At 29.4% G+C, this 115,343-nt stretch carries 110 protein-coding genes and 1 tRNA gene (2 of these 111 cut by a window edge); 52 read left to right on the forward strand and 59 right to left on the reverse strand.

Features of this window, described 5'->3' with window-relative positions:
• On the forward strand, positions 1-904 hold the 3' portion of the coding sequence (locus tag PXD04_RS11985) for a DNA glycosylase (RefSeq protein ID WP_323737116.1). 32 nt of this gene lie to the left of the window's left edge; 904 of the gene's 936 nt are visible here — the last part of the coding sequence; its start codon lies beyond the left edge, outside the window; it ends in the stop codon at positions 902-904.
• A gap of 94 nt (positions 905-998) precedes the next feature.
• On the opposite strand, the gene PXD04_RS11990 is transcribed toward PXD04_RS11985, so the two are convergent.
• Entirely contained in the window at positions 999-1,430 is a 432-nt protein-coding gene (locus PXD04_RS11990) for a peptidylprolyl isomerase (RefSeq protein ID WP_323737117.1), read from the reverse strand.
• Between the two features lie 201 nt (positions 1,431-1,631).
• Here PXD04_RS11990 and PXD04_RS11995 point away from each other — a divergent pair, with 201 nt between their 5' ends.
• Positions 1,632-2,798 (forward strand): aspartate aminotransferase family protein, encoded by a 1,167-nt coding sequence (locus tag PXD04_RS11995; RefSeq protein WP_323737118.1) that lies wholly within the window; start codon positions 1,632-1,634, stop codon positions 2,796-2,798.
• Positions 2,799-3,103: 305 nt separating this feature from the next.
• Here PXD04_RS11995 and PXD04_RS12000 read toward each other — a convergent pair whose 3' ends face one another.
• From PXD04_RS12000 to PXD04_RS12015, 4 genes are all read right to left on the reverse strand, one after another.
• On the reverse strand, positions 3,104-3,358 hold the full coding sequence (locus PXD04_RS12000) for a zinc ribbon domain-containing protein (RefSeq protein WP_323737119.1): 255 nt from the start codon (positions 3,356-3,358) through the stop codon (positions 3,104-3,106).
• A gap of 25 nt (positions 3,359-3,383) precedes the next feature.
• Positions 3,384-3,515, reverse strand: coding sequence for a hypothetical protein (locus PXD04_RS12005; protein ID WP_323737120.1), 132 nt, complete (start codon positions 3,513-3,515; stop codon positions 3,384-3,386).
• Positions 3,516-3,559: 44 nt separating this feature from the next.
• The gene (locus tag PXD04_RS12010) at positions 3,560-3,688 is read right to left on the reverse strand and encodes a hypothetical protein (protein WP_323737121.1); all 129 of its coding nucleotides are present in this window, start codon (positions 3,686-3,688) and stop codon (positions 3,560-3,562) included.
• 200 nt (positions 3,689-3,888) lie between these two features.
• A complete protein-coding gene (locus PXD04_RS12015; protein ID WP_323737122.1) occupies positions 3,889-4,248 on the reverse strand; it encodes a helix-turn-helix domain-containing protein in 360 nt (119 codons plus the stop codon).
• Between the two features lie 197 nt (positions 4,249-4,445).
• Between PXD04_RS12015 and PXD04_RS12020 the strand changes: the two genes are divergently transcribed.
• Complete coding sequence (locus PXD04_RS12020; protein WP_323737123.1) at positions 4,446-5,300, forward strand: hypothetical protein; 855 nt, start codon at positions 4,446-4,448, stop codon at positions 5,298-5,300.
• Between the two features lie 60 nt (positions 5,301-5,360).
• Entirely contained in the window at positions 5,361-5,642 is a 282-nt protein-coding gene (locus PXD04_RS12025; RefSeq protein WP_323737124.1) for a hypothetical protein, read from the forward strand.
• Positions 5,643-6,180: 538 nt separating this feature from the next.
• On the opposite strand, the gene PXD04_RS12030 is transcribed toward PXD04_RS12025, so the two are convergent.
• Positions 6,181-7,896 (reverse strand): helicase C-terminal domain-containing protein, encoded by a 1,716-nt coding sequence (locus tag PXD04_RS12030; protein WP_409988263.1) that lies wholly within the window; start codon positions 7,894-7,896, stop codon positions 6,181-6,183.
• Positions 7,897-8,129: 233 nt separating this feature from the next.
• Here PXD04_RS12030 and cobI point away from each other — a divergent pair, with 233 nt between their 5' ends.
• The gene (cobI, locus tag PXD04_RS12035; protein WP_323737125.1) at positions 8,130-8,828 is read left to right on the forward strand and encodes a precorrin-2 C(20)-methyltransferase; all 699 of its coding nucleotides are present in this window, start codon (positions 8,130-8,132) and stop codon (positions 8,826-8,828) included.
• A gap of 12 nt (positions 8,829-8,840) precedes the next feature.
• On the opposite strand, the gene PXD04_RS12040 is transcribed toward cobI, so the two are convergent.
• On the reverse strand, positions 8,841-9,947 hold the full coding sequence (locus tag PXD04_RS12040) for a glycosyltransferase family 4 protein (protein ID WP_323737126.1): 1,107 nt from the start codon (positions 9,945-9,947) through the stop codon (positions 8,841-8,843).
• A gap of 6 nt (positions 9,948-9,953) precedes the next feature.
• Positions 9,954-10,283 (reverse strand): hypothetical protein, encoded by a 330-nt coding sequence (locus PXD04_RS12045; protein ID WP_323737127.1) that lies wholly within the window; start codon positions 10,281-10,283, stop codon positions 9,954-9,956.
• Positions 10,284-10,359: 76 nt separating this feature from the next.
• Between PXD04_RS12045 and PXD04_RS12050 the strand changes: the two genes are divergently transcribed.
• Genes PXD04_RS12050 through PXD04_RS12065 form a run of 4 tightly spaced genes read left to right on the forward strand, consistent with a single transcriptional unit; the run spans position 10,360 to position 13,798 of the window.
• Complete coding sequence (locus tag PXD04_RS12050; protein ID WP_323737128.1) at positions 10,360-10,599, forward strand: hypothetical protein; 240 nt, start codon at positions 10,360-10,362, stop codon at positions 10,597-10,599.
• Between the two features lie 43 nt (positions 10,600-10,642).
• Entirely contained in the window at positions 10,643-11,548 is a 906-nt protein-coding gene (locus PXD04_RS12055) for a glycosyltransferase family 2 protein (protein ID WP_409988264.1), read from the forward strand.
• 43 nt (positions 11,549-11,591) lie between these two features.
• The gene (locus PXD04_RS12060; RefSeq protein WP_323737129.1) at positions 11,592-12,833 is read left to right on the forward strand and encodes a glycosyltransferase family 4 protein; all 1,242 of its coding nucleotides are present in this window, start codon (positions 11,592-11,594) and stop codon (positions 12,831-12,833) included.
• Between the two features lie 5 nt (positions 12,834-12,838).
• Positions 12,839-13,798 carry a glycosyltransferase family 2 protein gene (locus tag PXD04_RS12065; protein WP_323737130.1) on the forward strand — a complete coding sequence of 320 codons (960 nt, stop codon included), beginning with the start codon at positions 12,839-12,841 and terminating at the stop codon, positions 13,796-13,798.
• A gap of 291 nt (positions 13,799-14,089) precedes the next feature.
• On the opposite strand, the gene PXD04_RS12070 is transcribed toward PXD04_RS12065, so the two are convergent.
• A complete protein-coding gene (locus tag PXD04_RS12070) occupies positions 14,090-14,236 on the reverse strand; it encodes a hypothetical protein (protein WP_323737131.1) in 147 nt (48 codons plus the stop codon).
• Positions 14,237-14,500: 264 nt separating this feature from the next.
• Here PXD04_RS12070 and PXD04_RS12075 point away from each other — a divergent pair, with 264 nt between their 5' ends.
• Entirely contained in the window at positions 14,501-16,450 is a 1,950-nt protein-coding gene (locus PXD04_RS12075; RefSeq protein WP_323737132.1) for an Ig-like domain-containing protein, read from the forward strand.
• 14 nt (positions 16,451-16,464) lie between these two features.
• On the opposite strand, the gene PXD04_RS12080 is transcribed toward PXD04_RS12075, so the two are convergent.
• From PXD04_RS12080 to PXD04_RS12135, 12 genes are all read right to left on the reverse strand, one after another.
• A complete protein-coding gene (locus PXD04_RS12080; RefSeq protein WP_323737133.1) occupies positions 16,465-17,574 on the reverse strand; it encodes a glycosyltransferase family 4 protein in 1,110 nt (369 codons plus the stop codon).
• Positions 17,575-17,579: 5 nt separating this feature from the next.
• Entirely contained in the window at positions 17,580-19,982 is a 2,403-nt protein-coding gene (locus tag PXD04_RS12085; RefSeq protein WP_323737134.1) for a DUF2206 domain-containing protein, read from the reverse strand.
• Positions 19,983-19,985: 3 nt separating this feature from the next.
• The gene (locus PXD04_RS12090; protein WP_323737135.1) at positions 19,986-21,179 is read right to left on the reverse strand and encodes a glycosyltransferase family 4 protein; all 1,194 of its coding nucleotides are present in this window, start codon (positions 21,177-21,179) and stop codon (positions 19,986-19,988) included.
• Positions 21,176-22,294 carry a glycosyltransferase family 4 protein gene (locus tag PXD04_RS12095; protein ID WP_323737136.1) on the reverse strand — a complete coding sequence of 373 codons (1,119 nt, stop codon included), beginning with the start codon at positions 22,292-22,294 and terminating at the stop codon, positions 21,176-21,178. The genes PXD04_RS12090 and PXD04_RS12095 overlap by 4 nt, the downstream gene beginning before the upstream one ends.
• Before the next feature lie 235 nt (positions 22,295-22,529).
• On the reverse strand, positions 22,530-23,855 hold the full coding sequence (locus PXD04_RS12100) for a transposase (RefSeq protein WP_323737137.1): 1,326 nt from the start codon (positions 23,853-23,855) through the stop codon (positions 22,530-22,532).
• Between the two features lie 294 nt (positions 23,856-24,149).
• Positions 24,150-25,292, reverse strand: a complete 1,143-nt coding sequence (locus PXD04_RS12105; protein WP_323737138.1) for a glycosyltransferase family 4 protein — start codon at positions 25,290-25,292, stop codon at positions 24,150-24,152.
• 37 nt (positions 25,293-25,329) lie between these two features.
• A complete protein-coding gene (locus tag PXD04_RS12110; protein ID WP_323737139.1) occupies positions 25,330-26,016 on the reverse strand; it encodes a glycosyltransferase family 2 protein in 687 nt (228 codons plus the stop codon).
• Positions 26,017-26,097: 81 nt separating this feature from the next.
• The gene (locus PXD04_RS12115) at positions 26,098-27,273 is read right to left on the reverse strand and encodes a glycosyltransferase family 4 protein (protein WP_323737140.1); all 1,176 of its coding nucleotides are present in this window, start codon (positions 27,271-27,273) and stop codon (positions 26,098-26,100) included.
• Complete coding sequence (locus tag PXD04_RS12120; protein ID WP_323737141.1) at positions 27,266-28,414, reverse strand: glycosyltransferase family 4 protein; 1,149 nt, start codon at positions 28,412-28,414, stop codon at positions 27,266-27,268. The genes PXD04_RS12115 and PXD04_RS12120 overlap by 8 nt, the downstream gene beginning before the upstream one ends.
• 32 nt (positions 28,415-28,446) lie before the next feature.
• The gene (locus PXD04_RS12125) at positions 28,447-29,673 is read right to left on the reverse strand and encodes a glycosyltransferase (protein ID WP_323737142.1); all 1,227 of its coding nucleotides are present in this window, start codon (positions 29,671-29,673) and stop codon (positions 28,447-28,449) included.
• Positions 29,674-29,711: 38 nt separating this feature from the next.
• Positions 29,712-30,713, reverse strand: a complete 1,002-nt coding sequence (locus PXD04_RS12130; protein ID WP_323737143.1) for an NAD-dependent epimerase/dehydratase family protein — start codon at positions 30,711-30,713, stop codon at positions 29,712-29,714.
• Positions 30,714-30,915: 202 nt separating this feature from the next.
• Positions 30,916-31,932: a phosphorylcholine transferase LicD gene (locus tag PXD04_RS12135; protein WP_323737144.1), complete on the reverse strand. Its 1,017-nt coding sequence runs from the start codon at positions 31,930-31,932 to the stop codon at positions 30,916-30,918.
• A 228-nt stretch (positions 31,933-32,160) separates the two neighbouring features.
• Here PXD04_RS12135 and PXD04_RS12140 point away from each other — a divergent pair, with 228 nt between their 5' ends.
• Complete coding sequence (locus PXD04_RS12140; protein ID WP_323737145.1) at positions 32,161-32,913, forward strand: V4R domain-containing protein; 753 nt, start codon at positions 32,161-32,163, stop codon at positions 32,911-32,913.
• On the opposite strand, the gene PXD04_RS12145 is transcribed toward PXD04_RS12140, so the two are convergent.
• The 6 genes from PXD04_RS12145 to PXD04_RS12170 are packed head-to-tail and all read right to left on the reverse strand — an operon-like array spanning position 32,900 to position 39,022.
• On the reverse strand, positions 32,900-33,601 hold the full coding sequence (locus tag PXD04_RS12145) for a glycosyltransferase family A protein (protein WP_323737146.1): 702 nt from the start codon (positions 33,599-33,601) through the stop codon (positions 32,900-32,902). The genes PXD04_RS12140 and PXD04_RS12145 overlap by 14 nt on opposite strands.
• Positions 33,602-33,606: 5 nt before the next feature.
• On the reverse strand, positions 33,607-35,052 hold the full coding sequence (locus tag PXD04_RS12150; protein ID WP_323737147.1) for a flippase: 1,446 nt from the start codon (positions 35,050-35,052) through the stop codon (positions 33,607-33,609).
• Between the two features lie 19 nt (positions 35,053-35,071).
• On the reverse strand, positions 35,072-36,247 hold the full coding sequence (gene glf, locus PXD04_RS12155) for a UDP-galactopyranose mutase (protein ID WP_323737148.1): 1,176 nt from the start codon (positions 36,245-36,247) through the stop codon (positions 35,072-35,074).
• Positions 36,248-36,267: 20 nt separating this feature from the next.
• Positions 36,268-37,560 (reverse strand): flippase, encoded by a 1,293-nt coding sequence (locus PXD04_RS12160; protein ID WP_323737149.1) that lies wholly within the window; start codon positions 37,558-37,560, stop codon positions 36,268-36,270.
• A gap of 39 nt (positions 37,561-37,599) precedes the next feature.
• Positions 37,600-38,544, reverse strand: coding sequence for a GDP-mannose 4,6-dehydratase (locus PXD04_RS12165; RefSeq protein WP_323737150.1), 945 nt, complete (start codon positions 38,542-38,544; stop codon positions 37,600-37,602).
• A gap of 58 nt (positions 38,545-38,602) precedes the next feature.
• Positions 38,603-39,022, reverse strand: a complete 420-nt coding sequence (locus PXD04_RS12170) for a DUF1616 domain-containing protein (protein ID WP_323737419.1) — start codon at positions 39,020-39,022, stop codon at positions 38,603-38,605.
• Between the two features lie 102 nt (positions 39,023-39,124).
• Here PXD04_RS12170 and PXD04_RS12175 point away from each other — a divergent pair, with 102 nt between their 5' ends.
• The 4 genes from PXD04_RS12175 (at position 39,125) to PXD04_RS12190 (ending at position 42,704) form a co-directional block, all read left to right on the forward strand.
• On the forward strand, positions 39,125-40,144 hold the full coding sequence (locus PXD04_RS12175) for a hypothetical protein (RefSeq protein WP_323737151.1): 1,020 nt from the start codon (positions 39,125-39,127) through the stop codon (positions 40,142-40,144).
• Between the two features lie 7 nt (positions 40,145-40,151).
• Positions 40,152-41,036, forward strand: a complete 885-nt coding sequence (locus PXD04_RS12180) for a formylmethanofuran--tetrahydromethanopterin N-formyltransferase (RefSeq protein WP_323737152.1) — start codon at positions 40,152-40,154, stop codon at positions 41,034-41,036.
• A 14-nt stretch (positions 41,037-41,050) separates the two neighbouring features.
• Positions 41,051-41,989 (forward strand): carbohydrate kinase family protein, encoded by a 939-nt coding sequence (locus tag PXD04_RS12185; RefSeq protein WP_323737153.1) that lies wholly within the window; start codon positions 41,051-41,053, stop codon positions 41,987-41,989.
• 76 nt (positions 41,990-42,065) lie between these two features.
• Complete coding sequence (locus PXD04_RS12190; RefSeq protein WP_323737154.1) at positions 42,066-42,704, forward strand: exopolysaccharide biosynthesis protein; 639 nt, start codon at positions 42,066-42,068, stop codon at positions 42,702-42,704.
• Positions 42,705-42,725: 21 nt separating this feature from the next.
• Here the strand turns inward: PXD04_RS12190 and PXD04_RS12195 are convergent, their stop codons facing one another.
• A complete protein-coding gene (locus tag PXD04_RS12195; protein WP_323737155.1) occupies positions 42,726-43,934 on the reverse strand; it encodes an NUDIX domain-containing protein in 1,209 nt (402 codons plus the stop codon).
• A gap of 142 nt (positions 43,935-44,076) precedes the next feature.
• The gene (locus tag PXD04_RS12200; RefSeq protein WP_323737156.1) at positions 44,077-44,703 is read right to left on the reverse strand and encodes a hypothetical protein; all 627 of its coding nucleotides are present in this window, start codon (positions 44,701-44,703) and stop codon (positions 44,077-44,079) included.
• A gap of 176 nt (positions 44,704-44,879) precedes the next feature.
• Here PXD04_RS12200 and PXD04_RS12205 point away from each other — a divergent pair, with 176 nt between their 5' ends.
• Complete coding sequence (locus PXD04_RS12205; protein ID WP_323737157.1) at positions 44,880-46,082, forward strand: MnmC family methyltransferase; 1,203 nt, start codon at positions 44,880-44,882, stop codon at positions 46,080-46,082.
• 22 nt (positions 46,083-46,104) lie between these two features.
• Here the strand turns inward: PXD04_RS12205 and PXD04_RS12210 are convergent, their stop codons facing one another.
• Positions 46,105-46,635 (reverse strand): THUMP domain-containing protein, encoded by a 531-nt coding sequence (locus tag PXD04_RS12210; RefSeq protein ID WP_323737158.1) that lies wholly within the window; start codon positions 46,633-46,635, stop codon positions 46,105-46,107.
• Between the two features lie 146 nt (positions 46,636-46,781).
• Here PXD04_RS12210 and PXD04_RS12215 point away from each other — a divergent pair, with 146 nt between their 5' ends.
• Together PXD04_RS12215 and PXD04_RS12220 are read left to right on the forward strand one after the other, a co-directional pair.
• Positions 46,782-47,162, forward strand: a complete 381-nt coding sequence (locus PXD04_RS12215; RefSeq protein WP_323737159.1) for a hypothetical protein — start codon at positions 46,782-46,784, stop codon at positions 47,160-47,162.
• A gap of 40 nt (positions 47,163-47,202) precedes the next feature.
• On the forward strand, positions 47,203-47,673 hold the full coding sequence (locus PXD04_RS12220) for a class III signal peptide-containing protein (protein WP_323737160.1): 471 nt from the start codon (positions 47,203-47,205) through the stop codon (positions 47,671-47,673).
• A 3-nt stretch (positions 47,674-47,676) separates the two neighbouring features.
• On the opposite strand, the gene PXD04_RS12225 is transcribed toward PXD04_RS12220, so the two are convergent.
• The 4 genes from PXD04_RS12225 to metG all read right to left on the reverse strand — a co-directional run bounded on the left by PXD04_RS12225 (position 47,677) and on the right by metG (position 52,749).
• Positions 47,677-48,558: a multidrug transporter gene (locus PXD04_RS12225; RefSeq protein ID WP_323737420.1), complete on the reverse strand. Its 882-nt coding sequence runs from the start codon at positions 48,556-48,558 to the stop codon at positions 47,677-47,679.
• A 72-nt stretch (positions 48,559-48,630) separates the two neighbouring features.
• Positions 48,631-49,116 (reverse strand): helix-turn-helix domain-containing protein, encoded by a 486-nt coding sequence (locus PXD04_RS12230; protein WP_323737161.1) that lies wholly within the window; start codon positions 49,114-49,116, stop codon positions 48,631-48,633.
• Positions 49,117-49,120: 4 nt separating this feature from the next.
• Positions 49,121-50,728, reverse strand: a complete 1,608-nt coding sequence (locus tag PXD04_RS12235; RefSeq protein ID WP_323737162.1) for a DUF530 domain-containing protein — start codon at positions 50,726-50,728, stop codon at positions 49,121-49,123.
• The gene (metG, locus tag PXD04_RS12240; protein ID WP_323737163.1) at positions 50,725-52,749 is read right to left on the reverse strand and encodes a methionine--tRNA ligase; all 2,025 of its coding nucleotides are present in this window, start codon (positions 52,747-52,749) and stop codon (positions 50,725-50,727) included. The genes PXD04_RS12235 and metG overlap by 4 nt, the downstream gene beginning before the upstream one ends.
• Before the next feature lie 182 nt (positions 52,750-52,931).
• Here metG and PXD04_RS12245 point away from each other — a divergent pair, with 182 nt between their 5' ends.
• Positions 52,932-54,290, forward strand: a complete 1,359-nt coding sequence (locus PXD04_RS12245) for a DNA primase (protein ID WP_323737164.1) — start codon at positions 52,932-52,934, stop codon at positions 54,288-54,290.
• Entirely contained in the window at positions 54,280-55,251 is a 972-nt protein-coding gene (gene priS / locus PXD04_RS12250; protein WP_323737165.1) for a DNA primase catalytic subunit PriS, read from the forward strand. Before PXD04_RS12245 ends, priS begins: the two co-directional genes overlap by 11 nt.
• An 8-nt stretch (positions 55,252-55,259) precedes the next feature.
• On the opposite strand, the gene cca is transcribed toward priS, so the two are convergent.
• From cca to pgsA, 9 genes are all read right to left on the reverse strand, one after another.
• On the reverse strand, positions 55,260-56,633 hold the full coding sequence (cca, locus tag PXD04_RS12255) for a CCA tRNA nucleotidyltransferase (protein ID WP_323737166.1): 1,374 nt from the start codon (positions 56,631-56,633) through the stop codon (positions 55,260-55,262).
• Between the two features lie 38 nt (positions 56,634-56,671).
• Positions 56,672-57,247 (reverse strand): precorrin-6Y C5,15-methyltransferase (decarboxylating) subunit CbiT, encoded by a 576-nt coding sequence (cbiT, locus tag PXD04_RS12260; RefSeq protein ID WP_409988265.1) that lies wholly within the window; start codon positions 57,245-57,247, stop codon positions 56,672-56,674.
• A 36-nt stretch (positions 57,248-57,283) separates the two neighbouring features.
• Positions 57,284-57,838, reverse strand: coding sequence for a UbiX family flavin prenyltransferase (locus tag PXD04_RS12265; protein WP_323737167.1), 555 nt, complete (start codon positions 57,836-57,838; stop codon positions 57,284-57,286).
• Between the two features lie 2 nt (positions 57,839-57,840).
• Positions 57,841-58,398, reverse strand: coding sequence for an RNA 2',3'-cyclic phosphodiesterase (gene thpR, locus PXD04_RS12270; protein WP_323737168.1), 558 nt, complete (start codon positions 58,396-58,398; stop codon positions 57,841-57,843).
• Between the two features lie 343 nt (positions 58,399-58,741).
• The gene (locus PXD04_RS12275) at positions 58,742-59,821 is read right to left on the reverse strand and encodes a 3-dehydroquinate synthase II (RefSeq protein ID WP_323737169.1); all 1,080 of its coding nucleotides are present in this window, start codon (positions 59,819-59,821) and stop codon (positions 58,742-58,744) included.
• A gap of 12 nt (positions 59,822-59,833) precedes the next feature.
• Positions 59,834-60,628 (reverse strand): 2-amino-3,7-dideoxy-D-threo-hept-6-ulosonate synthase, encoded by a 795-nt coding sequence (locus tag PXD04_RS12280; protein ID WP_323737170.1) that lies wholly within the window; start codon positions 60,626-60,628, stop codon positions 59,834-59,836.
• Between the two features lie 142 nt (positions 60,629-60,770).
• Entirely contained in the window at positions 60,771-61,298 is a 528-nt protein-coding gene (locus PXD04_RS12285; protein WP_323737171.1) for a class I SAM-dependent methyltransferase, read from the reverse strand.
• A complete protein-coding gene (locus tag PXD04_RS12290; RefSeq protein ID WP_323737172.1) occupies positions 61,285-62,532 on the reverse strand; it encodes an NAD(P)/FAD-dependent oxidoreductase in 1,248 nt (415 codons plus the stop codon). The genes PXD04_RS12285 and PXD04_RS12290 overlap by 14 nt, the downstream gene beginning before the upstream one ends.
• Before the next feature lie 65 nt (positions 62,533-62,597).
• Positions 62,598-63,173, reverse strand: a complete 576-nt coding sequence (pgsA, locus tag PXD04_RS12295; protein WP_323737173.1) for an archaetidylinositol phosphate synthase — start codon at positions 63,171-63,173, stop codon at positions 62,598-62,600.
• A 65-nt stretch (positions 63,174-63,238) separates the two neighbouring features.
• Between pgsA and PXD04_RS12300 the strand changes: the two genes are divergently transcribed.
• Together PXD04_RS12300 and PXD04_RS12305 are read left to right on the forward strand one after the other, a co-directional pair.
• The gene (locus PXD04_RS12300; protein WP_323737174.1) at positions 63,239-63,859 is read left to right on the forward strand and encodes an L-threonylcarbamoyladenylate synthase; all 621 of its coding nucleotides are present in this window, start codon (positions 63,239-63,241) and stop codon (positions 63,857-63,859) included.
• 33 nt (positions 63,860-63,892) lie between these two features.
• Positions 63,893-64,201 (forward strand): DUF2098 domain-containing protein, encoded by a 309-nt coding sequence (locus PXD04_RS12305; RefSeq protein WP_323737175.1) that lies wholly within the window; start codon positions 63,893-63,895, stop codon positions 64,199-64,201.
• Positions 64,202-64,203: 2 nt separating this feature from the next.
• On the opposite strand, the gene PXD04_RS12310 is transcribed toward PXD04_RS12305, so the two are convergent.
• The 6 genes from PXD04_RS12310 to PXD04_RS12335 form a co-directional block, all read right to left on the reverse strand.
• On the reverse strand, positions 64,204-64,572 hold the full coding sequence (locus PXD04_RS12310) for a hypothetical protein (RefSeq protein ID WP_323737176.1): 369 nt from the start codon (positions 64,570-64,572) through the stop codon (positions 64,204-64,206).
• A 4-nt stretch (positions 64,573-64,576) separates the two neighbouring features.
• The gene (locus tag PXD04_RS12315; protein WP_323737177.1) at positions 64,577-65,065 is read right to left on the reverse strand and encodes a DUF2115 family protein; all 489 of its coding nucleotides are present in this window, start codon (positions 65,063-65,065) and stop codon (positions 64,577-64,579) included.
• A gap of 4 nt (positions 65,066-65,069) precedes the next feature.
• Positions 65,070-67,121 (reverse strand): DEAD/DEAH box helicase, encoded by a 2,052-nt coding sequence (locus tag PXD04_RS12320; RefSeq protein WP_323737422.1) that lies wholly within the window; start codon positions 67,119-67,121, stop codon positions 65,070-65,072.
• Between the two features lie 49 nt (positions 67,122-67,170).
• Positions 67,171-68,223: a glycosyltransferase family 4 protein gene (locus tag PXD04_RS12325; RefSeq protein ID WP_323737178.1), complete on the reverse strand. Its 1,053-nt coding sequence runs from the start codon at positions 68,221-68,223 to the stop codon at positions 67,171-67,173.
• Positions 68,224-68,232: 9 nt separating this feature from the next.
• A complete protein-coding gene (gene cbiD / locus PXD04_RS12330; protein ID WP_323737423.1) occupies positions 68,233-69,333 on the reverse strand; it encodes a cobalt-precorrin-5B (C(1))-methyltransferase CbiD in 1,101 nt (366 codons plus the stop codon).
• A gap of 138 nt (positions 69,334-69,471) precedes the next feature.
• Positions 69,472-69,738: an MJ0307 family thioredoxin gene (locus PXD04_RS12335; protein WP_323737179.1), complete on the reverse strand. Its 267-nt coding sequence runs from the start codon at positions 69,736-69,738 to the stop codon at positions 69,472-69,474.
• 109 nt (positions 69,739-69,847) lie between these two features.
• Between PXD04_RS12335 and PXD04_RS12340 the strand changes: the two genes are divergently transcribed.
• The 3 genes from PXD04_RS12340 to PXD04_RS12350 are packed head-to-tail and all read left to right on the forward strand — an operon-like array spanning position 69,848 to position 71,288.
• Complete coding sequence (locus PXD04_RS12340) at positions 69,848-70,765, forward strand: shikimate kinase (RefSeq protein WP_323737180.1); 918 nt, start codon at positions 69,848-69,850, stop codon at positions 70,763-70,765.
• A gap of 11 nt (positions 70,766-70,776) precedes the next feature.
• A complete protein-coding gene (locus PXD04_RS12345; RefSeq protein ID WP_323737181.1) occupies positions 70,777-71,064 on the forward strand; it encodes a chorismate mutase in 288 nt (95 codons plus the stop codon).
• Between the two features lie 41 nt (positions 71,065-71,105).
• On the forward strand, positions 71,106-71,288 hold the full coding sequence (locus PXD04_RS12350) for a 30S ribosomal protein S17e (protein WP_323737182.1): 183 nt from the start codon (positions 71,106-71,108) through the stop codon (positions 71,286-71,288).
• 370 nt (positions 71,289-71,658) lie between these two features.
• Here the strand turns inward: PXD04_RS12350 and PXD04_RS12355 are convergent, their stop codons facing one another.
• Positions 71,659-72,225, reverse strand: coding sequence for an RNA-guided endonuclease TnpB family protein (locus tag PXD04_RS12355; protein WP_323737183.1), 567 nt, complete (start codon positions 72,223-72,225; stop codon positions 71,659-71,661).
• A gap of 187 nt (positions 72,226-72,412) precedes the next feature.
• On the reverse strand, positions 72,413-72,772 hold the full coding sequence (locus PXD04_RS12360) for a helix-turn-helix domain-containing protein (RefSeq protein ID WP_323737184.1): 360 nt from the start codon (positions 72,770-72,772) through the stop codon (positions 72,413-72,415).
• Positions 72,773-72,988: 216 nt separating this feature from the next.
• On the opposite strand from PXD04_RS12360, the gene PXD04_RS12365 reads away from it, so the two are divergent.
• The 10 genes from PXD04_RS12365 to PXD04_RS12410 all read left to right on the forward strand — a co-directional run bounded on the left by PXD04_RS12365 (position 72,989) and on the right by PXD04_RS12410 (position 85,539).
• Positions 72,989-73,459, forward strand: coding sequence for a helix-turn-helix domain-containing protein (locus PXD04_RS12365; protein WP_323736688.1), 471 nt, complete (start codon positions 72,989-72,991; stop codon positions 73,457-73,459).
• Positions 73,460-73,568: 109 nt separating this feature from the next.
• Positions 73,569-74,900: an IS4 family transposase gene (locus tag PXD04_RS12370; protein ID WP_323736687.1), complete on the forward strand. Its 1,332-nt coding sequence runs from the start codon at positions 73,569-73,571 to the stop codon at positions 74,898-74,900.
• Positions 74,901-75,111: 211 nt separating this feature from the next.
• A complete protein-coding gene (locus PXD04_RS12375) occupies positions 75,112-76,338 on the forward strand; it encodes an aspartate kinase (protein ID WP_323737185.1) in 1,227 nt (408 codons plus the stop codon).
• Positions 76,335-77,225, forward strand: a complete 891-nt coding sequence (gene dapA, locus PXD04_RS12380) for a 4-hydroxy-tetrahydrodipicolinate synthase (RefSeq protein ID WP_323737186.1) — start codon at positions 76,335-76,337, stop codon at positions 77,223-77,225. The genes PXD04_RS12375 and dapA overlap by 4 nt, the downstream gene beginning before the upstream one ends.
• Positions 77,226-77,234: 9 nt before the next feature.
• Positions 77,235-78,056, forward strand: coding sequence for a 4-hydroxy-tetrahydrodipicolinate reductase (gene dapB / locus PXD04_RS12385; protein WP_323737187.1), 822 nt, complete (start codon positions 77,235-77,237; stop codon positions 78,054-78,056).
• 11 nt (positions 78,057-78,067) lie between these two features.
• The gene (gene asd, locus PXD04_RS12390; RefSeq protein ID WP_323737188.1) at positions 78,068-79,120 is read left to right on the forward strand and encodes an aspartate-semialdehyde dehydrogenase; all 1,053 of its coding nucleotides are present in this window, start codon (positions 78,068-78,070) and stop codon (positions 79,118-79,120) included.
• 31 nt (positions 79,121-79,151) lie between these two features.
• Positions 79,152-79,679: a phosphatase PAP2 family protein gene (locus PXD04_RS12395; RefSeq protein WP_323737189.1), complete on the forward strand. Its 528-nt coding sequence runs from the start codon at positions 79,152-79,154 to the stop codon at positions 79,677-79,679.
• A gap of 60 nt (positions 79,680-79,739) precedes the next feature.
• Positions 79,740-83,000, forward strand: a complete 3,261-nt coding sequence (locus PXD04_RS12400) for a hypothetical protein (protein WP_323737190.1) — start codon at positions 79,740-79,742, stop codon at positions 82,998-83,000.
• A 232-nt stretch (positions 83,001-83,232) separates the two neighbouring features.
• Positions 83,233-84,849: a thermosome subunit alpha gene (thsA, locus tag PXD04_RS12405; RefSeq protein ID WP_323737191.1), complete on the forward strand. Its 1,617-nt coding sequence runs from the start codon at positions 83,233-83,235 to the stop codon at positions 84,847-84,849.
• 186 nt (positions 84,850-85,035) lie between these two features.
• Entirely contained in the window at positions 85,036-85,539 is a 504-nt protein-coding gene (locus tag PXD04_RS12410) for a hypothetical protein (RefSeq protein WP_323737192.1), read from the forward strand.
• A gap of 495 nt (positions 85,540-86,034) precedes the next feature.
• On the opposite strand, the gene PXD04_RS12415 is transcribed toward PXD04_RS12410, so the two are convergent.
• The 3 genes from PXD04_RS12415 to PXD04_RS12425 all read right to left on the reverse strand — a co-directional run bounded on the left by PXD04_RS12415 (position 86,035) and on the right by PXD04_RS12425 (position 89,048).
• A complete protein-coding gene (locus tag PXD04_RS12415) occupies positions 86,035-86,724 on the reverse strand; it encodes a hypothetical protein (RefSeq protein WP_323737193.1) in 690 nt (229 codons plus the stop codon).
• Positions 86,725-86,822: 98 nt separating this feature from the next.
• Positions 86,823-87,980, reverse strand: coding sequence for a thiolase domain-containing protein (locus PXD04_RS12420; RefSeq protein WP_323737194.1), 1,158 nt, complete (start codon positions 87,978-87,980; stop codon positions 86,823-86,825).
• A gap of 27 nt (positions 87,981-88,007) precedes the next feature.
• On the reverse strand, positions 88,008-89,048 hold the full coding sequence (locus tag PXD04_RS12425; RefSeq protein ID WP_323737195.1) for a hydroxymethylglutaryl-CoA synthase: 1,041 nt from the start codon (positions 89,046-89,048) through the stop codon (positions 88,008-88,010).
• Between the two features lie 414 nt (positions 89,049-89,462).
• Between PXD04_RS12425 and PXD04_RS12430 the strand changes: the two genes are divergently transcribed.
• The 13 genes from PXD04_RS12430 to aspS all read left to right on the forward strand — a co-directional run bounded on the left by PXD04_RS12430 (position 89,463) and on the right by aspS (position 108,377).
• The gene (locus PXD04_RS12430; protein ID WP_323737196.1) at positions 89,463-90,386 is read left to right on the forward strand and encodes a hypothetical protein; all 924 of its coding nucleotides are present in this window, start codon (positions 89,463-89,465) and stop codon (positions 90,384-90,386) included.
• A 169-nt stretch (positions 90,387-90,555) separates the two neighbouring features.
• On the forward strand, positions 90,556-93,237 hold the full coding sequence (locus PXD04_RS12435) for a heavy metal translocating P-type ATPase (protein ID WP_323737197.1): 2,682 nt from the start codon (positions 90,556-90,558) through the stop codon (positions 93,235-93,237).
• Positions 93,238-93,473: 236 nt separating this feature from the next.
• Positions 93,474-93,683: a histone family protein gene (locus PXD04_RS12440; RefSeq protein WP_323737198.1), complete on the forward strand. Its 210-nt coding sequence runs from the start codon at positions 93,474-93,476 to the stop codon at positions 93,681-93,683.
• A gap of 143 nt (positions 93,684-93,826) precedes the next feature.
• A tRNA-Cys gene (locus PXD04_RS12445) sits at positions 93,827-93,897 on the forward strand.
• 99 nt (positions 93,898-93,996) lie between these two features.
• Positions 93,997-95,373, forward strand: a complete 1,377-nt coding sequence (cysS, locus tag PXD04_RS12450; protein WP_409988266.1) for a cysteine--tRNA ligase — start codon at positions 93,997-93,999, stop codon at positions 95,371-95,373.
• Positions 95,374-95,577: 204 nt separating this feature from the next.
• Positions 95,578-96,186 carry a 4Fe-4S dicluster domain-containing protein gene (locus tag PXD04_RS12455; protein ID WP_323737199.1) on the forward strand — a complete coding sequence of 203 codons (609 nt, stop codon included), beginning with the start codon at positions 95,578-95,580 and terminating at the stop codon, positions 96,184-96,186.
• A 19-nt stretch (positions 96,187-96,205) separates the two neighbouring features.
• A complete protein-coding gene (gene hdrB / locus PXD04_RS12460) occupies positions 96,206-97,183 on the forward strand; it encodes a ferredoxin:CoB-CoM heterodisulfide reductase subunit HdrB (RefSeq protein ID WP_323737425.1) in 978 nt (325 codons plus the stop codon).
• A complete protein-coding gene (locus PXD04_RS12465; RefSeq protein WP_323737200.1) occupies positions 97,167-99,482 on the forward strand; it encodes an FAD-dependent oxidoreductase in 2,316 nt (771 codons plus the stop codon). Before hdrB ends, PXD04_RS12465 begins: the two co-directional genes overlap by 17 nt.
• A gap of 36 nt (positions 99,483-99,518) precedes the next feature.
• The gene (locus PXD04_RS12470; RefSeq protein ID WP_323737201.1) at positions 99,519-101,711 is read left to right on the forward strand and encodes an ATP-dependent helicase; all 2,193 of its coding nucleotides are present in this window, start codon (positions 99,519-99,521) and stop codon (positions 101,709-101,711) included.
• A gap of 548 nt (positions 101,712-102,259) precedes the next feature.
• Positions 102,260-103,630, forward strand: coding sequence for a 2,3-diphosphoglycerate synthetase (locus PXD04_RS12475; protein WP_323737202.1), 1,371 nt, complete (start codon positions 102,260-102,262; stop codon positions 103,628-103,630).
• Positions 103,631-103,904: 274 nt separating this feature from the next.
• The gene (thsA, locus tag PXD04_RS12480; RefSeq protein ID WP_323737203.1) at positions 103,905-105,512 is read left to right on the forward strand and encodes a thermosome subunit alpha; all 1,608 of its coding nucleotides are present in this window, start codon (positions 103,905-103,907) and stop codon (positions 105,510-105,512) included.
• A 199-nt stretch (positions 105,513-105,711) separates the two neighbouring features.
• A complete protein-coding gene (gene hisD / locus PXD04_RS12485) occupies positions 105,712-106,935 on the forward strand; it encodes a histidinol dehydrogenase (protein WP_323737426.1) in 1,224 nt (407 codons plus the stop codon).
• 122 nt (positions 106,936-107,057) lie between these two features.
• A complete protein-coding gene (gene aspS / locus PXD04_RS12490; RefSeq protein WP_323737204.1) occupies positions 107,058-108,377 on the forward strand; it encodes an aspartate--tRNA(Asn) ligase in 1,320 nt (439 codons plus the stop codon).
• 48 nt (positions 108,378-108,425) lie between these two features.
• Here aspS and PXD04_RS12495 read toward each other — a convergent pair whose 3' ends face one another.
• Together PXD04_RS12495 and PXD04_RS12500 are read right to left on the reverse strand one after the other, a co-directional pair.
• Complete coding sequence (locus PXD04_RS12495; RefSeq protein WP_323737205.1) at positions 108,426-108,758, reverse strand: hypothetical protein; 333 nt, start codon at positions 108,756-108,758, stop codon at positions 108,426-108,428.
• A 9-nt stretch (positions 108,759-108,767) separates the two neighbouring features.
• On the reverse strand, positions 108,768-109,091 hold the full coding sequence (locus tag PXD04_RS12500) for a hypothetical protein (protein WP_323737206.1): 324 nt from the start codon (positions 109,089-109,091) through the stop codon (positions 108,768-108,770).
• Positions 109,092-109,264: 173 nt separating this feature from the next.
• Between PXD04_RS12500 and PXD04_RS12505 the strand changes: the two genes are divergently transcribed.
• From PXD04_RS12505 to PXD04_RS12515, 3 genes are all read left to right on the forward strand, one after another.
• On the forward strand, positions 109,265-109,567 hold the full coding sequence (locus PXD04_RS12505) for a hypothetical protein (protein ID WP_323737207.1): 303 nt from the start codon (positions 109,265-109,267) through the stop codon (positions 109,565-109,567).
• A 53-nt stretch (positions 109,568-109,620) separates the two neighbouring features.
• The gene (locus PXD04_RS12510) at positions 109,621-110,964 is read left to right on the forward strand and encodes an exonuclease domain-containing protein (RefSeq protein ID WP_323737208.1); all 1,344 of its coding nucleotides are present in this window, start codon (positions 109,621-109,623) and stop codon (positions 110,962-110,964) included.
• A 292-nt stretch (positions 110,965-111,256) separates the two neighbouring features.
• The gene (locus tag PXD04_RS12515; RefSeq protein WP_323737209.1) at positions 111,257-111,505 is read left to right on the forward strand and encodes a DUF5654 family protein; all 249 of its coding nucleotides are present in this window, start codon (positions 111,257-111,259) and stop codon (positions 111,503-111,505) included.
• A 177-nt stretch (positions 111,506-111,682) separates the two neighbouring features.
• Here PXD04_RS12515 and PXD04_RS12520 read toward each other — a convergent pair whose 3' ends face one another.
• The 3 genes from PXD04_RS12520 to PXD04_RS12530 all read right to left on the reverse strand — a co-directional run bounded on the left by PXD04_RS12520 (position 111,683) and on the right by PXD04_RS12530 (position 115,102).
• The gene (locus PXD04_RS12520) at positions 111,683-112,711 is read right to left on the reverse strand and encodes a uroporphyrinogen decarboxylase family protein (protein WP_323737210.1); all 1,029 of its coding nucleotides are present in this window, start codon (positions 112,709-112,711) and stop codon (positions 111,683-111,685) included.
• Positions 112,712-112,757: 46 nt separating this feature from the next.
• Positions 112,758-113,780 (reverse strand): uroporphyrinogen decarboxylase family protein, encoded by a 1,023-nt coding sequence (locus PXD04_RS12525; protein ID WP_323737211.1) that lies wholly within the window; start codon positions 113,778-113,780, stop codon positions 112,758-112,760.
• A gap of 500 nt (positions 113,781-114,280) precedes the next feature.
• Positions 114,281-115,102, reverse strand: coding sequence for a helix-turn-helix transcriptional regulator (locus PXD04_RS12530; protein ID WP_323737212.1), 822 nt, complete (start codon positions 115,100-115,102; stop codon positions 114,281-114,283).
• A gap of 199 nt (positions 115,103-115,301) precedes the next feature.
• On the opposite strand from PXD04_RS12530, the gene PXD04_RS12535 reads away from it, so the two are divergent.
• Positions 115,302-115,343 carry the 5' end (the start) of a helix-turn-helix transcriptional regulator gene (locus PXD04_RS12535; RefSeq protein ID WP_323737213.1) on the forward strand. Its footprint extends 780 nt past the window's final position, so only the first 42 of its 822 coding nucleotides appear in the window; the start codon lies at positions 115,302-115,304; the stop codon falls past the right edge of the window.

The following is a 115,343-nucleotide window of genomic DNA, read 5'->3' on the forward strand; positions in this document are numbered from 1 at the left end:
TGAATACATTGGAGACTTTGATTTGGACATAACTATTAATTCCGGTCAAACAAGTCAACCTCCATGGACATTAGAGGATAATAAATACTATGAAATATTGGAGGTATATGACTCAAATGTTCTGGTAGGTGTTAGTCAGGATGGACTGAACAAAGATTTAATAGTTGATTATTATTCAGAGGATGATGTGGATATTGAAGATATAAGAAAAATAATATTCTACCTATTTGATTTAGACTATAATATAGGAGAAGTGTATGATTTTCTTAACGATAACAGGGAATTATCGGATGTTTATGAATTTAATAAGGGATTAAGATTATATAAAGCACAATATCCATATGAATGTATCATTTCCTCCATATGTTCTGCGAACAATTCTATAAAACGTTGGACTAAATCAATTAATGATATTAAAAAGGAATATGGTACAAAATTAAATTTCAATAATAAAGAGTATTACGTATTCCCCGAAGAATCAGTGTTTGTGAACATTCCAGATACTGATGATGGACTGAAGAAGTTTGGAGTAGGATACAGATCAAAATATATGATTAATTCAACCAAGATGATTCTGGATAATCCTGATTTTCATGATATTATCAACAAATCATCATATAATGAAGCATTTGAAAAAATTTTAGAACTAGAAGGTGTAGGACCAAAAGTAGCAGACTGTATATTACTCTACGGTTATAATAAACATGAAGCATACCCCGTAGATGTATGGATTAACAGGATTACTTCTCATATTTATTTCCCTGACCAAAAACCATCAAATCAGAAGATAATGAGTTTTGCACAGGAAAAATTCGGAGAATATGCGGGTTATGTTCAGTTATACCTCTTTAATTATGCAAGATTAAGTGGGTTAACAGAAAAACTTAAAGCTAAAAAATCTTAAAATCAATAAGGAAATGTATTGGGAGGGGAGAATGAATATTTCATAAATTCTAATTAATTATTTGTTTTTCATTATTATTATATGTTTAATATTTTTAGTCATCAATTATGACTACTTCATTCATAACATCGCCTTGCCTAATTTCATAGACAACATCCATACCATCAATTACTTGACCAAATACAGTGTGTACTCCGTCAAGGTGTGGTTGTGGAGAGTGTGTTATGAAGAATTGACTTCCACCAGTATCTTTACCAGCATGTGCCATTGACAAAGCACCGGTTCCATGTTTATGTGGGTTTCCTTTAGTTTCACATTTAATTGTGTAACCTGGTCCACCAGTACCGTCACCTCTAGGACATCCACCTTGTATTACAAAGTCTGGTATTACTCTGTGGAATGTTAGACCATTATAAAATCCGTCGTTTGCTAATTTTTCAAAGTTTTCTACTGTTCCAGGTGCTTCATTAGGGAATAATTCTAATGTAATATCACCTTTGTCTGTTTTTATAACAGCTTTTTTCATATATTTCACCTATTACCATATATGTAATTTAAAATAATTATAGTTATTATTATGATATCCATTTTCATCTTCAAATTCATGCCCCCAGTTTTTTTCCATATTTTCATGATTACTATGATTAGTTAATCTTAAAACATAGTTTAGATAGATATATACATAATATTACTTCATATTAAAAAAAAAATTAAAGGAGGAAAAATATTGAATACAGATGAAGTAAAAGAAACTTTAGACACATATGTAATGCATACATATGGCAGATATGACTTAGTAATAGACCACGCTCATGGAAGCATAGTCTATGATAAAGAAGGAAAAGAATACATTGATTGTGTAGCAGGAATAGCAGTAAACAATATAGGTCACACTCACAAAAAAATGACCGAAAACTTATCCAAACAATTAGATAAGCTAATACATGTTTCAAACCTTTACTACACAGAAGAACAAGCAACATTAGCTAAACGATTGGTGGAAGTATCACCCCACGACAAAGTATTCTTTGCAAACAGTGGTGCAGGAGCTAACGAAGGAGCTATAAAACTTGCAAGAAAATACACAGGAAAAGGTGAAATCATAGCTACAAACAATTCCTTCCACGGCAGAACACTTGCCACTATCACAGCTACAGGCCAACCAAAATACCAGAAAGGATTTGAACCATTACCAGCCGGCTTCAAACATGTTGACTATAATGACATAGAACAAATGAAAGAAGCTATCAGTGATGATACAGCAGCAATTCTAGTAGAACCTATCCAGGGTGAAAGTGGTGTAAGAGTACCTGATGAGGATTACTTACCAAATTTAAGAAAGTTATGTGATGAAAATGGCATACTTTTAATATTTGATGAAGTACAGACAGGTTATGGACGAACAGGTAAAATGTTTGCATCAGAATTAACAGGTACTGTACCGGATATTACAACCTGTGCCAAAGCTATAGCTGGAGGACTTCCAATGGGAGCAGTTCTAGCAAATAAAGAAATAGCTGATGCTTTTGAACCTGGAAGTCACGCAACAACATTTGGTGGTACAGCTTTAGTTTGCTGTGCAGCAAATACTGTTCTAGACATCTATGAAGAGGAAAACTTAGTTAAAAAATCCCATGATAATGGTTTATACTTCATGGAAAAATTAGAGTCATTAAAAGATAAACACGATTGTATTGTTGATGTAAGAGGCCATGGTTTGATGGTGGGTGTAGAACTTAACTATCAATGTGGTGATTTAGTTTCTAAAGCTCAAGAAAATGGTGTTCTAATCAATGTTGCAAATGGTAGTGTTATTCGTTTCGTACCTCCTCTCATAATTACAAGGGATGAATTAGATAAGGTAGTCAATGTTATTGATGAAATTCTACCTTAATTCATCTATTTTTTCTATTTTTTTTTTAATTGTTTGTTTTATAGTTTTTAGTAAATCAAAGATTATGTCAAAAGGGAATATATTTTTTGGCTCTGTAGAAAACCTTGCATTGAGAGAAATATGAGTAATAACCCAAATATAGTTTTTTTACAGAGGGAAATATTTTATTTCAATATTTTCCTTTCTTCATCATAATACAATTCTCACTCATATTGAGTAATTGTATTTTTCATTTGATTCCTGCCTAATTGCCGCTAATGCTAAGCATAGTAAGTGGTACAGGCGATCTCCGGGAAACCCTCGGTTCACATATAAAATACTTTGTTTATATAATTATATTTTTTTAATCCTTCTCGTTGTATGTTTTTGGCTGTGTTTATGTCTCTGTCATGTATGTTTCCACATTGTGGACATGTCCATATTCTGTTGTTGAGTTTTAACTTGTTATTGTAGTATTGGTAGTTGTTGCATGTTTTACTGGAGGGGTACCATTGGGTGATGTGTATTAGTGTTCGTTCGTGTTCATATGCTCTTTTTGTTCTATTATTTTTTGTGAACATGTGCCATGATTTTTCTTGTATGCTCTTAGATAGTTTGCTGTTTTTTTAGCATGCCTTTGATGTTTAGTGTTTCCATGCAGATTACTTGGTATTTTTCTGTTAATTGTTGTGCTATCTTATAGAAGTGATAGTCTAGTATGTTATGTATTTTTTTCATAGGTTTGTGCTATTTTCTTTTTGATTTTATTGTAGTTTTTGCTGCTAAATTCTTTTTTGGAATAGTTTTCTTTGTAATCTTCGTATTCTATTATTTAGCTGTGCGATTTTGTTTTGTTGTGGGAAAGGTATTATTTTGCCCGTGTTTATTGTGACAAAACGTGATACTCCCAAATCTATACCACAACTACGATTATTACTCTTAAAAATATGTCTTGTAACATTTTTACATAAAATAGAAATAAAATATTTGCCTGATGCTTTTCTTTTAACAGTTACAGATTGTATTTGGCCAGTTATCTTTTGATGGGTACGAAATCGGATCCAACCTACCTTAGGAAGACGAATAAATTTGTCCTTAATTCTATATATTGTTATTGTATATTATTGGTTTTATAAGATTGTACTGGATTATATTTATTTTTATGGCATGGATACTTGCTGATTTGGTTAAAGAATCTGTTAAATGCATTTTCTAAATTTTTCAATGATTCAATTAAACCTGTGGAATCAACTCGTTTTAACCAAGTTTTAGACTTTTTTAGCTCAGTTAACATAGCCGAACAATCATAAAAAGACAAATACTCTCCCTTTTCAGTATATGCTTTCTTTTTGGCATCCAGAAAAGTATTAAAAACAAACCGACAACAACCAAACTGATTGGTGAAAAAATTCTCCTGAACCTCATCAGGATAAATACGAACAACAAAACTCTTATACATAACAACTTTCAAAAAAATACACCAAATAATAAAATATTAAATATAAATAATAAATTATTACTTATTGTATAGTTAATAATTATTTTGATAATAGTATTTAAATATTTTGATAAAAAGTATTACTTTTCACACTTTATTCATATGATTTCTACAGGGCCGATAAAACAAAAAATATAAAAATATTTTTGAGAGATGTTAAAGGAAATCTTTTGAATAAAACAGGTAAAATTGTTTTTAATTTACATTATCCTGATGGTAATCATGTATTCGCAGTAAAAAAAGTAGGGACTTACAATATTAAAAACGGTAAATGTAATTTTAAATTTAAAATGACAAATGAAGAATATGTTAAATGTGATTTAAGTGTTTATCCTATTTCAGTTCTTTTTGAATTTATTTATTATAATAAAGAAAATAAAAAAGAATGTTCCTTTTTTAAAGATGTTTATATGATGACTTATGATGATATTTTACCTTCTTGGACGTTATTTCCTTATTATGGTATAGGTAAAGTTTCTACTAGTATCTCAGGTAATAGTATTGTTGCTTATAAGGGTAAGGTTGTGAGTTTTAAAGGTTCAGTTGTTGATGAATGGTATACTCCTGTTAAAGAGGGTCGTGTAATCATTAAACTTGATGGGATGCCAATTAAATCTGATATATATTTGAAAAGTTCTAATCATTTCATATATAATTATACAATACCTGATAATGTATCAAAAAAGAAATATAGAATAAGTTACATTTTTATGGGATCAAAAGATTATAAAAAGTCTGAGATTAATAAAACATTAATTATTACAAAAATTCCCACTAAAATTATAACAAAAGATTTAATTGGTTATGCTGGACAGAAAATTAATTTTCATGGAAAATTGTTTGATTCTAATAATAAACCTATAAAAACTGGTAGTATTGTTATAAAATTAAATGGAAAAACCGTAACGTCTAATATTACGTTAAGAAATTCCAATAAATTTAATTATAAATATACAATTCCGGGTTATCAAGCAAAAAATTATACTATAACCTTTGTGTATAAAGGAGATAAAGAGCATAAGTGATGTCAAATAAACAAAACATTACAAATTAAACCACAAGAATCAATTATTACTTCTAAGAATATGCGAGGATATAAAAATCAAAAAATAAAAATAAAAGTGAATATTAAAGGAGCAAAAACAAATATTGAAGCAGTGAAAGGTAAAGTTGAACTTAAAATAAATGGGATGGGTAAAATTAGAAATACGGCCTATGTGTCAAATGTATCTGGTGGTAGTGTTGTATTTAACTTCAGGATACCTTATAATTTTAAAGTTGGAATGTATTCTGTAGTGGTAACTTATTCTGGTGGAAGGTATCTTTTACCTAATAAAGTTCAGACTAGTTTCTTAAAAGTTTTGTAATGTGATGTAAAAATTTGGGGGGTAGTTTATTTAACTACTTTTTTTCCCTATTTTCGTTTACTATGTTCTTATTTTATTATATATATTTTTTATATTGTGTAATTCTTAGTTTTACTGAATATTTGATTTTGTATTTTGTTTTACTTATTTTTAATCACAATAAAAATTTTTAGGTTTACCAAAACCTTTATATACTTTTAAGTACAACATTTAATTGACTAAGAAATTTAGGTTATCCTAAAAATTTAGTCAACCGAGTTAAATTAAAAAGACTATAAAAACATTCAATTAAAAGTAAAAAACTATTACTCCTACAAAAAAAATACAATAGTTTAATTAAATCACCTATTATAAAAAAAACTTTTAAAAAAAAGTCTAATAACTCACCACTCCTTATTAAAAAAACATAATATAACTTGTACAAAAAAAAGAAATAAAAAAACTCCAAAATGCTCAAAAAACATCCTAAGAGCAAAAAATATTTATTTCTTAAATTTTTTATTCTATTTTTCAAAAAACAACTAAAAAAAAGATATAATTAGGAAGTAATAGCTTCCCTAAAGAATTTTGGAATTAATCGTCTATACATTTTATTACGCAGCAAAGTCTGAATATTCTTATCCAAAATATAAGTATCACAATGATCATTCTCTGCACGCATACCACGACCATAAGCCTGCATCAAAGTCATAACAGTCTTATAACCATACCACTCAGGATCCATATTCTTACGCTCATTAATCTGTTTATCACCAAGATAAGGATAAGGAACCTTATAAATTACCTGAAACTCACATTTTTCATAAGGTAAATCAACACCCTCACTCATGGAAGGACTAACAAGAACATACGGATTTTTAGACTTCTCAAACTCAGCAAGAGTCTCCTCCCTATTTTTAGGAGTATGCGAAAGAATCCTCTGATCCCTGATATGATCAGTAATATACTGCTGACACTTATAACTATTAGTATGAATTAAACCCTTCTCATTCTTATGCTTATCTAAAATATCCCTAAGAACTGGAATAGTCTTTGGAGCAGTATGCCACAATGCACGTTTAGACATAGGACCAACAAGATTCATATGAATAGGACGATACTCCTTCTTAAAAGGACTTTCACTATTAATATAATAAACATCTTCCGGGTCAAGACCCAACCATTTACAGAACAGATCCTTATCAAGAATAGTAGCACTCATAAACAATACTTTATCAGCGTACTGGAATAATGTTTTTTCAGCATATTTATCAACCTTCAATGGTTTAAAAGAAACCAAATCCTCTTCAGTTGACACAACCCAATCCTGTGGATCTTTCTTAATATTCTCAGTAATCTCCTTAATTTTGCGCTTGGTATGTTCTATTCTGTCACCTTTCTGTTTAGTAAGCATGGTTGTGTTAATAGCATTATAAGAATCAAATATAGCTTCTAAAAATGCAATCCAATCCTTCACATCAGAATAGCCCATCATATTCTTTGGGATAACCTCGTTAATATCCTTCTGTAATTGTTTATTGTAAACATTTAACTCTAACTTGTGCATTATCTTATCTTCAATATTATGTGCTTCATCAAGTATCATAAGGTTACGTTTCTGGAAATGTTGAACATAATTAAACTCCAAATATGCATAATCATAATTTAACAAAGTTACAGGTTCCTGAATAGCAACAGCTTTCTGATTCCAGTACGGACATCTCTCTGAAGATTTAAAAGAAAATGGAGTGTTATAATAAGATTCTCCATCATTATCCTTCATATCTTTCTGTTTACTTTTTTCTATTTTAATACCAAATGGGCAGGTAAATTCGTCGCTAGTCCTTATAGTCTGACAAGTTCCCTGATCACAAGTATTTAATCCTCCACTATCCAGACATGAAAAGTTATTTCTACCCTTTACTTGAGCATATCCAAATTCGTCTGCATACTGTCTTTGTAACTGTTTGGTCATAGTTAATATGTATGATGGCTGAAGTATTTGCCCAAGAGTGGAAGCAATAGCTGATTTTCCAGTACCTGTTCCTGCTTCAAGTATAACATAACGCTTATCTGATTCAAATGCGTTTAAAATTTCAGTGATTAACTCTAACTGGTTATGTCTGGCTTCCTTGAATGGAAAGTTTTCTATGATTTCATCATCAATATCAGGGTGTTGACGTTGTAGTTCTTCTTTTTCTTCTATTGTCGGCCTTTCTATTAATGATTGGCTTTCGTTTTCACTCTTTGAGCATACACATTTGTTTTTTATCATTCCACAATCTGGACAAAATATTGAATTCATAATATTATTTTATGTTTCTTATCACTTTTTAGTGTTTGTAAAATTAAATTTAAGTTATATTAGTTTCATTTGAAAACTACAATTAAAATTATATATACTTTGATTATCCATAGAATATAGTAGAAAATAGTGAATTAAGAAATTTAAGTTTACTTTATATTTATTAAGTAATTTATAACTCATAAAAATAAGAGGAATAATCCATGGCGATAGGTAAATTATATGGAATCGGAGTAGGTCCTGGAGACCCAGAATTAGTAACTATAAAAGCAGCAAGAATCATAAAGAATACAGACATAATATTTGCACCACAATCCAAAAAAGGTAGACCAAGTGTTGCATTAAGAATAGTTCAAGGAATAATTGATGAAAGAGAAAAAGAACCAGAAATACTACAACCATTATTCCCTATGACAGAAGATGCAGAAACACTGGATAAATCATGGGATGAAGCAGCAAAACAACTCTTTGATAAATTGTCCTTAGGATTGGATGTTGTATTTGTTACATTAGGGGATCCAACAATTTTCAGCACATTTTCTTATGTTTCTAAAAGATTACAGAAAATGGGTGTTGAAGTAGTGCTCGTACCGGGAATTGCAGCTATGACTGCTTGTTCAACCACTGCAGGATTACAACTAACAGAACAAGATGATATTATGGTAGTTGTGCCTCAAATAGATGAACGTTTACCAAAGATTTTACCTTATGTTGATACTGTTGTTGCAATGAAAACATCACGTCATTTGGATGTACTGGAAGACTGTATTAATGCAGATCCAAGAGAAAAAGAAATAGTGTCTGTACAGAATTGTACAATGGAAGATGAAAATATTGTCCATGGTTTTGTTGATAATAAAAAATATTTTTCAACAAGTATAATTAAGTTTAAAAAGGAATAAGCAGTATAATGCTTATTTGTATTCTATTTTTTCTATTATTTTTTTACAAATGTAATCCCAATTGAATTTATCATATACAATTTTTTGTATCATAACTGGGTCTTGTTTTATTGAATTCCAATTGTTTATGCTTTCTTTTATGGTTTTTCTTAGTTTTTCAACGTCATGTTCTATGAGTACACCGTACTCTGTCTGTTCTAGTATATCTGGTGATCCACCTACTTTTGTCGATATAATATAGTTTCCATGATATGCTGCTTCTAGTGTGGATATTCCAAAACTTTCTTTTCTTGAGCTACAACAGTATATGCTACTTTTAGCATATTCTTCAGATAATATATTTTTGTCACTGATATATCCCTTGAATATTACCTTGTCTTTTAGGTGTGGATTTTCTAGGAAGTAATTGTCAATAAATTCCTTCATATCATCCAGTATCTCTCCTACTAGTACAACTTTCCATTCCCTTAAATCAATATCTTTAACAGCATTTAACAGCATGTCTATGGATTTGTTCTTTTTTTCAATGTATCCTACATATAATATTACCGGTTCCTTGTTTGTCACGTTTTTGTCTGTTTTTTGGATACCATTTGGAAGGTAGAGTAGTTTATCTTTGGATACGAGATTACTGTCCATTAATAATTCATAGTTTCTCTTTGTTTCAATGCTGATGATGTCAATAAACTTGAACAATATTTTCACGTATAATCGCCTAATGGAAGGAAGTATTCCTCTTCGTTTAATTAGAAAATCAATGAATTCATTGTTCGCATCTAATTTTAGGTAAATTTTTCCACTCGGATTATATAGTTTATAGTAAAATATGTATGATGGTAGTATATTATATCTTAAGTGGTACAGTTGTAGGATGTCAATCTTTTTTGCATGTGTTTTAATGTATTTTTCAACGTCTTTTTTCTCGTTGTCCGTTTTTTCAAGGCATTCTATGTTAAAATTTTCTGATTTGAGGATTGTGTCAAGGTAACTGTATTCTTCGTTGTCATATGTTATAATCTTACTTTCATATTCCTTTGATAATGTGTAGGGTATCATTCCAACATCTTTTGTTAAGATGTAATTGTATAATCCTGGGAATATGCAGGTGAAGTTTTTCAATTTATTCTACTCCTTATAGCAATAAATTTCGACTTGATTTTTTATTTTATGTGTTAATTGTTTTTCATCTAATAATATTGGTGTTTTCAGGTCTTCTAGTAGTTCATATTCAGTGTCGATTATTTCTTCGACTCGGTATAGGAACCAGCTGGTGGTTTCATCCTTATTTTTTTTATTGAATAAGGGGTAATCAAATCCTTCCGTGTTGTAACCGTTTTTTCCACTGTATTCTATTGTCATATCATCATCGTTGTGCATGATTATTTCTGCGGTATGGATTCCATGATTTTCTTTAAGATCTTCAAATCTATAATGAAATTTATCGTATGTTGTCATTGTAATCACTAAAAATTTTTTTTCGTTAATAATAATTATTTAATAATATATAAATAACATTATTTAAGGTGGTAGTATGATTGAAGATTTTTTATCACAACTTGATTCTAAACAAAAGTTTGACCTTGTAAAATATGTTTCAATATTCGCTGGAGGAGTATTGGTTGGCTATTCTGTTAAGAAAATTTTAGATTCCTATGATTTTGATGCTGTCAGGGATAATGCCGTTGGCATGGTTGAAGACTATGTTAATCCTAAGATACGGGATGATAGTGTTGATGTGGAATTGGTTGATGAAGAACATAATGATGAATGAATAATGGGGTTTTAAAATTCAGGATAAAATATCTGTTGTATTGTTGAATTGGAATGGCTGGGAGGATAGCATTGAATGCTTAAACTCATTAAAAATGGTGGATTATCCATGTTTTGAGGTTTTATTAGTGGATAACTATTCAAATGATGATTCAGTTAGTTGTATTAAGAATTATCTTGATGGTGATGATTTTTATTCATATGATCTTGTTCAAAAGGATGATTTAAAGGGTTTTGTTAAGAATGCTGGTTCTAACCTGGTGTTTATCTTAAATGATGAGAATGCAGGATTTGCAGGTGGAAATAATGTTGCATTAAATTATGTTATTGATAATTATTCATCGGGTTATGTGATGCTACTGAATAATGATACTGTCATAACTGCTGATTTGTTCACTGCTTTGGTGGATAAGTTCAATGAATCAGATGATACTGGTTTTGTTGGTGCTAACCATTATTATTATCATGATCGTGGTAGGTTACAAACCCTTGGTGGTGGGATAATAGATCTGGTTCATGGTGAATGTATGGCTGTTCTTGATAGGAATGTCCGTGATGTTTATGATTTTTTGACTGGTTCCTGTATTTTCATGTCGTGTGATGTTTTACGTGATGTTGGACCTATTTTTGAGGATTATTTCATGTATTGGGAGGATGTTGATTGGTGTACTGTTGCACGCAAAAAAGGTTACAAATTAAAAATTTCAGATACTGGATGCATATATCATAAGGAAGGAGCATCAATTCAATCACTATCTAGAATATACTATCATACACGTAACAGAATTTTATACATGAAACGAAATACTACTGGTTTAATGTACTATAAATTCATGATTTACATAGTACTGTATGTGATGAAGGAATCAGTAACAAACATCACCAACAACAAACAATATTCCCTCACACTACTAAAAGGACTAAAAGACGCACTATATAAAATTATATAATAAAACCAAGAAATATTAACATAACAGTTGAGAGGTAAGTAAATTGAATAAAAAACAATTAAAAATAGCAGTATTCCATAATCTCCCATCAGGTGGGGCAAAACGCTCACTATACACATACATACAATATTTAACACAACAAGGACACATAGTTGATGTATTCATACCAGAAACAGCCAACGAAGAATACCTGCCACTAGAAAACGTAGCAAACAACGTCATAAAATACGAAGTAAAACCAAGCTTCATAAGAGAAAAAATATACCAAATATTCAGCTACGTACCAGCAATAATCAAACAAGTATCAGTAAACAACGTAATGAAAACAGAACAAAAAATAGCAGAAGACCTAAACAACTCAAGCTACGACATAGTATACTGCGAACAAGACCAGTACACAATGACACCAGTAATATTCAAATACCTAAAAAAACCATCAATATACTACTGCGCTCAACCAATCAGAAACGAACAAATACTAAAAAAAGTAAACAACCAAAAAACAAAAGCAGGAATATTCAACCACCCACTCATCAAACCATTCGCACAAATGTTCATAGACCAAATAGAAACAAGAGACTATGAAAGAGACATAGAATTCGCAGAATACTCCACAAACATACTCACAAACTCCTACTTCACACACGAAAACATACTAAGACAATACGGAAAAAACTCAAGAGTATCCTACATAGGAGTAGACAACCAAATGTTCACACCACTAAATCTAGAAAGAGACAATTACGTACTCTCAGTAGGAACATGCATACCACCAAAAGGATACGATTTCCTAATAAGATCAATAGCAAACATACCACAAAAAATAAGACCAGAACTAGTAATAGTAGGAAACAGTAGTGACCAACTATGGATAGAATACCTGAAAACACTAGCAAAAGAAAACAAAGTAGAACTAGACATACTGACCCAAATATCAGATGATGACCTAATAAGACTATACAACAAAGCAAAACTAGTAGTATATGCACCATACCTAGAACCATTCGGATATGTTCCACTAGAAGCAATGGCCTGTGGAACACCAGTAGTAGGAGTAAAAGAAGGAGGACTAAGAGAATCAATACTACACAACAAAACAGGCTTACTAACACAAAGAAACGAAAAAGACTTTGCAAATGCAATAATTAAACTACTGGAAGACCAAGAATTATGGAATAAATTCTCAGCAAACGGAGTAAAATACATAGAATCAGCATGGACACTAGAAAAAGCCGGAAAAAGACTATTAAACAACATGTACAAAATAATAGAAGAAAACAAGTGATAATTATGGAAAAACCACTAGTATCAATCATACTACTAAACTGGAACGGCTATGAAGACACACTCGAAGCACTAGAATCACTCTACAACATAAACTATCCCAACTATAACGTAATAGTTGCAGATAACAACTCAACCAATGATTCAATAGAAAAAATAAAACAATACACCCAAGGAAAAATCAAAGTAGAAACAAAATACACAAAATACCAAAACAACAAACCAATACAACTAACAATAACCAACGAAGGAGAATACCCAGAAAACATAGACAACACAACAACACCCCAAGAAAAAAAATTACTACTAATAAAAAACAAGAAAAACTATGGCTTCGCAAAAGGAAACAACATAGCTATAGAATACACTATAAAACATGACAACCCAGAATACATACTACTATTAAACAATGACACCATAGTAGACCCAGATTTCCTCACCAAAATGATAAATGTAGCATTAACTGATGATAAAATAGGAATAATCGGACCCAAATTCTATTATTATGACTTCGAAGGAAACCATGAAACAATATGGTGCATAGGAAGTGTAGTAGACTTAGAACATTTCCCAGGTCACCACAGTATAATGGAAGAACCAAGCTATGACCTAACACAAAAAGTAATCGAATGTGACTGGGTATCCGGAGCAGGACTACTCATCAAAACAGAAGCAATGCCCTCAGATTATTTATCAACAGAATTCTTCTTCGGATGTGAAGATGTGGACCTAGCAATTCAAGTAAAACAAAAAGGATACAAAGTAATAACAGTAACAGACTCCATAATATGGCATAAAGTAGGAATGAGCAGACATAAAAGTTCAACACTAAAAACAGAATATAATCACATATCAACCAACCTAAAATTCATAAAAAAACATAAAAAAAACTACTACCTACACCTACCAAAATACCTCATACAAATAACAAAACTATACCTCACAGCAATAATCAAAAAAATATAACATGAGTACTTGACAAAATTATTTCTGATAGAAAAAAAAGTATTACTCTCAAAGGAATAATTCTCTTTTTTATCTTATAAAAATAATATGATTGTCTTTGTTCAAATCAAACTAACAAATATTTTACAAAAATAATTTATGATTTAATCATAATTTTTTTTTGAGTAATTTATTTTAAGAGGGTTTGATTTTACTTGGAGCGTACTGTATTGGTAATGTGCTACTTTTTTTACATTTAAATGCTAATCCTGGTTTTTTAGAAATTTCCCGTCCATTATAAATGGAGTCTCTTCAGTTGTAACAACTGTTTCCATAATTATTAACACCCAGATTAATACCCATAACCTTATCTTTATCCCAACTGACTGGTTCTTTTTCTGCTTGATAGGTGAAATTTGCCTTAAACATCCTACCATTATCTATAGGTATAAATTTCACTTGAATAATCTTTTTATCTCTTATATCTTCTGGAATTGTTGATAACTACTACAAAAAATTATTAAATAATTATTAAAATAAACAAAAAAAATATTAAATAAAAAAAATAGTATTACAAAAAGACAAAAAAAGATATTTTTATCAAGTACTCAATAAATTATAAATAATACTTTTTATCAAAAATTAAGTAATAATCTTTTAATTATTAAGATTATTGGAGTTGTAATTATTAAAAAAATATTAATATTTATTTTACTTTCTGTCATGTTCATAACATTTTCAGCTGTATCTGCAGAAAACATCACAGATACTTCAAATGTTAATATGAATGATGATATCTCTGAAGAAAGTGATATCAGTCATGTGACGGATGTAAAAAAGAAAGAAACAAATAACATTACAAAGACTAGTGCATCAACTAGTAAAATATCTTCAAAAATATCAGTTGATTCACAATCTGTAAAATATGATACAACAACCAAATTCAAGGCCCAAATAACAGATTCCTACGGAAATAATATAGACGAAGGAAAAGCGGTCTTTAAAATAAATGGGAATACTATTGGTAATGCAAATGTAAACAATGGAGTTGCTACATTAACATTCAAATTAAGTGATATGACTCCAAAAAAATACACATTAACAGTAAAATATGGAGAAAATTCAAAATACTATGGAAGTTCAGCTACTACAACATTAACATTACTAAAACATAATAGTAAAATAGTATTAAATAACGAATCAGTAATTACAAGAGATACAGTTAAATTAACTGGAAAAGTTATTGATGCTGATACGGGAAGTGTAGCTAAAAGTGGAAAAGTAGCATTTAAGATTAATGGAAAAACAGCAGGTTATGCTACTGTTTCAAATGGAATAGTTTCTCTAACATACCATGCAACAAAACTCTCGGCAAAAACATACAAATTAACAGCATCATATGGAGGTAACAGTTTCTTAAATTCGGATCGTTCCGAGACAAGTTACCTAAAGGTTTCAGCAATACCTACTCGTATGAGTGTTAATAAGGTATCAGGTTACTCTGACTCAGTAGTTCTTAAGGCAACCGTGGTAGAAAAAAGCACTTCCGAATATCTTCCTTCAGGAGTGGTTGTGTTTAAGATAAATGGGAAAACATTAGGAAATTCAACAATAACCAATGGTAAAACTTCATTTACTTATGAAACTACTCATTTAGCAAGAGGTACATATACTATTACAGCAATACTAAAACCAACATCAACCTATGCTTCATCTAGTGCTGAAAATGAGTTAACAATAAATGCGGAGGAATATTTCACATTTAAACAAATAAAATCTGCTGCAATAACAGTTAGAACACAGTTTGAAGCAAATAAAAATGTTGACACAGTTTATATTAGTAAATCCAGAATAGCATTGTCTGAATTTTTAGCATTAATGATTAAAACTACTGAAAATCTTTATTACACTGGGTCATCAAATAAAGTTGCATATGAACATTTCAAATCTCTAAATACGCAGTCAGATTCAGTTAGTAAAGGAGTTTATTATATTGATGAAATTATAGACATGGGTGAAAGAACCTACAATTTCATGCAAAAAAATAATAGGCCACCCAAATATACTTCATCCGTATTTGGAAATATAGGCTTCTTTAACCTAGTGTACACTTATACTAGGGTATTGGATGCATCTACATCAGATTACCTTGTGGATACCTGTAGAGTATATAATTGGAATGCTATTCATCCAAGTAATCCTAAAGTAAGAACAATATACATAACTAGTGATGTTGTTTATAATAAAAATAAGGATTATGCTTATATGAATAAGCTCAAATCAAAACTAGAATCATACGGGTATACTGTTAAAATAGGAGGTTATGGTCCTAATTCACATGTTGAAGATATTTGGTATGGATCCTTACCTGATAACGCTGTTCAGGTATCTATTTTCAGTGGAGCAGATGCTGGAGTAATTTATGATATAAGTACTAGAAGTTTCATGAAATCAAAAGAAAGCAGACTAATGTTTTTAGTTTATTATTCTGCTACTAGTGTCGATATAACAGGTATGAAATTCTTAAAAAGAGCACATGATGATAATTATTCACCAAGTAGTTTCACTGGACTTGCTAATCCGGATATTTATTTAAAAAATCATGGATATGATTATGCATACACAACTAGTGTGGATACAATTGCAAAAAGTGTTATAAATTACATTTCCTAAAATTATTTTTTTTTTTAATTATTTTTAACTTTTTTCACGGCATCATTGAACGAGTCAACCATATTACAGTACTGAAATTCTTTTTCTATAATTTCCTTAGACTTTAAACTCATTTTATTTCTAAGGGTATCATTACTTAAAATTTTATTCATAGCATAAGTTAATGCTGGACTGTCCTTTTCATTAACTATAATTCCATTATCTTTCACCATATCTGGAGCAGCTCCAACCATATTGGTAGCTATAATTGGATTATAATAATACATTGCCTCGTTTAACACAAACACCCATGGGTCACCCATACCCTTGTTTATTGAAGGAATAACAACTAAATTACTTTCATTATAATATTCTTCTAGTTTATCATTATTTATTTTACCAGTAAATGTAACATTTTCTATGGATTCTTTCTGTACCTGTTTTTTCAGGTTTTCTTCCTCTGGACCAGAACCAACTATGATTAATTCAATATTTTCCAGTTCCAAATTATTATAAGCATCCAGTAAATAATTCACACCTTTACGTTCTATTAAACGACCCACATATAATATTTTCAGGGTAGAATGTTCTTTTTTTGATAAATCAGCGTTACCATGAATATTACTAACATTTGGCATAATATGTATTTTTTCTTCTGGAACATTTAATGCATTGTTAAAGTATTCTTTGTGAAGACTTCCGGGTACTAGTATTGCATTTGCATGTTTGCATAAAAATTTAATAATCACATTAAGAATTTTTTCTTTAGTAGTGTTTTCCTTTTCCCAGTCCCAGTCTTCACGCCAGATAATGAATGGTTCTCTTTTAATCTTCGTAATAATAAATAAGAATATTGTTTCAACGAGTTCCTGTGGAGTATCCCAGCTTCCACCAATAGTCACATCATATCTGTGAAGAGCTTTGCTTATTAATCCTCTTGCAAAACCGTGAATATTCTGAAGTATGCTGTAATTTACTCCTTCAAGACCCTTAATATTATTTTCAACATTCTTATCGTAAGTGTCTCTTATCACATCCATGTGTGTGAAAACTAAGCTTAAATCATTATTTTCGGATATTTTCTTAAAGAAAGGTAGTCTGTACCACATAGCAGTGTTATGAGTGAATAATATCTTAGTTTTCATTTTTTTCACCATGAATGAGTCATTCTTCTATAAATTTGTGAATCTCCATTATCATATATTTTACTTGATTTACTTATAGCTTCATCTAATGGAATATATTCTCCATTTCCATATAAAAATGAAGTATGCTCTATATTATTTGATCTTAGGAACAAATAACTTCCGGGCTCCATGTCCGACATATTCTTTGGATTAGTTGTATGCATATCATTCAGCCAATACAATAAAATATTACTGAAAGCATCACTAAATAATGTGTTGTTCTCATTATTACTATAATACTGGTTAAACCATGCAACACCAGCATATTCTCCCTGACTGAAGATTGGAGCATCAATCGTATTATCTATAGGTAGGGTGGAACTTTGTCCAACCTCATAGTCAATAAGGCCCGTGTTAAGAATAAAGAAAAATACTAAAAAGATACCAATTACCTTCATAGTTATTCCAATACGGGTTCTAAGCGCTGTTGTTTTAATCAGGTCTAATGCGGAATTACTTATATAATATAATCCAATTATACAAAATGGAGCTAAAACAACAAATGTTACCTCATAAATTCTCTGTAAACTTAACTGACCTCTAAATGCAGGTATAAACAATCCACATGCTAATATTATCATATTAAAGAATGCAAACGCATTATATTCTCTGGTAAAGTGTAAATATTTTGGTTGCAGGATATTCATCACAAAACCAACCAATATGAAATACACAGACAAGAGAATAACTCTATGAGCATTAATACTGACAATATTCATAAACTTGAAAGGCCACCAGATATGCAGGAACGCAAGTATGGTGATTCCAACAATTATTGCCTCTTTACGTCGTAAACTCATCTGCTCTATTTTTGTTATCTGCTCCTTTATGAATGGATGAGCTTTAACGTCCTCCGGATTAATATCATTTGAAATCCTATAAAATATTTTATAACCTACAATAATGGCTATTAAAACAACACCTAACCCTGCAAGTATTAGCATAGGATTAATGCTGCCACTGGTAACTATCATGTTAACATTTTTTGAAACAATCTTCAAAGCATCAAACAATGAAGCAATAGGTTTACTGTCAGCAGTTAAGGAATAATAGACAACAATAAATCCTATGAAGAACAACGATAAAGGAAGACTAATGGTCTGATCCTCTACTTTAAAGTATTCTCCGAAGTATTTCTGTTTAGCACCAAACTTTAAGAGAATTGTGTTTAATATGTTACCAAAACGACTGGATATTATTGTTAATGTCAGTATAGTAGCAAGTAGCATGAACATGAAAAGGTATGTTACACTGTAATGGGATAATATTAATCCTACACCAAATAATAAATACAATATTTTTCTCTTATTCTGTGGGATACGTCTATCTATCATCAGCCATACTAAGAGTACAAGAAATATTTCAGCAATCTGCTGTCTTGCCATCTGAACCATCCATCCATATGAAAAACCATTATAAGCAATAAAGAAAAATGCTGCAAGAAATGCTATTTTTCCTCCAGTACGTTTTTCAAAGATCTTATATAATCCAATACTTATTAATGAAAACAGGAATGGATAAATAAACTTTAAAATCCAGGTCAAAGTCATACCAGATAATTTATTGTATATTGGTGCATACATAACAACACTTAACATTGCATTATATGCATGAGGCCAAGTATAATCCCAAATACCATTCTTAATAACATATGTGGCAAACTGATACTCAAAGAATATATCATAACCCCATATATGATTAGATATCAGAACACTATAATACAATAATGATATTGCAATACTGAAAATGGCAATATGGAAATAATTCTTCTTCAAATATCCCCAAGCCATAGCCAACACCAGTATACATATCAACAATAATAACAGTATTTGAATCTCATTCCTACCATCATACTGTAACGTATAAGCACCAATAATAGCAATTAAAGGTAAAATACATAGACAAAGGAACTGGTTAGAAGTTAATAGCTCAAAATTTAATTTTGAACTGCTATGATGGAAATAAGTCTTATCCTGTTTATAAGCAACCACCAATAGAAGCATGTTATAAATTGTGAATGTTACCAATAAGGGGATAGTTTCAATAGGATGTGCAATACCAACGAGTGGATATACCTGATTCATAAACAATCCAATTACAAGCACGGAAAGAATACTCAAACCCACACTAAGTAATGTGGTGAAAGTATTTCCAAGTTTATGAATCTTCATTATCCTCAGTATAAGAACTCCTGGAACTAAGCTAAGGTATAATAATGTGATAATATCATTAAATATAGGTATATGCATTTCATTAAATGAAAAATATCCTACAACCCACATTAAAACTTGTATTAGCAGAATAACTATTGCAAATTCTTTAAATTTCCAATCGTTCATCGTAAAAATATTTCTAAATTCCATCATTATTCACTGCTCTACTAATTGATCATATTCTCTGATAATCTGGCTAATCATAATTTCCATAGAATCGGAAGGTAAACTATCAAATGCATTACATTCCAATGTTTTTAATAATTCTTTGTCATTTATTACTTTTACAAGTTTCTCTTTCAAACTATCAGAATTGCCTGATTCAAACAGAAAACCATTATAACCTTCAGTGATTAATTCAGGAATTCCACCAATACTACTGCCAATAACAGGAGTTCCGGTACTGAAACTTTCATAAATAACTAATGGCGAATTATCATAACATATTGAAGGTATTACAAGAATATTAGTCATCTCATAATACTTCAATATATCACGGTTATCTACAAATCCATGGAAGATAATCCTATCATCAGTGTCACCCATTTTTTTAAACTCTTCTTCATCATAACCCTTACCAATTATATGTAAACGGATATTTTCATTATTTATCTGTTTAAAAGCTGTTATTAATGTATGAACACCCTTATGTTTACCCAGGGTACCGATATAAGTAATATCTATCGTATCATAATTTTTAACAGTCCTGTTAGATTCAAACTCAACACCTAAAGGAATTTTCACACAGTCAGTATTATTAAAGAAATTATTATCCCTAAACGTGTCAATCATAAACTGTGATGGTGAAATAACCAAGTCAACATTATCACTAAGTAATTTTCTCTGAACCCTAACATACTCATTACAGATTACATTCCTATTTTGGCAAAGAGTATTATTTCCCCTAATCAGATTAGCCCTAGGACAAATCAATGAAAAATCATGTGATTCATAAACAACAGGAATATCCAAGTCTTTTCCAGACTTAAAACAAGACAACGACAAACCCTTAAAATTGTTAATATGCACTATATCAATACTTTCCTTTACCAGAATCTCTTTGATAACATTCAATGTCTTATTATTCCATAAGTCAAAAACATGCCATAACGGCTTCTTAACTCCCTGAGGTTCTGTCTGCTTATAAGTAGGATATAATCTAGTGGTATTCAACTGGTAAACAGTAATACCCTCCTCTTTAAGAATATGCATAGAATCGTCGGGGCTGGTTGTTATAACAATAACAGTATGGCCTCGTTTATTCATAGCATTAGCCATTTTTTCAACAACAATCTCGGCCCCTCCAAGAACATTTGGGGGATAAAGATTACTTACAAAGCATATTCTCATAATAATTCCTCATACAATTCATGTATTGACTTTGCAATGCTCTTCCATTCATATTTTTCTTGAACAAGTTGTCTACCCTTTTTACCCATCTGAGCAATTAATTTCTTGTCACTTAAGATTTTTATTATAGCCCCTGTAAGTTTATCAACATCCCTTGGAGGAACTATAATACCACTATCTGTGTTGATAACATCATCAGACACACCTACTATTGTCGTGCTAATAACAGGAGTTTCACAGGACAATGCTTCTAGGACAACAATACCAAAACCCTCCTGTAATGAGGAAATAGAAGGTAAAACAAATAATTCTGATTCTTGATACATTGATATAACTTCTTCATCAGTTAAAAATCCTTTAAATTCAACATTATCCTCCAGACCTAAATCTTTGACCTTATTTTTATAGAACTCTAACAATGATCCCTTACCACCAACAACCAGTTTAACATCAGAAATTACTTTTTTCACTTCAACTAATGCATCAAGAAGATAATCTAATCCTTTATACTTATGAAATTTATCCAAAACACTAAGGAAAAATATCTGATTATCCTTTTTTGCACTTGTTGTTGGAGTAAACAAGGAAGTATCCACACCATTAGGAATTGTAGTTATCTTATCCTTATATTTCTGTAAATGAGGTGACTGAATATAATCATCTTGTGTAATAATAATCTTGTTAGCCCTATTTAACAGTAATTTAAGAGCGGTACTGTTATAAATATTAGCAATAGTGTTTGCAATTCCTTCCCCAATAATATCATTATGATAAGTTACTACAAGAGGTTTATTTTTTATTCTGGAAAATATATTACTCCAATCACTACTCCATGGGGTAGGGACATGCGTGTGGATAATATCAAAATCTTCATTGTATAATACTTTGGGCAGGGATAAAGTAACATTAGTATTAGCTATTTTTCCAGTGTAACCTAATCGTTTAATAACTATGTCATTATACACTTCTTCGGAAACATTTTCTGGTTCATTAGCACATATGACTTTAACATCACAGTTTTCATATTTAACTAGTTCTTTAGAAATATAATACACATACTTTTCAACCCCTCCAATGAACGGGTAAAATCGTACGGGAGTTTGTATAACTTTCAATATTAAAACCTCAAGATAACCTTAATAATAATTATTTATATATCTTTAAAGATTTATGATTTTTTAGCAAAAACACATTTATTATTACAAATATTTAAAATCGAGACTTGGCATAAATTAGTTTCAAGAGAAAAAAAGTAATACTCGAAAAAATATTAACCTTTTTTTTCAAAATGATAACCAGCATTATGTCTTTGTTCAAATCAAATATAACAATACCCTTTTCTTTTATTGTTTATTTTTGAAAATAGTCTTGTATTTTTTTGATTTTCCCTGGGGCAGTCCGTGCCCACTTATACAGTCGTTCCTTGGGGAAGTTCTGCTTACTTTTACGAATGATATTACATGCTGCATTGATATCTGCATTTATTAATATTCCTGTGCTTGTTTTATAGAGTCCTCTTTTTATTCGTTTTCCTTTAAATTTATATTCCTCTTCTTCTTCGTCTGTTTTGTAGGTTGGTAATATGTCGTTGTCTAGGAAACTGCTTTTGCTTGTGTAGGATTCTTCGGTAATAATTAGTTTGATGTCGTATTTTTGGCATTGCGTTTCTAGTTTGTTTATGAATTTTTTGAAAGCAATTTGTGTGAATATTTGATTTTGTTTTTTTCCCATATCTGTTTCGTATTTGAAGTTTTTGTTGTATCCGAGTATTATGGTTCCTATGTCTTGTTTTTTGCATGTTTCTATTATGAATTTGGTTGTATGATCTAGGAAGTTGTTTTGTATTGCTTTAAATTTGGTGTTTATTTTTTGTATTCGTTTGGATGTTTTTAGTCCCTGTTTGTTTAGTATTGATTGATATTGTGCTATTTTTTTGCATTTGAAGGCTATTTGATTTTTTAAAAATCGCCCGCCCACAAGATATGGGGTCCCTTCACTTGTAACAATACTTGCAAAATTATTAACACCCAAATCAATACCCATCATCTTACTTTCATCTAAACCTAGAGACTCTTTTTCCATTTGATATGTGAAATTGGCTTTAAACATTTGTCCATTCTTTAATGGTATAATTTCTACTTGTATAATCTTTTTATCACGTATATTTTCCGGAATTCTAATACGTGGTCTGCAATCTTTGGATTTTAACTCTTTTTTATATTCTCTGCTTAAGGGTAATTCAATGTAACCCTGGGCTAATTTTTTCTTGGAAGAAGTTATTGACTCCCGCGGTATTATAATATTATGTAAACTGTCATCTCTCCGTTTAGGTTTATTTAATGGTCGTTTATATTCATTATCGATGCTTTTATTTGTTAATGCAACATAAGAATTAAAAGATTCAACATGCTTTTTAATAACATTATTTGCTATATGAGCTTGAATAAATGAATAATCTTTACTGAATTCAGTTCTAACTTTAGTGATTATTGATTTGAAATTCAACTGTTTAAAATGTTTATCATCAGCACATTTATCTAATTTAGTAGTTTTTATAGCACAATTTCGTAAATCATTTAATTTCAATGAAATATCCACTAAAACATTGAATTGTTTCTTAGAAAGACCTCTAATAAGAGTACTTTGAGTTAAATATATACAATTTTCATCTATCATAATAATTAATACTGCTTATTTCACTCCATTAACTTTAAAAAACGAAAATCAAGAAAAGAATTTCATAAATAACAATTCTATGACTCGATAATATAAATTATAGAATAAAAGCTATATAAGTTTAATCCAAGAGCAGCTGGTAAGTAATCAAGGGGGTCTTGGTAAGTAATATTTAACAATATTATATATACATAAGTAACAATCATACCAAAAAAAAGTTTCATCCACATAAAAAAGTATTACAAAAACGAATTTATGCCAACACTCAAATCTAAAAAAAAGATGGGAGAATTGTTATTTCTTAATGGAATAATAATATTTTTCGGTTAATGAAGCTATATGATTCCAATCATATTCTTTCGCATAGTTTCTGCATAACTTTCTTTGCTGGTTACTAACACCATCATCAATAATCCTGCAGATTAAATTAGCAAGTTCTTCCGGATTATCATCAACCAACCAACCATTATCTTCTCTTATAAGATCCTTAGCAGCATTCATAGGATAATCAAGAGTTATCACTGGAACACCACAAGCGTTTGCTTCAATAACAATAATACCAAAACCTTCACGTTTGGAAGGCAGAATTAAAGCACTTGAACTTTTAATCTTACTATACAATTCATCCTGTTTTTCACAAAAATCTTCAAAAATGACATTATTCTCAATATTTAAATCAGCCGTTAGCTGCTTAAGATATGCTTCTGATGGACCATTACCTATAACTTTACATTTAACTCGCGGATGTACCGAAACAACCTTTGAAATAGCATTAATAATTAGATCCACATGCTTTTCAGGAATTAATCGTCCAGCAAATATAACATCAGAATACTCCCGGTGAGGGTTTATAAAGGTTATTTCATTAGTATCCACACCATTAGATATAATAGTGGCGTTATCAGGAGTTTTGTTCTTAAGCATATTTTCATAAGTTAATTGTGAAACACATATTATATTTTTTGTTAAATGAAAAATTCCTTTTTCTATAATTTTTCCGAATAAGCCTAATTTTCCAAGATATTCATACCAATAATCATTCCATACCTCATGTACAGTAATAACCAGATTTTTCCGGTTTTTTAATTTACTGGTATAACATGAAAAATAAGGGAAACCTTGACAATCAACAATGTCAAAATCATTTAATTCAGCATTAGTCAAAATACATCTGGCAAAGTATAATGCTTCTCTAATAGAACGAGTATTATTTTCTGTATATAAATCCATTGGTTTACCCACACTATGATAGGTAATGCCATTATATTGTATTATTTCTTTAGAAGAATAGTGTTCTGCTTCCATCCAGTAACCTAAAGAAAAAATATGAACATCATGACCTCTATTAACTAATCTGGTTGCAATCTCGTATATTCTTCTTTCGGCTCCTCCAGTAATCCAAGGAAATGCAGTATCATAAATAAACGCAATTTTCATAATAACATTCTCCTAAAAAAACAAAAAATTGGGATATTTAGTTAAATTTACGAGTTAACATATATTTAATATGTCTCCAACCATCATCAAAGGAACTGAGCTTAGCTTCTCCACCACCACGTTTTCTATATGAAATAGGCACTTCTTTTATACGTAAATTTTTCTCTGATGCTTCAATAACCATTTCAATAGCATATTCCATTCCAGGAGCAGTTAATTCCATTTTGTCATATGCTTCACGCGTAAATGCTCTCATACCACAGTGAGTATCAGAATAATGTGAATGGAACAATATGTTTAACATCTTAGTTAACATAGGATTACCTATATACTGGTGCAGTGCAGGCATAGCACCTTCCTCAATAGTTCCATCAAAACGTGAACCTATAACGAAGTCACAACCATCCTCTATTATCATATTAATAAAACGCATTGACTGTTCTAATGGATATGTTCCATCAGCATCACCCATAACTAAAATATCACCAGTAGCCTCTTTAAAGCCACGTTTATAAGCATTTCCATATCCTCTATTCATTTCTAAAAAAACAGTAGCACCAGCTTCTCTAGCTTCTTGTTCAGTATTGTCTGTGGAATTATTATTTATTACTATAATCTCCACTTCATATCCTGCTTCTTCAATATCTTCAACAGGAATACTTTTAATAGTTTTTCCTACTATCCCTTCTTCATTTAATGCCGGAATAACAAATGAAACTTTCATTTTTTAACAAATCCCTATTTTATGTATATACAATTAATTTTTAATCTAATAATTATTTTTGTCAATAATGAAATAAATATTTCAGGTACTAACCTTTTCAATTATTTTTTCCATTTTATGCATGGAACGTTCCCATGAATAATTCTTTTCAACAAATCTTCTAGCCTCGAGACCAATCTTTTCTGATAAATCTTTATTATAACTTAATTCTAGGATAGCATCTGCAAAACCAGTAGGATCATCACATAATATGAATTCTTTATAGTTTTCTGCATCAATACCATTTATTCCTATACTAGTAGAAACTACTGGTAAATTCATACTCATTGCTTCCAATATCTTATTTTTTATTCCAGTACCCGATATCATTGGAGTAACAAATATTGTTCCGGGACATAAATAGGTTCTAACATCTTCAACAGAACCAGTTACAGTTATATTACTGTCATTACCAACTTTTTCTATATAACTTGATGGGTTACGTCCAACAATCCAAAATGGTATTTGTTTTTTACTCAACACCTTTGGATAAATTTCCTCGATAAAGTATTTTACAGCATCATTATTAGGCGGTGTACTCATATCTCCTAAGAAAACAATGTGGGGGTCAGTTTTTTCGTTATTATTCCTAAAAAACTCAGTATCCACACCATTTGGAATAACTTCCAAATTAGTGTCAATATCCTTTTCAAGAATTTGTTTATCTTTCTTATTTACTAATATGCATGAATCAAATTTATTGTATGTTTGTTCATATCTATGAATTTTAAGATAGTTCAGGTACCAATATGTTTTTGAAACAAGGGTTTCTGCTTTATTGTACATTTTATAATTGTAGTCACTCACTGCATCGAACGCATAAACTATTTTTGGTTTTTTAATATTTTTCACATAAAATGCCATGGGCATGTCTGTTATGATAAGATCCTTATCATCTAATGATTCTTGGATTAATTTCTTCATTTTAGGATGATAATAATAGTTTAAAAAGCTTCTTGTTTTAATATTATCAAATGATAACATGTTTTTAACAGTATATTTTAGTTGGTTTTTAATATCCAAATATTCTGGGATGAGTAAAGTATCTATATCTGATAAATATTTTTCAAGAAGTTTAACATCGTATTTTTTAGAGTTGAATGAGATTAAATGGATGTCATATTTATTTCCGAGTTGTTTTATAAGATGATATAAGGGTAATGTGGCACCTACAGTCATTGAAGGTATGTCATGACATAACAGTAATATTTTAGTCATCAAATTCACCTTTATTTAATGCTTCTTTGTAGATGGTTAATATTTTATTTGACACAGTTGTCCATTCTAGATTGTTTCGAATGTATTCTTGTCCATTCCTTAATTGTTCATTTACCATTTTTTCATCAGTTAAACTGTGTATGATTTCATTTTTCAGTGACTCGATATTACCATATTCTATTACGGTACCTGCATTGATTTTTTCTATTAGTTCCCCTGATTCTGGTGTTACAATCACGGGCGTATTGGATAATATTGATTCAAAGACGGTTATTGAGACTCCGCCCATGTATTTCACGGGATTAACGAATAATTCTGCATCAATGTATACACTTTTTTTGTCTTTTTCATCAATAAAATCTGTGAATATGACTTTGTCTTCAATATTGTATGTTTTTATTAGATTATCTAATTCTTTCTTGTATTCTGTAATCTTACCTGCAATGACTAGTTTGTATTCTGAGAATTCTTGTGGAAGTAAACTGAATGCTTCTATGAGGTGGTTTATTCCTTTGAGTTTATCCATTCTTCCGAGGTATAGTATGTACGGTGAGGATATATTGATTTTTTTCTTGAAAGTTCCCTGTTTGGGTAATTTATCGTATTCTTCGATGTTCATTCCGTTATATATTACTTGAACGTCTCTAGCTTTCATAAGTTTATCGTAATATGCTTCTTCATTAGATACTGCGATTGTTGTTGTAGCATTTTGCATAATTCTGTTACCGTATATGAAGTCGTATATATTCTTTATGAATGATTTGTTTACATGCTTTGGAGTGGATGCATGTGGTTGTAATATATAGGGGATACCATATTTCTTAGCATATCCTATAATCACATTGTTTTGGTATGATCTAAGTTCATGTAAATGGATGATATCATAGTTTCTTATGTTTTCCTCAAGCCATTCTTTTATTTTAGGAGAGTAAATGAATAATGCTAAATTGAATTTATGCTCAATAGGAACAAGAGTCAAATTAGGTATACTATCAGTATCCTCCTTATCAAAATCAAAAGTAGTAGTTAATATAGTAACATCATGACCCATTTTACAAAATTGTTTAGAAATATTGTAACAAACATTCACATCTCCTCCCCTAGAAAATGCAAAATAAGGTATAACCTGTAATATTTTCATAATCATCACTAAAAAAAATTAAAAAAAAAGTTTTAAACATCTTTTAATAAAACATCCAATATCAAATTTTCTAAAATACTTTCAAATTTAATAGCCAATGCACTCCAATCATTATCACGAACAAAATTATAACCTGCAAGTCCAATACTTTCAATTTCCTTTTTGTTCTTAAATTTTTCCTGAACAATATCTAAAACTTCTTCAGGAGTGTTAATATAAATCAAACCATTTTTCTCCCCAAATTCAGCAACCAAACCTGGAAGTCTAGTTGCAATAACCGGTTTCTTCATAGCCATATATTCATACAATTTAATAGGAACAATATCCTGCATGATAATTTCATCCTTGTATGCTGGAAGAATACAAGCATCACTAGCACCAATCAAATCAGGCATTATAGTATATTTTTGTCTTCCAGTAAGAATTAACTGATCTTCTAAATGATATCTTTTCTGGATAAGAGTCAAGGCTTCAAAAGCATCACCATCACCAGTAATTAACAATTTAATATTAGGATATTTAGCCTTGTTCTTTCCAAGTTCTACTGCTAATTCTTTAAGTCCTGCAAAATTATACAAGAATCCCATGAAAAAAAGGACTATGTCCTTGTTACTAATATTATAATATCTTCTAATCTTGTTTCCTCTATGACTTTTATAGTTGAATTGTTTTAAATTAATTCCAGCATCAATAATTGATAACTTATGTGGATTAGCTCCTAATTCAACAGCGGTTTCACTAAGTCTACGATTAATCGTGAGCACATAAGATGAATTTTTAATAGTTTTCTGAGTTATCCGTTTACCCAAACCTCTAAATGTCTTTTCAGGAATAAGTTGATGTAACACATCTATAAAGTAATAAACGAAAGGTATCTTTTCCTTTTTAGCTATCCTGGAAGCAATATTTGCATTCAATATACCAAAAGCAACGATAATATCTGGATTAAATTCCCTTATTTGTCTTTTAATCTCATTTTTATGGTAATGTATGACTGAAAAATAATTAAGTACAGGAATTTTAATAAGAGGTGGTCTTATTACTGTAATATTGTCAGTGTTATACACTTTCTTATAACCTTCAAACACTTGTCTCGGAGATTTATATTTTTCATCATCTTTCTTATTATCCTTCCACTCAACCTCATAGTCAATAACTCTTATCTTATGACCACGTAAACCTAATAATTCCATTAAATGATGTTGTTGATGAGGATTTCTCTTTATCCAATCAGATTCTTGTACCACTAATATTCTCATTTCAATCACCATTATGGATGTAATTCAATTATTTGTTATTAAAATTTAAATTCTGCACTTTTCTGGATATTATCCCAATTATTAACGAACCATTCATGAGTATTTTCTAATCCTTCATCAAATCCATGTTTTGGTTCATATTTCAATATTTTTTTTGCTTTATCAATTGATGACAATAACTTGTTTTTAGCATCCCAATTCCTACGTTCTTTATACTCTATTCCTGCCTTATTATCACATAATTCATTGACCTTATTTGCCATATCAATAACTTGATGGTCTTTACCTGAACCCAAGTTAATAGCTTCTCCTATTGCATCTTCCACAATTCCCATCCTGGTTAATCCCTGAACAATATCTTCTACATAAGTCCAGTCACGAGTTTCTGTTCCATCACCAGTTATAGGTAATGCTTGGCCATTCATTGCCCAATACATAAAGTTTGGTATAACATTCCTATATTTTCCAGGTACTTCTCCAGGGCCGAACACATTAAAGAATCTGGCATTAACAATAGGTAATTCATAAAGGTTATGGAAATAATTGGTGTAAAGTTCTCCTAACAATTTAGTTACTTGGTATGGTGTATGGAGACTAATACTAATATCATGTTCTTCGAAGGGCATTTTTGAATCTAAACCGTAAACTCCACAACCACTACTTGAATAAACAAATCGTTTTACACCTGTTAACTGAGCATATTCAAGTACCTTCAGAATTCCAAGTCCGTTAACTTTTAAATCTTTTTCTGGTTGGTCTACAGAGTTCTGATTAGCAAAATGTGCTGCTAAATGGAATACATAATCTGGTGATTCCTTGAACACCCATTTGAGTACTTGATCATCACAAATGTCTCCTTCTATAAATTCAATACAATCTGCTTTTGGTATATTCCATTTATATGCTGATGATAAGTTATCTAAGATAATTATCTTTTTAGGATTGTATTCTGCAAGTTTTCTTGTTAAATTACTTCCTACACATCCTGCTCCACCTGTTACGAGGATAGTTTCTCCTTCATATGCACTTTCTATATCCACACTAAAATCTCCTTAGTATAATTAAATCATTTCAATCTATTATTAATGTTTATTTATCTTTTTTGTTTTATTTAAATTTTCAATTAGGTTTTACTAACTATTATAAATCATCGTATATTGTAGAATAGTCATATTAAACTGATTCTTTTGATTCAAAAAAAGTTAATAATAATATTAAATTAAAAAATAAGGGTTGGATAGATTATTTGAAGTTTTTATTAATCTCTTGCAGTAAACTTATGGCTTCTTCAAATCCGTTATTAACGTCCTTTTTAACATTGGAGTACTGATTGTTCACAAAGCCTGTTGTATTATGATCTAAGGCTATGTGTGGTATGTGCATATACTCAGGACCATATATTAAAGGAAGGTATTCCTCACAATCATTAGGACAGTTAAACTCATAATCTTCAAATGTGATTTGTTTTAGAGGAAAAACATAGTTAATATCATAGATTCTGTTATGGATGTTGTTATGTAATCCATCAATAGCATCAGATATGTGGGATGTTTCTAAATTTGTGAATTTCATTTTTGAGCGTTCAATTTCCAATCCTTCATCAAATGTCCATATACCATCACTAATTTTTTCTCTAAGTTCTACCTGCAGTTGCGTTTGTTTCTCATTCCTATCTGCTGTTAATCCTTCGTCTTCTATATATTCCTTTGGAAATACGTCAAAATGTACGAATGGCTTTTTGAAGGCACATTGGAAGAATAATATGAAAGTTCCATTATTCAGTTTATCCAAGTCATTACAATCGGATGGATAATTTTTGTGTGGTTGGGTAAGCTTTGAAATTATAATATGATCTTTCAGTGCTTCAATTTTTTCAATTTCTTCTGGGAATACTTCTATAAACTTATTATAATCCTCTCTTAACATAGAAACATCAATATCATCATCCCATGGAATAAATCCACCATGACGTACGGCACCAAGAAGAGTTCCATAGTCTAACCAGTACTTTATATCATGTTTTTGGCATATTTTATCAAATAGTTTAAGTAATTCTAAAGATAATAATTGTATTTGTCTCATAACACCAGTGGCTTTAATATCACAGCTATTAAATATTAAATCCAGCATTTTATAGTGTGACTCCAGTTCATTAAATTTATTGTTGTTGTTGAATTTTTGAACTAACTCTATTACTTTTCTATGATTTTTAATGCTATTTGGTAACATCTGATATAATCTTGATAAAATAAATACCATGTCCTATACTTCCCATGATTTACTATTAATTATGTTTATATTTAATTGCTTATAATTTTGATATCTTATTTTTTTTCTTGTTATTATGATTTTTTTTCATATTATTCATGTTTATAGTCATCTTTTTAAATTATAGTTTATATTTATTCCACTTTTTTGGTATGGTATTCGATTATTATTTATTTTTAAGAAAAAGATTTATATTATTATTTTTATATAGAAATAATCATGATGCCTATAAACAATTTCAATAACACAACAACTAAGATATATTCTACTAGTAAAGGAATAAAAGTAGTAGATAGTCCTATTAAAATTCAGATATTAAACTTATTGGAGGGCCAAGTTAGTGAAGCGGATATAGTCAGTGAAACAGGCAAATCAAAATCAACAATTTCAGTACATTTAAAAAATCTTATAGATGAAGGTATCATTAGTTTCAAATCTCATCCAAGGGATCGTAGAAGTAAACTTTTCTATATTTTAGCAGATTATATTGGAGAAATATACCCTGATAAAATAATATACAAATATCCTGAGTTTGACACTCAAATTAATAATAAGGAACAATTATTTACTGAAGTGTTTAGGCAATATAAATCAATTTTATTAATACATGGACTTCAATTAGAACCATTAGAAATTGAAACTGGGAAAAATGTGGGTAAAGCTTTATTTTCAACATTAGAATTTGAAACTTTTGATGAATTAATAGATGCAATAACAACTAAATTCGAAGATTTAGAATTAGGCCAGATAAAATTAAGCAGTGACAATCCACTAATATTAAAAAATTATAACTGTAAAGAATGTAACGGATTACAATATAATAGAACTTTATGTAACATAACCAAAGGAATTCTTAAGGGAATATTTGAAGAATTCTATGAAAAAGAAGTTTTTGTTGAAGAAGTAGAATGCATATCAAAATATGATGATTGCTGTACTTTCATAATAGAATTATTAACTAATAATTCTTAAATCTTTTAATAATCCTCTGTATGGATATTGGAATAAATGTAAACCAATCTCCCATACAGGTACGTATTAAACCCCTCTTAAAATATTTTTTTTGTAATTTTGGCAATGTATTATAATATCCATCACTCATAGATGCTCCCTTTGATCTATGTTCTAGCATGGTTGGTATAATGTAAGCATTTAATCCTTTATTTTTAATGTTATAAACATAATCCACAGCATATAAATGCCAATCATCACATTCCTCATTCAACGGGAATCTATTAAAAACATCTCGGGGAATAATGAATAAACACTCATCTAGTGTGCTGGCCTTTTCCACTGCATCAATTTTAAACGGTGACACATCCACGGGAGTTAATCCCTGTTTAATATTACTTCTCACTAAACTATCAGTAGTCTTTCCTGCTACTCCGACAATACCAACATTTTTCAAGTCCTTCAACTGAGTTATAGTGTGTTTAATCCAGTTGTTATCCGTAAAATTAATATCCTGATGAACAAATACAAAATACTCTCCATGAGCCTTCGAAGCACCATAATTCAAAGCTGAAGAAGCACTACTGAATTCATTACTTCTATTATCAACTAATACCAGTTCATACTTCTCAGTCTGAGCATTTAAACTGTTTAACAAATATTCATTAAGAATTTCCTCATCATTATAAACACAAATTATACTCATCATGTTAATCACAAATTCAATTTATCAACAATCTTATCAGGCAATAACTCTTTAATAATATCCATGTCATCTTTATCAAATGTTCTGATAATTAATATGCACATGAAATAAACTATCATACCTATAACCACACTAATAAATAATTCCAAATTAATGAAATATATTACAACACCCATCAAAAGACTTGCAATAAAAGGTTTTATCAGTATTTCCCTTAATGGGACAGAATATCCATATTTATGCATTATATACATATAAAATATAACCATACTTACCTCATTAAGAACGGTAATCATTGCAGCACCAATACCATTAAACAACTGTATTAAGATATAATTACCAAAGGTACTAAACAGTAAACAAATGAATGTAGCTTTAACAGTTTCATGCTGCTTATTAATAGAAGCAATACTGGTTCCAAGAATATAACTTAAAAATATTGCAGGCAATGCCCATATAATCAATTCAAGTATTGGTATAGTATTCACATAAGCAGATCCATAAATAAATAATATAATCTTATCCGAGAGTACTGTAGTTCCCATAGCAATAGGCATACTAATTATAGTCAAATACTTTAAAGACTTCTTATATGAATAAGCTAACATTTCCCTGCTATCAACATATAACTTAGAAAATATTGGCATAACAGCAGTAGAAAATACTGTTGGTATAAATATTAATGCTTGCATTAAATTAAAAGCAGCAGTATATTCCCCTACAACTGCACTAGTTGTTAACATATTTAAAAGAATAGTATTCATTTTAAATGATATTAAAGCAAAAATGCTGGTTATTGCCAGTGGATAAGCGGTTAATATTAAGTATTTCCAAAACTTTAAATCTGTCTGAAAATGAATTAAACCATAATTTCGTGTACATATAACAAAATTATATAACAGTACAGCTAATGATGCTATGACATATACTAATGAAACAGCAATGACTGACTGTTTTGTAAACACACAGATTAGAATACCAACAAACAATACACTTGCATTTAAAATCTCGGAAATTGACTGATACTCCATTTGCTCATATGCCCTGAACAATGAGGTAAACACACCACCAAATGCATTTATTATAACTGAAGAACCAATCAAATACACTACATTCTTAGTAACAACATCAAATGTTCCAACATTAACAAATATTATTAATGCAGACATTGTTATCAAGGATAATATTAATTTAATAGTACCATGATTACCAAGATACTTTCCAGTTTTACTCTTATCCTTAGCAACTTCACGTATAGTTAATGTAGATAATCCTAAATCAGTGAATATTGCAAATAAACCAGATATTGCAGTAGCAAAAGAGATAATACCAAAGTTTGTAGTTCCAAGATATCTTGCAGAATACAAAGTGTAAAAGAATGCAAGAATATAACTAACCAGTTGTGATAAAAACAATACACTGGTGTTTTTAACAAGTGTTCTGACAGTACTCATCTTTATTCACTTCTAATAATTATTTCTCGGTGTCAATACCTATGAATTTTTCACCAACAAGATCAAGAACTTTCTCTACAACTTCATCCATTCTTAAATACTTATATTCAGCTAATCGACCAATAAAAGTTATATTTTCATACTCTTGACTTAATTCATGATATTTTTCATAAATCTTCCTATTTTTTTCTAAATCTACTGGATAATATGGTATGTTTTGTTCATCATTGTTAATATCATATTCTGTAGGAAATTCAAACTGAATTGTAGTATAGAAAGTTTGCTGACCAGTCAAATACTTGAATTCAGTTATTCTCCTGAAATGATACTCCTCAGGGTAATAAATAGTTGCATTGTCTTGAAATAACACATCATCTAAGTCTTCATTAAGTAAGATTAATGATCTGTATGGCAATCGTCCAAATCTGTAATTAAAAAATTCATCAATCATACCAGTGAATATCAGGTGTCCACGGAATTCTTTTCCTTCATAATATATTTTCTTATTTTCATAGTCAATATCTATGATTTCATGATAATCCTTTTCCAACATTATAGTAATGTCATGGTTACTTAGCATATTTTGGAACATATTTGTATAACCATGTGATGGTATAACTTGGTGTATGTCATCATAGTACCTGCAATCATATGAAACTTCCACAGGTAACATTTTATCAACAAATTCATCTAGTTCTTCAGATTTTAGTCCATATAACTTTTCATAATCTTTTAAAAATATCTTATCATATATAAAATCGCCCAACAATTTCAGGTACTTATTTGATGAATTTCTAAGCTCTTTAATCGGAACTTTACTATTCACTTCATATTCTTCAAGAAGTGCATCCTTAATATGATTAGAATGTAATGGAATACATTTATCAATACTGATTAAGTTGAAAGGCACTGGGATAAGACTGTCATTAACTTTGTATAGAACTTTATGATTATAAATATTCCATAGGGTAAACAATGATAAATAATTATAAACCCTATTGCTGTTAGTGTGGATGATATGTGGACCATACTTGTGAATTATTGTACCTTCCTCATTGGTATAATCATAACAATTTCCACCAATATGATCTCTTTTATCAATCAACAGAACTTTCTTGTTAAGAACATTTGCAATCTCCTCTGCACAGGTTATTCCAGCAATACCTGCTCCAATAATTATATAATCAAATGACAAATCTCTCCCCTCCTTTTATCTTAATTTTCTAATTTACCTAATATTTTTATTCCCTTATTCTGTAAGAACAATAACATTGCAGTTGTAATGAATGTTTCTGTTATTGCAAATGATATTGCTATTCCAACATCCTTCAGTAATATGATTAATATTATTCCCAAAGTAATATCCAATATTCCACCTAACAAAACAATTCTGCTGAATGCTTTGTTGTAATTGAATGTGAGCATGGTCTGTATACCGAAGATATTGCTTAAAGATACCATAAATGGTAAGACAGATAAAATTCTTAGAATAATGATTGAACTTTGATATTCTGCTCCAAACAATATTAAAATTATAGTATCTGCAAATACAAACAATCCTATGGAAAATACTAATCCAAGGATGGCAGCTAATTTGGTTAACTTCCTAATGAACAGGATATTTGTTTTTTCATCCTTTTCACTCACATTTCTACTGATAAATGGGAATAATGCTTGTGAAACAGGGGTGAACAATCCGTTTACTGCAACAGTTATCTTTTCAGCAATACTATAATAACCAACAAGGGTATTATTGGTTAATAATCCTAACAAGAACGTGTTTGTTGTAGTATACATGTTCATAGCAATTGTGGATAAGAAAACATGCCAACCAGCCCTTAAATGATGCTTAATATTTTCTAATGAAGGTTTTATTAGTTTAATATCAAACCTTGTTAAAGCAACATAAATTCCAAGTATTCCTACAACAAGGTAACCAAATGAATTGATAATAGGAACTAACAGGTAATCAGATGTATTATGAACAAATACGAAGATAAACACAGTGAATATTATTTTACCAATTATATTAAGAATACTGGTATACCTCATATATTCCAAGCCCTGGAATAACCAAGTAGGGAATAACACATAACCTATAACCATCCCAAAAGTTAACAGATAAACCTCTGCATCACTTGCAAAACGGGGGATAAATGAACAAATTGCTAATAAGATAATTAAACTTAAAACAGTTAAACATATCTTAATCAGCATCACAGTACTGAAAATTTCAGAAACTTTTGTATTGTCCTCCCTAATTATTGCAAGTTCTCTAGTAGCAGATAAGTTAAACCCATAATCAGTAAACATTTGGAAGTATAATATTAAGGACATTGCATACTGCGTTAATCCAAACTTGTCCGGTCCTAAAATATATGTAAGATAGGGTAATGTAATAAGAGGTAATATGTAACTAGCAAACTGTAAACCAGTAAGGGATAGTATATTCTCAAAAACTTTAGTATATTCAGTTCGTTTAAATAAATTTTTTAGCCTTGAAAACATTATAATCCCTGTAAATTAAGAAAAATTAGTTGTAAAGAATTAATTTTCAAATTCTTTTTCATAGAAATTTATAGTTTCTTTAAGTTCCTTGTTAAAATCATGTTCATTTTCGTATCCGAAATCATTTTCTGCTTTACTTATATCTGCAAATGAATTTTTAATGTCTCCTTCACGGACAGGTTCATATTTTGGGTTAAAATCATATCCCATGATTTCACAAATTCGTTCAAGTAATTGCTTAATATTAATTGTATTACCATGAGCAATGTTATAAACACCAGTTACATCACTCAAAGCAACTTTAATATTGGCTTCAGCAATGTTTTTTACATATACAAAATCTCTTGTCTGTGTTCCATCACCATATATGATTGGTTGTTCTCCTCTAAGTAGTGTGGTGATGAATTTAGGGATAACTCCACTGTAAGCTGAATCAACACTTTGTCTTGGACCAAATACGTTAAAATACCTTAAACATGCTATTGGTAAATTATAAGTCTGTGTGAAAGTATATGCATATAATTCCATTGTTGCTTTGGATACAGCATATGGTGATAATGGTTTTAATGGTAGTGTTTCTACATTTGGAAGAACTTTTGTCTCTCCGTATACTGCTGCAGAGGATGCGCATACTATCTTGTTAACTTTATTTTCACATCCTGCCTTAAATACATTAAAACTACCTTTTATATTTGAATTATTTGTTTTAGTTGGATGTTTAACACTTTCAGGCACACTTACCAGAGCTGCTTCATGAAATATGTAATCATAGTTTTCAAACATTGTTTTTAAATCCAAATCAACGATATCTCCGCAGACAAGTTCAATTCTATCATGATCCATGTCTTTTAAGTTTTCAACTTTTCCTGTTGACATATTGTCTATAATCGTTACTTTTGAAACACCTTGGTCAAGTAATAATTCTGTAATGTGTGAACCTATAAATCCGGCTCCTCCTGTCACGATACATCTTTTATCTTTCATGTTTTGCCTCATTTTTTTAATTACTTGTCAAAAATATTTCATATTGTATAAAAATTTATTATATTACATTATACCTAAGATATAATGTTCTATAAGGGGATGAAACATTATTTTTATATAATTCAAAGTTTAATGTCTGGTTTGTTCCTTTCTCATTCGTACTAGTCATATAATAAGGAATTTCCATAGTTTCCTTATCCTTTAATGTTTCATTGAACTTTGTAATAATCTGATTATCCTTCAAAACTTTAATAGTATAATTAGTTTCCTGATGCTCCTGATTAGTTATTCCAATAACTAATTTTTTAACGGAATTTTGAGTAACATTGATAGGATAATCTAATGTATCATTGTTATGGTCAACCATATAAAATTCCGTGTAATCTTGTCCAGGGTTATGGAATACAACTAGGTGGATTACTTGTATAATAGCAATTATTAAAATAGCAATTAGTATGCCCTTAATAATTTTGTTCATCAAAGTCATAGTTCATCAGATTCAAAGTTATATTATAATTTAATATGTTTCTTTTGATATACATAATTATATTGTTAAATTTCTTTAATGGGAGTTTGATTTATGAAAGATAAATTTTATGTAACTGATTGCGAAGGACCTTTATCAGTAAATGATAATGCCTATGAAATATCAGATTATTTTATTCCTGAAGGAGGGGAATTTTTTAGTATATTAAGCAACTACGATGACATGCTTGTAGAAAAAAATACTGAAGGATATCTTGCTGGAAGTACTTTAAAACTTATTCTACCATTTTTTAAAGCATATGACCTAACTGAAAAAGATTTAATACAATTTTCGGAAGATAATATAAACATGGTTGACGGAGCTTATTCCATGATAAGCCATGTACAAAAAATCATGCCATTTTATATTGTAAGCACCAGTTATAATCAATACATTAAAGCTTTATGTGATAAAACAGGTTTTAAATATGAAAACACATACTCAACCCAATTAGAATTAGATAAGTATGATTTAAATAATGATGAACAAGAATCATTACTTTCTATACGGGAAAATATTCTATTTGATTACAGTTTTGACAACATTAACCACTATTTCACGGATGTAATCTCAAAAATGAAAATAAATGAATTAATCAATTCAGTGACACCAGTAGGTGGTATTGGTAAAAGGAATGCTATTCTAGACATTATAGAAAAAAACGAATATGAACCATATAATCTAATGTATACTGGAGACAGCATAACTGACTGTGAAGCATTAGAATATGCAAAAGAAAACAATGGAATAAGCATATCATTTAATGGCAATATTCATTCCATTAACTCCTCATCAATATCAATAACATCAACAAATAATTTAATACTGGCATTAATAGCAGAAATTTTCAATAATAAAGGAACAGAAGGAGTATATGACTTTATAAAATCATATAATGAGGATTCATTAGAAACAATACTAGGATACTCAGAAAATAATGAAATTACCAAGGAATTGCTTGTAAATAAAGCATCAATAGATATAGTTACTGAAGAAAATACAGAAAAATTAAATGAAAAAAGTAAAATCATAAGAAACAAAGTAAGAGGACAAAAAATAGGAAACTTAGGATAGTGAAAATATGGATTTTGAAATAGAAGATACTTATTGTGAAGCATTCACAGGAACCTGTGTAAGAATGATAGTAACAGCAGAAGATGAAAAAACCATTGAAAAAATATCATATGATGCATGTGCAACACCGGGAACAGTAATAGGAAGAACAGAATCAGGAGTAGAAAAATTCTTATCACCAGAAGAAACACCCGATAATAGGCCGGGAGTAATAATACAATTCTGGTATAACACGAAAGATCTTAAAAAATTTGATAAGGAATTATCATTCAGAATAAGACAAGACATACTAGTAAAACCTTTCGTGAAAATATTTGACGCATCAATTGACCCATTTGATTACATAGATACTACCGAACATGTGGGACATTGTGGTGATGGATACGAATGGACAGAAGACTTTGATGGAAGAACAATGATAAGAGTACCAATATGCGTCCCAGACTTTTACATAGAACAGAAACTAGGTTGTATGGAAGGAATAATGGGAGTGAACTTCTGGTACTACTGCAGTACTAAACAAGCAGTATTAGATGCAGGATACAAATCATTAGAAGCATTACAGGAAGTAGAAGGAATATGCACACCATTTGACATATGTTCAGCAGGATCAAAAGTTGAAACAAACTATCCTGAAATAGGTCCAACAACAAACCATCCATACTGCCCATCACTCAAAGAAAAACTGGGTGAAGAATCTAAAGTTGAAGAAGGAGTAAACTATATTCCAGAAATTGTAATCAATGCATTAAACATCGACAACGCAAAAGAATCATTAATAAAAGGAATTGAAGCATTAAATGGTGTTGACGGAGTATTAAAAGTATCTGCAGGAAATTATGGTGGAAATCTTGGAAAATACAAATTCTACCTTAAAGAAATATTGGAATAAAAACTGGGATTTAAATGACATTTGATATAATAGGATGGGGCGCATTAAACATAGACCGTTTATGCCAAGTAAATGAATTTGCACCAACTGATGGAGAAACATTCATATACAATGAAACAAAATCATGTGGAGGATCTGCATCCAACACAATAATTGGAATGGCAAAACTAGGATTAAACACTGGATATATTGGAAAAATTGGTACTGATTCTAATGGAAAAATGATGAAAAACTATCTAGAATCAAATAATGTAAACACTGATCATTTAATAGAATCAGAAGGAGAAACAGGTGAAGTAATAGGCTTTGTAGATGATGAAGGAAATCGTAAACTTTACGTGACTCCAAAAATCAACGATAAAATATCGAACAAAGACATAAAAAGAGACTACTTGTTAAACACCAAAGTGTTACATTTAACATCATTTGTAGGTTTAAACCCTGAAGACCCATCAATAAACACACAATTTGAATTACTTGATGAATTGGATTCAAAAATTAAAATATCATTTGATCCTGGAATGTTATATGTAAATAAGGGAAAAGAATTCATGGATAAACTAATATCTTACACAGATATTTTATTAATAAACGAAACAGAACTCTTATTAGCAACAGGCGAAACAGAATTCAAAAAAGCCGTAGAACAAGTAGCTCCAAAAGTAGAAATATTAGTTGTTAAACGTTCCACAAAAGGTTCATTTATTAAAAAACAAGACGAAGAATACAACATTAAAATATTTGAAGTTAACGCAGTTGACACTACAGGTGCGGGTGATGCATACAATGCAGGATTTTTATATGGATACATAAACGATTATTCACTCGAAAAATCTGGGATAATAGGAAGTTATATAGCAGCACAATCTACAACACAGACCGGAGCTACCGAAGCAATACCATATATTAAAGATATTAATCTATCCGAAATTATACAAAGCCTTAAAGATTAATGTTTTAAGATACATAAAATGAAAAACCAATTAAATATTAAAAATTTTCATATTATTATTTTTTTTAATTGATATTATGACAGAAAGATTAAACGAAAATTCTCTTACAACATCAAAAAATTTAAAAGAAATCCAAAAAAAATTACCCTCAGGAAATCTAACTCTAAATGAATTAACAAAGATATTATCTACTGAAGGAGTACAATTTTTTATAATAATATTGCTTGCTCCATTTTTAATTCCGGTATCTATTCCTGGAAGCAGTACACCCTTTGGAATTTTAATAATATTATTAGAAATATCATTTCTAAGAAATAAACCTATTTACATCCCTAATTTCATAGGAAAATATGAAATATCTAAAACAAATGTTTTAAAATTATTTGAAGTATTGGAAAAAGTTTTTGGATATCTGGAAAAAATATCAAAACCTAGGGGAAGTTTATATAAGAAGAAATATGCTGTAATAGCGAATGGATTGATGACCATAATACTTGCTTTATTATTATTCTTACCGTTACCTATTCCTTTCACAGACTTCACTCCAGCATTATCAATATTAATGCTTTCCTTGAGTATTTTAGAAAAAGATTCCTATCTGATGATTTTAGGTTTTATAGCAGGTTTTTTAACTATGCTCTATTTTATCTCAGTAGGGTATATTGGTATTGAAATAATTAAATTAACAATTAATTACATATTGTCGGTTATTTAAAAAAGGGATGTTGGGACAAAGTTATTTTCTTTGTCCTTTAGGGCGAGGAGCTTCTTTCTTAACATTGTTTGCATCAGTACGGTTTATTCTGTTTAACCTTTCTTTCCATCCATTCTTAATGTTTTCTGAATTAAAACTTACTTTTTCTGTTGATTCTTTTTCTTTTCTGATACGTGGTATCTTATCGTTTTCATTAATGATTTTAATTTTTGGTTCCACATTTGTTTTAGTGTTTTTAATAACTTTTTTTATTTTTTTCACACTATTTTTCATATTTTCTTGTCTGTTTATATTCATATCGAATATTTTCTTGTTCCTAGTATTCGGTGTTGGAATATTCTTTGTTAGAGGAACAGGATCTTTAATGATATTGTCTTCAATTATAATATCTTCGTTGGATTTTTGATCAATTATGATGTCATCATTTGATTTTTGATCAATTTTATTATCATCATTGTTATGTTCTATTATGATGTTATTTTCATTGTGTTCTATTATAATCTCATTTTCATCATTGGTAGGTTTTTCAATATATTCCTCTTTTTCCCGTTTAAAGTTAAGGTTTATTTTATTTGTGAAACTATCTTTTTCATCTTCAATTTTGTTTTCTTGATGTATCTGATTAGGTTTAGGCTGTGTTTGTTTAACTTTTGCCTCTTGTGGATGGAATGTTCTGATTATTGTATCTTTTAATAATCCGAATGAACTTTTAATACTCTCGTTTATTTTTTTAGAATTATTTTCAGAGGTATTATTAATTTTCACATCTTCCTGAATTAATTCTCGTCTTCTTTGGTTTTTAGTGTTAATTTCTTCTATTTCTATTTCAACATCATGGAATGGATTTTTATTATCCTTGAAATAATTTTTTAACCATGGTGCTAATGGATAATCGGTCATTCTCTCTAATGGTACCCAAGTGTGTGTTTCATATTCTTTGGATAATAATAAATCTCCATTAAGAATACTTCCTTCCATTATTACATTTACTTCCTTCTCGTTTTTATTTGAGTAATCGGATATGCCTATTATTTTTCCGGGATATACGTAGTAACCAATTTCTTTTTGAACGTTATTTATTATGGTTTCATCAAAACTTTCTTCTTCAGTAAATGAAGATCCAGGTAAATCCCAACTAGGTTTTTTATTTATTCTTTTTTTATTTAAAAGAAGAATATTTCCCTGTTCATTATAAATGACTGTTTTCACATACATCTTAAATGTTTTCATTCTCCAACATCCTTTTTTTATTAAATTATTCTAATTAAACATTATATTAACTAATCTATAGATATAATTTATTTTATTTAAACTTATTATTATTATTTTTTAGAAAAAAAGTTAGAAAAAAATTGGTAAAATGGGGGAGAAATTATACTGAGGTAGTGTTATTAGCTACATTTGGAGTTTGTAGTGTACGTTGTTCTCCATAAAATGGTTTTTCTAAATTAAGACCATGTAATGTTTGGTTTAAATCAGGATTATCTTTTAATAATTGTTTAATGTTCTCATTAATGTTTTCTAATTCTTTGGCACTATCTTCCATTTCTATGTTAGCTCTATTAATTGAACTTTGAGCATCTTCTCCACTTTTTTCACCTTTAACGTATTGTGAAATAGCATTTAACATAGTTACAGTAGCATTTAAACTTTTAGATTCTAATTCTAACCGTTTTGTTTGGTTATTTATGTAATTTATTTTTGTTTGATTATTGTTTGCATAATTAACTGTTTCATTCAATACAGTTATTTCCTCAGAATATTTAGGTGTTACTTCGTTATTTATTGTGTTAATCAGTACATCAACGTCAGTACTGTTTTGGTTGTTAAATTTTTCTGTTGCTGTTACTATATTTTTTTCAATATTGCTTGCATTTTGTAAACTTGCATTATATTTTTCGGATAATACATTATCTTGATAAGGTGCATAGAAAAATGTGTATCCTGCAATAACTATAATAATTAATGCAATAATTGCTCCTATAATTTTTTTATTCATTTTTACCACCGTATTCTATTATTATCTTTGTTAATTTATAGTAAATTTTTTTGGGATAATAAACTTTTCTTAATAAATATTTATTATCTTTGAAAGTAATAATTAATATATAGTTATATAAATTAAGGAATAATATTTTTTTATTGAAATTATTTTTGTTTCTATATGGTGTATATATGAATAATGAAGATGAATCATCAAGACTTGAAATTAATTCTCAGCATAAAAAAATCATACAAGAAGTTTTTGAATTAGAAGCAAATGGACATAAAGATGCAAGAGAATTATTTAAGGATGAGATAGCGGGATTTTTAATAAGAACTGAGGATGGTTCTTTTACTTTAACTTCTGATGAAAGAAATGAAGAATCAGAAACATTACACAGTAAATTTGGTGCTAGGACGGAAGCATTTGAAAAATTTGTTATACCTTCAAAATTATTAGAAAAAGCTGAAAAAAGTACAGTGATTAAAGTTTTAGATATATGTAGTGGTATTGGATATAATGTTTCAGCATTATTGGATTATCTGAAAGATTGTGATGTTCAAATTGAAGTGGACATGGTTGAATCTTCTTTAGAAACGATAGCTACAACTTTATTTATTCCTGATATTTGTGAGTCTCATAGTTATGTGAAAAAAGCAATAGAGTCTTATCTCATTGAAAAGGGATATTTACACTTTAATAAGGTGTTAAGTACTCTTCCTTCTAATGTTAAATTAAATATTAATGTTTGTGATGCAAGGGATTTTGTAAGGAATTGTTATGATAAAGAGTATGATGCTGTATTTTTAGATCCGTTCAGTCCAGCAAAATGTCCTGAATTGTATTCTGTGGATTTTTTCACAAAATTAAAAGAGTTATTAACACCTGATGCTCTAATATTAACTTATACTGCAGCTAGTCCTGTAAGAAGTGGGTTAATAGAGGCAGGATTGCATGTAGGTGAAGGTCCAAGGGTTCATAGAAGTGGGGGTACAGTTGCTTCTAGGTCTGCAGATGCTATAGATACTCCGTTGTCATTTAGTGATATTAAAGTTATTGCTTTGAGTGATGTTGGAATTCCGTTTATTGATCCTGATTTAAGTAGTGATTATTTAACTATATTGGAAAGAAGACAAAATCAGCGAAAAACTTGTAGGGCAATTACAATGTTTCCTTCTTCAAATAAATTGCCTCGTTATTTAGGTTTAAATCCGGATGATATTGAGGATGATTCGTTAAGAGCTAAATTAAATGGTTATGTGCAGAAAATGGGTTTTAATGCTATTAATGATGAGAGAATTGTTTCTATGTTGAATGTGGATACTAGTTTACCTAGTAGGGATCAGATTTTGGCTTTGAAGGAAAATCTTGAGTTGTTGTTATCTAAAAATTAAAAATAGGATTTACCTATTTTTATTATGTCCATATTTTATCGTTTGTTCTGTTCTGTTTTTTTGAGATGATATTTATTCCTGTTATATCACCTACTATGTATATTTCTATTGTCCATACTGGTTTTATTAAATCTTTTTCTAGGTGCATTAAGTTTTTTAGTCTGGCAGTTAATTCTTCTTCTATTTTTTCTTTGGTTTCTGGTGTTGTATATGAATTTATATAACAGTTTACTTTGAATGTGTCTTGGTAACAAATTTTGTGTCTTATTTTTCTTAGTATTGTTGCTGTAATATAATTCATATTGCTCATAACACAGGTTACGGGTGTTATTTTGTATTCTTCTTTAATTTCTAATTCTTTCATTAGTTCTTCTGGTTTGGAGTATTCTAGGAAGTATATGAAGGGGTTTTCTGATTCTTTTAGGAAGTATTTGTGGTGTTTTTTGTTCATGTTGTTTTCAAATTGTGTTAGCATGTCATCTAATTCTTTAGGGTTGGGTGTTTGTTTAAATTTTATTAGTAATTCTTTATTGTTTTGTTTTTTTAATTTCATAATATCAATCTTCACTCCTTAAACAATGTATATTTTTTTCAATATTAAATTTAAATTTTATCATATATAATACTTTTTATTAAAATATTTATATAATTAAAAAATTAATATAAAATATGGATTCAAAAGGAATATTTAATATTGAAATGATAATATCATTAATCATTTTATTAATTATATTTACATACATTTCATCAATAACAATGACAGAATTTTCATCAATAGACGAAACTGAAAATCGAAAAGAGTCACGAATAATCACAAACGATATAAAAGAAATTATAATACAAGTTCACCAAGCGGGGAATGGATATTCAATAAAATATCATTTACCCCCTAAAATTAATAAAGAAACATATATCCTTATAATAAATGATACAGGAGTTTTTGTAAATTCACATTACCAATTAACCTATTCTAAAATACTTCCCAACATAATAAAACAAAAACAATACTATTTAGAACCAGGAAATATATATGAATTTACCAATAATAATGATACAGTTGAAATAATACAAGATAATTAAAATAAAAACCCAAAATAATTAAAAAAACAGGAAGATCTATATGAATAACAAAGGACAAATCACACTAGAATACATTTTGTTTTCATCAATATTAATCATAATCCTAATATTCACAACAAACACAATAATAGAAGAAACAGAAAAAAACACAATACTAACCACAGCACAAATAGGAGCACAAATAGGAGTAGACAAAAACGCTTATGCAATGTATTACAATGACACATTCAATAATTATCAAAATAATTATCCAAAACTAACAAATCCAACAGAAATAAAAGTAATCGAAATAAACATGTCAGAAAAAAACAATGAAATACAAATCCAAACAGTACTACATAGCAACACTTACCTAAACAACAATGAAAAAAACATAATAGGCTCAAGAGTAAACTACTACATAAGAAAAACAATTTCCGAAACATTCGATATAAAAAACAATGATTTATACTACGAAAATATTCAAATAAACAAACATAAAATCATAACAAAAACAGTAAAATGGAGGTGAAGATTAAATTAAATTGCCTCTAGCAAAATAAGCAACTAAAATACCTATAATACCAAATACAATTCCAATAATCCATATAATATGAACAACATCCTTTTCTTTCATAGGCTTTTTCAATATAGATCTAATCAATGAGTTAAACCCACCAGAAGGTGCAATAAGCTTACCATCATCATCAACCTGAGTCGGCTTAAAGTTTTGACGTTCCATAACACCAGCACTATAAAATTTAAGCAGACCATCAATAATATTAGGTAACAAAACTATAAATGCAATAATTTTAACCCTACCAATAAATGCAATAATTGCAATACAAGCACCTATAATTAAAGTTCCAACATCACCCGGAAACACATTAGCAGGATACTTATTAAAGAATAAAAATGCAATCAAAGCACCTAACATTGAAAAAGATATTATAGCAACATCAAACTTATTCATAATAACACATGAAAAAGTTAACGAAGTTAAAGCAATAATACCAAGACCAGTCTCTATACCATTCAAACCAGCTAACATATTTGTTAAATTAGAAGCTACAGAAACAGCAATAGGAATACTCAACATGTAAATAACACTAACATTAGGTGGAGTAACCCACATTATTGGCAAACCAGCTATCCATAACAAAATTAACTTTTCTTTAGAGGATAACATAATTAAATCATCAACTATGCCTATAATACCAGTAAGTAAGATTACTATAAGCGTAATAGTTAACTGTGACTTCCATTCAGGACATAAATAAACACCAACCATAATAGCTATAGCAAATCCAAATAGGATACCAATACCACCCATCTCTGCAACTTCAGGCTTGGTTAATTTATGAATATCTTTACCAACAATATCCGCATTTTTCAATCTTCTAATTAAAGAAGGCATAGCTAAAAAAGTAACTAAAAAAGCTATCAATCCACAGAATCCTGAAGTCAATAACAATTCTGTTGAATTCAATTAATTCACCTCTTCATTCAGATTCTCATTATTTTTAAGAATATAATAAATTGTTCTAATAGGTATGTTCATTTTTTCAGATATTTTTTTCACAGGAACACCATCATTCCTCATATCAAAAATTTCCTTTTTGGTTTTATTCGAATACTTTGATTTAGGACCTTGTTTTAATTTATTTTTCTTTAAATAATAAACTGTTTTACTACTAATATTTAATTTAGATGCAATAGTTTTAACACTTAATCCTGAATCTAACATTTCATCTATTTTTTCCTTTAAATCATCATCATACTTTTTAGGTCGACCTCTACTTTCTATTATATTTATTACAACACCTAATTCTGCTAAAGCATCCAAATAAATTTCTGAAGTTCGTTCATATAAACTTAAAGGACAATTAATTTCTTCAAGATCCGGATTTTCATCTAGCAGTTCAATGATTAATTTAGATGATAGTGGTTTAGTCACATGTACTTTTGAACTCATAAAATCACTTATTAATTAATTCTAAGAATTTCTTCGCTTTCTTCGTGGTAGGTTTTTCAATTTTGTTAAGTGCATTTTTCTCTTTAACAGCCTCTTTAGGATCAACATGTAACAATTCCGCAGATTTATTCAAAGATAAATTACATTTATTATGTATTGCAACTGCACCAATTGCTTCTTGATTTGGTTTCAAATGTAATTTCTTTATTTTTGTTTCAAGTTCAGATTTGTATTGAATAGTTTCTTTCATATTGGCTAATGAATCAACATTTTCATTATTATCTATTAAAAGATTAACAACATCTTTTGGGAACACATATTCAAAAACTTTTATCTGATTCGAATCTAAATTAGGTCTAAGATTAGGGAATGGACCTGAATAATTGTTTCGTCTACTCTCAGTAGTTGTCAAATAATATTTGAAAATATCCCATAAAATCAATGTTTTAGGAGTTTCCATATAAAAATGCTTCTTGATAGAAACTTTTTTGTTAAGATCTTCTCTTAATTCTCTATCTAAAACTCTATCTTTATTCATTAAATTATTCTTTTTTAATTTTATATATTTTAATTCTTCTTCTAATTCAATACGTTCATCAGCTTCTCTTGCTAATTTACTAGCATCATTACGTGCTTCTTCTATGATTTTACGATAAGTATTAATTTTGTCCATATTACGAATATGTGATGGAATAATCTCATCAATATTCTGGTTAACAATATTCTCTGAATACTGCAAATAGGCTATAGCCAGTGCATTTTGTACATATTTGTCATTAATCAAGGATGGTTTCTTATGATTAAATTGCAATAACTCTATCCGTGCGTTTGGACCGTATCTTTTTCGTAATTCTAATTCATAATTGGATTCATCAGCATAATCAATATTTGCTTTCTTACTAATCCATTTGTTTGTTTTTTTATCTTTTACTTTAGCAATCACAGTAACACTTTTTACTAAACCTCTTTTTTCTTGTTTCATAACTTTAATTATGCTTCTATATGCTTCAAGGCTGTATTTGGTTAACTGTGATCTTTTTAATAAATATTCTCCTCCGAGAGGTAAATATTTTATAAGTTCTAATCTACAAATTCCACTATTATTTGGATGTATTTCAAAATCTTCGGATGAACAGTCGCACTGTATTTTTTCTATCTTATAATCATCATCAAACTTTAAAATATTTTCAATAATATTTTTCTTATAATTTTGTCCACATTTTTTACAGGTTATAGTAGCATATTCCTCTAAGTGACCTATTGCTATTTTGTGGGATGCAATAGCAGACTTGACTTGGTCTAATATGTTTTTCTTATTTGAAGCTTTAATACGGAAATATTGTGCATGTCTAGATTGATCATGCACATCATCTGGAATAATTTCAGGACTATTATTTCCTCCTTTACCAAATCTTTTTAAAGCACTATATGGAGAAGTAAAACCTCTTATTTCCATTTTATTCCTAAGGTTTTGTAATTCTTCAAGATTCGTTTTTAAATAAGTGTAAATTTCAATAAAACTATCAAAATCTTCAATACTTTCAGCAATTATTGGTTTATATTGAATCTTTTTAAGAAACTTCTCACTCTGTGTCACTAAGGTTTCGCTCATTTTATATGTTCACCAACATTTCCTTCTGTGGTCAATAATTCCATACTATCCGTAGCTAATAACATACCATTTGATTGGACACCAAACAATTTTGCTGGTTGAAGATTTGCAACTACAATAACTTTTCTATCAATAAGTTCTTCTGGTTCATATCTTTTTGCAAGACCTGCAACAACTTGTCTTATTTCTTCTCCTAAATCAACTTGTAATTTAAGTAAATTTTTAGAACCTTCAATTCTTTCTGCTTCTTTAATTTGTCCAACAACTAAATCTACTCTTCCAAATTCATCAATACTAATCAGATCACTCATACTATCCTCTTCTTCTTCATTTTCTTCAATTGAATATAATTTACTTTTTTCTTCTTCAATTATTTTATCTTCTATTTTAGCAAATAATGGTTTTGCTTTTTTAATCTCATGTCCTGCTTCTAAAAATTCTTTTGATTCATTCCAATTAACTAATGGGGTTCTGTCTTCAAAGTTCATAAATCCAGTAACATTTTCGGTAGGCATACCTATAATTTCCCTTATTTTCTGTGCTGTTTCAGGAACATATGGTGTTAATAAGATAGCTAACTCATGAACTAATTGATTAGATAAGTATAAGCAGGTTTTAGCACTACCTTCATCTTCTTTAACAGCTTTCCAAGGTTTTTTATCATTAAAATATTTGTTTGCCTCTTTAGTTAAGGTCATAATTTCCTGTAATCCATCACGGAATTCAAATTCTTCAATACATTTTGCTACTTTGTCAGGTAATTCCTTAATTCTAGTTTCAAATACACGATCCTCTTCAGTATATTCTCCAGGTTCCGGTATTTTACCTTCAAAAAATTTATTAGTAAATGTGAATGTTCTATGAATAAAGTTTCCAAGATTATCAGTTAATTCATTATTTATTCTTCTCTGGAAGTCATCCCAGGAGAAATCAGTATCCTTATTAAGAGGAGCATTAATTACCATATAATATCTTAACAAATCACTGTCAAATTTGTCTAGGAAGTCTTTAACCCAAATTACCCATCCTTTACTGGTAGACATTTTACGTCCTTCTAATGACAAGTATCCACCACCTATAACTGAATAAGGTAATTTCCAGTTTCTTCCCATAAGCATACTAGGCCAAAATATGGTATGATGATAAATTATGTCTTTACCAATAAAATGAACAGTTTTATCATCCCAGTATTCCTTCCAATCTAAATCATGTTTTAATGCCCATGTTTCTGCCGAAGACTGATATCCAATAAATGCTTCTGCCCAAACGTACAAAACTTTTCCAGTAGCTGAATCAAGTGGTACTGGAATACCCCAAGTCATGTCACGAGTCATAATCCAATCTTTAAGACCTTCATTAACCCATTCTCTTGCAAAGTTTTTAACATTCTTTGGTAATTTAGTATTATTGTTTAACCATTCTTTCAATGGTTCTTCAAATTCATGAAGTTTAAAATAGTACTGTTTTGACTGTTGAACATGAGGTGTTCCATCACATATTAGGCAATGTGGTTCTACAAGTTCTGTAGGGTCTAAGTGACGTCCACATACTTCACATTGATCCCCTCTTGCCCCTTCACTTTCACAATGAGGACAAGTTCCTTCCACATATCGATCAGGTAAACTTCTTTGACAATTATCACAAAAAAGTTGGTCTATTGTTTTTTCATAAATATATCCTTGATCGTATAATGTTTTAAAAAATTCTTGAGCCATTCTGTAATGATTTTTATCAGTAGTTCTTCTAAAACTATCTAATGATATGTTACAAGCTTTTAAATCATTACCAATTAATTCATGGTATTTATCTGTAATATCCTTAGGACTAATGTTTTCTTGTTCAGCTCTTACAGCTATTGGCGTTCCATGTTCATCAGTTGAACATACCATCACAGTATCTACGCCATTCATACGATTGTATCTGGCATAAATATCTGCAGGAATATAAGTGGAACGTAAATGTCCTAGATGGCATGGACCATTTGCATAAGGTAATGCACAAGAGATAAATAGTTTACTCATATAAGTTTAGCCTCCGTTTTTTCATAATTAATAAAAATTAAATATAATTTTAATTTATGATGTTAATATTTTTGTTTTAGATATCTTATCTATTTTGCTATATTTTCTAAAAATTTTGGTTGAAGTAATTTGGTCATATTTCTAAAATATATTAGTGTATAGAATATAGATATTATAATATCATGATAAAAACTCCTTACATAAATCCATTTAGTAATGATGCTAAAGAAATAGTCAGTAAACTGGGTCAAGTAGAAAAGCTCAATCAACCAAACACTTCACTAAGTAACATAGTTAATCACACAAGAGGTCAAAACTTAAGCGACCCTCGAACACTACCCGAAACAATAAAAGAATTAGCCCTAGCAAGATATGGATGGTTCCTATTCAGAAAATCATCAGAATCCAACGAAAAAAAATATGAGTACCTATTTAATCCAGACATATACGAATATGATATAGTGGCATTCTACCTGCTATGTCAAGCAGTAGCAATAAAATATGGGCCAGACAGTCATGAAGCCCGACTCATATTAGACTGTGAGGAAGACATAATTTCTCAAAGATTAGAAATTTTAAAATCTGAATCAAACGATTTTCAAGCAACATTTCTACGAAAAACATTAAATCAATTAATAGATACAAACAACTTATACTGGACAGATTTAAAAGAAATATTTGATCTAGGAAAACTAGATTTAAACGAATTATTACTATCAAATGGAAAAATAATCCTTGAATATGAAGATTTCATAGAAGAATATGGACATTTAATCCATAACAGGGATCCAAGGACAATGTATGAAGTAACTGCAGGAACAAAAATTAAATCAAAAATATTACTAAACCTAATAAGATACAATACAAAAAAATACATAGAAAACGTTTATGAAATGTCAAAAAGAATGGTTGAACCTAACCCATTACTAATAGAATTAGCAGAAAACATTAAAGAAGTTCAACAAGAAGCACAATCCAAGAAATATGCTTCACAAGGTGGAGTAAATTATGTTGATGATCAACCAGTAAACTATGAAATGGAAGCATTTCCGCCATGTGTACGAAAATGTATGCAAGGAATAAAAAGTGGTGGCCGAAACGATGCAATAGTACTTTTTCTAACACCATTCATATCCTATTCAAGATTATGCCCATCAATATTTTCAAAACAAGAACAAAACATGAAAATATCTGATGTAGACCCTTCACTAGAAATAACACACAACGAAATCATACCCCTAATATATGAAGCAGCACAAGCATGTAGTCCACCATTATTCAAGGATCAACCACAAGAAAAAATAAACATCAACTCCAAATTAGGCTTTGGAATGCATAATGAATTAAAACTTGATCATGAAGGAGAAACACAATGGTACACTCCGATGAGTTGTGAAAAAATTAAATTACACATGCCAAACTTATGCACACCTAATGTAGATTGTAAAAAAATTGGAAATCCAATAACATATTACAATAGAAAAAGAAGACTTATGAAAAAAGATAACAAAATGGGGCAGGTGAAAAATAATGGAGATTGAATTAAAACCTGCATCTAATTATGAACGAAAACTATTCTATAGGGAAGAATGGGATGTGAATGATGTACCAGACTTTGTCTTAGACTCCTTAACCAGCAGAGAGTTTGGTTTTGACCATTTTGGACAAGGACCTAATGACAGGTATAAAACATTCCAAGATCCTTTAAGATTAAAACGTTTCATCAAAGCAAAACAACCATTCGCATCATATTGTTCAGTAGCATTCTATAATAATCCTAAACAAAGAAAAGGATGGCAAAAATCAGAACTAGTTTTTGATGTAGATGCAAAAGACGTGCCAATAAGAACATGTGACTGTGAAGAAGGACAAGTATGTGACATATGTCTAAGTCAAGCTAAAGAAATAGTGTTAATGATTAAAGACGTATTAAAAGGTGAAATGGGACTTAAAAATATCAACATGATTTATTCCGGTAGAGGATATCACGTAAGAGTACTTGATGAAAGCATAATGGAAGCATCAAGTGAACTTAGAGGACAAATAGTACAATATGTAATAGGAGCAAAAGAACCGGATTTAACAAACTCATTAGGCTTCAATAACCTACAACACTTCATCATACCCTATGGTTATTCAAGAAATTTTACAAAATGGTCCAAGTACACAATTCTTCACTTAACAAAAAAATCCCAATTGGATAATGTTAATAAAAAATTATTAAATGATGTTCTAAAATATAGACATTTCCTAGAAGAAGATAGTTGGGGAGCATTCAGAACACAAATCGGGCCACGACGTATTAATAAAGTAATCAGTGCAGTTGCAAGAATAAACATGAACATCACGGATACTAAAGTATCCATAGACTTAAAACGTATACTGAGACTACCATCAACATTACACTCAAAAGTAAGTATGAAATCAACATTAATTAAAAATATAGAAACATTTGATCCATTTGATGATGCAGTACCAAAATTTGTGTATGAAAGAAAATAATTATTAAATTATCTTCTTAGCTTATAATCAGGATAAATGTGCATAAACAACTCTTCATAATCCTCAGGGTTTTCTTGATCTATTACTTCAAACACGGTATTTAATGAATAGTTTCCAGTAATTTCATCTTTAACATTTTTTCCTAATTTTAAAATACTTCTATTCTCTTTTTTAACTATGTTATCAACCATTTCTGGCACATTTTTATACTTTCTTTCTGAAACTGAAATCCATTTATCCTCACGGATATATGCATTAGAATATTTATTTTTAAAATTCATTCCATTCTCTTTATATTTGATTTGTGGTCCCTTATGTATTTTAATGTTTGATACTTCATCATTGTCATATTCTAATATTATTCTTGCTTCATTATCTGAGTTAATGTAGTAATTATTTTCAATAATTCTGAAATCATACATTTCTGAAACTTTAATGAATGAATTCATAGTCTTATTTATCTGAGGATAAATTACATCATCAGGTAATTCAGGTACATTAAATGATAAAACATAACATTTAGTCCCTCTCTTTGTGAATTCAGTTATTAGCTCTTCGCGTGTTATATGAATTTTCCTGTTTTGGAAATATTCCATTTTAGGGTCAGATAGGTAATTTCGGCATGCAATAATAAATTCTGAAAATTTTTGTAATGATAATGCGGCTGCTACATTCCTGTTTTTATCAGTAGGGTCAATTACTATTAATGGATCCTTAAAATTATTACTTGTCCCGTATTCTTCTAAATCAATTTCATATCTGTTATGCCAATTATTTGCTGCTTCTTCAATAATCCTATCAAAACTATGGTATTTTAGGATTAATAATTCACATAGATATCCGGAAAAACCACTAACTTTGTAATTTGCTCCATAAGTATTTATTGAGGTCATGAATTTTTTTAAAAGTAATACTTGTCTTGTTTCTTCTTCAGTCATGTGGCTTTGAATATAATCTGTATGTAATATTGTTCTATCAACAGCAGATTTCAGTTCGCTTGAATCTTTAATTTGGTAACATGGAACAAAATCCACTTCAAAACCATCAATTAATCCAGTAGTATAAGGGTGTGAAGCATATCGGACCTCCGATGTTCCACCCACTTTTTTTATACAGTATTCTCCAAACTCTAAACCATAACTTTTCAATTCTTCTTCAGGATAAGATAGGGGAAATGTCATGAAAATATCAATATCTGATTTTCCCATTAATGATGTGTTCTTAGCCATTGAACCAACTAATCTGCACTTAATATTAATATTTTTACTTTTAGAATAATCCATTATTATTTTAATTAATTTATTGGAGAATTCAATAACGTTCTGTCTATCTTCGAGGGAGGGTTCTATATCTTTTAATATTTCGTTGTAAATTTCTATCACCAGAAAAAATAGTTTAAAAAATAATTTTGGAGGGGAGATTATATTTTTTTAGCACTAACTATGGTAATAGGATTTAATGCTTTCATCATAACTCCACGATCTAATATTGTTCCACGTGAAACGTTTAATGTAACAACTTCTGGTTCTGCACCTAATTCCTTAAGCATATGCACAGCATCAGTTGCAGTTTCAAGAACTATTGATGTGATAATTATCCTTCCACCAACAGGAAGCTTAAGATAACCTGTTTCAATTATGTTATCGATATTTCCTCCACTGCCTCCAATCATAAGTTTAGTAAAATCTTCAATATCATCTAAAGCTGCAAGACCTTCATTTTCTATAAGATCGACCTTGTTCTGAAGACCAAACTTTTCTAAGTTACTTCTGGTGGTTTTTATAGCATCTGGATTCATATCAATACTATATACTCTTCTAGCTCTTTTAGCAAATTCTAAAGTTAATCCACCAGTTCCACATCCAACATCCACTACTACATCTTCATCGGTTAATCTTGTCTTACTGATTACTAGTGCTCTTATTTCCTCTTTTGTAGGTCCTGGTACTTTTTTTGTTTTGATGAATTCATCATCAGGTGTTATATCGAAATACATATTAATATCTCCCATGTAGTTATTTCCTAATTAATACTATTGTTTCCACTTAGTAAATAAATTATTGTCTATACCCATTATGTCAAATATTTTACCAACAATAAAATTGATTTGATCATCAATTGTTTCAGGATTATGATAAAAACCAGGCATTGCAGGTAAAATTACAGCACCTTCCTTACTAATTTTAACCATATTCTCTAAATGAACAGTTCGTAATGGTGTTTCTCTTGGAACAATTATTAATTGTCTTCTTTCTTTCAAAGTAACATCAGCTACACGAGTAATAACATTATCACCATAACCATTACTTATTGCAGATAATGTTTTCATACTGCAGGGGATAATTATGGCAGTATCAAATTTGAAAGAACCACTATTAACAATAGCATTCAAATCATTTTCATCATGGATATAATCCGCTAATTCTTCAACAGATTTAACAGAATAATTAGTTTCATGTTCAATAATATCCATTGCTATTGCTGAAATAATTAGATGAGTTTCAGCTTTTATTTTTTTAAGTTCCTCTAATAATCTTATACCATATATTACTCCACTAGCACCACTGATACCTACAACTACTTTCATATTTAATCTCCTAATTTAAATTCAGCAATATTCTTATAAATTGGACCATCACTTGTTAATTTACTTGATTTAAGACATATCTTTTTAACTTCCATTTTGCCATGATACCGTTTTTTCAAGAGTTTCAATGCACTACTTAATTCTTCCTTATCTTCGATCTTTTTAACTCTTCCAATAGTAATATGAGGGACATACTCTTTTTCTTTCCTAAAACCTAATTTATTAAATTCATTATCTAAATCTCTGATCAGGTTAGATGTAACTTTATTATCTTTAATTCCGGTCCAAATAACTCTTGGCCTATAAATATTAGGAAACGCTCCTAAATTCACAACTTTAAGAGAATATTGGTCATACTTAACAATTATTTTATTAATTGCTTTTTTAATATCATCTAACTGGTCTTCATTTATTTCACCAAAAAATTTCAGAGTTAAATGAATATTTTCTGTTTCAACATATTTAATTTTTCCAGCATCTTTTTCTTGAATAATATGTTGCGTTTCATTAATTTTATTTTTAATATAATCCTCTATTTCTATTGCTAAAAAAGTACGCATAACAAACCCTCAAATATAAAAATTGATTAAAAAAGAAAAATAAAGTATTTTTTTTATAGTAAAATACAATGTAGGTTAATTGAACCTCTCCATCTTGTAGAAGCTGGAGATTCTTGGGTTGTAAGTTCTAACGAACTTAAGTTTACCAAGCTATCCCCCATGTCCCGTGGGTTCTAATATATGTTCCCCTTTTTTTTTAATATATTAATTTTTTTTCACAAAAAATTATTATTATTATTATTCTTAAGAAGTTTTTTCAGTATTTAACACATTTGCATCATACTTGGAAACACTCTCAAGTTACATCCTCAACCCTGTAAAGGTATTCCTTTTTAGGATAAAATTATTTTTCAATAATTTGTTCTTCAATTGCCATTCCAAAGTGTCTAGCACCATCGGTGAAATAAGCTAGTATCTTATCGCCTACCTTAATATCAGCTACAGATATTGGTTCACCTTTATCAGATACTAAACGAATAGTTTCAGCATTTTGAACTAAAGTTCTGATTTTTTTACCTTCATGTTCAGCTTCAATCATCATTAACGGTCTTCTTTCTATTTTAGAACGACCAATTATTGCAGTTTTAGCTTCACCTTTACTGTTTATGGTAATTACTTCATCTCCTGCTTCAAGTTCTGATAAATATCTTGTCTTGTTTCCAGGAGTCATTACATATGCATGTACTGCACCAGCATTTACTCTAAATGGTCTTGATGCAACATATTCACTTTCTAAGGATTCACTATGAACCATAAATAATCCACTAGCAAATGAACCTATAAGCATTCCTTCCCCAACTTCCATTATTGAACAAGTATCAACACAAACTCTATCTCCAAGACCTACACTTTCAACTTTTGTAATAGTAGCTTCTTTAAGTTCATATATTTCTTTAGAAGATTTTTCTATTAATTCACCTAATTTTCTTATTTCATTTCCATCATTTGATGAGAGAAGAACACCATCTGATCCATGTTCCATTGTTTCAAGTGCTAATTTTGCCTCTTCATAAGTTGGAACATCGACCATGATTTTAGAGTTACGTTCTTGAAGACTTGCAATAATATTTTCTAATGGAATTACTTTCCAATTTTTTCCTTTTAATATAACATAATCTGCTACGGTTCCAAGTTTTGAAACTAGTAATTCATCTTCCTTATTATTAATTTCGATGTATGCAGCTACTTCTTTTCCTTTTTCTTGTGCTTTTTTCACATCAGCTACTGTTATTTTTTCATTAAGGCCTAATAATATTATATCAGAATCTTCTTTATCAGAAACTATTTTAACATTCCCTAATTCTTTTATGCTATCTGAATTATCAGAATCTAAAATGTATTCTATTCCTGATTCTAAAGCACTTACTATTGCATCTTTGCGGTCATTCCATGTTCCAGTAGGTCTTATCCATGCAAATTTCATTTTTTTTCTTCCTTAGTTTTCAATTATTTCTAATGCTTCGTCAGGACTCATTCTGTTATGAACAATTTCCACTAATGCTTTTGTAGTTTTTGCAGGATCTTTTGATTGGAATACATTTCTTCCTATTGCTACTCCAGCTCCACCAACTTCTATTGCATCATACACCATTTCTAGTAATTGTTTATCTGTTTCAATTTTTGGTCCACCGGCTATGATTACAGGTACTGGGCATCCGTCAACTACATCTTTAAAAGTATCTGGGTCACCAGTATAGTTTGTTTTCACGATGTCTGCACCTAATTCTGCTCCTACTCTTGCAGCTAATTTAACTACTTCTGGGTCGTGTTCATTATCTATTTTTGGTCCTCTTGGGTACATCATAGCTAATAATGGCATTCCCCATTTGTCACATTCCTCTGCGATTCTTCCAGTTGTTTTTAACATTTCTGGTTCTTTTTCTGATCCAATGTTAATATGTACACTTACTGCATCTGCACCTAATTGTAATGCTTTTTCTACACTTGTTACTTGAACTTTGTGGTATGGGTCTATACTTAAATCTGTACTTGCAGATAGATGTAATATTAATCCAATATCTTTACCGTATCCTCGGTGACCATTTAGTACCATACCTTTATGCATTAATACTGCATTTGCTCCTCCACTAGCTACTGAATCAATTGTTTTGGACATATTTATTAATCCTGGTATTGGACCTCCGGATATTCCATGATCCATTGGTGCAATAACACATTTTCCGGTTTTACGATTAATTATTCTTTCAATTCTAATTTTTTTTCCTATCATTGTATCACGCTGGTTATTAATTAACTTTTAACATTTACTGTAATACTCTATGTTTGTCTTTCTTTAAACTTTTTTTTCTTTTTCTTCTTAATTTATTCATGTTATATCAATTTTTGAAGTATAAATTATATAAATGAAGTTATTATAACTTATCAGACCAATATTTTAATTCATTTAAATTATTCGGCTTAATTTCATTTGCAGAAGATTCTAAAAAACCTTCATCGGATTTAATTTCTTCAGTAGATACTGAACTATTAATAAAATCAATCAAACCTCTATTTCTTATCAAAGTAACACGAGGCTTTAAAACAGAGGACCATATAAAAAATACCTTAAACACGGTATCTGGATGGTATCCTCCACCTAAATCTACACATAATACATCAATATTCTCGCATCGATTCATTAAATCATATAAAACATTTTCATCTCTAACATCAGCTTGGGTAAAAATAATATTATTGTATTCAATACCTAAATTTTTCATAGCCTCACTACTTTCCGGACTATTATCAAAAGCATAAACAGTACCGTCCTGATTTAACCGAGAAATAATTTTAGTAGAGACTCCTATATGACAACCTATTTCAACGACATTATCAAATGTTTCAATATTGTTTATCATATCTTCCTGATATTTTCGTCTATCATAACTAATATGAATCATTATTTAACCTCTCCTTAATAGTTTCAGATGCCAAAACACCTGTAGAATAAGCTTGTTGTAAATTATATCCTCCACTAATGCCACAACCGTCAACAAGTTCACCTACAATAAATAAATTATCAACTATTTTGGATTCAAATGTAGCTGGATTAATTTCTTTTCTTTTAACTCCACTGTTAGTTACAAATGACTCTTTTTCGATAATATCAACTACACTTAAAGATATTCTTTTTAAAGAATCTCGTATGATTAAACGTTCTTTTTTGGTAATTTGATTTAAAATTTTATCTGATTGAATTTTCAGGTTATCTAATAAGACTTTGCTCATCTTCTTAGGAATAAATTTATGAAGATATGTTTTAATGGTCTTGTTGCTGTTGTTTGAAAAATCATTTTTTAACTTTAAATCTAAGTCTTCATAAGAATAATCTTTACATAAATCTAAATTAACAATCACATCCTGCTTTTTTAGCAAGAATTTCTTAATTTCCATACTATTATTAAGAATAACTGGGCCACTAATTCCATTATGAGTAAAAAGTACTGATCCTTCATCTTTATTTATGCTCTTTTTGCTAGTTTTAATCTCTATTTTACAGTCAACACTTATCCCCTGTAATTTGTTAATCCATCTTTCTTTTATTATTAATGGTGATAATCCTGCCATTTTTTTACTAATAGAATGACCTAATTCTTCAGCAAATCTATATCCATCACCTGTGGACCCAGTTTTAGGGTAAGCTATTCCACCAGTAGCCAATATTACAAATTTGGATTTAACTATTTTAGAATTATCATATTCTATGATGAATAAGTCTTTTTCCTTTTTAATACTATTCACAGTAGAATTTATCCGGTATTGTGTGGATTTTTTATTCAAAATATCTATAAATGTTTTTTGCACAGTCTTTGACTTATCAGTTACTGGAAAAACTCGATTATTTTCTTCAATTTTTGTTTTACAACCATTATCTTCAAGTAATTTAATAATATCCTTGTTAAAAAAGTTCATGAAAGCATTTCTATAAAATTTTCCTGAATTATAAAAACAGTTAATATATTCATCTAATGTACTGTTGTTGGTAAGATTACATCTTCCACCACCAGTAAAGAGTATTTTTTTTCCTAAAATTTCATTCTTTTCTAATAATATGCTGTTTTTATCATCAAGCTGTATTGCAGATAATATTCCGCTAGCGCCTCCACCTACTATAATAGTATTATAAATAGACATAATTATTCATCTCAAAAAAAATTTTAAAAAAAGGTAATTCAACACAGGTCAATTACATATGGGGATTATTCTAAATTCATTAAAACATGATATACTCTTTGGAAAACTGTTATGTAACTTAGTACTGTAAGTAAACCAATAGTGAATAACATTATATGATGTGATCCTCCACATAGTGCAGCTATCAGAGAACCTATTACAATAATTAATAATCTTTCTGCTCTTTCTGCTATTCCCACTGAACATGTTATTCCTTCTTGTTCTGCTCTTGAACGAACATAACTTACGGTAATAGATGCATGAATTGCTAACGCTCCAAGAATTGGATCAACAAATCCACTATACATTATTCCTATAAGTATAGCTGCATCTGCAAAACGATCACAGGTTGAATCTAAGAATCCTCCAAATTTAGTTTTACGATTTTGTGAACGTGCAATTGCTCCATCAATCATGTCACAAATACCACTAAGGATAATGAATAATGCTCCTGCAACTAAATTACCGGATGCAAATAATACTCCTGAAAAAATACTGATAAATAAACCTGCTAATGTAACAATATTTGGATCTATATCTATTTTTTCTCCTATTTTTGCAGTAATTTTATTTGTCTGTGGTCGTAATTTATCGTTTAGCATAATGCTATATTTATAAATTAAAATATATATATTTAATAACACTGAATAATATTGAAATTGATAAAATGAAAATATTAAATTATAATTATGGAGATAATTTAGAAAAAATTGTTGAAAAACTAAGAGAAGGAAAAATAGTTGTTTATCCTACAGATACAATTTATGGTATAGCCGCAAATATAACTATCCCCGATGCTATAAAAAAAGTTTACTTAACTAAACAAAGACCACTAAACAAGCCATTATCAGTTTGTTTTCATGATTTTGAACAATTATCAAATTATGTGAATTTAACAGTACCTCAAGAGAAAATAATTCATCAATTACTTCCCGGCCCATACACTCTCCTTCTTAGAAAAAATAAAAAAATATCTTCAATAATTACAGGAAACTCTCCTATACTTGGTGTAAGAATTCCTAATAATACAGTTTCTTATGAACTCACTGAAAAATTCCCAATAACCAGTACTAGTGCAAACATATCCAATCTACAATCACCAAACAATATAACTCAAATAAAAGAACAATTAGGAGAAAACATAGACTATTACATAGACGCGGGCACAATTAAAAATAATAAATCATCCACCATAATTGATTTAACAAAAAACAAACCCCAAATAATAAGAAAAGGAGTATGTGACGAAACACTATTAAAAGAAATTCTAAAAATAAATTTAAGATAACAGATAATATATATAACATAAGAAGGTGGCCATATGGTAGTAACAGATAAAATTGGAAATAAAATAGAAATAGGCTCATATATAAATTATACTAGTGTCGGTACTATAGGAGAAGTACTGGATATTAAAACAGATGATGATGGATCATGGGTATTGGTAGCAATAGATGATTTAACAAAATTATGGTACAATACACAATATGTTGAAGTAACAGATGAAAAATATGTTAAAAATAATAAAGATAAAGAAGAAAATGAGGAAATATCTGTTGAAGATATTAAAGATAAGATTAAACAATCTGTATCTAGTGAAATGAGCAGTGATGCAGTAGGTGGAGGTTAAACTCAACCTACAATTTTAGTTAACACCTTACTCAAAACTTTACCTTTTTTATTATTATATCTATAATTAATCATTCTAGTTTCATTATCAAGCTTTTTATTTAGTTTACGCAATTCAATATCGATGGAATGATAAGTTTGATTATATTTCCTTAGATAGTCACTGCTTAATTTATCTTTGGAATTAATTAAGTCATGATAAGCTGTTCCAAGTTTAGTTTTTGATATCATTGTGTCAATATTATATTTTTCACTTTTAATTACATTATTTAAATTATCTAACTCTTTTTCCAATATTTCTTCCTGAATTCTTTTTTTGTCATTAATGGTTTTATCAAATAAATTAGTAGTTTTTTTATCTTTTTTGAACATAATATCACTCCTCTTCAATCTTAGCAATACAATATTTACAAACTGATTTATTATTAGTTATATGATATTTTTTCATAGGACAATAATAATATTTTCCCTTTTTATAAACTTTTTTTGGTCCAGGAATAATCGTGTTAATATTATGAACAGGTTCATTAAGAAAATATCTAGCATAAATAACTGTAATATTCAAAATATACTGTGTATTATTATCTTTTCTTTCTAATAATTCATTAATTAATTTAACATCATCCTCTTCAATTTCACCATCATAATTACACGTATCATTTCTTAAAGAAGTTAATCTGGATAATAAAACAGTCTGGACAGAGTTAACATATTCTCTTTTATAATCTTCTGGAAGAAATCGGGTTTCGTTTTGAAAATACACTGATAATTCATGCATATCCGTTAAAGAAATTTTTTTCACTTCATTTTTCAGGATATCTCTAAGTCTATTTAAACTTATACCCGCAACGATTTCCTCCATCATGGTTTTACTCCTTATTACTATAAAATTCTATAATATTTTTTGCAGTAGTTTCACCAATACCATCAATCTTCATCAATTCCTTAGGACTTGCAAGACTTAAATTATTGCCGAAAACATCAACCAGACTTCTAGCTCTTTGTCTTCCAAGACGTTTAATTCCAATCACAAGAGGTAATAAATCTTCTTTCACACCATAATATAATCTGGAGCTAAGTTTATCAATTTCATTCAAGTACCTGTAATTTCCTAACACTTCACAAATATCATAAAAGTATTTAACAAGATGTGATGCTTCGTAGCTTGCACGCCTGGTGGAAGCTGCATAAACCTTAAGATAATTTTCTATTTCATACTCTTTATGTTCATTAATCCATTCAATTAAACTAGCTGCTGTTGATTCATCATTCTGTACAAAACTAACATAAACATCATGTTTACTGAGAACTTCTTTAATATTTTCCTTGTTTGCCTTGAATTTAGTGTTAATTTTAGGCATATCATGTGTTTTGGAAATTTCATAAATAAGTGAAGCAATATTGAATTCATCACTCATCATATTTGAATAATCCTTTAATTTAACAGCTGTTTTCACGGCATAGTTGTTCTTTGAGATTAATGTTCCTAGGGGAGTAGTTTGTAATCCTGATGGTGATACTCTGATAATTCCATTTTGTATAAGATATTCTAATGCACTGGATATTTCGTATTTTATTGATTCATCTGAAAAACCGAAGCTCATAGTATTATATGTGTGGGATATTTGGAATCCATAGAATGTTTTGTTGAAAAATTCTATTAATTCTTCTATATCTTTTGCAAAACCACTGGATACTTGTGTAATGATTTGTTTTAACACTGCATCATCATTATCAATAAGTTTTGAATTTGTTACTTCTATTTCTCCATTAACATAGAATTCTTCTAGATTAAATGCTTCATCATAAGTTTTTGCAATTAGATAAGAGTAACCTTCAGTATCAAATCCTGGTCGTCCTGCTCTACCAGACATTTGTTCATAATCAAATACGGGGATATTGATTTGACCTTGATCTGTCCAACGATTATAATCTCGTATAATCACATTTTTTGATGGAAGGTTAACTCCATACATTAAACTAGGTGTTGCAGTAATCATTAATAGGTTTCCTTTAACAAATTCCTCTTCAATAATTTCTTTTTGTTTATCAAATAATCCTGCATGGTGGAAGGCTATACCGTTTTCAATGCATTCAGCTAATTTATAACAAACCTCTGTGGGCTGAGTGTTACGTCTTTTAGGAACTTCTAATATTTCTTCAGCAATATCCTTAAATATTTCTCTTTTTCCATCTGGTATATATCGTGATATCTTTTTTGCCATATTCTGTGCTAATGATTCAGTAAATCTGCGTGTAGAAACAAAGGTTAACATTTGTGAAGAATCATTTAATGTATCATTCAATATTTTAAAAACGATATTGTTTTTATCTTTGGTTCCGAATTCTTCTGCACATAAAACTTCCTTATGTAGGGGTACTGGTCTATAATCATGGGTGACTACTTCTGCTTCAAGCCAGTGTGCCATTTCATCCATGTTCTGGAGTGTTGCAGATAATGCAATTATTCGTATTCCCTTGTTTTGTTCCTTTATTCTTGTTATTGCACATTCTATGGTTGGTCCTCTTGAATAATCTCCAATCATATGAAATTCATCTATTATTACTAAATCAATTTCATGAAGTGTGTTTCTTGAAAATCTTGTTATTGCATCAAATGATTCAAAAACCATTACTGCAATATCTGCACTTGAAGGGTGTTTACCTACTTTGTATCCGTATTGTTCAAAAATTTTGAATTCTTTGTATTTTTCGTTCTGTAATGAGATTAAGGGAACTGCATATACTACTTTTCCACCCTGGAGAAGTACCTTTAGTGAGGCTAAAACTCCTAAAACAGTTTTTCCACTTGCTGTTGGTATTGATATAATATAGTTATCTTTTTTATCAATATAACCTGAATCTATCACTGCTTGTTGTGCTGGATTATATTCTTCAATGAATGGATAACATTCTTTCATTATTTTTTCAATTTCTGGATCTATGTTTGTCAATTTTTTCCACCCCATATTAATTAGAGTATGGTATGTTCATTTTCGAATATTTATTAACTATTAATTTTCTTGCGTTTTGCCCTATTTTTTCTCTTTCCTGTTCATTTGTAACTAGTTTATCTATTGCTTCAGATAGTGCTTTCGGATTTTTGGTTGGAACTATTATTCCATCAACATTATCTGTTATGATGTTACTTATGTTTCCAGTGTCGGTTGCTATTAATGCTTTTGCACAGGACATGCTTTCTAGTGCTACGATACTTGCACCTTCTGATAATGATGGTAAAACCATTATGTCTGTTTTGGGTATTATTTTTTCAGGTTCTCTTGTTTTTCCCATAAGTTTGGTATTTTTCAGATTATTTGTTTCTATGTATTTTTGAAGTAATTCTTTTTGAGGTCCGTCTCCATATATTTGTAGATTATATTTTGTATTTGATATTTTCTTAGCTTCTAGCAGGTATTGTAATCCTTTTTGTTCTACTAGATTTCCTATGAATGTTACTGTTGGAATATTGTTTTTGTTGGATGTTTTTTCGTGTTTAGGTTTGAATTTATTTGTGTTGACTGTATTGGGTGTTATGAATGATTTTTTTGTAATGTTTTCGCCACATAAATTAATAGCTTTTTCTTCCAATTTTTCACTTACGAAGTATAGAGCATCCGCTTTGTTTAAGATAAATTTCAGTATCGGTCTTAATATTTTATTATTTGGTAATATATTAATATCGGAACCGTGGATTGTTATGATTTTCTTAGCATTACTTTTATTTAAAACACTCACAAGACCTGGAGGTAAAATATAATTTGCATGGATTATGTCAATATCATGTTTTTTAACAATTTTATTTAACATAAAATAACTGGATATAATAAATGAAAAACCACGAATAATAGGAATATTAAGACTTTTTGCTACATAAACATTATCAGAAACTTGTGCATCTTGTTTATATGTTAAAATATAAACATTATGACCTTCCTCGGAAAGTTTTTCCTCTAATTGCTTAGCATATGTGGAAACACCACCTACTTGTGGAGGATATTGGCCTACAATACAAATATTCATACAATCACTTTATTTCCATTTAAACGGGATATCCTCTATTTTGGATGGATTTAAAACAGTACCATCCATCTGAACAATCACAGCATTAAATTTAATATTGAATTTTAATTCACATAATTCAACAATTTTATCTGCAATTAACTCAAAAACAGCCGTAGTTAACCCTTGTTTATTCAGTATTTTAATAACGTCCTCTGTAGTAATGCATTCATAGATTGATTTCATAGTTTCAGTATCTGCACCAACCAATCCCGCATAAGCAGTCATAATTTCTCTACGTGCATCAGCAACACTTTGTTTAGTATTAAATATACCTGCAGCTATCTTAATTAACTTTCCAGCATGACCAAACAAAGTAATCGAATTGACTTTTTCAGTTTTATCTGCTTCTTCTAACATAAAACCAACAAAATTACTCATTTCAATAATTTCATCATCTTTGATTTCTAATTTTTCTTTGGCAATACGTGTACCAATATTTCCCGGTACAAACAATAAATCATAATAACCATTAGCAATAGCAACATCAATTTGAACTCTTAAAGAATCTGTGTATGCTTTAGAGGACATAGGCCTAGCTATACCTGTAGTTCCTAAAACAGAGATTCCATCTAAAATACCTAGTCTGCTGTTCATAGTTTTAGGAGCTAACTTTTTTCCTTCAGGAATAATTATTTTAACAATTGCACCTTTATTTTCTGGTAAAAATTTTTTAACATTTTTTTCAATCATTTTACGAGGTACAGGATTAATAGCGTATTCTCCAACAGGAATTTGTAATCCTGGTTTGGTTACTTTTCCAACACCTTCTCCTGCAGTTATTTCAACCATGTCTATGTTGTCAGTTAATGTAACTTCTGAAATAATTTCAATCCCTCTTGTAACATCAGGATCATTATAAGTAGGTTTTATTACAGTTGCAGAAGCTTTTGTGGAATTTATTGATTTAGATTCCTTGATTTCAACTATTAATTCAGAATTTGGAGCATCTATTGTAACAACTTCGGGTGTTTTATCCGTAATTGTTAATAAAGCAGCTACACTTGCTGCAGTAGCTACACTGCCTGTTGTTATACCAGATTTTTCTTTTGAATTCTCATGATGTTCTATTTTAATCCCAACCTAAATTAAATTAATATCCTATTGTTATTATTACTAATATATGTAATATTTAAATTAATTATTTTTATTAAAAAAAAGTATTTAAAAAAATAAAGAATTTTTGAATGGGTGGTTAAGAAAAATAAATTATCCTTTTCTAAGTAATGTTTTTCTGATTTTTTTAGAAAGTTCTTCAGGTGTAGGTGCACCGACAAATGCTACTTCGCCATCTACTACAACAGTAGGTACTGACATTATTTGATATTCTCTTACTTTATCAATGTTTTCATCTACATTTAAGTGTTCATATTCTACTTGGTCACCTAATTCTTTTACTACTTCTTCTGCTGCTGAAACTGCCATAGGACAGTAAGGACATGAATGTGATGTGAATACTTCTAATTTTACAGTCATTTTCTTTTCTCCATTATTTTATATTATTATTTATTTATTGTTTTTAAAATATTAATAAGGATTGTTATATAATATTATAATAGTATTTTTTTTTAGGGGATTGGTAATTATGGTTAAAGTTCGTTCACCTGCATCAGCAACAGTTATTAATGCAATAAGCACTGGTAAAGGATCAGCATTTGGTATAGAATTATATGTAACCGCTGAGGTAAAAATATTAAACAGAGAATCTGACTCAGATATATCTTATGTTTGTAAAAGCTTAGATAATCCTGACATGGATACAACATTAATGGAATTATGTGTAGAAAAAGTATATGATAGATTATTAGAACATCCAAAATTTAATTTAAAGAATATTACATTGCTTGTTGAAACAAAATCAGATATTCCTCCGGGTTCTGGATTATCAAGTAGTAGTGCTGCATCTAATTCTGTTGTTTATGCAACAATATTAACACTTTTAGAAGAAGCTAATATGACGTTGGATGATGTAAACATTACTGATGAGGATATATTGAATTTGGGTATTGATGCATCATTAGAATGTGGAGTTACAAAAACAGGATCATATGATGATGCTTCCGCTTCATATTATGGTGGTTGGAAAATTACTGATAATTATGAAAGAAAAATGTTATATGAATATTCTATCGAATATCAAAAAATATTAATATATATACCTAACAAATCTTTATATACTGCACAGTCTGATGTTAAAGCTATGAAAACTTTATCATCACTTGTGGAAATTGCATTCGATAATGCAGTAAATAAGAATATTGAGAAAGCTCTAACTTTAAATGGCTTATTGTATTGTGCGGCATTGGATTTAGATAGTCAAATATCCATGGATGCATTAAAATCAGGAGCTAAAGCTGCAGGATTATCAGGAACTGGATCTGCATACACTATTTTAGTAGATGATACTTCAAATATTGATGAAATTAAGAAAGTTTTATCGAAATATCCTGGTAAATTAATTGAAACAAAACCAGACACTATTGGGACTGTAGTTTTAAAGTAATGCGTGATAATATGAATAAAGATGAAGCACAACATTTATTGAACAAATCAAGGGAAAAAATAGATGAATTAGATGATAAAATATTAGAATTAATCCTTGAACGTACTTCACTAGCTGAAGATATTATAACATCTAAGAAAGCTTTAAATAAAGAATTATTCGATTCTTCTAGAGAAAATATTATTCACAATAAAATAAAAAATGCGGTTGCTGATAAACAAATAAACACGGATAAAGTTCTACAAATTTTTGATTTATTAGCATCAATCAATAAAGAAGAGCAAGAAAAATATCTATAATAACGTTAATTAATTACTTAAGAAAAACTGGAGGTTTGATTATGGGAAATATAAGAACAACATTTGTAAAAAGAACAGCAAAAGAATTATTAGAATTACACGGTGATAAATTCAACAGTGATTTTGAGAACAACAAACAAATGGTTGCTGAATACTCAACAGTATCCACAAAACATTTAAGAAATCAAATTGCTGGATACGCAACACACTTATTAGAACAATAATTTTATTATTGAATCTACTTTTTTTAATTTTATTTTATTATTTTTCATATCTTTTAACAGATATACTACTTATTTTACAACTTTATCACAGTATCAATAACCCTACTTTTTAAATTTAAAATGGCTCTGTAGAAAACCTTGCATTGAGAGAAATATGAGTAATAACCCAAATATAGTTTTTTTTACAGAGGGAAATATTTTATTTCAATATTCTCCTTTCTTCATCATAATACAATTCTCACTCATATTGAGTAATTGTAATTTTTCATTTGATTCCTGCCTAATTGCCGCCAACGCTAAGCATAGTAAGTGGTACAGGCGATCTCCGGGAAACCCTCGGTTCACATATAAAAATACTTTGTTTATATAATTATATTTTTTTTAATCCTTCTCGTTGTATGTTTTTGGCTGCGTTTATGTCTCTGTCATGTGTGTTTCCACATTGTGGACATGTCCATATTCTGTTGTCGAGTTTTAACTTGTCATTGTAGTATTGGCAGTTGTTGCATGTTTTACTGGAGGGGTACCATTGGTCGATGTGTATTAGTGTTCGTCCGTGTTCATATGCTTTTTGTTCTATTATTTTTGTGAACATGTGCCATGATTTTTCCTGTATACTCTTAGATAGTCTGCTGTTTTTTAGCATACCTTTGATGTTTAGTGTTTCCATGCAGATTACTTGGTATTTTTCTGTTAATCGTTGCGCTATCTTATAGAAGTGATAGTCTAGTATGTTATGTATTTTTTCATAGGTTTGTGCTATTTTCTTTTTGATTTTATTATAGTTTTTGCTGCTAAATTCTTTTTTGGAAATAGTTTTCTTTGTAATCTTCGTATTTTGTTGTTTAGTTGTATGATTTTGTTTTGTTGTGGGAACTGTATTATTTTGCCCGTGTTTATTGTGACAAAACGTGATACTCCCAAATCTATACCACAACTACGATTATTACTCTTAAAAATATGTCTTGTAACATTTTTACATAAAATAGAAATAAAATATTTGCCGGATGCTTTTTGTTTAACTGTTACAGATTGTATTTGGCCAGTTATCTTTTGATGGGTACGAAATCGGATCCAACCTACCTTAGGAAGACGAATAAATTTGTCCTTAATTCTATATATTGTTATTGTATATTATTGGTTTTATAAGATTGTACTGGATTATATTTATTTTTATGGCGTGGATACTTGCTGATTTGGTTAAAGAATCTGTTAAATGCATTTTCTAAATTTTTCAATGATTCAATTAAACCTGTGGAATCAACTCGTTTTAACCAAGTTTTAGACTTTTTTAGCTCAGTTAACATAGCTGAACAATCATAAAAAGACAAATACTCTCCCTTTTCAGTATATACTTTCTTTTTGGCATCCAGAAAAGTATTAAAAACAAACCGACAACAACCAAACTGATTGGTGAAAAAATTCTCTTGAACCTCATCAGGATAAATACGAACAACAAAACTCTTATACATAACAACTTTCAAAAAAATACACCAAATAATAAAATATTAAATATAGATAATAAATTATTACTTATTGTATAGTTAATAATTATTCGATAATAGTATTTAAATATTTTGATAAAAAGTCAATGCTATTAAGTTGAGGTATTGTTGAACTTTGGTAGGATTATATATTTTTTTTAATGTTTATTTTTTTTTACATAATATTTATAAGTGATGATGTATATATTATTATATATGGTAGGCAAAACTAAAATTGATATTTTTAGGAATATGTCTAAATCTGAGTTAAAAGAAGCAATGCATGAGTATGTTATAGCTCATAGAATATATGAACGATTATATGCTATTAATTTATTAGCAGAAGGTTATTCATATGATATGGTAGCACATAAAATGAATAAATCTTATCAGACTATTCACAGGTGGGCTAAAATTTGTGAATCTGAGGGAATTGATGGTTTGAAACCTAATTATACTGGTGGAAGACCAGAAAAAATAAGTAAATCAGATTTACATAAAGTAGACCTTATGATTAAAGAAAATGATGAAATTACTATTCAAGAAGTTCATGATTTTATTTTAAAAGAATTTAATGTCGATTACAGTATGAAGCAAATATGGGAGATTTTAACTCAAAAACTAAATTATAAATGTAAAAATACTAAAGTTATACCCAAAAATAAAGAGTTAATCAGTAATACATAGTAATTTATAGGTTTAGATCATTATTCTTATTGTTTTTAATCTAATATTTTTTTTTGCATCACATCATCTATAAAAAACATTATGTAATATTTTGGTGGTTTGATTTATCATGTTTTCAAAAGTAATAGTATCCAACACATTATCCAATTTACGAAATATAGATAAAAAGTATTATGTTAATGAAAATAACTTCATATATTCAAAAAAATTAACTCCCGAAAACACAGCAGGTATTATATTGAATAATAATGGATTAAACATTAATTCACAAGCTAGACATTTCATCAAAAGAATTGAAAAAAATTGGTTTTTTAAAGTTTCAGGTTCTGCTTTTTGCCAAAGAAGACAAAATTTACTCCCTGAATTATTTAAAGAGGAAAATGATAAGTTAATTCATAACGTATACAAACAATTAAAACATTTACATAAATATAATGGAAAATCATTACTTGCAGCAGATACTTCTATCATAACACTAACTAATCATACTATTACTAACGAAAAATATGGAATTAAGTCCAAATTAGATGCTAAAAACACTATTCCACGAGCAAGAATTTCATGTATAACTGATACACTAACTAATATGGTAATAAGTGCTAGCATCAATATTAAAGCAACTAGCGAACCTAAACTTGCATCTAGACAAATAAATGAGCTTAAAAACATCATCGATTTAGAAAACAGCATAATTATGGGTGACAGAGGATATGACTCACTAGAAATGATGTTAAACATCATAGAACAAAACTCCTATTTCATAATACGATTAAAAGACTCCACATTCAAAAAAGAACGCGAAAATTTAACAAAACAGGATGAAAACATATGGATTAACATAAATAATACTCGTTTAAAAAATGCTGAAAATAAAGAAATAAAAGAAAAATACCTAAAAGAAGGACGAATTAAACTAAGAATAATCGAAATAAAATTAGAAAAAGAAAATGATGAAGAAGAAAATAAAGAATACCTTATTACAAATTTAACAAAAGAAATGGCACCATATGATGATTTTAAAGAGTTATATCATCAAAGATGGAGTATAGAAACAGAATTTGACCGATTAAAAAACATACACGAAATAGAAAATTTCAGCGGTAGAAAAGAAATATGCATAAAACAAGACTTCTACGCTAAAATATTAACATACAACATGACTATGACACTTAAACAAGACGGAGAAAGATTTATGACAATATTAATCTCAAAAAACAAAAAAAGACGATACCAAATCAACATATCAACTGCACTCAGTTTATTCAAAGACATATTAATAGTATTATTAAGAGAAAAAGAAGAATTTAAACTAAAATTATTAGAATTTTGTATATACGAGATGATAGAAGATTTATCTTCATCCTTAATCGATCCACCAAACACAGAAAGAATAGTAAAAGACATAACCAACAAATTTCCAGGAAATATCAAAAGAGCATAAAAAAAGATAAAAAAATAACTCAACTTAATAGCATTGATAAAAAGTATTACTTTTCACACTTTATTCATATGATTTCTACAGGGCCTTTAAAATATAAAACTCCACTTTTTTTGCATTAATTTTATTTACTAAAAAATCACATATATTATTAGGAATAATTATATTGTTAACTAAAATTTAAAATCTATATCAAATAAATAAAGGTGAATTTATGGGAATAGTTGTGGCGAAATTCGGAGGTACATCTGTAGGTTCAGGTGAACGTATACAAAAAGCAGCTAATTCAGTTGTAAATGAATATATGCAAGGAAGTAAAGTTGTAGTAGTAGTTTCTGCTATAAATAAAACAACTGATGAATCAATAAAATTAGTCAAAGAATCAATTGGTGATACAGTTACTTCAAAACAATTAGCAGGAATCCTTTCAATGGGTGAAATGCAAAGTGTACGTATAATGGCAGCAACAATAGAATCATTAGGTGTAAAATCTGAATATATTGATCCATTCAATGAAAAATGGCCAGTAATAACAGATAGTGATTATCTGAATGCAAAAATAGACCGTGAAGAAACAAAAAAAAGAGTTCAGGAACACATTACCAAACTAATTAATCAAGGAATAATTCCAGTAATTTGTGGATTTTTAGGAAAAGATTTAGAAGGATCAGTAACAACTCTTGGAAGAGGAGGAAGTGATGTTTCAGCATTTCTTTTAGGTCACTGTATTGATGCAGATGAAGTTGTAATAGTAACTGATGTAAAAGGAGTTATGTCTACAGACCCTAGAAAACTAGACAATGCCGAAAAATTAGATAAAATCACTGTAGAAGAAATGGTAGATTTAGCTAATTATGGTGCACAAGTATTACATCCAAACGCTTTAAGATACAAGGATCCTGACATCAAAGCAAAAATAATAAGTTTTGAATATGGTGATTTAAGAGTTCATGGAACAGACATTATTGGACCGGCACACCCAGAAGATGAAGTAATATCAATAATGAAGCTTAATGAAAAATTATCAGTCATTGCAGTTGTAGGCGAAGACTTAATGAATAAACAGGGAATTATTGCTGACATAACCAAGAAAGTAAGTGATAATAATATTGGTATATACGGAATATCAACAGGCGAAAGTTCAATTACATTATTCTTTGAAGAAAAAGATGCAATTAAAGCACATGAAGTATTACATGAATTAGTAATAGGTGGCGACAGATTAAGTTCACTTTCATTAGGACAAAAAATAGCAATGATATCAGTGGTAAGCCATGATTTTATAGACACCCCTGGCATCATAGCAAGCATTACAAAACCATTACATGAAAATAACATAAATATTGTTGAATTATCCTCAAGTCAAACATCAGTAGTAGTATTTGTTGATTGGGGTGATGGTGATAGAGCATACGAGTTAATAAGGGAGACTTTAAAATGAATTTAGATGGAACACATGTAGCAATGGTCACACCATTAGATGATGACAAAAAAATTAATGAAGAAGCATATAGAAACTTAATAGATTTTCTAATAGATGGAGGAGTAGAAGGAATTCTTGCAGCAGGAACAACCGGTGAATCTGCAACAATGACTCATGAAGAACATCAAAAAGTAATCGACATAATGGTTGATCAAGCAGATGGAAGAGCAGTAACAATTGCAGGAGCAGGAAGTAATGCAACTGCAGAAGCAATGGATTTAGTAAAATATGCTGAAGATGCTGGTGCAGATGCAGCTTTGGTAATAACTCCTTATTATAACAAACCACAACAAAGTGGATTATATGATCATTTTAAATTATTAAATGATTCAAATAACATTCCTATAATAGCATATAATGTACCTTCAAGAACAGGTATAGATTTATCAGTAGATTCAATAATTGATATAGCAAAATTAGACAATATAATTGCAATAAAGGAAGCAAATCCAGATTTAAATAAGTTAGCAACAGTATTTAATGAAATTGAAAAGCAAGACATTAAAGATTTCACAGTATTATCAGGAAATGACTCATTAACATTACCTATGATAGCACAAGGAGCAAGAGGAGTAATAAGTGTAGCTGCTAATATAATGCCGAATAAAACCTCAACAATGGTAAGAAAAGCTTTAGAAGGAAATTATGATGAAGCTAGAACATTATCCAACGAATTATTTGATTTAATGGATGTAATGTTTATTGAAGCAAGTCCAGCTCCTGCAAAAAGAGCATTAAATTTAATGGGTAAAAATGCTGGCGGATTAAGAATGCCATTAAAAGAAATGAGCAAAGAAAACGATGTAATATTACAAGAAATTCTTAAAAGATATGAATTAATATAAGGTGAAAAAATGATAAGAGTAGCAGTAACTGGCTGTCTAGGAAATATGGGTTCAAAAATTATAAGAACCGTACAAGAACAAGAAAATATGGAAGTAGTACTAGGTATAGAAATGCCAAATTCTCCATTAGCAGGAAAAGATTTAGGTGAACAAATAGGTTTAGGAACTATGGGAGTTAAAATCATAGGCTCACAAGATCTTAAATCAGAACTGGAAGCTGTAAAACCTGACGTACTAATTGATTTTACCATTGCAACAGCAGCAGTAGAAACAGTGAAAATATGTGCTGAATGTGGAGTAAATGTTGTTGTAGGAACTACTGGAATTAAAGATGATCAATTAGAAGTGATGCATAATGCAATCAAAGAAAACAATATCAAAGCAGTAATTTCACCTAACATGGCCACAGGAGTAAATGTTTTCTTCGAAATAGTAGGACAAGTAGCTAAAATATTGGGTCATGAATATGATGTTGAAATAGTGGAAGCACATCATCATAATAAACAGGATGCACCTTCAGGAACTGCTAAACGTGCAGCAGAAATAGTTGCAGAAAATCTAGATTTAAGCTTAAATGATTCTGCATGTTATGGAAGAGAAGGAATGGTTGGTAAAAGACCAAAAGATGAAATAGGTATTCATGCAGTACGTGGTGGCGATATTGTAGGAGATCATACAGTAATGTTCTGTGGTGATGGTGAAAGAATAGAAGTTATCCATAGAGCTTCAACCAGACAAGCATTTGTTAATGGTGTAATAAGAGCAGTAAATTATTTAATGAACAAACAAGAAAAACCTATAGCTGACATGTTTGATGTACTAGGTTTATAAAGGTGAAATTTATGGTAAGAAATGTGTGTGTACTTGGTGCTACTGGAATGGTAGGACAAAGATTTATTCAATTATTGTCCCAAGTACCAGATTTTAATATAGTTAACGTGGCAGCTTCTGAAAGATCTGCCGGAAAAAAATATGAAGATGCAGTAACATGGCATCAAACAACACCTATTCCTGAAGAAGTTAGGGAAATGAGAATAGTTAATACTGATCCATCAGAAGTAAGTGATGATGTTGATTTCGTATTTGCTTCTCTTCCAGCAGGACTGGCTGAACCAGTTGAAGCAGCTTTTGCTGAAAAATTCATAGTTGCATCTAATGCTAGTGTAAATCGTATGAAAGAAAATATTCCATTAGTTATTCCAGAAGTTAATCCGGAACACTTGGAAATGATGGAAACACAAAAAGATGTAAATGGATGGGATGGTTGTATTGTAACAAATCCTAACTGTTCTACAATTGCATTAACTTTAACATTAAAACCATTGTTTGATAAATATACTTTTAAAAGAGTTTCTGTAACTACTATGCAGGCAGTTAGTGGTGCAGGATACAATGGAGTACCATCAATGGGTATTTTGGATAATGTCATACCATATATTGGTGGCGAAGAAGAAAAAATGCAATCTGAAACTTTACATTTATTAGGTAAAGTAAACGGTGGTCTAGTTGAAAAAGCTAATTTCCCTTTAAGTGCATCATGTAATAGGGTTGGTGTTGTGGATGGACATACAGAATCTGTTTCAATAGAGTTTGAAGATGATGATGTTACAGTGGAAGATATTGAGAAAGCTATGAATGATTTTAAAGGTATTCCTCAGAAAGAAAAATTGTCTTTTGCTCCAGAACAACCGGTAATTGTTAGAAAAGAAGAGGATAGGCCTCAACCTCGTATGGATAGGGATGCTGGTCATGGTATGAGTGTTTCAGTAGGAAGAGTAAGGGAGGATGTATTTGAGAACAGTTTCAAATATACTCTTGTTGGCCATAATACTATACGTGGTGCAGCAGGTGCTTCTATCTTAAATGCACAATTAATTTCTAAATTATACTTATAATCTTCAATTTTTTTCTTTTTTAGGTGATGTTATGTTATTAATATTACAATCACTTGACCAATTTATATTAGAATTTATTAATTTATCTTATCATAGTATGTTGCTGGATAATGTTGTATTGTTAATATCATATATGGGTTTAATATTTTTTTGGATTTTAATTGCATTAATATTGTATTTTTGTGGTAATGAAAAAGGAAAAAGTGTTGCAAAGAGAATGATTATTATTCTTATATTAGTCACAATTGTAACTCAATTACTTAAAATTATTATAATGAGACCAAGACCTTATACTGTATTGTCATCGTTGGTGGTTCTTGCTACTGAAAGTGATTATTCTTTCCCTTCAGGTCATACTTCTATCTCAGTTTCAATGATTTATTTATTGGCTAAAAATTATGATAATTATTATTTATGGATTATTCCTATATTGGTGATGTTATCAAGATTGTATATGGGAGTGCATTATCCTTCTGATGTATTGGGAGGTTTTTTAGTAGGTTTATTGGTAGCGTATGGGGGAGATTATTGTCTTAATCTTAAAAGAATTAAATTATAGTTTTTTATTAAAGAAAAAGTTTAAAAGTTTGAATTAAATATATATTAAATAGTGATCACAATGGCGTTTTTAAAGGATGTAGAATCAGAAGAGTTGAGAGAATTAGTTAAATCTTGTTTTAAAGAAATTAACAATCTTAAAGAACAATTGAACGAAGAAAATAGGGATATTAAAACAAATGAAGTAGTTAAAAATGTTTTAATCCAAAATGAAAATCAAAACAGTAACTTAACCACAAGAATAAATGAACTTACTGACGAAGTAAACAAGAAAGAAACAATCCTTAAAGAAAAAGATCTTCAACTTCAAGAAAAAGACACACAATTAAAAGAAAAAGATCTTTTAATAAGTGAACTAAATTCAAAAATGAATTCATCAAGTACTGGAACAGAAGGAATCGAATCAGAATACAAACAACAAATATCTGACCTAGAAAATACAATTGAAGATCAAATAAAAGAAATTGAACTACTAAAATCAGTACATACAGATTCAAACGAACAATCAGATAAAGAACTTAAATTAGAACTAACCAAACTTAAAGAACAAAACGAAGAATTAAAAAAATTATCATCACAAACAGAAATTACACAACTACGCTCAGTAATTGACAGACAAACAGAAGAACTTAAAGAAATTCCAATACTTAAAAATCAGTTAACAATAGAAATAACAGGCAGAGACCAAAAAATCAAAAAATACGAAGAAGAAATAGAATCATTAAACCAGAAATTATCAACAACAGACCAAACAGAAGCTCAAAAAATAATAGAATCTAAAGATACAGAATTAAATCAATTAAACAGTCAGATATCTGAACTAGAATCAACAATAGAAGAACTAAAAAACAATGATGAATCCGATGAAATAAGTCAACTAAAATCAGAAATATCCGTATTAAAAGAAGAAAATGAAACACTAAAATTATCTAATGAAAAACCTTCATCAGATAACATGTCTGCTTTAATCGAAGATTTCACAAAAAAATCAAATGAACTAATAGAAGTTCAAGCAGAATTACAAAAAATCAAAGACTTGAATAAAATAAACGAATTTAAATTAACAGAACTAGAAAATGAAAACGCCAAATTAAAGAAATCTGTTGATACCGAAGAAATTCCAATTCAAGTAACTGATTCACAAAAAGAAGAAATAGATTCTCTTAAACAAAAACTATCCGAAAAAGAAGAATTACTATCTTCTAAAGATGAAGAAATAGAATCATTAAACAAAAAATTAGAAACATATATATCTGAAGAACAAATTGATGAAGAAGAATTCAACGCATTAAAACATGACTTAGAAAACAAAACACAAGAATACGATGCACTACAATTAGATTTAATTGAAAAAGATGCAACAATAAAATCTTTCAAACAACAATATGAAACATTAGAACTTAAATACAATAATTTACAAGAAGACAACAACAAAGTGTCACAAGAATTAAAAGTACTAACAGAAAAAACCAATGAACAAGACTTAGAAATTAATACATTAACTTTAGATGATGAGTCCAATTCAGATAAAATCAAAGAATTAGAATCATTATTATCTCAAAAAGACCAGGAAATAGCATCATTAAAAGTCCAATTAGACTCAGTAGATATTGATTCAAAAGCTTCAGAAGATTCAATCGATTTACAAGAAGAACTTAAAGAAACTAAAAAGTTATTATACGAAAAAGATGCAGAATATGATAAACTTAAACTAGATTATAATCAGCTACGTAAATCCACAACTAAACAAATAGATGATTTAAACGAAAACATGTCCGGTTTCTTAAACAACAACGAAAAATTAAGAACCGAAAATGAATATTTGGATAAAACATTAAATGATAAAAATATTCTTCTTAACAAATTAAAACAAGATAAAGAAACACTAGAATTAACAATAAAAGAAAAAGATGCAAGCTATGATAAATTAAAAGATGAATCTTTCGCAGTTAAAAAATATAATGAAAACCAAATAAGCAAACTTAAAGAAGAAGTTCAAGAAAAATCAGATAAAGTAGCAGCACTTCCACAAAAAATTGAACTAAAAAATATTGAAATTTCACAATTAAATAAACTACTTAAAGCTGCTCAATCAGAATCTGCTTCAAAAACAGAAACTATAAAAGATTTACGTAATAATATCCAAGTCTCTCAAGAAGAAATTAAGCAATTAAAAGATAAACTTGCTAAAGATTCAATACTTGTTGATGATAAACTAAAAGCTAAAGAAGATGAAATATTCAAATTAAATGAAAAATTCACTAATGAATCTAATGAAAAAGATAATGAATTATCAAAACTAAATTCCTTGTTAAGTCAAAGACAATATAAAATAGAAGAATTAAATGAAACAATTAATTCTCTACAAAAAGATTTAGTTTCATTAAATAATCAAGTAGAAGAAAGTTCTGCTAAATTTGCACAATCAGAATCAATCATTGAAGCTAAAGACACTACAATATCAAAACAAGATGAATTATTATCTGACTTAAATGCACAAATAGGAAGATTTGAAAACAAACTCAAACTTAAAGATGATGATATTGACGAATTAAATACTAAAATATCTCAGAAAGACACGGTTATTGATTCCTTGAAAACAGAGGTTTCTGATTCTAACAAAAAACTTGAACAAATTGATGTCTTATCTTCTGAAATAACAGAAAAAGAAGCACTAATTTCCAATATTCGTTCCGAGTTGGATGAAAAAACTAATGAATTACATGAAAGTAGGGATGCTGTAATTAGTTCTAATGCTAGAATTCAAGAACTAAAAGATCTTGTTGACAGAAAAAATAAGGATATAGATGACCATAAACAATTGTTATATGATAAAAACGAGGAATTGGATAAACTTAAAGATTTACAGCCACGTATTCGTGCATTAGAACTGGAAAAAGCTGATTTAAAATCTGATTATGAAAAACAAATAACCTCTCTTAAAGCTGATTTACAAAAAGCAGAAGTATTAAAAGATAATAATGAAAAATTAGATCAAGAAATAAGTAGATTAAACGAGGTTGTTAATGATAAAGATATTCAGTTAGGTGATATGGCTAAATTCAAAGATTATTTCAATGCAATGATTTCTAAACCATTGCCTGGTTTAACTAGTTTCCAATCACAAATATATCATTTATTACCGGATGCACATAGTGCTAGTGAATTATATGATTACCTGATGGACTTAGGTTTTACTGAGCTTGAAAAAGAAAGTTTTGCAAAAACACTTAAAGCTTTAGAAAAACGTGGTTTCTGTCAACGTGCTAGAGATGGGGATAAAATTATTTGGGTAAAAAATCCAGTTAATTTAGAAGAATAATCCTCTTATTTCACTCCTTTTTTTATTTTACTGTTTTTGCAAAGTTTTTACTTATTTTAAATTTTAATTTATTTTCATTAATGTTTTTCTGTATTCAGTACAGAAAAATAACCATAAAGTATTTATATAATGTCAAACCCATTAATGAATATAGACTGATTGTAAAAAAATTATTTTAATGAAATATTATAAACTAAAAAAAAATTATTAGAATTTAATTTGAGGTAATAAAATGGCACAACAAACACAACAACCATTAATCATCTTACCTGAAGGAACATCAAGAGCTTTAGGAAGAGATGCACAAAGAAACAATATATTAGCAGGAAAAGTATTAGCAGAAACCGTAAGAACAACATTAGGTCCAAAAGGTATGGACAAAATGCTCGTTGACGGAATCGGAGACATCGTAGTAACAAACGATGGAGTAACCATCCTAAAAGAAATGGACATCGAACATCCAGCAGCAAAAATGCTAGTAGAAGTAGCAAAAACCCAAGAAGACGAAGTAGGGGACGGAACAACAACAGCAGTAATCATCGCAGGAGAATTACTCAAAAGATCAGAAGAATTATTAGACAAAGACATCCACCCAACCATCGTAGCATTAGGTTACAGACAAGCAGCACAAAAAGCACAAGAATTACTAGAATCAATATCACTCGACACTTCCGATAAAGAAACATTACTAAAAGTAGCAATGACAGCAATGACCGGAAAAGGAACAGAAAAAGCAAGAGAACCATTAGCAGAATTAATTGTTGGCGCAGTAAGTCAAGTAGAAGAAGACGGTAAAGTAGACATCGAACAAATAAAAATCGAATCAAAAGACGGTGCAGCAATAGAAGACTCAGAATTAGTATCTGGAGTAATCATAGACAAAGAAAGAGTACACCCAGGAATGCCTACAAACATTGAAAACGCTAAAATCGCATTAGTAAACAGTGCAATAGAAGTTAAAGAAACAGAAGTAGATGCAGAAATCAGAATTACCGACCCAGCACAAATGCAAGCATTCATCGAACAAGAAGAAGCAATGATTAAAGAAATGGTAGATGAATTAGTAAACGCTGGAGCAAACGTATTATTCTGTCAAAAAGGTATCGATGACTTAGCACAACACTACTTAGCAAAAGCAGGAATCTTAGCAACAAGAAGAGTTAAAAAATCAGACATGGAAAAATTAGCAAAAGCAACCGGTGCAAAAATCGTAACAAACATCCAAGACCTAACCGCAGAAGATTTAGGAGATGCAGGATCAGTAGCTGAAGATAAAGTATCCGGTGACGACATGATCTTTGTAAAAGAATGTAAAGATCCAAAAGCAGTAACCTTATTATTAAGAGGTTCAACCAGTCACGTAGTAGACGAAATCGAAAGAGCAGTAGAAGATGCAATAGGTGTAGTAGCTTCAACAGTAGAAGATGGAAAAGTTGTTGTTGGTGGAGGAGCTCCTGAAATAGCAATAGCAAAAGGATTAAAAGACTACGCAGAAACAATCAGTGGAAGAGAACAATTAGCAGTTATGGCATTTGCTGATGCATTAGAAGTTGTACCAAGAACCTTAGCAGAAAATGCAGGTCTAGACAGCATAGACTCCTTAGTAGATTTAAGAGCAGCTCACGAAGATTCAATATACATGGGATTAAATGTATTTGAAGGTGGAGTAGCAGACATGAAAGAAGCAGGAGTTATCGAACCTCAAAGAGTTAAAAAACAAGCAATTCAATCTGCAGCAGAAGCAGCTGAAATGATTTTAAGAATCGATGATGTAATTGCATCCTCCAGCCAAGGAGATGTAGCAGCAGCTCAAGGTATGGATGGAATGGGCGGAATGCCTCCAATGTAAGTAGGTTAAAACCTATAAAATGTTAAATTACCTATAAATTAAACTATTAGGAACTTTCTAAAGTATTAATATTAGGGGAAAATCCATGATAATTTTTCATGGATTACTTTTTTTTATAATTTTTTTATTAAATTATTTATTCTTTTTCTAACAAAACTTCATATAACAATATAAGAGTGGAAATATATGGATAAAATTCTCGACTTTAATAATTTATTTTTTGGAGATATAACCGAGTATAAAAAATTAATTATATCCTTGTTCGATTCCTTAAAAAATGTAACATCTGCTACTTATTGGAGTATGGATACAGATACTCCTAAAGGATTATCTACAGTTGTAGCAATGGAAATAATTAATTTAATATTAGATTCTTTTGATAAAATTTCGGACAATTTATACTCTAACGATTTAATAACACATGAATATCCATTTTTTGTAGAAATTAAAGAAATGATAGAATGTTTATTATTGGATCCATTTTATGAATCTGATGAATATATCAATTTGGCAATAACATTATTTTCAGATTATTTCACATTACTGGAAGTTAAACTCTTATTATTTGATGGATGTTCTATAGAATTAGAAGCAGAAGAAAAAGTATTAAGAGAATATGATTTAGAACTTGATAAATATGTTCTTAGATTAGATCATTATCGTGATGAATTCATAGCATTACATAATTGAGACTTAGCATAAATTAGTTTCAAGAGAAAAAGTATTAATCTAAAAAAAGATTAACCTTTTTTTTTCAAAAAAATAATACCTAAATTTATGCCTTTCTTCAAATCAAAATGTAACAAGAGCATTTTTTTTATTGTTTATTTTTTAAAATGGTCTCGTATTTTTTTTGATTTTCCCTGGGACAGTCCATGCCCACTAGTACAGTCGTTATTTGGGGAATTTCTACTACTTTTGCGTATAATATTATATGCTGCATTGATATCGGCATTTATTAATGTTCCGTTGCTTGTTTTATAGAGTCCTCTTTTAATTCGCTCACCTTTATTAAATTTAATCTAAAAGCATCTGGTAAGCACTCAATAGGAGGTTTTAGTAAGAAATTTTTTCACAAAATTAGATATACATAAGAACAAGCATACTAAAAAAAGTTTCATCCAGATAAAGAGTATTACAAAAACGAGTTCATGCCAACATTCTAATTAAAAAAAAATAAGAGTTTTATTCGCTTATCATTTTATAAACTACTTTTAACAAATCTAAAGTTCTATCCGTGGAATCTTGTTCAGTTATATTTTCAGGAATTTCATAAACTAATGTAGGATAACCAGCATCAGCCAAAGGTTTGGAAACTAATTCTATGGAAGTACTTTTATATGTTTCATTAGTTGGTGTTCTAAAATAATTAAAATCTATACCCGAATTTTTCACACCTTCTCCTAAACGAACAGAAGCTTCATCCATTGCAGGAGTTGCAAGATAAAATCCTTCTCCATAACCTTCTTCATGTGAATGACTAATAATTATCACATCCGCTTTTAGGCTATAAATATCGGGCAAAATATAGTTAGCAACTAAATGTTCTCCATTATATCTGCCTTTTTTAAAATCTTCTTTATCTTTAGTGACAGTTACATTATAATTAATCATTTTAACATTATTTGTAAGTGCAAACTGTTTTAATGATTCAATTTCTGGATTTATTGCTAAGGGTTCTCTAGGATGTATTCCCGTAATCATGATAATAGTTTTTTCTGAATTAAAATAATTGTATACATCTTTTGTCACATAACCTGTATCATCTGAGCCTAGTTTTTCATGCGTAATTCGTTCATTTAGTAAATAGGGTATGGTTATTACAATTAAACCTATGATGATAATAGTTATAACTGTCTTTCCAATATTTCTCATATTTAAACTCCATATAATATTAGATATTATTCTTATGAAGTTAAATATTTTTGTTTAAAAAAAGTTATAATGATGGAGGTGAATTAAATATTGGACAATTAATTGTTTCTTGATAATATTTGGATAGCGACAGTACCTCCGGTACCTCCTACATTATGTGTAATACCATTTTCAGCACCATCAACTTGTCTTTTATCTGCATCTCCTCTCAATTGCCAAGTTACTTCAGCTACTTGTGCAATTCCTGTAGCACCTAAAGGATGACCTCTTGCTTTAAGTCCACCGGATGTGTTAACAGAAATTTGACTGTTTCTTGCAATTAATCCTTCTTCGATAGCTTGTCCTCCTTTTCCTTTTTCAAAGAATCCTAAATCTTCTATCGCGATTAATCCATTTATACTAAAACAATCATGTACTTCTGCAATATCCATATCTTTTGCTTCTAATCCTGCAATATCATATGCTTTACGGGAAGCGGTTATTGTTGCGTTAAGTTGTGTTAAACTTTTTCTGCTGTGTAAAGCTATAGTATCTGAAGCTTGTGTTGATGCTTTTACATATATTGGTGTGTCACTGTATTTTTTAGCATCTTCTGCTGGACATACGATTACTGCAGATGCACCATCTGAAACAGGTGAACAATCTAAAATATTTAATGGTGATGCTACTTTTGTAGAATTTAGCACAGCATCTACACTAATTTCACGTTGAAATTGTGCTTTAGGATTTAATGCACCATTTTTATGTCCGTTAACTGCAAATCCTGCAATTTGTTCACGAGTAGTGCCATATTCATACATGTGTCTTCTTGCCATCATAGCATATAAGGATGGGAAAGTAACTCCTTGTTGTGCTTCCCATTCACGGTCAGCTGCTGCTGCAATAGCTGGTGTTGCATCTACTACGTCTGTCATTTTTTCAACACCTGCTGCCATAACATTATCGTAATAACCTGATGCTACTGCCATTATTGCTTGTCTAAATGCTAATCCACCTGATGCACAAGCTGCTTCTACTCTTGTGAATGGTATAGGTGTTAAACCAGAATGTTCTGCTATTAATGATCCTATGTGTTCTTGGCCTACAAATAAACCTCCGCTCATGTTTCCTATGTACATTGCATCTAATTTGTCTCCAGACATGTTTGCATCATTTATTGCTTCTACTCCTGCTTCAACAACTAAATCTCTGAATGATTTATCCCATAGTTCTCCGAATTTTGTTTGGGATACTCCTACTATTGCTACATCTCTCATTTTTTCACCTTTGTTATGAGTTTTTTTTTATTCCATTTTTATTTTTCCTTTAAATTTAGCATAAGTAGCATAATCTACGTAAGTTAAATTTTCTTGTATTTCTTCTAGTGTTTTAGCTTTATTTCTGACTTCTTCAATTCTATCATTTACTGTTATGGTGAATGCATCACTTCCTGCACCTGATCCATAGGATACTGCAAATATTTTGTCTCCTGGTTTTGCTATGTCAAGGACTGATGCTAGTCCTAATGGTGTTGCTCCGGAGTATGTATTTCCTATGTTTGGTGTTAGTAATCCTTGTTTGTATTGTTCTTCGCTGAAACCTAGTTTTCTTGCTGCTCTTATGTAGAATTTTCCATTTGGTTGGTGGAATACTGCATAGTCATAATCTTCTGCTGTTGTCCCGGTTTTTTCTAACATTCTGTTTGCAGCTCCAAGAACGTGTTTGAAGTATGCTGGTTCTCCTGTGAATCTTCCACCGTGTGATGGGTAAGTTTCACCTTCTCTTCTGTAAAAGTCAGGAGTATCTGTGGTAAAACTGCATGTTTCTTCTATATCGGCTATTGTGTTGTCTTCACCAATAATGTATGCAGCTCCTCCTGCACTTGCAGTATATTCTAATGCATCTCCTGGTGCACCTTGTGATGTGTCTGCTCCTATTGCAAGTCCGTATTTGATTATTCCTGATTTAACAAGTCCTACTGCTGCTTGAATTCCTGCAGTACCAGCTTTACAAGCAAATTCTAAATCTGCTGCGGTTAGGTTTGGAGAAGCTCTTATAGCATCTGCAACTATTGTGGCAGTAGGTTTTACTGCATATGGATGTGATTCTGATCCAACATATATTGCTCCTATGTCTTGTGGGTCTATTTCTGCACGTTTTAATGCTCTTCTTGCTGCTTCTACTGCTATTGTAACAGTATCTTCATCTGGTCCAGGTACTGATTTTTCATTAACGACTAATCCTTTTGAAATAGAGTTTGGGTCATCTCCCCATACTTTAGCAATTTCTTCTACTTTGATTCTGTAAGAGGGAACATGTGCTCCATATCCAACAATTCCTGTCATTTTATCACCTTTGGTGTAAATTTTTTTTGGTTCTTTTTTCTGCAAAAAGCAGAGATTATTTTTGTATCGTTTTATTTTTTATAGATTTAAAATATTTCTATAGTCTATATTAATTAAAGTTTAGTTTAAACAACTTAATATATTTATTTTTAATATTTTTTTTTATTGGCTAATTTTGTTTTTTTTTTATGTCAATGTTTAAATTATTATTTTTGTTTTAAGGTTATTATTTGGTGTTATTTTAATTGAATCTGTTTTTTTATTCTTTTTTTTATTATATTGCTTCCGGGGGGTTATTTTTGATTTTTTAGTTAAACATTAATTTCTTATTTATTGAGATACATATTAATTATTATATTGGTTAATATCTTAGGAGTTTATTTTATAAGAAATTTTAAATTAGGAGGTTAGATTATGTATGATGATTCGGGTAAGGTCCCAATTGGTTCTTCTAAATTGGTTATAGTTCTTATAATGGCTGTTATTGTGGTTATGGGTCTAACTATTGTGTTAAATGGTGGTTTTTCAACACCTGATCCTGAAGAACCAGAAAATGTGACAAATAATACTTCTGATGTTCCGGATGTACAATATAAAATGGTGGGTCAAAATTCTTATGGTACAGTGACTAAAATTTCTGGTTTTGGTAATCCTTCTTCGGATATTAAGGTAGCATTGATTTTGGGTGTTGATGCAAAACAAAAATCTGCAAATGCTATTGTTCCAACATTACAAAATGATGATACATTCAAATATTGTTATGATGTATATATAGTTAATGCTTCATATTCTTCAAGTAATGAGGGTGAAGAAAATAATGAAAATAATCTAACGGTAAATGAAATGTCTGAAAGTTTAGCATCAGAATTTGCTGTCCAAGATATTATAAAAAATGGTTATAATTTTACAGCAGATATTCATAGTACTAATGATTCAAATTCATATGTATTTGTTCCATCCAATGATACTTATACTTCTAAAATGGTTGTAGATTATATTTCAAATAATACTGGGGTAGGCATGTATACTCCTGATAGTCATTCATATACAGAATCAGTTTCAGAAAAAATCATAAATAATAATATTCCGTCAATCGTATATGTAACTAAAGAATACTATGTTGATGGGGTGTCAAATGAAATAAATAGTATACTCCTTGCTATAGATAATTTTGATTTTATAAACTTATTTAATTCTAATAGTACGGATAGTAATGATACGTATACTAGTACTAATAGTTCTAATAGTTCTGTAACAAGTTCTGTAGATTCAGAAAATGGAGAATATGGAAAAACTATTGTTGTTTCTAATTCTTCTGGAAATAGGGAAGTTAATTAATTTTATCAGGATTTTCCTGTAATTTCTTTTTTTTGATTTTTTTTTTAATTTTAATATATTATTAAAAACATTTATATGTACATATGAACATATTATCATATAACAATTATTATTAACATATCAAATTTAAAATAATACTCAAATTATTCAAAATAATAAAGATGGTAAAATGGAAAACAACACTAAAAAAACGCACATGCCAAAATGTCATGATGAAAACTGCACTAATCCAGAACATTATGATTTCATTTGTCTAGATCCCGACTGTCATGACGATCATTGTGAATTAGAAGAACATTATAATAAAAAAATGCTTCAAAAACTACATAAATTAGAAAATACTGAAGAACACAATGAATGTTATGATTCAGATTGTCAAGAAGCAATCTGCAAAGATCCCGGACATTATAATTACATATGTATGGATCCAGAATGTCCTGATGATCATTGTGAAATTATGGAACATTATGATAAACAATTACTCAAAAACTATCAAGAATCAACAGATTATTCTCAATATGACCACAGGGAAAAAATAGATTTTGACGAAGATGTGGATATTAAAATATGTAGCTGTGATGATTGTGCAGATGAAAAACATTCTCATGGTTCAGAACATTCTCATGAGGGGGATTCTTGTACTTGTGGAGGACATGATCATTCTCATGAATCTGATCATTCTCATGATTTAGAACATTCTCATGAGGGGGATTCTTGTACTTGTGGAGGACATGATCATTCTCATGAATCTGATCATTCTCATGGTTCAGAACATTCTCATGAGGGGGATTCTTGTACTTGTGGAGGACATGATCATTCTCATGATTCAGAACATTCTCATAATGAACATTCTTGTGGATGTGATGATGATTGTTGTGATGATGATATAAAAATATGTAACTGTGATGATTGTTCTGATGACGATGATGATGAAGAACCAGTAATAGCTGAAGGAAAACCATTATTAGCAAACAGATCAATTCAAATCATAGTATCAAGTGGAATACTATTTGTACTAGGACACATATTAGAATATTTAAATATTATGAACGGAATGCTCGCAACACCAGTATTCATGTTAGGTGCTATAATAGCTGGTTACGAAATAGCATTAATGGGATGGAAAGCAATAACCAAAAGGCACACAATTAGTCCTGCAGTTTTAATGACAGTAGCATGTATAGCTTCATTTATAATAGGACATCCAGAAGAAGGAGCTGCAATCACATTTTTATATTATATAGCAGAATTTTTAGAAGATTATGCTGAGCTAAGAGCACAAAACTCTATAAAATCCCTGGTCGAAATAGCTCCTGAAACAGCAAGAGTAAAAAGAGGGTCCGATGAAGAAATTATTAAAGTAGATGATGTGGAAGTAGGTGAAACAGTAATCGTTAAACCTGGAGATAAAATACCTTTAGATGGTAAAGTAAGTTCAGGTATATCTTCAATTAACCAGGCATCAATTACAGGAGAAAGTGTTCCAGTAACGAAAAATGTTGGTGATAAAGTATATTCTGGAACAGTTAATGAGGATGGATATCTTGAAATAGAAGTAACTAAAAAATCAAAGGATAGTGTTATTTCAAAAATAGTTACATTAGTAAAACGTTCACAATTAAACAGATCTACAACTGAAACTCTTGTAGAAAAAATAGCAAAATATTACACACCTGCTATGGTGGTAATTACATTATGTGTAGCATTTATTCCACCAATAATATTGGGAGGAGATATGACAGTATTCAAAGAATGGATTTACAGAGCATTATCAATTATGGTAATTTCATGTCCATGTGCATTTTTAATATCCACTCCTATAGGTATGGTATCATCAATCACATCTGCAACCAGACAAGGAGTAATAATTAAAGGAAGTACTCACGTAGAAGAAATGAGAAATATCAAGGCAGTAATATTCGATAAAACAGGAACATTAACTGAGGGTAAATTAGAAGTTGTTGATATAAAAGTATTAGATGAGCATTATAATAAAGAAGAATTAGTACAAATAGCAGCTTCATTAGAAAACAAATCAACTCATCCAATCGGATTAGCAATAGTAAATTATGCACAAAAGAATAACATAAAATTACTAAACATATCTCAATTCAAAAACGTTCCAGGTAAAGGTATTGTAGGTAAATTTGGTGACTATGAGTATTATGCAGCAAATGAAGCCTTGATTGAAGGAAGTAAATTTGAAATTGATCACTCTAAAGTAGTTGAACACTCTTCCAATGGAGAAACAATAATATTTGTAGGAAATCAACATGATCTCATGGGTATTATCTCTGTCAAAGATAAAATTAGGGATGAATCCAAAGAAGTAATTTCCACTTTAAATAATGTTGGTATAAAAACAATAATGTTAACTGGGGATAATAAAGAATCTGCACGTAGTGTTGCAAATCAAATAGGAGTACAATATGTCTATGCTAACTTAATGCCGGAAGATAAACTAAACATATTGGATATTATAAGAAATAAATTTGGTGATGTGGCAATGGTGGGTGATGGAATTAATGATGCACCCGCATTAGCCCGGGCAAATGTAGGTATAGCTATGGGTGCTGTTGGATCAGATGTGGCAATTGAAACAGCTGATGTAGCTTTAATGCAAGATGATTTAACTAAATTGCCTTACTTGTTTAGGTTAAGTAGAAAAACTATGGGAATTATTAAGCAGAATATTATAGTATCAATTTCCGTTAAATTTTTATTTGTAATACTTGCAATATTAGGTTTAATTACTTTAATGATGGCAGTAGGTATTGGTGATTTAGGATTAACTTTGTTAGTTATATTTAATTCATTTAGGATAGGATTTGTAAAAGATTCCCTATTTTAAACATTTTTTTTATTTCTAAAGTTTTTATTATTATTTTTTTTATTATATTATTTTTTTAGACATATCTTAATTTTTTTTTATATTTTTAATCTTTTTGTTTCTTATTTTCTTATTTTAAAGGAGATAAAAAATAATATATTCTATTATTATCACTCACTTTATCTATACTTTGGTTTAATAACAATATATTTAAATATTATTATTTTAAAACTATATATTATATTGGAGGTGAATATATGTCAGAGTTACCTGTAGCTCCTTTCGGAAGATTATTGAAAAAATCAGGTGCAACTAGAGTAAGTGAGGATGCTAAAATAGAATTAACAAATGCTTTAGAAGAAATAGCTATGGATATTGCAGAAAATGCAGTTATATTAGCAAAACACGCTGGAAGAAAAACAGTTAAAGCATCAGATATCCAATTAGCACTTGAAGATTATAAATAATTATTTTCATAAAAATTTATTTATTTTTATTTTTTTATTTTTTTATCTATTTCTATTAAATATTTTTCCAGTAATTTTTTATCCAAAAAGTTTATATATTATTAAATGTAAACATTATATTGCTAACATCTTATTTTGTTAATGCCAAGATGACCGAGAGGCTAGGTGTGTGGCTGCAGACCATATCACAGGGGTTCAAATCCCTTTCTTGGCTTTTTAATTAATATCTTATTTTAGAATAACTTATTTATCAGTTTTTACAAAAATATTAACATATTTCTAATAGTACTATCTAATTATAAAGGGGAACTTCATGATTAAAGTATATAATACAATGACTAGAGAAAAAGAAGAATTGAAAGTAGTAAATAACAAACTCAAACTGTTTGTATGTGGACCTACAGTTTATGATTATTCTCATATAGGGCATGCAAGAACATATATTTCTTTTGATGTTATAGTAAGATACCTAAAACATAAAGGAATTTCAGTATTCTATTTACAGAATATCACAGACATAGATGATAAAATAATTAACAGGGCTAAAGAAAATGGTGAAGATCCATTAGAATTATCACATAGATTCGAAAAAGAATACCTTGAAGATATGGCCTTATTAAATGTAAATAATGTAAACTTCTATGCTAGGGCAACAGAACACATGGATGAAATTATTAAACAAATTGAAGATTTAATAAACAAAGGATATGCTTATGATACCGAAACCGGAGTCTATTTTGATGTTTCTAAATTTGAAGACTTTGGGAAGTTATCTAATCGTAACTTAGATGATTTACAAAATACAAGGATAGAAGTAGATACTACAAAAAAAGATGCTAAAGATTTCGCGTTATGGAAAAAACAGGATGAAAAACCATATTGGGATTCTCCTTGGGGAAATGGACGTCCGGGTTGGCATATAGAAGATACAGCAATAACTGAAAGTTATTTTGGTCCTCAATATAATATTCATGGTGGAGGTTTAGATTTAATATTTCCGCATCATGATGCAGAAATTGCACAAATGGAAGCAGCCAGTGGAAAAGAACCATTAGTAGAATATTGGATGCATACTGGATTCTTAAATGTGCGTGGAGAAAAAATGAGTAAATCATTAGGTAATTTCATTACTATAAAAGAATTATTAAAAGATTATTCACCTGAAGTTTACAGATTCTTTGTTTTATCTACTCATTATAGAAGTCCAATAGATTTTAGTGATGATATTTTAAAACAAGCAGAAAACAGTTTAAAACGTATACAAAATACTGGAAATAATCTTTTAGAAAGAGCTAATTCAGAAGATCTTCCTGAATCTGACTTGTCTGATATTTTATCAGAGTTATCTACATTTAAAAAAGAATTCTTTGATGCTATGGATAATGATTTTAATACACCTATTGCATTATCTAGCTTATTTGAATTTACTCATAAAATCAATAAAGCTCTAAATGATAATAGTATATCTAAAGACTCCTTGGATTTAATTGTTAATAGTTTAAGAATCATCGAGGAAATTTTAGGATTTTCAATAATTCAAGAGGATAATCTTGGTTCTGACCTATCTGATGATTTATTGGACATAATTACAGAAGTAAGACAAGATTTAAGAGCTAAAAAAGATTGGGATTCTGCTGATAAAATAAGAGATAAACTTGCAGAATTAGATATATCTTTAGAAGATAAATAATCTTCATTGTTCTATTTTTTTATTTTTAAACTTTTATCTAACTTTTTTTATTTTTTTTTACTTCAAAGCATTAATAATTAACAGTGTTATTTATATGGTATTATCAATACAATATAATTATAAAGTAATATTTATGAAATCAATTAATAAAAATTTGTACTTGAAGAATGATGAATAAATAAATTTTATAATAGGTGTATTGTTTTGATAAAATTGAATAGACGTGAAATGAATCAAAAATCCGAAGAAGATCTTGCTCATAAAGTACTAAAAGATATAAAAGCACCTTCGGATTTGGGATTGTTGCGATGTGTACAATGTGGATTATGTACTTCTACATGTCCGGCATCAAGACATTCCGATTATGATTCAAGAGAAATTATCAAAAGAGTTTTAGACAATGATGAATCAATAATTGAAGATGATATTATTTGGAATTGTTTCTATTGTTACACATGTCAAAGTGTATGTCCCGTTGGTAATAGCGTATGTGAAGTAAATCAAATTCTTCGTGAAATGGCAATACAAGAAGACGTAGGTAAAAAGAAAATAGAATCTTTCATGAGTTTTGCAGACAGTTATCTTGCAGAAGGATTGGGAATGATTCCTGAAGAATATCATGGACAATTAAAAATAGACTATGGAAAACATTGGGAAAATCTTCAAGAACAACTTCAAGACGTCAGGGAGGAATTAGGTTTAGAAAGTATGTTTTTATATCCCGATGCAAAAAAATCAGTAGATAAAACATTAGAAGCTATTGGATTTAAGAAACGTGTAGAACAAATAAAAGATGTAAGAAATAGAAAATAGGGGTATAATGATGGAAGATATAAAAAAATTCATACCTACAGAAAATATCACACTATTTAGAAGTTGTCTTGTATCTGCAGAATATCCTGGAATAGAAGCTTCAACTAAATATGTTTTTGATAAGTTAGGAGTGGAATATGTTATTGATAGAAATCAGTCATGTTGTACTGGTTTAGGACATTACTATGATATATTTGATGAATTATCCACAACAGCATTAGCTGCAAGAAATTTCAGTTTAGCAATAAAAAATAATCATAAACAGTATGTGCCAATGTGTGCAACTTGTTATGCCATCTTAAAAACTGCAGCAAAAACATTAAACGAAAAAGATGAAGTAAGAGAACATATTAACAGGGCATTCCAAGAAAACGGGCTTGAAGAATTTCAATATACTAAAGGAGATATTAATCCAAGTGATGATATTACCCATGTAGTGGATGTTTTGTATTATTTAAGGGATAAAATACCAGAAAATAAAAAAAGAGATATTTCTGGTTTAAATATAGCAACGCATCATGGTTGTCATTACTGTAAGATACATCATGAAGATACATTATGTGGTTATAGAAATCCTGAAGTAATAGATAAAATATGTGAAGTAATGGATGCTCCAACAATAGGATGGTATGATCAGAAACCACGCCATTGTGGTGGTGGATTTAGACAAAGATATGCAAATAGGGAATTATCATTAGATGCAACTGTAGATAAATTTGAAAGTTTACACAAAGAAAATGTTGATTTGTTATTAGTAATGTGCCCTAATTGTCATTTACAATTTGATCGTTATGAACAAGTATTGGAAGAAAAAACTGGAGATAAACATTATTTTGCTGTATTGAACATTGCTCAACTAGTTGCATTGTATATGGGTGCAGATCCATATAAGATATTGGGTATCCAAACTCATACAGTAAATGTAGAACCATTACTTGATAAATTAGGAATAGATTATGATTCTAGGGAGGATACTTTGCATGTCAGAAACAAATAAAATAGGAGTATTCTTATGTCACTGTGGTGGTAACATATCTGATAATGTAGATTTGAACCAAATTGAAGAAAAATTATCAGAAAATGGGGAAGTAGTCATAATAAAGCATCATGAAAATTTATGTTCTCTTGAAGGAAGAAACATTATCAAAGATCAAATTTTACGTCAAGATTTGGATAGGGTAGTTATATCAGCATGTTCTAAGATAACACATGGTGCAACTTTTCAAAAATATATAAAACCTTTAAATCCATATCTGTTTGAAATGCCAAATGTAAGGGAACAATGTTCATGGGTTACATATAACAAGGAAGAAGCAACAAAAAAGGCATTATCCCTAATTAATTCAGGTATTGAATCAGTTAAATTTAACGAACCTCTAAAAAAAATACCGACCAATGTAAAAAAAAGTGTTTTAGTTATTGGTGCAGGTATATCAGGAATAACTGCAGCTAATTCTTTAGCAAAACAAGGAATGGAAGTAACATTAATAGAGGAAAGACCTGCAGTTGGAGGAGCAATGATTCAAGTGGGTAAAGTTTTCACTCCGGATAAAATGTCTGAAGATTGTGCTGCTTGTCTATTAAATCCGGTAATTGATGAGATGGTTCATAATGAGAATATAACTCTATTAACAAATACGGTTCTTGAAAAATCAACTAGGAACTCTGGAAATTTTGATGTTCGTTTACGTAAAAAACCGGAATATGTGGATACGGATAAATGTACTAGTTGTGGAAAATGTACGTCAATATGTCCAACATTAACTCCTGATGAATGGAATGAAGGTTTAAATCAACGTAAATCAATTTATAAACCATTTCCACAAGCAGTTCCAAGTACATATACACTTGATGATAAATCATGCATTAAATGCGGGGCATGTATAGAAGTTTGTCCTACAAACGCAATTAATCTTGATGTTATTGATGAAATTATAGCATTAACTGTTGGTTCAGTAGTTATAGCCACAGGACATCAGCGTTTCGATACAAGTAAACGTCCAGAATATGGTCATCCATTCTATGAGGATGTTTTAAGTCAAATGCAATTAGCAAGATTAATGGGGGTAAATGGACCTACTAATGGACATCTTAAAGTACCCTCAACAGGTAAAATACCACGAAGAATTGTCATGATTCAATGTGTAGGTTCAAGAGATCAGATGCCCGGAGGACATAAATATTGTTCTAAAGTATGTTGTATGGTAGCTCTTAAAAATGCTAATTTAATACGTTCTCATTATCCAGATACTGAGATAATTATCTGTTATACTGATGTACGAACACCGGGAGTATATGAAAAATATTATAAGTATGTACAGGATAATGGAATACAATTTATCAGGGGAAGACCTGGTGAAATAGCAAGGGAAGAAGATCATTTGATAGTGCGTATAGAAGATACTCTAACACGTAATAAACAGGAAATACCAACAGATTTGGTGGTATTATCAGCAGCATTAGAATCATCAGAAGGTACAATAAATGCTGCAAAGACTTTAGGTGTACCCTTGACAGAAGATTATTTTATTAAAGAAAAACATCCTAAAATGCAACCAGTATCAACAGATATAGAAGGAATATTTGTTTGTGGAACAGCTCAAGGTCCAAAAGATATCACGGACAGTATAATTCAAGCAAATACTGCTGCTACAAAAATATCTGAACTAGTTAATGGTGGATTAGAGGTAGATCCATTTATTGCAACAATCAATGTTAAAAAATGCATTTTATGTGAAAAATGTATTGATAATTGTCGCTATCAAGCATTAACTCTGGATAATAATTCTATTAGGGTTGGTCCAATATCATGTACTGGTTGTGGTGATTGTATAGTAACATGTCCTCAAGAGGCTATAACAATACGTGGACAAAGTGATGAAAAATTAGAAGCAAGCATTAAAGGTATATTAAAGGATAAGGATGAAGATGAACAGATAATCATAGCATTTTTAGATGATATTGGTAATGTATCTGCAAATAATATGGGTATTAATAGGGTGGATTGTCCACCAAGTATAAGAATTATTAATGTGCCATTTATTAATCGTGTTAAATATAGGCATATTAAATATGCTTTAACTCATGGGGCTAGCGGTGTTTTTCTTGGTGAATATCCAGATACTCCAAAACATGATGAAATACGTGAAAATATTAATATTATGAAAAGACATTTGGAAGAAGATGGGATTAATCCTGAAAGATTATTAATACACAGCGTATTTATTCCATATTTCCGTGGATTAGCGAATCAATTTAAGGAATTTGATGATGAGTTAAGAGTTTTAAGTAATTAAATTCCTAACTTTTCTATTTTTTTGGGGATGTATTTTATGATTTCTGAAGAAAAATATATTGAACTTATTGAAAATGTATTAGGTATTACTGTAGAAGATAATTTAAATCAGAAAGAAGCAATATTATCTTCATTGGATGAAGATCAATATATTGTTGCTGGTCCGGGTAGTGGTAAGACTACTGTTCTTGTTTTAAAGATTTTGAAGTATGTCTTTGTTGATGGTTTAAATTTTGAAAATATTATTGTAACTACTTTTACTAAAAAGGCAGCTAAAGAAATTAAAGAAAGAATTGTTAATTGGCATTATCTTTTATGTAAACAATTAAATATTGATGAATCTTTGAATTTAAATAATTTTCTTATAGGCACTTTAGATAGTATTGCTGAAGAATTAATCTCAGATTATGTTGATGTTGAAGTTATAGATAATTTTACAGCATCTGCTATAATGATGCAAAATTTACTAACTGATGAACGTAATAATGATAAGAAATTAAAGCAATTTACAAAAAATTTAAGGGGTAATATGGGTGGTGTCAGTACTTCTGAAATTAATAATTTAATTCAAACTATTAAAGAACGAATTTATTATGATTTATTGGATTTTGACTTACTTCGAAGAAATGCTGGTCGTGAACAAATATTGTATGATATTTTGGAGGATTATATTAATCAGTTAGAGTCAAGAAATGTTATGGATTATGCAATGCTTGAGAACAAATTTTATGAAATTCTTTCTACTAATACTATTGAAAGATTAAATAATATTTCAGTACTACTTATTGATGAATATCAGGACACTAATCTGTTGCAAGAGGGCATATATTTTAAAATTACAGAATATGTTAAAAAGAATAATGGTAATATTACTGTTGTGGGGGATGATGATCAATCCTTGTACCGTTTTAGGGGAGCTACAATATCATTATTCACGAATTATGTTAAAAGAATTTCCTCAAAATTAAATGTAAGTCCTAAAACAATCTTTTTAGAAGTTAATTACAGGTCTACTAAGGCGGTAATTGATTTTACTAATGATTTTATTCATTTGGATGATAAGTATCAGATGTCACGTACTACTAATAAACCATATATTTCTACAAGCAATACCACTGAGAATGGTCTTCCTATTATGGGAATGTTTAGAAATAATATTGAAGAATTGTCCACGGATTTATCTAATTTGATTTATGATTTAAAATTGGGGAATGATTATATTGTGGATAGAAATGGTATAAAGTATAATATTTCAACAAAAAATACCAACCCATCTATAGCAGTACTTCTTAATTCACCAAAAGAAATAAGTGCATTCAATAAAAAACGATTACCCTTTTATATAAGAGAAACTTTATCATATAAAGATGAAAATATAGGGGTATTTAATCCACGAGGTCAAAGTATTGAAACAACAGATATTGTATCATTGATATGTGGTTTAATCCTATTAAGCATAGATCCAAATTCAACTACTGAAAAACAATTAGATAATCTTCCACCACATACAAAAAATTCACTAAAAACATGGAGAAAATATGCTCAAGAATACATTGAAACAGTGAATAAGAAGTTACCAACATATTATGATGAAATTAATCTAAACATGTTGCTTGAAGATATACATGAGGAATGTTCCATTTTATTAGAAGAATCTAATGAAAATGTAATTTATCATGATATTATCATGGAAACAATTTCTCAAACAAACAATGCAATTAATAATGATGGATTTTTATCAGTTAATCAAGTATTTTGGCATATACTTGTTCCAATAGCTTCGGGTGCTATTGAAATAGATGATGATATGTTTGATGTTAGTCTGGAAGAAAATATTAATATAATGTCAATTCATCAATCAAAAGGTTTAGAATTTGATGTTGTAATTGTTGATGTAGGTTCGGATATTGTTAATAATAATCCTGGAATGGCTTTTAAAAGATTTCCTAAAAATGGTGGAATAACATACAACTTAGAAAAATATCTTAAAATAACTAACGAAGAAGATAATATTAGTGGATTAGATAAAGCGTTTAATGATTTAATTAGAAAATATTTTGTAGCATATACTCGCGCAAAATCAATATTAATACTTGTTGGATTAAATAGTATGCGTTATGGATATAAGGGCGATTTTCAGGATAAAATTGAAATACCTAATATAGCTACAGGATGGACTCGTGATAAAGTATGGCATTGGGATTCTTTAGATAATTTATTCAGTATTTAAAATTAGTACATTTTTTTTTGGGTGGTTAATAAAAAGAAAGAATTTAAGATACTTATCCTCGGTATCTTTTTTCTTTTACTCCTCTTCCTTTTTTGTTTCCTTGTTTTTTGTATCCAGATTTAGGTCTGGTTCTTCTGTTTGTTCCTTTGACTTTTGCCATAATAATCCCTCCCTTATAGTTTTATGTCAAAATATTTTGAACATCTTATAATAAACTATGAAATAGTTGTTATCTTTATTTGTCCTTAATTTTCAAAATGAGAATTAATTCATTATGAAATAGTATATATAATTATCTTTAAAATCTTTAATATATATTTTTTGTTTTTTTCAGAATGCTTTAAATTCACATGTTATAACATGTTGTATTAAATACTAAAATCCGAAAATAGATATACTCCGAAATTTGAGAGAATGATATGAAAAAAATCATAATAAATAAAACATATACTAGTAATATAAAACGATTGAACTATATGACTTCAGTATTAATTTTTCATAATTTCAGACATATATTTCAAGTGTAAAAAATATGTGAGAGGTGGACTATGGCACAAAATAAAGTTCTATGTTTAGTGGATGGTGAACATTATTTTCCAGTAACAAAATCTGCAGTAGATAAGATAGAGTCAAAAGGATATGATGTTAAATTATTATTATTTATAGGTGGAACAGAAAAGCTTAGAGACAATAATGTTGAAACAATATCTGAAATATTTAATAAACCAGTAATATTTGGACAAGATCATAAAAAAATTCCATATGACTTAATTGAACAAGCTATAATTGATTATGATGTGGATTATGTCTTTGATTTATCGGATGAACCAGTAGTTAATTATTCAAAAAGATTTAAAATCGCAACAGTGGTATTGCAACATAATGTACCATATAAAGGTCCTGATTTTGAGTTTAAACCATTAAAAGAATATGATGTACTTGAAAATCCTTCATATAAAATATTAGGGACAGGTAAAAGAATTGGAAAAACTGCAGTCAGTGCATATACTGCTAGATTGATAAATACTGAAGATAAGTATGATCCATGTATTGTTGCTATGGGACGAGGCGGTCCGGAAGTTCCAGAAGTTGTTCATGGGGATGAAATAAAATTAACACCTCAATATCTTATGGAACAATCGGATATGGGAAAACACGCTGCTTCTGATCATTGGGAAGATGCATTATTAAGTAGGGTTTTAACAGTTGGTTGCAGACGTTGTGCTGGAGGTATGGTTGGACAAGTTTACATAACAAATATGGTTGATGGAGCAAAGTTAACAAATGATTTAAACACTAATTTAATTGCAATAGAAGGAAGTGGGTCAGCAATTCCTCCAATTAAAACAGATAAAAATATAGTATTAGTGGGAGCTAATCAACCTATTGAAACAATAACAGAATATTTTGGGCCGTTTAGAATTAAATTAGCTGATTTAATAATTATAACTATGTGTGATGAACAAATTTGTTCTAAAGAAAAATTAGATAACTTAATGGAAGAAATTAAGAATATTAATCCGGATGCAGAAATTATTCCTACAATTTTCAGGCCTTATCCTGTTGAATCTATCAAAAATAAGAATGTATTGTTTGCAACAACTGCTCCTGAATCAGTACAACATTTGTTAAAAGAATATCTTGAAGATAATTTCGATTGTAATGTTGTTGCAATATCATCTAATTTATCTAATAGGCCTCTTTTACAGGAAGATATTGATAAGAATATAGATAATGTTGATATAATGTTGACAGAAATAAAAGCAGCAGCCATAGATGTTGCTACAAAAGTTGCATTAAATAAAGGTTTAGAAGTGGTATACTGTGATAACATACCTATTCCAATTAATGATGATTATGATTTGGATAATGCAATAATGAATATTGTTCATAGAGCTGTTAATGATTTTAACAGTTAATCTTATTTTTTTTAAAAATTTTTACCATAAAGTATTTATATAAGTTCAAACACCTTAATAATCAATACCTTTATTATAAAGTAGAAATATATTATAATATAGTTGGAAATTTAACATTTTGAAGTTATTTTCATAATAACATATTTTATTAATTATCAATTTTTTTACATCAGTCTAGAAACACGGTTTTAGATAATTATTCATTAAATATCAAATCAGTCTATAAAAATAATGAAATTTAAAAAAATAATATCTAAATTGGAGGATAATTAATATGGTACAAAATACCCAACAACCATTAATAGTTCTCGCTGATGGTTCAACAAGGACAGTTGGAAGTCAAGCAACAAGAAATAATATAATGGCTGCAAAACTATTATCCAACGTATTAATTACAACATTAGGTCCAAGAGGAATGGACAAAATGTTAGTAAACACTATTGGTGACGTAAAAATAACCAATGACGGTTACACAGTTTTAAAAGAAACTGAACCAGATCATCCTGCTGCAAAAATGATAGTAGACTTATCAAAAACACAGGAAGAAGACTATGGTGATGGAACAACAACAGTAGTAGTAATAGTTGGAGAATTATTAAAACAAGCAGAAAAATTAATTGACCAAGGAATACCTATATCAACAATAGTTAAAGGTTTCGAAGCAGCAAAAAACAAAGCATTAGAAGTATTAGATGATATAGCAATTGATGTTAGTAAAGAAGAACTAATTAACATTGCAAGAACTTCAATGTCAGGAAAAGGATCATTCACAAATCTTGATTCAATGGCATCCAAATTAGTCACAGTATTAATGGACTTAATCGAAAAAGATGCAATAGATAAAGACATGATAAAAATCAGAAAAATCCATGGTAAAGGAACAGCAAATACAGAAATAACAGAATCAGTAACTGTTGATAAAGAAGTTCTAGAACCAGAAATGCCACATGACATAAAAAATGCAAAAATCTGTTTACTCCAATATCCTATTGATGCAAGAGAACTACAAAACAGTGCAAAAATCAAACTAACAACACCTGGAGAATATCAAGCATACCTTGATAAAGAAGAGGAAATGTTAGAAGAAGAAGTACAAAAAATAGTTGAATCAGGAGCAAATGTTTTATTCAACAATAAAAAAATCAGTGATCTTGGACAACACTTCCTAACAAAACATGGAATCATGGCAGCAAAAAGAGTAAAATCTGGCGACCTTGAAAGATTAGCAAAAGCTACCGGAGCAAATATAGTTAACAATATACGTGAACTCACTAGTGATGACATTGGAGAAGCAGGACACGTATATGAACGAGAAGTATACGAAGACAGAGAATACATATTCGTAGAAGACTGTAAAAATGCAGGTACTCTAAATATAATCGTAAGAGGAAGTACAAAACACATCACAGATTTACTAGAAAGAGCAATAGAAGATGCAATTGGTGCTGTAACACAAACAATCAAAAACAATAAAGCACTCCCTGGAGGAGGAGCTTCTGATATGGCAGTAGCAAAAGCATTAAGAAAATATGCAGAATCTTTCACAGATAAACAACAATTAGTAATCAAAGCATATGCTGAAGCATTAGAACAAATACCATTAGCTTTAGCAAAAAATGCAGGAATGGATACAATTGATGTATTAACTGAATTAACTGCAGCTCAAGAAAAATCAACAAATATGGGTGTAAATGTAATAAAACGTGAAATTACAGACATGACAGAAGATAAAATCCTTGATTCACAAAGCGCCAAAAAATCAATGATGGATTCATGTACTGAAATTGCAGCAGAAGTACTACGTATTGATGACGTAGTAGCATCACGACCAGAAACTCCTGTAGGAGGAGACATGCCTGGAACACCTAACCCATACTTATAATAAGATAAATTCATTTTTATCTTATTAAACTTCTTTAAAACTATTTTTATACATTATTTACTATTTAAAAAATATAATAATAATTTTTAATAATATTAAATAGATATATTACTATAATCAGTATTGTTGGAGGATTAAATTGCTAGAAATAAAAAAATTAAAAACAGAAGACTTTTCAAAATATTCCGAACGTATTGAAATGGATTCAACAGAAGTACTACAACCAGTTCAAGAAATTATCAATAATGTTAAAACAAATAAAGATAAAGCATTGCATGATTACACACTAAAATTCGATAAAGCAGATATCAAAGAACTAAAAGTACCAGAAAAAACAATTGAAGAAAGTATAAACAAAATAAGTCCAAAATTAAGAAAAGCATTAGAAGATGCAAGGGACAACATAAGTAAATTCCATAAAGCACAAATACCATCTGATTGGACAATGGAAGTAAAAGAAGGAGTAAAAGCAGGTCAAATAATACGACCATTAAACAGAGTAGGTTGTTACATTCCTGGAGGAAGAGCAGCATACCCATCATCAATCCTAATGACAGTAATTCCAGCAAAAATTGCAGGAGTTAAAGAAATTATATGTTGTACACCTCCAGATAAAGAAGGTAATATAAGCGATGAAATATTAGCTGCAGCATACATTGCAGGAGCAACACATATCTACAAAGTTGGAGGAGCTCAAGCTATAGCAGCAATGGCATATTCAACAGAAACAATACCTTCAGTGGATAAAATAGTAGGACCTGGAAACATATTTGTCGCAACAGCTAAAAAATTAGTATATGGAACAGTAGATATAGAATTTCCGGCAGGACCATCCGAAATGCTTGCTTTAATAGATGAAACAGCAAATCCCTCATATATTGCTACAGAAATTCTATCACAAGCAGAACATGATCCTAATGCAGCAACAATACTAGTATCTACTTCACAGGAAGTAGCAGAAGAAACAGTTAAATATGTGGAAAAATATCTTGAAGTACAAGAAAGAAAAGAAATAATAAAAGAATCATTATCTAAATATTGTCATATATTAGTTGCTGATGATATTAAACAAGCAATAAACTTCACTAATACTTATGCTCCAGAACATTTAGTTATTGTAACCAAAGATCATTATAAAACATTAGAATCAATACATAATGCAGGTTCAATATTCTTAGGAAATTTAACACCAGTAGCTGGTGGAGATTATGGTTCAGGAACAAACCATGTACTTCCAACTAGTGGAGGCGCAAGAATGTACTCTGGTTTATCAGCAGAATCATTCATTAAAAAACCAACAATACAAGAATTATCTCCAGAAGGAGTTAAAAATATTAAAGACATGGTAATTAACCTAGCAGAAGCAGAAGGTTTATTTGCTCATGCATTATCTATTAAAAAAAGGGCAGAGGATGTTGAATAAATTTCACATCTCTTTTTTTATTTTATTTTTTAAACAAAAACTTAACATTCATAAAAAACATAATTATATATTATTGTAAATAATTTTTATCCAATCATATAATAATTTATACAGGTGAAAAAGTGACAGACATATTTGAAAAATGTAAAAGAACTCATTATTCATCAGAAATTTCCCCAGAATTAGCTGGAGAAACAGTTAAAGTAACAGGATGGGTACATGAAATAAGAGATCTTGGTGGAATAGTATTTGTATTAATAAGAGACAAAAAAGGAATCACACAACTAACAGCACCAAGTAAAAAATTATCTGAAGAAATGATGGCAGATGTAAGAGCTGCAAGAAAAGAAACAATCATCACAGTAACAGGTACAGTACAAGAATCTGGAAAAGCACCAAATGGTGTTGAATTAATTCCATCAAACATAGATATAATCAATGTATCTCAATTACCATTACCATTAGACACTACAGAAAAAGTAGATGCAGAAATGGATACTAGATTAGATGCACGTTTCATGGATTTAAGAAAACATGATGTAAGTGCAATATTCAAAATCAAAAATGAAATGTTACACACAGTACGTAACTATTTCTATGACAATGACTTCACAGAAATAACAACACCTAAACTAGTAGCATCTGCAACAGAAGGTGGAACAGAATTATTCCCAATCACATACTTTGAAAAAGAAGCATTCCTTGGACAAAGTCCTCAATTATATAAACAAATGATGATGGCAACAGGATTAGACAATGTATTTGAAATAGGACAAATCTTCAGAGCAGAAGAACATGATACATTAAGACACTTGAACGAAGCATTATCTATAGATGCAGAAATGTCTTTCAGAAGTCAAGAAGATGTAATGGATTTATTAGAAAATTTAATTAAAAACATATTAAACAATCTACAAGAAAAATGTGCTCCAGAATTAGAAGATTTAGGACATGAATTAGATGTTCCTTCAGGTGCATTCCCAGTAGTTCCATATGAAGAAGTAATTGACATAGTAAACAGTCAAGATGTTGAAATGGAATATGGGGAAGACTTAAACAGAGCAGCAGAAAAAGTTCTTGGAGAAACAATGGGCAGTTACTACTTCATAACAGAATGGCCAACAGCAATAAAACCATTTTATGTAATGCCAAAAAGTGACAATCCTGAAAAAAGTACTGCTTTCGACTTAATGTACAGAGATTTAGAATTATCAAGTGGTTCTCAACGTATACATGACTATGATTTATTATACAGTCAAATTGAAGCTAAAGATTTAAATCCTGATTCATTCGAAAAATATTTACAAGCATTCAAATATGGTATGCCACCACATTCTGGTTGGGGTATGGGTGCAGACAGGTTAACAATGGTTTTAACCGGTGCAAAAAACATTAGGGAAACAGTACTATTCCCTAGAGATAGAAGACGACTAACTCCATAATCTTCTATTTCTTTTCAAAAAAGGTATATTTGGGAGATTATTAACTTCTTATTCAATTTTTTCTTTTGATTCAATGTAAAGGTATATCCTTTCTTTTTCAAAGTAGTATGTTTGATCTTCATCTATTTCTTCAGCAATTTCATAAAGTATTCTATTTTTTTCTAATTGTTTTAATCGTTTAATAAATTCGTCATATTCATGTTGGCTAGTTTTATCAGTATACACTCTATTTAATCCATAAGTAGTCCAGTCTAATCCGTCCCAACCAAGCATTCTGAAGTCATCTGGTTTTATGATTATTAGTTTTATCAATACCTGAAAATCATCTTCTTCGTATTTTCCATCGAGAACAGTACATTGAATCTCTTTATTTGTTGACAATATTATTCCTCATATTTTTTTTGATTTGATTACTAGTTTATAGGATTCTTTTGTTTCTTCTTCGTTATCTTTTATTTCTTTAATGTCTTGCCATATGTTTCCGTGAACCATGTAATCATGTACTCTTGTTATAAAGTCTTCAAATTCTTTTGTTTCTTCTTCATTATCTGGTGATAATTTGTGCAGGTCTATAAAATCTTTTAACCATTTGCTACCATCATAAAAATAATAGTTAGTGTCATATTCATTATTTGTATTGTATTCAACTTTGCATTTGATATTATATTGATTATTTTCTTGGTCTTCGATGGTATATTCATATGTTTCTTTCATTTTATCACCTTATATCTATTATATGTTTTATTTTTTTTAGTTAATAAATTAAGCTTGTAATAACTTTATTATCTTTTGTATGATTTAATCACAATAAATATATATTTATAATTACAAAATATTATTAAATATATTTAGGTTTGATTATTATTTTTTTTTAAGAAGGGACTCAAATGAAATCAAGAATAAATAGTATTATTAAGAATTTTAATAATACAATAAACGGCACATCTGTCCATAACTTGTCTTCCAAGGAAAGCTCTGGAGATACAAGAAAGATTTACCAAATAGATGAAGCCGGAGATTACATAGAAACAACATACAAAGGGATAACAGTATACATCAGAGAAAATTATCCTTATTATAATCCTCAAAATGACAAAGTATACTATTCAAAAGAGGAAGAAGCAGAAGATTTATACAAAATAGCAGAAGAAATGAATAAATCTTCATTAGAAACCCTAAATGATTTATAATTTCATTAATAAAACTTTTTTTAGCATTTTTTAATTACTTGAAGGTCATATCTTTGAAAAATTATGCAGTACTAGATATAGAAAATCCAAATTTTAGACAAAACTCTATATGTGCAATAGGAATTATACTAGTTAAAAACAATCAAATTATAAAGAAAGAATACTCATTAATCAACCCAGAAGACACATTTGACAGAATAAACATTGATATAACTAAAATAACACCTCAAAGAGTAAAAAAAAGTCCTACACTACCAGATTACTGGCCAAAAATAAAAAATTTACTAATAAATAACATAGTAATTGGACATAATGTAATCTATGATTTAAGAGTACTTTCTAAATCATTACAAAGATACAATATACCTATTCCTGATTTTGATTATATATGTACATTATCTTTATCTAGAAAAAACTTAAAACTATCCTCATATAAACTCGAAAACATAGCCAAAGAATTACATATCAAATATAATCCACATATAGCAATAGAAGATGCAAGAGCAGCTCAAGAATTATTCGAATACATTAATAAACAAAACCAAATATCTTCTAAACAGGTAAACCATTATCATTTTGTTCCAAAAGTACATGAAAAATATGATCCTAAACTATCCACAAATATAAATAATCTTTATGGTATGATTAGAGTAATACTTTTTGAAGAATATATAACAGAACCCCAATTTGCTTTATTTGAAGAATGGTATATCAATAACAAAAAATACAACCAATACCTTATATTTCATAAAATAAGTTTAGTACTTAAAACAATAATAGAAAAAGGATATATTGAAGGATCAGATAAAAAAGAATTAGTAAACATAGTAGATTTTGTACCAATATCAAGTATTTATTCAAAGAAAACACTTAAAAACCAAGTATTACAAGGAATAATTAAAACTATAACCGCAGATAATAAGGTAACAATAGAAGAATTAACACATTTAAAAGAATGGTTACTCCGAAATAATTCATTAAAAGGAACTTACCCTTACGATAAAATACTTATTATAACAGAAACAATTTTAACAAAAGCAGTAATTGATTTTAATCAACAAGAAAAATTAGCAGATACATTTAAAGACTTAATAACACCAATCAAAAATACAAATGAAACTTTTGAATTAAAAAGTAAAAACTTCTCCTTATCAGGCGAATTCAACTATGGAAACAAAGAAGATATTATAAAAATATTAGAAAAATATGGATGCACATACAAATCATCAATATCTAACAAGGTGGATTATTTGTTTGTAGGAGATTTAGGAAGTCCTGCATGGAAATATGGTAACATGGGAGGAAAAATAGTCAAAGCACAAAAATTACAGGATCAAGGCGGAAAAATAAAGATAATAAGTGAAAAAAATTTATTTAATAACTTAAAAAACATTTAACTTTTATAGTAACATTCAAATTTTCATTTATCTGGCCTGTTTATCTAGAATGTACGGTTTATCCTAATAAAAAGAGAATTTTAAATCAAATTATCCCTTAAATAATTATTAGACATAACTTAATTATTAAATTCATATTTAATTTATTTAATGCTTTTTTTCACATATCTCATTTAATATTTTCTTTTAATATTAAAAATTATTATAAAAAATCATTATATTTTAATAATATGATAAATAAATTATATATTATACTATTAAATATTGTATTGAAAAATAGGAGGTTAATTAGATGGCAGATCAAGTACATAAAGAAATTTTAAAAACAATTTCTGTTTTAATGACAACAGCTTTCGCATTTGTAGCAGGTTCTGCATGGAATGAAGCAATTCAAACTTTAATTAAAGAATTCATTGGTACATCCGGTTCAGCTGTATCCAGTATGTTAATTTATGCTGTTGTAGTAACAATTATTGCAGTAGTTGTAACTTTATTCATTGGAAGATTAGTCGGTAAAGCAGGTATCGATATTGAAGAATAAGCAAATATTTCTTGTTTAATCTTCTTTTATTTTTAATTTTTAGAATTAATTAAATTAACAGCTTATTTTTTATCTAAAAAAAGATAATTTTTTTAATTTATACTTAACTATGCATATCTATTTTTTATACATAAAAAGTTAATTTTTGTGAACTATTGTAAAAAGAAATTAGTCTGATTATAAATCACAAAAATCATTTCTGGCTTTTATCATAGCTTGTATATTTTTTAATTGTGTGTTTGGGGAGATCATGCACCCTGGACTAAGAATGTCTATTCCTTTGCCTAATATATTTAATGTTTCATTATAAATTTCTTTTGGAGTTTTTCTAAACAATGTTTCATTAGTAGAAATATTTCCACAGATTCTAGTTTTTGTGTTTAATTCTGCTTGTATCTGTTTAGCATAAGTAATATCTACCTTTTCAGCAATACTTATTCCTTCAAAACCACAAGTTAATACTTCTTTTAGTGTAGAAGTTATGTCTCCACAGATATGTAATACGGTGGGTGTCTTTGAATAGTTTGCTAACTCTTCTAGAAAAGGTTTTAATATTTTTTTGAATAAATGTGGTTCTAATATTGATTGTGTAGCATTAGGTTCATAGATTGCGATGATATCAATGCCTATCTCATCATAGAATTTAATTTCTTCCATTAGACCTGTTGTAATAGAATATAATGCATCTTCAACATCAACAATATTTGTATTTAATTGTTTTATAACACCTTCTAGACCTTCGTAGTAAATTTGTCCTAAGAGTGTGAATGGTCCTACTATGGAACCGATTATTGGAATTTCCTCATTATAATTATCTGTTAAGATTTTTGTTGCTTTTTCTAAAGTAGGAAATCTTGCATTATTTGTAAAATCTTCGGGTATTTCTATGTATTCCATTTGTGTAAATGGTGTATCTATTATTTCTTTGGTATTTGTTTCTTTTAGTTTAACAGTGCATCCTAATGCCTCTGCTTCAAAACATAAATCAAAAGGTAATGCTATACTTTCAAATCCACAATATTCATGGCTTATGGAGGCTATTTTTGCTATTTGTTCGGGATCATTATGTAATTGTGGGAAAGTTATATTGTTTTTTTTAGTTATTTCTGTTAGATTTACTGCTGAAAATGTAGTGCAGGGTATCCATTCTATTTCATTTAATGTTAATGAGTTATATAAATTGTTTTTTGTATTAATTTTAATCACGATTTATATTCAATTTATAAAAAGAAAAAAAGTTTGGGGATGGGGATTATATTCCAAAGTATTCGTTTCTTGCTTGAACCATTGCACGTACGTTTTCTGCTGGTGATAATGGTGCAATCATACATGCTGGTAATAATACTCCTACATTTTTGTCTAGTGCTACTTTTACTTCTTCTTTTACTGCTTCTGGTGATTTCATGAATAATGTATCTGTTACTGAAATGTTTCCACATACTACAGTATCTGAACCTAATCTTTCACGTACTGCTTGTGCTTCGTTTATGTCTACATCATCTGCAATACTTATTCCCTGGTAACCGGTACTTAGCATGTTTTCTGCTTGTGGAAGTGAGTTTCCACATATGTGTAATACCATTGGGATGTCGGAGGTATCTGTTAGTTCTTCATGTAGTGGGTTTAATAATTGTTTGTATAATGGTGGTGCTAATAGTTCTGGTGCTCCGTTTGGTTCATATAATACGATTGCATCCATATCTAATTCATTATATAGTTCTATTTGTTCAATTAAAGCAATGTTTACTTCATCTAATGCATCTTCAACAACATTTATTTTTGTGTTTATATCTTTTAATACTCCTTCTATTCCTAGACATTGTCCTAGAACGGTTAATGGACCACTCATTGCTCCTACTATTGGTACGTCTTTATCATCATATTTTTCATGTAATATGTTGGTTGCTTCTACCATTGCAGGGAATCTTGCATTGTGGATGTAGTCTTCTGGTGCTTCGAATGTTTCTATGTCGAATGGACAGTTGATTGTTGATGATGAGTTGTCATGATCAGTTAGTGCAATTTCACATCCTAATGCATCTGCTTCGAAACATAAATCGAATGGTAAAACCATACTTTCTAATCCTACATGTTCGTATGCACTTGCTGCAATTGTTGCCATGTCTTCAGCATCAGTATGTCCTTTTGGCCAGGAAACTCCTTCTTTTTCCATTAATTCTATCATACATGTTGCGGGAAAAGATCCTACTGGAGTTACTTCATTATCTTCTGTTGTTAATGCTGCTATTAAATTATCTCTTAAATTAAGATCCATATACATCACATCTATTTATTATTATGAAACTCAGACGATTATCCTTTTTTCAATTACCAATAGTAAACCAATTATTTTTTTTTTAAACACTCTGGAGTTATTATATGTATAATGTTACACATTCTTTAAATTCTAATAATCGTATGAATTTCTACTTAATAGTATGTTTAACCTATTATTCATATTTTTTAACAAATTTTAAGACAATTTAAAGCTTAAAAATCAAAATAAGTTGTTTATATCAATTTATTATTTTTAATTTTATAATCAATTTCAAATATTTTTTTATAGATTAAATTATGATTATTTACTTAAATTTAAAAGTTAATACATATTTTGAAATTTTTATATTTTTTCAAATATACTGTTTATATTATAAAAAAATATGTTACTCTAAGAAAAAGATGGTGGATACAATGATAATAAATAAAATATATTTCTAAAAAAATTAAAAATATAATATAAAAAAGTATATAATAAAACATTAAAGTTAAAAGATATTAAACATTATTTAAAATTAAATATGTGTCATCTGACATGGATTCAATTTCTTCAAATAATTTATTTCCCCATTCTATAAATTTCGGATCATGGGAAATAACTCCAGCATTAGTATCATATGTTTTATTATTATTATATAAAACAAACATTACCTCTTCTTCGGATATAGCTAAAGATAACTTAATATTTTCAACCGATTTAACTTTAACTGTCCTATTTTTCAAGGGACTAGATTTAATCTCCTTTTTGTTCTGAATTAAAAATTCTTTAATATTATCTGGTACTAAAATTTTTAATTCAGTCGTTGTATCTGAATCAATTTCAGTTGTTTTCCTAAATTCAGGATGTACATGCGTGAAAATAATTTTAACACTTTTTTCTGATGTCATATTTTTGGTAAAGTTATTGACTACTTTGTATGGATTTAAAGGTGTATTATGTATGATTTCATAGTTTTCACTCAAAGGTAATTCTTCAAGAACTTTTATTTTATTATTTTTCACATAATGATGATTAATATAATCTTCAAAACAATCTATATTTTCAATAGTTTTGTTTAAATAAAGTAAATTTATCATCTTCTTTTTAACTGAATTTTTTATATGGTATTTATCGTTTAATTTTGTTATTAATCCATTTTTCTCTAATTGTTTAATGTTGCTTGATATTGAACCGTAATTGATACCCTTATCACTTAATTCTCTTGCATTCAAATCGGATTTACATAAATTGGACAAAATCTTCAATTTTATTTCTGATCGCACCATAAATTTAATCTCTTTTTGAATTGTATCATATTCCGTTATATCTTCAAATACCATTCTATACACCTTTTGTATACTGTTTTAATTTTTATTTTTATTTATTTATATTGTATGAGGTGTTTTTTGTCAATTTTACTTTATTTTTCTTAAATTTTATTTTTAAATCACTAATATCGCACATTTTATATTTTAATTATGATATAGATAATATTAATAAGAATTCTAGCTAACATATAATAAAATTTTGGGTGATTTTATGGGATCTGATGAAAATTTATTATTTAATCAACAATCGTTT

Source organism: Methanosphaera sp. ISO3-F5, from assembly GCF_034480035.2.
In the GTDB taxonomy this organism is placed as follows: Archaea; Methanobacteriota; Methanobacteria; order Methanobacteriales; family Methanobacteriaceae; genus Methanosphaera.

Excerpts from the sequence above, each read along its gene's own strand:
- PXD04_RS11990 (WP_323737117.1), bottom strand. The coding sequence starts at position 1,430 with ATGAAAAAAGCTGTTATAAAAACAGACAAAGGTGATATTACATTAGAA.
- PXD04_RS12000 (WP_323737119.1), bottom strand. The coding sequence starts at position 3,358 with ATGTTCACAAAAAATAATAGAACAAAAAGAGCATATGAACACGAACGA.
- PXD04_RS12005 (WP_323737120.1), bottom strand. The coding sequence starts at position 3,515 with ATGAAAAAAATACATAACATACTAGACTATCACTTCTATAAGATAGCA.
- PXD04_RS12025 (WP_323737124.1), top strand. The coding sequence starts at position 5,361 with ATGCGAGGATATAAAAATCAAAAAATAAAAATAAAAGTGAATATTAAA.
- PXD04_RS12030 (WP_409988263.1), bottom strand. The coding sequence starts at position 7,896 with ATGATAAAAAACAAATGTGTATGCTCAAAGAGTGAAAACGAAAGCCAA.
- cobI (WP_323737125.1), top strand. The coding sequence starts at position 8,130 with ATGGCGATAGGTAAATTATATGGAATCGGAGTAGGTCCTGGAGACCCA.
- PXD04_RS12045 (WP_323737127.1), bottom strand. The coding sequence starts at position 10,283 with ATGACAACATACGATAAATTTCATTATAGATTTGAAGATCTTAAAGAA.
- PXD04_RS12050 (WP_323737128.1), top strand. The coding sequence starts at position 10,360 with ATGATTGAAGATTTTTTATCACAACTTGATTCTAAACAAAAGTTTGAC.
- PXD04_RS12065 (WP_323737130.1), top strand. The coding sequence starts at position 12,839 with ATGGAAAAACCACTAGTATCAATCATACTACTAAACTGGAACGGCTAT.
- PXD04_RS12075 (WP_323737132.1), top strand. The coding sequence starts at position 14,501 with ATGTTCATAACATTTTCAGCTGTATCTGCAGAAAACATCACAGATACT.
- PXD04_RS12080 (WP_323737133.1), bottom strand. The coding sequence starts at position 17,574 with ATGAAAACTAAGATATTATTCACTCATAACACTGCTATGTGGTACAGA.
- PXD04_RS12085 (WP_323737134.1), bottom strand. The coding sequence starts at position 19,982 with ATGATGGAATTTAGAAATATTTTTACGATGAACGATTGGAAATTTAAA.
- PXD04_RS12090 (WP_323737135.1), bottom strand. The coding sequence starts at position 21,179 with ATGAGAATATGCTTTGTAAGTAATCTTTATCCCCCAAATGTTCTTGGA.
- PXD04_RS12100 (WP_323737137.1), bottom strand. The coding sequence starts at position 23,855 with ATGATAGATGAAAATTGTATATATTTAACTCAAAGTACTCTTATTAGA.
- PXD04_RS12105 (WP_323737138.1), bottom strand. The coding sequence starts at position 25,292 with ATGAAAATTGCGTTTATTTATGATACTGCATTTCCTTGGATTACTGGA.
- PXD04_RS12110 (WP_323737139.1), bottom strand. The coding sequence starts at position 26,016 with ATGAAAGTTTCATTTGTTATTCCGGCATTAAATGAAGAAGGGATAGTA.
- PXD04_RS12115 (WP_323737140.1), bottom strand. The coding sequence starts at position 27,273 with ATGACTAAAATATTACTGTTATGTCATGACATACCTTCAATGACTGTA.
- PXD04_RS12120 (WP_323737141.1), bottom strand. The coding sequence starts at position 28,414 with ATGAAAATATTACAGGTTATACCTTATTTTGCATTTTCTAGGGGAGGA.
- PXD04_RS12125 (WP_323737142.1), bottom strand. The coding sequence starts at position 29,673 with ATGAGAATATTAGTGGTACAAGAATCTGATTGGATAAAGAGAAATCCT.
- PXD04_RS12135 (WP_323737144.1), bottom strand. The coding sequence starts at position 31,932 with ATGGTATTTATTTTATCAAGATTATATCAGATGTTACCAAATAGCATT.
- PXD04_RS12140 (WP_323737145.1), top strand. The coding sequence starts at position 32,161 with ATGATGCCTATAAACAATTTCAATAACACAACAACTAAGATATATTCT.
- PXD04_RS12145 (WP_323737146.1), bottom strand. The coding sequence starts at position 33,601 with ATGATGAGTATAATTTGTGTTTATAATGATGAGGAAATTCTTAATGAA.
- PXD04_RS12150 (WP_323737147.1), bottom strand. The coding sequence starts at position 35,052 with ATGAGTACTGTCAGAACACTTGTTAAAAACACCAGTGTATTGTTTTTA.
- PXD04_RS12160 (WP_323737149.1), bottom strand. The coding sequence starts at position 37,560 with ATGTTTTCAAGGCTAAAAAATTTATTTAAACGAACTGAATATACTAAA.
- PXD04_RS12165 (WP_323737150.1), bottom strand. The coding sequence starts at position 38,544 with ATGAAAGATAAAAGATGTATCGTGACAGGAGGAGCCGGATTTATAGGT.
- PXD04_RS12170 (WP_323737419.1), bottom strand. The coding sequence starts at position 39,022 with ATGAACAAAATTATTAAGGGCATACTAATTGCTATTTTAATAATTGCT.
- PXD04_RS12175 (WP_323737151.1), top strand. The coding sequence starts at position 39,125 with ATGAAAGATAAATTTTATGTAACTGATTGCGAAGGACCTTTATCAGTA.
- PXD04_RS12180 (WP_323737152.1), top strand. The coding sequence starts at position 40,152 with ATGGATTTTGAAATAGAAGATACTTATTGTGAAGCATTCACAGGAACC.
- PXD04_RS12185 (WP_323737153.1), top strand. The coding sequence starts at position 41,051 with ATGACATTTGATATAATAGGATGGGGCGCATTAAACATAGACCGTTTA.
- PXD04_RS12190 (WP_323737154.1), top strand. The coding sequence starts at position 42,066 with ATGACAGAAAGATTAAACGAAAATTCTCTTACAACATCAAAAAATTTA.
- PXD04_RS12195 (WP_323737155.1), bottom strand. The coding sequence starts at position 43,934 with ATGAAAACATTTAAGATGTATGTGAAAACAGTCATTTATAATGAACAG.
- PXD04_RS12200 (WP_323737156.1), bottom strand. The coding sequence starts at position 44,703 with ATGAATAAAAAAATTATAGGAGCAATTATTGCATTAATTATTATAGTT.
- PXD04_RS12205 (WP_323737157.1), top strand. The coding sequence starts at position 44,880 with ATGAATAATGAAGATGAATCATCAAGACTTGAAATTAATTCTCAGCAT.
- PXD04_RS12210 (WP_323737158.1), bottom strand. The coding sequence starts at position 46,635 with ATGAAATTAAAAAAACAAAACAATAAAGAATTACTAATAAAATTTAAA.
- PXD04_RS12215 (WP_323737159.1), top strand. The coding sequence starts at position 46,782 with ATGATAATATCATTAATCATTTTATTAATTATATTTACATACATTTCA.
- PXD04_RS12220 (WP_323737160.1), top strand. The coding sequence starts at position 47,203 with ATGAATAACAAAGGACAAATCACACTAGAATACATTTTGTTTTCATCA.
- PXD04_RS12225 (WP_323737420.1), bottom strand. The coding sequence starts at position 48,558 with ATGCCTTCTTTAATTAGAAGATTGAAAAATGCGGATATTGTTGGTAAA.
- PXD04_RS12230 (WP_323737161.1), bottom strand. The coding sequence starts at position 49,116 with ATGAGTTCAAAAGTACATGTGACTAAACCACTATCATCTAAATTAATC.
- PXD04_RS12235 (WP_323737162.1), bottom strand. The coding sequence starts at position 50,728 with ATGAGCGAAACCTTAGTGACACAGAGTGAGAAGTTTCTTAAAAAGATT.
- metG (WP_323737163.1), bottom strand. The coding sequence starts at position 52,749 with ATGAGTAAACTATTTATCTCTTGTGCATTACCTTATGCAAATGGTCCA.
- PXD04_RS12245 (WP_323737164.1), top strand. The coding sequence starts at position 52,932 with ATGATAAAAACTCCTTACATAAATCCATTTAGTAATGATGCTAAAGAA.
- priS (WP_323737165.1), top strand. The coding sequence starts at position 54,280 with ATGGAGATTGAATTAAAACCTGCATCTAATTATGAACGAAAACTATTC.
- cbiT (WP_409988265.1), bottom strand. The coding sequence starts at position 57,247 with ATGTATTTCGATATAACACCTGATGATGAATTCATCAAAACAAAAAAA.
- PXD04_RS12265 (WP_323737167.1), bottom strand. The coding sequence starts at position 57,838 with ATGAAAGTAGTTGTAGGTATCAGTGGTGCTAGTGGAGTAATATATGGT.
- thpR (WP_323737168.1), bottom strand. The coding sequence starts at position 58,398 with ATGCGTACTTTTTTAGCAATAGAAATAGAGGATTATATTAAAAATAAA.
- PXD04_RS12275 (WP_323737169.1), bottom strand. The coding sequence starts at position 59,821 with ATGAAATTTGCATGGATAAGACCTACTGGAACATGGAATGACCGCAAA.
- PXD04_RS12280 (WP_323737170.1), bottom strand. The coding sequence starts at position 60,628 with ATGATAGGAAAAAAAATTAGAATTGAAAGAATAATTAATCGTAAAACC.
- PXD04_RS12285 (WP_323737171.1), bottom strand. The coding sequence starts at position 61,298 with ATGATTCATATTAGTTATGATAGACGAAAATATCAGGAAGATATGATA.
- PXD04_RS12290 (WP_323737172.1), bottom strand. The coding sequence starts at position 62,532 with ATGTCTATTTATAATACTATTATAGTAGGTGGAGGCGCTAGCGGAATA.
- pgsA (WP_323737173.1), bottom strand. The coding sequence starts at position 63,173 with ATGCTAAACGATAAATTACGACCACAGACAAATAAAATTACTGCAAAA.
- PXD04_RS12300 (WP_323737174.1), top strand. The coding sequence starts at position 63,239 with ATGAAAATATTAAATTATAATTATGGAGATAATTTAGAAAAAATTGTT.
- PXD04_RS12305 (WP_323737175.1), top strand. The coding sequence starts at position 63,893 with ATGGTAGTAACAGATAAAATTGGAAATAAAATAGAAATAGGCTCATAT.
- PXD04_RS12310 (WP_323737176.1), bottom strand. The coding sequence starts at position 64,572 with ATGTTCAAAAAAGATAAAAAAACTACTAATTTATTTGATAAAACCATT.
- PXD04_RS12315 (WP_323737177.1), bottom strand. The coding sequence starts at position 65,065 with ATGATGGAGGAAATCGTTGCGGGTATAAGTTTAAATAGACTTAGAGAT.
- PXD04_RS12320 (WP_323737422.1), bottom strand. The coding sequence starts at position 67,121 with ATGAAAGAATGTTATCCATTCATTGAAGAATATAATCCAGCACAACAA.
- PXD04_RS12325 (WP_323737178.1), bottom strand. The coding sequence starts at position 68,223 with ATGAATATTTGTATTGTAGGCCAATATCCTCCACAAGTAGGTGGTGTT.
- PXD04_RS12335 (WP_323737179.1), bottom strand. The coding sequence starts at position 69,738 with ATGACTGTAAAATTAGAAGTATTCACATCACATTCATGTCCTTACTGT.
- PXD04_RS12340 (WP_323737180.1), top strand. The coding sequence starts at position 69,848 with ATGGTTAAAGTTCGTTCACCTGCATCAGCAACAGTTATTAATGCAATA.
- PXD04_RS12345 (WP_323737181.1), top strand. The coding sequence starts at position 70,777 with ATGAATAAAGATGAAGCACAACATTTATTGAACAAATCAAGGGAAAAA.
- PXD04_RS12350 (WP_323737182.1), top strand. The coding sequence starts at position 71,106 with ATGGGAAATATAAGAACAACATTTGTAAAAAGAACAGCAAAAGAATTA.
- PXD04_RS12365 (WP_323736688.1), top strand. The coding sequence starts at position 72,989 with ATGGTAGGCAAAACTAAAATTGATATTTTTAGGAATATGTCTAAATCT.
- PXD04_RS12370 (WP_323736687.1), top strand. The coding sequence starts at position 73,569 with ATGTTTTCAAAAGTAATAGTATCCAACACATTATCCAATTTACGAAAT.
- PXD04_RS12375 (WP_323737185.1), top strand. The coding sequence starts at position 75,112 with ATGGGAATAGTTGTGGCGAAATTCGGAGGTACATCTGTAGGTTCAGGT.
- dapA (WP_323737186.1), top strand. The coding sequence starts at position 76,335 with ATGAATTTAGATGGAACACATGTAGCAATGGTCACACCATTAGATGAT.
- dapB (WP_323737187.1), top strand. The coding sequence starts at position 77,235 with ATGATAAGAGTAGCAGTAACTGGCTGTCTAGGAAATATGGGTTCAAAA.
- asd (WP_323737188.1), top strand. The coding sequence starts at position 78,068 with ATGGTAAGAAATGTGTGTGTACTTGGTGCTACTGGAATGGTAGGACAA.
- PXD04_RS12395 (WP_323737189.1), top strand. The coding sequence starts at position 79,152 with ATGTTATTAATATTACAATCACTTGACCAATTTATATTAGAATTTATT.
- PXD04_RS12400 (WP_323737190.1), top strand. The coding sequence starts at position 79,740 with ATGGCGTTTTTAAAGGATGTAGAATCAGAAGAGTTGAGAGAATTAGTT.
- thsA (WP_323737191.1), top strand. The coding sequence starts at position 83,233 with ATGGCACAACAAACACAACAACCATTAATCATCTTACCTGAAGGAACA.
- PXD04_RS12410 (WP_323737192.1), top strand. The coding sequence starts at position 85,036 with ATGGATAAAATTCTCGACTTTAATAATTTATTTTTTGGAGATATAACC.
- PXD04_RS12415 (WP_323737193.1), bottom strand. The coding sequence starts at position 86,724 with ATGAGAAATATTGGAAAGACAGTTATAACTATTATCATCATAGGTTTA.
- PXD04_RS12420 (WP_323737194.1), bottom strand. The coding sequence starts at position 87,980 with ATGAGAGATGTAGCAATAGTAGGAGTATCCCAAACAAAATTCGGAGAA.
- PXD04_RS12425 (WP_323737195.1), bottom strand. The coding sequence starts at position 89,048 with ATGACAGGAATTGTTGGATATGGAGCACATGTTCCCTCTTACAGAATC.
- PXD04_RS12430 (WP_323737196.1), top strand. The coding sequence starts at position 89,463 with ATGTATGATGATTCGGGTAAGGTCCCAATTGGTTCTTCTAAATTGGTT.
- PXD04_RS12435 (WP_323737197.1), top strand. The coding sequence starts at position 90,556 with ATGGAAAACAACACTAAAAAAACGCACATGCCAAAATGTCATGATGAA.
- PXD04_RS12440 (WP_323737198.1), top strand. The coding sequence starts at position 93,474 with ATGTCAGAGTTACCTGTAGCTCCTTTCGGAAGATTATTGAAAAAATCA.
- cysS (WP_409988266.1), top strand. The coding sequence starts at position 93,997 with ATGATTAAAGTATATAATACAATGACTAGAGAAAAAGAAGAATTGAAA.
- PXD04_RS12465 (WP_323737200.1), top strand. The coding sequence starts at position 97,167 with ATGTCAGAAACAAATAAAATAGGAGTATTCTTATGTCACTGTGGTGGT.
- PXD04_RS12470 (WP_323737201.1), top strand. The coding sequence starts at position 99,519 with ATGATTTCTGAAGAAAAATATATTGAACTTATTGAAAATGTATTAGGT.
- PXD04_RS12475 (WP_323737202.1), top strand. The coding sequence starts at position 102,260 with ATGGCACAAAATAAAGTTCTATGTTTAGTGGATGGTGAACATTATTTT.
- thsA (WP_323737203.1), top strand. The coding sequence starts at position 103,905 with ATGGTACAAAATACCCAACAACCATTAATAGTTCTCGCTGATGGTTCA.
- hisD (WP_323737426.1), top strand. The coding sequence starts at position 105,712 with ATGGATTCAACAGAAGTACTACAACCAGTTCAAGAAATTATCAATAAT.
- PXD04_RS12500 (WP_323737206.1), bottom strand. The coding sequence starts at position 109,091 with ATGAAAGAAACATATGAATATACCATCGAAGACCAAGAAAATAATCAA.
- PXD04_RS12505 (WP_323737207.1), top strand. The coding sequence starts at position 109,265 with ATGAAATCAAGAATAAATAGTATTATTAAGAATTTTAATAATACAATA.
- PXD04_RS12515 (WP_323737209.1), top strand. The coding sequence starts at position 111,257 with ATGGCAGATCAAGTACATAAAGAAATTTTAAAAACAATTTCTGTTTTA.
- PXD04_RS12525 (WP_323737211.1), bottom strand. The coding sequence starts at position 113,780 with ATGGATCTTAATTTAAGAGATAATTTAATAGCAGCATTAACAACAGAA.
- PXD04_RS12530 (WP_323737212.1), bottom strand. The coding sequence starts at position 115,102 with ATGGTATTTGAAGATATAACGGAATATGATACAATTCAAAAAGAGATT.